The sequence below is a fragment of the Brevibacterium picturae genome (genome assembly GCF_900105045.1).
In the GTDB taxonomy this organism is placed as follows: Bacteria; Actinomycetota; Actinomycetes; order Actinomycetales; family Brevibacteriaceae; genus Brevibacterium; species Brevibacterium picturae.
Genome location: NZ_LT629739.1, coordinates 3,033,401 through 3,148,743 on the forward strand (window position 1 = coordinate 3,033,401; position 115,343 = coordinate 3,148,743).

Consider the following 115,343-nt stretch of genomic DNA (forward strand, 5'->3'; position numbering starts at 1 on the left):
CCTCGGCCGGTGGGCACGTCCATGTTGGTCGATGCCGCAGGTGCGATCCACGGGTCGCTCACCGGAGGCTGCGTCGAAGGTGCTGTCCTCGATGCCTGTCGGCAGGCGCTCGACTCCGGACTCTCCACGGTGCAGCGATTCGGGTACAGCGATGACGATGCCTTTGCCGTCGGGCTGATGTGCGGCGGCAAAATCGATGTGCTCATCCAAAGCTTCAGGGCGGGCTGCTCCAGTCTGCGGCAAGAAGCCGGTCGGAGCGATCAGAGCCTACGTGGGAGCGATCAGAGCACACGTCACAGCGTCCCGATCGCGATGATCATGAGATTGCCCGCTGCGACTCATGAGGAGTTCCTCGGCCCCTGTGTCATCAGCAGAAATTCTCTTGAGTTCGACGCCGAACGGGACGCAGCTTCTCTTGCCGCCGGACTTGCCGGGGTCGTGCCGCCGTCGGTCCTCGATACTGCGGTCCGGCGTGCGGAGTCAATGATCCGCAGCGGGCGCACGGGCAGCGTCCGTGTTGCTCCGCCAGAAGACGAATACGAGCCGATCGAACTCTTCATCGAAACTCGAACGCCGCCGGCCCACCTGGTCATCGTCGGAGCGAACGCCTTCGGACAGGCGCTGGTGGAAGCCGCCAGGCCCCTGGGTCATCGCATCACTCTGTGCGATCCCCGCCCTGCCTTCACCGATCCGACGTCGTTTCCCGGCGCCGAGGTGGTCCGAGCCTGGCCGCACCGCTTCCTCATCGAGGCTGCCGAAGCAGGTGAGCTCGATGAGCGCAGCATGATCTGTGTGCTCAGCCACGACCCGAAGGTCGACATTCCCACCCTGGCCCACGCACTTGGGCTCGACATCGCCTATGTGGGGGCAATGGGCTCACGACGCAGCGACCGAGACCGACGTCTTGCTCTGCAGGAGGCAGGAGTCGACAGCGAAGCGCTGGCTCGACTGCACTCTCCGATCGGTCTCGACCTGGACGCGCTGACCCCCGCCGAGGTGGCCGTTTCGATTCTTGCGGAGATCCTCACCGTCCGCGGCGGCCGGAACCAGGCTGCGCCCCTCAGCGGCCGGACGCAGGTCGCGCCCCCGAGCCGCGCGACACGTGACCGGCCCCATGATTGATCGTGTCGAACACCGTGCGGCCGTTGCCGTCACTTCCGTCACCGCCTCGGCCATCGCCGCGGTTGTCATCGTCACTGCAGTGGCGGGTGGAGCGATCCAGAAGCTTCAGACGGTGAAGGTCGGCGGGTACATCGATGTCTTCGCCGTCGTCGAGGTCGCTGCAGTCGACCAATTCCACGATGTCGCGGTGCGCGGTGAGCAGCTGGCGAGCACCGACGTCATCATGGGCTACGGCGACCACCTCGGCGGTCCATATCGCATCGAAGACGACAGGGTGGCCCCGGCGCAGCTGCCCCTGCTCGTCCCGGTGCGCGGCTGCGGTGATCGCCCCCGGACGATGGGCTGCGATGAGGCGTTCGACCTCCTCTGCACAGATGCCAGGTCGGTCGACGGGTGTCACCAGGACATCGGTTCCGGGGCCGATGGTCTGCAGTCCGCACTGCAGCGAGGAACCCATTCCCTCGGCCCACCTCCGGTTGCGGGCCACCCGGACCTGATCCGACCCGCGCAGAATGGTGGCGACCTCCTCGGCCCCGGCACCGGTGACGACCGTGACATTGCGGCATCCTCCTGAGAGGAGGGCGTCCACGAGGCACTCGACGAGGGTGCGGCCGTTGCCGCGCAGCAGTGCCTTCGGTCCCAGACCCAGTCGTCGACCTGCGCCGGCAGCGAGGACCAGCCCGACCGGGCCCCGACCGACGGCGGATCCGGTCATCGGCCCCTGAACGCACTCAGGAGCAGTCTCCGTGGTCATCGGGCCAGGCCCAGCTTCGCCGTCATCGCGACAGGTGCAGACTTCGACGCGATCGCGGCGGATCGGGCTTCGTCGTCATTGCGGCAGGAACGCGTCGCCGAAGAGCGGCAGATCACGCACCCGTACGCCGGTGGCATTGTAGGCGGCATTCGCGAGCGCCGCGGCAGCGCCGACGATGCCGATCTCACCGATGCCGCGGGCACCGAGTGGACCCGCCAGCGGATCGTCCTCGTCCAGCCACGCTGCCTCAATATCAGTAATATCGGCGTTGACGGGAACGTGATACTCGGCGAAGTCGTGGTTGACGACGTGGCCGAATCGCGGATCGAGTTCGCCCTTCTCATGGAGAGCCATTCCCAGCCCCATGGTCATCCCCCCGATGAACTGTGAGCGAGCGGTGCGCGGGTTGACGATCCGTCCGGCGGAGAACATCCCGAACATGCGATTCACCCGGATCTCTCCGGTGGCGGCATGGATGCGGACCTCGGCGAAATGAGCGCCGAAGGAGTGCAGGGCGAACTTCTCGGCTGCCGGATTCGCCTGCGCTTCGCCCTGTGACTGTGCTCCGGTCGCGGGATCGGTTCCATGCTCGGCCCGAAAGTTCTCTGTCGCAGCGATGACGGCGGCGCTCCAGCTCGCCAATCCGGTGGAGCCGCCGGCGACCGTTGCGTTGGGCAGATCGGTATCGCCGATCTGAAGCTCCACCTGGTCAATGGGCACCTGCAGGCAGTCCGCAGCGACTTGGGTCAGGGCAGTCCACGTGCCGGTGCCCAGGTCCGCCGCACCGATGGCCACCTCATAGCAGTCGGACGTTCGGCGGATGCGCGCGACGGAGCCGGGCTGCCGGCCCGCCGGATAGGTGGAGGAGGCGACCCCCAGGCCGATGAGCCAGCCGTTCTCCCGCCGAGAGCGCGGTTGAGCGCTGCGGCGATCCCAGCCGAAGCGCTCCGCTCCCTCCCGCAGACAGTCCACGAGACGGCGCTGATTGAAGGGCATCCCGGTGTCCGGGTCGGTGTCCGGGTCATTGCGCACTCGCAGCTCGATCGGGTCGATTCCGGTGGCGACGGCGAGTTCGTCCATGGCGATCTCGAGTCCGACCATTCCCGGGGCCTCTCCGGGGGCTCGCATCCACGAGGGCACAGGCACATCCAGAGGAACCACACGCTGGGTGAGGCGGCGATTGTCGCCTGCGTACATCATGCGTGCCGGCTTCGTCGCCTCCTCCGGAAATTCCTTTGTCTGCGACGACATCGAGACCGCATCGAAGGTGAACGCGGTGATCGTGCCATCGGCGCGTGCGCCCAAGCGGATGTGCTGCAGGGTCGGTGCCCTGTAGCCGGTGATCGAGAACATCTGCTGCCGGGTCACGGCGTACTTCACAGGACGTCCCGGCACCGCTTCGGCGGCGAGTGCGGCGAGCATCATGTCGGCATGGGGGACACCCTTGGAGCCGAAGCCCCCGCCGACGTGCGGGGAGACGATGTGGATCCGGTCCGGTTCCAGCCCGAGGATCGGCGCCAGCGTCGACCGTGTGGGGTGAACGCCCTGAGTCGAAGTCCACAGGGTCAGCTCGCCTCGGTCCCAGCGGGCGATGGTGGTGTGCGGCTCCATGGGGTTGTTGTGCTCCATCGGAGTGCTGTATCGCTGATCGACACGGACGTCAGCCTCGGCGAGGGCCGAATCGACGTCTCCGACGGTGACATCGCCTCCACCGGACTCAGGAGTGCGGGAAGCAGGATGGTCCTCCCGCAGCTCGACATCGTGATCGTCCTCCACATAGCTGATGATGACGAGACCGGCGGCATGGCGGGCCTGCTCCGGGGTGGTGGCGATGACGCCGCCGAGGTACTGTCCGCGGAATCCGATCTCGGGAGAGCGCAGGATCGCCAGTTCCCCGTCCTCCGTGCTGTGCAGTTCGGGCGCATTGTCGTGGGTGAGCACATGCACCACTCCGTCGACCGCCTCGGCTGCGGAGGTGTCGATGTTCGCTGTCCGGCCCCGTGCGATCTGTGCCTGCAGAGGATAGAGGTACAGCGGATCGTCGACCGGGTGCTCGTACGCATAGGGAGCACGACCTCGCACCTTGTCCGGGCCGTCCAGGCGCACCTGCCGGGTGCCGATGGCCGAGGTCGTCAGCAGGTCACTCATGAGCGTCCTCCAAGTTCTCGTCCGGCTCCGTCTCCGGGGCTCCCGTCAACTCGGTCAGTACTGTCGTGATGGCACCGCGTGCCATCACGACCTTGAAGCGGTTGCCCTCCACGGGCTCGGCGGCTTCGAGCTCAGCGTCCGCCGCGCGCAGAAACGTCTCCTGATTCGGCTCAGCACCCCGCAGCACAGCCTCGGCGGCGCCTGCACGCCAGGGTTTGTGTGCGACACCGCCCAGGGCGATGGCGGCCTCGCGGATCACCGGCTTCGGCCCCGAGTCGTCGACGTCGACCATTGCGGCGACCGAGACCAGGGCGAACGCATAGGACGCGCGGTCTCGGATCTTGCGATACGTCGAACGACCGCGGCGAGGGGGAGGGAGTTCGAGTGCGGTGATGAGGTCGCCGTGCTCAAGGACCGTGTCCTGCTCGGGATGATCTCCCGGCAGCCGATGGAGCTCACTGATCGGAATCCGACGCTGCCCACGAGGACCGAGGACGACGACCACGGCATCGAGGGCGGCGAGGGCGACGGCCATGTCGGAGGGATGGGTTGCCACGCAGTCAGGTGACGCGCCGAGGATCGCATGGTAGCGGGTGTAACCGCCGATGGCCGAGCAGCCGGAGCCGGGTTCGCGTTTGTTGCACGGAGTCGACGTGTCCTGGAAGTACACGCATCTGGTGCGCTGGAGCAGATTCCCGCCCATGGTCGCTGCGTTGCGCAGCTGACCGGAGGCCCCTGAGAGCAGGGCTCGTGAGAGCATCGGGTAGTCGCGTCGGACTCGCGGGTCGGCGGCCGCGTCGCTGTTGCGCACCATCGCCCCGATGCGCAGCCCTGCGCCGTCGAGCTCCTCGACGTGCGCGAGGTCGAGGCGATTGATGTCGACGACCAGCCCCGGCTCCGTGACGCCGAGCTTGAGGTGATCGACGAGGTTGGTTCCGCCGGCCAGGAACACCGCGTCCGGCCGTTGGGTGAGCACGGCGACGGCCTCAGCGGTGTCGGTGGCGCGTTCGTAGTCGAAGGGATTCATCGCGACTCCTCGGCTGCGTGGCTGTCCATGGCCGTCTGGCTGTCCGCGGCCGCCTGGCCGACGGCCGCGACGATGTTGACGTAGGCTCCGCACCGGCACAGGTTGCCGCTCATCCGCTCGCGGATCTCCTCGGCGGACAGATCGACGGGAGCCTCCAAATCGTCGGTGACCACGCTCGGCGCGTCATCGGCCGCTTCTCGCAGAACACCGGCGGCCGAGCACACCTGGCCGGGGGTGCAGTAGCCGCACTGGAAGGCGTCCTGTTCGAGGAATGCTCGATGCAGGGTGGACAGCTCGCCGTCTGCGGCCAGGCCGTCGGATGTCGTGATGTCGGCAGTGTCATGGGTCAGCGCGAGCGCCAGACAGGAATTCAGCCGACGGCCGTCGACCAAAACGGTGCAAGCGCCGCATTGTCCATGGTCACAGCCCTTCTTGGGAGACATCACCCCCAGCCGGTCCCGCATTGCATCGAGCAGAGTGGTTCGGGGGTCCACGGCCAGTGTGTGCTTCTGACCATCGACGGTGAGGTTCAGCGAGTGGTCCACGAGGGTCGCCTCCAGACAGCGTTGTCGACGTGTGACAAACCTACCCCCACCGCGAGAGGCGGACAAGGGGTGTGCTGGGGCGACACCAGAATGCGGGTCGCCTCGGGTCGGACGTGAGTTAGAGTGACAATTGGTCAGCATCATTGCGGGCCGCCGAATGCCACCATCTCCAGCCGGCACTCATCTGCGAAGGAGAACCGATGTCACGAATCCTCGTTCGCATCTGGCGCCGCTACCGGGATACGCCACTCTTTGCGAAGATGACCGGCGGTTTCGTCCTGGGGTTGATTGTCGCACTGGTCTTCGGGCAGCAAGCACAGGTTCTGTCACCGATCGGTGACATACTGCTCAACCTCCTGCAGCTGGTCGTCATCCCCATCATCATGTTGACGTTGATTGATGCGGTCAACAGCACGCGGTCCGGAAGTCTTGTCAGGGTCGCCTTCAAGACTTTCGCGTTCTATCTGATGACGACTGTTGCCGCCGTCGTCATCAGCTTGGCTCTGGCGCTGCTGGTCAACCCGGGGACGGGGCTTCAACGTCCCGAGAAGGGCACAGAGACGCCCGATCCTCCGTCGTTCATCGACCAGCTCGTCGGAATATTTCCCGAGAACATCTTCCAGGCCCTGGCCGATGGCAAGATCCTCGCACTGATCTTCGTCTCCATGATCGTCGGCCTCACGATGGCGGGTATGCGCCGCTCGTCCGATTCGACGATCTCAGACTTCGGGACGCTGCTGTACAAATTCGTGCTGGCCGCCAAGGAAATGACCTTCCGCATCCTCGCCGGAATACTCCAATACGCGCCGTTCGGTATCTTCGCTTTGGTTGCCAGCGATATCGGCAGCCAAGGATTCGATGCACTGGCAGCCCTGGGCAAGCTGACCGGCGTCGTCTATGCAGGCCTTGCCGCACAGATTCTCCTGGTCTACATTCCGCTGCTGGCGATCAATCGGATTCCGATCGGCGGGTTCTTCCGTGTCGCCGGCGAGCCGATGGCCACCGCTTTCACCACTCAGAGCAGTTCCGGCACTATCCCCGTGTCGCTGAAGGCGACGAAGAACGCGGGCATCCTCCAAGAGGTCTCAGGCTTTGTGATCCCCCTTGGAGCGACAATCAACATGGACGGCGCTGTGATTCGCCTCGGAGCCTCGGTAGTCCTGGCCGCCAATATCGTGGGACATGACATGTCCATGCTCGAACTCGGCGCAATCGTTCTCACCGCCACGTTCGTCTCTATCGGTACGGCGGGAGTTCCCGGCGCCGGGCTCATCGGGCTGACGATCCTGTTGCAGCAAGCCGGTCTGCCGCTCGAAACCGTCGCGTTGGTCGCCGGTGTCGACGTCATACTCGGAATGGGAGCGACGATGCTCAACATCACCGGCGATCTTGTCGGAGTCCATCTCATCGACAAGAGTGAGAAGAAGCGCGTCAGCAGGGAGCAACGCGCAGCTTCGAAGCCTGCGGACGGTTCCTCGTCGTAACTCGGTCCGACATCGGTCCCTCCTTGCAAATTCGCCCATCTACGATGCCGAGCGTGCCGCGAGCCCGCCTCAGGACACCGGGGGAGTCATCCCTCAGAACACCGGGGGAGTCATCGTGGCGATGATGACCGCCTCGGCGTCACCGACAACACGGAACCAATGCGGTTGGTCGCCCTGGTAGGTGATGCTGTCACCGGCTTCGAGCGTGTACCCATCGTCGCCGACCTGGAAAAAGCAGGTTCCTTCGAGGACGAACAGGCACTCCTCGGCACGGTGATGGTTGAAGGGGACGGATTCGTTGGAGTATCCCGACGGCACTCGCACCTTGAGCACCAGCAGCTCGCCGTTCATCGTCGGCGTCAGCAGCTCGTAGACGAGTCCGCGATCGGTGACCTGCAGCTGGCGGCGATTGTCGGCGCGGACCACACGATTGTCGGCAGATTCCTCAGCCTGGGTGAAGAACCTGCCGACGGGCACGTTGAAGGCCTTGGCGATCTTGAGCAGCGTGAGATATGCAGGGTTGCCGCGACCGCGTTCGATCTGGCTCAGCAGCCCCTGACTCACACCGGCGACGCGACTGAGATCGGTCAGGGTCATCCCGGCCGATTCCCGCAGCTGGTGGATGAGCGCACCCATGTACTCCACACTGGGATCAGCCGCATTCGGCGGGGCATTCTCGGCGCTCATGGATACCTTCACTCACGGGATCATCTGAAGCTGAGAATATCAGCACCCGGCCCACGTCCACTCCGGGCCCCGAACCGGTCTGGGCCGGGGACGCGAACTCAGATCAGACCGAGGCCGGTCACGGTCTCGCGCTCCTCGGCGAGCTCAGCCGTGGTGGCATCGATCATCCTGCGGCTGAAGTCATTGATCTCCAGTCCCTGTACGATCTCCCAGTTCCCGCCCGACGTGGTGACGGGATAGGAGCACATCAGTCCCTCGGGCACCCCGTAGGAGCCATCGGAGACCACAGCCATCGAGGCCCAGTCGCCTTCGGGCGTGCCGTGCAGCCAATCATGGGCGGCGTCGATCGTCGCCGCGGCAGCAGAGGCCGCTGAGGAGGACCCACGCGCTTCGATGATGGCGGCACCGCGTCCGGAAACCGTGGGGATGAGATCGTTCTCGATCCAGGACTGGTCACCGACCACCTCGGCGGCATTCCTTCCACCGATCTCTGCGTGGTAGATGTCGGGATACTGGGTGGCCGAGTGATTGCCCCAGATCGTCATCTTGGATATGTCGGCCACCGTCACCTCGGCCTTTTTGGCCAGCTGTGCCAGCGCGCGGTTGTGGTCCAAGCGGGTCAGCGCGCTGAATCGCTCGGCGGGGATGTCGGGCGCATTGCTCATAGCGATCAGCGCATTGGTGTTGGCCGGATTCCCGGTGACGCCGATGCGCACATCGTCGGCGGCAACTGCATTGAGGGCCTTGCCTTGGGCGGTGAAGATCGCACCATTGGCTTCGAGGAGGTCACTGCGCTCCATGCCCTGAGACCGGGGCCTGGCTCCGACGAGCAGGGTGAGGTTGGCGCCGTCGAAGATGTGCTCGGCCGAATCGCCGATTTCGACCGAATCGAGGGTGGGGAAGGCACAGTCCTCGAGTTCCATGACCACGCCCTCGAGGGCGGTCAGTGCTGGTGTGATTTCCAGCAGGCGCAGTTGAACTGGAGTTTGGGGGCCGAAAAGAGCGCCGCTGGCAATGCGGAAGAGGAGACTGTAGCCGATCTGACCGGCCGCGCCGGTGACGGCGACTTTGATGGGAGTATTCATAGATTGTGCTCCTTAATTGGGGTGGGGTTTGACGCATTCGATGCGGGCTGTCCTCTCGTGTGCAACGGCGTTCTTCATCGGTGAATACGCCGTCAGATCACTTGTGTGAAGAGGGGGCCGAGCGGCAGGACGAGGAGTCGACTTCCTTGTTGAGGCCCGTCAAGGTCGCTTGTGCAGCATCGCTGCGTTGGACGTCACTGCAATTCCTCTGGAGAGAAATGTGTGACGAGTCGATTCTATCGGCTCGCCACCGCTGGGCATCACGCAGGCGTCACATTATGTCCCGCTGCGCAGTTCGCGATCCCCCTGGAGGCCCTGGCCGCGGTTCGGCCGCCAGGGCCCTCAGCTGCTCTGCTGAGCTTCCGAGGCCAAGGCCGTTGCCTGCTAGTTCGTCCAGGCGTCGTCGGTGAAGTAGCCGTCGATCCAGCCGGGCAGACGGTGCCCGTCCTTCGCAGTCCCGAGGGTATAGGGCGCAACATGGAAGCCGGCCTTGTCGAGTCTGCGCAGGTCCCGGGTGGGCAGATTTTTGCTGGGGCCGACCCATTCGATGCCGGCAGCCGCGATCTCGTCGAAGGATTCCGTCGGCAGGGTTGAACCGGTGAGGTAGAGCGATGTGTAGCCGCGATCGGCGATGGTCTTCGCCGCTTCGAAGTCGAATGACTGGACGATGAGTGAGTCGGTCAGTCCGCGTTCGTCGAAGACGTCGAGAACCTGATCGACCTCCGCCGAGGTGGCCCCGGGCTTGATCTCGGGAACCATGACGACCTCCCCGCCGAGTTCGTCGAGTGCCTCATCGAGGGTGACGGTCTCGGCCGGTTCACCGCCCTGCGGGTGTTTGATGGTCGCGGAGTCCCATTCCTCGAGGCTGAGGTCGCGGATCGGTCCGCTGACTCCGTTGAGGGTGCGATCGGCTGTGTCGTCGTGGATGAGGACCGGGGTGCCGTCTTCGAGGAACTGGATATCCATCTCGGGGAGGAACCCGTCCCTCGCCGAGGCGGTGAACCCTTCCATGGACTCCTCCGGGTAGACGTCGGCACCGCCTCGGTGGGAGATCGTGGTGGGGAACTCGATCTCGGAGACCTGATCCGGTGCGGCGAAGTCGGTCTCAGACGGTGAACCGAGACCGTGGGCGGAGGCTGATGTGACTCCGGTGCCGACGGTTGCAGTCAGGGTGAGTACTGCGGTGGCGAGGATCGACGCGGTACAGGGACGTGTGTTCTTCTGCTCTGTCGTATTCACGCTCGCGACGTTACGGTCGCCGAATGATCTCCTGGAGTCGATGAAATGAACAGGGGGACGAGAGCAGAGGAATGGGATGAAAACGATCGTGTGCTGGAGTCCGATCAGAGTCGTGGGCGTCAGTCTTGACGGTGTTCAGCGGCGCGGCTGCACTCATCGCTCCTCGATATCTGTGGCGGGGTTCGCGGAGTCGGCCAGGGCGCTCCCCCGGTGGAGCAATAGGGGACACGCGATGGCGGTCGCGACGAGGACGAGACCCCCGGCGATGGTGGCGGCGCCGAGCCCGGCGGTGAAGGCGTGGCGGGCAAGGTCGGTGAGGTGGGTCGCGGCTTCGGACGGAAGCTGCTCGGCAGCGCTGATGGCTGCGCCGAGGCTCGAGCTGACAACCTCAGTGGCCTCCGGTGGGAGCTCGGCGGGTATTCCGTCGAGGACTCGGGACCGATACAGGGCGGTGCCGATCGAGCCGAGGACGGCAATGCCCAGCGCGGCGCCCAGTTCTGCCGCGGTCTCGGACAGGGCGGAGGCAGCGCCCGAGCGGTTCGGCGGGGCGGCGCCGACCACGACATCGGTGGCCAGCGTCATCATCGGTGCGATGCCAGCCCCGATGAAAGCCGAGGCGATGATGGCGACGATCAATCCATCATCGACCGGTACGCGGCTGAAGGCGAACATCCCTGCGGCCGCCACGGCTGCGCCTGCTCCGAAGACGATGGGGTAGCCGAAGCGCGGGACGAGCACGGAGGCGAGGACCGACATCCCACCAACGGCGATCATGATCGGCAGCATCGCGACGGCGGCGACCAGTGGAGACAGTCCTGCAACGAGCTGCAGGTACTGCGCACTGTAGAACATCACGCCGACCAGCGAGAACATCGCCAGACCCGCACCCAGGACGGCACCGCTGAAACGAGGGTTGGCGAACAGGCCGACATCGACCAGAGGCGACTGCAGACGCCTCTGCCGGATGAGGAACATGGTGCCGGCGATCACGCCGACCACCAGCCCGATCGCGGCGGCAGGTGTGAGGGCGAGTTCCTCGGCCGTGGTTTTGATGGGGCTGAACCCTGAGTGGTGGACACGCTGAGACTGGCCCATAATGGGCCGGAGAATGCGAGTAGAAACCATGCCGAAGAAGAAGTACTCCGATGAGTTCAAAGCCGACGCCGTCGAGCTGTATGAGACTCATCCTGACATGTCCTATACCCAGGTCGCGGCCGACCTCGGCGTCTCCAGGGGAGCAGTCAAGACGTGGGTGTACCAGTCGCGCAAAGCCGCTGGAGCGGTGCCGACAGGGTCGGCTGATCACCCAGAGACAACCGAGGACGAGATCGCCCGTCTGCGGGTGGAAAACGCGGACCTGCTCGAGCGACAGAAGCGTCTACGAGCCGAGAACGATCAGTTAGCCGAGGAACGGGCGATTCTGCGCAAGGCCACGAAATATTTCGCGGCAGAGACGAGCTGGTGATCCGCTTCCAGTTCGTTGATGACTACCGTGGCACCCACGAGGTGAAGCGGATGTGTGCAGTGCTGGGCATCCAGCGCTCAAGTTATTACAAATGGCGGGCAACTCAGTCGGCGAGGGTCACCCGCCAGGCTGCCGACGAGGCGCTGGTGGAGAGGATCCGGGACCATCACGAGGAATGGGACCACACGTACGGATACCGGCGAATGACGGTCGAGCTCGCCGAGGACCCGGACGTCGACGGGCCGGTCAACCATAAACGGGTCGCCCGGCTGATGCGGGCGAACAACATCGTCGGCGTGCATCTGCGCAAACCTCACATCACCACGGTCAAGGATCCTGGTGCGCAGGTCTTCGCGGACCTGGTCAAGAGGGACTTCACGGCCGCCGAGGTAGGCACAACCTACGTTGGCGACATCACGTATTTGCCATACGGGACGGAGGGGAAGTTCTTGTATTTAGCCACGGTCATCGATGTGTGTTCGAAGCGGATCGTGGGCTGGTCGATCGCTGATCATATGCGTACCAGCCTCGTCGAAGACGCGCTGTACAGTGCAGTAAACGACAGAGAAACACTCAACGATACGATTTTCCACTCGGATCATGGTCGTCAATATACGTCCTCGGCGTTCCAGGCGACGTGTCGCCGGTTAGGTGTGGTCCAGTCGATGGGCAGGATCGGGTCGAGTGCTGACAATGCTCTGGCGGAGTCGGTGAACGCGGCTCTGAAGCGGGAGACGCTACAGGGCGCGAAGCGGTGGGACACGGCGGCTCAATGTCGGCGTGAGGTGTTCCGGTGGTTGATTCGCTACAACTCGAGGCGCAGGCATTCGGGTCTGGGTTATCGAGCACCGGTTGACTTCGAGTTTGATTGTGCATCTATGATGGATCTTGCCGCCTGATAGTACACATTGACGTGTCCACTTCCAGGGGTTCACGCCCGATCGACCAGACGACCGGCAGGACCGCAGTGAAGGACAGCAGAACACTGAATCCGTCCAATCGCGCCGAAGCCGGGTTCCGGTACTCGGGGATGAGGCGCGGTGCCAGAACGAGCAGGAGCACGATGACGGGTGCGTTGAGGAGGAACACCGATCCCCACCAGAACGATTCGAGCAGCAGGCCCCCGATGATCGGCCCCAGTGCGATGCCGCCGGACAAGCTCGCGGTCCAGATGCCGATGGCACGAGTACGTTCTGCCGGGTCGGTGAACATGTTGCGGATCAGCGAGAGCGTCGACGGCATCAGCGTGGCACCGCCGATCCCCATCAGGGCACGCGCGGCGATGAGCACCGTTGGAGCCGGCGCGAACGCTGCCAATGTCGAGGCTGCGCCGAACAGGGCAGCACCGAGCAGAAGAAGCCTGCGACGACCGATTCGGTCGCCGACATTGCCCATGACGATGAGCAGACCGGCCAGCAGGAACCCGTAGGCGTCGAGGATCCACAGCGTCTGGTTGGGGCTCGGCGTCAGCTCCTGCGTGATCGTCGGGATCGCGATGTGCAGGATCGTGATGTCCATCGAGGTCAGGATCACTGGCAGCGTCAGCACGGCAAGGCTGAGCCACCGCGACCGCCGGTCGGGCGAATGAGGGGTCCGAGCGGACATGGTGCGTTTCCTCTCACGGTTGCGTATGACGTACGCAACGAGAATAGCGTATGTGATACGCAACGCGCTAGACTGGGCTGCGGAGGTGATCAGGATGAGTCCCCGAGTCGGCCCGTACGGCCTCTTATCGCACGAAAGGATCATCGCTGCAGCCATCGAGGTCGCCGACGAGGCGGGGCTGGAGGCGATGACGATGAAGCGCGTCGCCGCACGCCTCGGTGCCGGAGCAATGTCGCTGTATCGGCATGTTTCCGATAAGGAAGAGCTGATCGGAAACATGGTCGACCAGGTGACCGGGGAGTACGCCTATCCCGATCCTTCCGGCCTGAGCTGGCGGGAGGCCATGCACGTACTTGCCCGCCAAGACTGGGATGCGTTTCTCGCCCACCCCTGGATGCTCACAGCCACGACCACCGTTACCCCGCCCTTCGGAACCGCTTCACTGTCAGCCATGGAATGGGCGCTCTCGGCACTTGACGAAGTGGGGCTGTCGCCTGACGCCGCGGCTCGGATGATCATGACCATCAACAACTATGTCCAGGGCAGCGCGCGTGTCGTTCTCGGCGATAGGCGGGCCGAAGCAGAAGACGACCCTGGTCTCGCTTGGAAGCAACGTCTCCACGACGTCGAGCTGAAAGACTTCCCTCACCTGAGTCGTCTCATCGCCCACCCCGTCCCCGCCCGCGAGCGAGATTGGTTCGAAGGGGGACTAGACGTCATCCTCGACGGTGTCCAGGCACGCCACAACGCCTCACCCGACACAGCGGGGATCACCAGATCGCACGAACCAATCGATACCCGGACCACTGAGTCGTAGACACCGTTCACGGCGAATCCAAGTCGTGGTGGGCTGACGACACTGGCCCATCCGCCATCCACTCTCCGGAGGAGCTATATTTTAACGCTGTTTGGGAGTTTGACAAGGGGGTTTCGACTCGACCGCGCTGTCCCTACGATCAGTACCGGTACGTTTCCTCGAGAGAAGGCAGAGCGCAGATGACCACGCGAGACGAACTCCGCGCCGAAAAGGCACTTCAAGGGCTGGAATTCCCCGCTTCGAAGTCTGAACTCATTGACTACGCAACCGAGCGTTCAGCGACTCCGAAGACGCTCCAGGCACTGGAGGCCCTGCCAGACCGGCAGTTTGAGAACAAAGACGACGTCGTCGAGGCAGTGCCGCAGGAGCCGGAGGGTGATGCCCCAGGCGGGGTTCATCGCTGACAGCGAAGCATTTTTGCAGCACAGCCCGAACGAACGGAAGGACCCTGACAATGCGCAGTGACGAGTTCCTCAGCTACGTTATCGAAGCGGGAGGGCCCACCGACCCCGAAAGCGCAGCCCTCGTCATCCGAACTGTGTTGGACAACCTCGGCAAACGACTCAAAGGCGGTGAAGTGGCGGATCTGGCCGCGCAGCTTCCCGACGAGCTGCAGGAGACTCTCACCCGTCACAGTTCGGCCGAGCCGGTGCGCGACGATGCCGACGATTTCCTTCGTCGGACAGCGGACCAGCTCGGGCATGGCGTCGATCCGGAGACTGCGGGCAAGTATGTTCGCGCTGTCCTGTCGACGTTGCGGGCTGCGGTGTCCGAAGGCGAGATCGATGATCTGCGCTCGCAGCTGCCCGCCGGATTCGCACCGTTCTTCGAAGAGTAGCACCGAGCCCCGTTGCCCGCTGCCCCGATTCGCGCACGCAGTACGGGCTGCAGTCTCTCTTGTCTGCTCGTCAGCGATTATCCTCGCTGGGGCGACCTTTGTCTTCACGCGGCGCGACGCGTGAGGGAGTCCATTGAGGCGCGTGAGGAGGTCGATTGACCGCGGGCATCACAAGTGCCAGTCGGCAGGTGAACGATCATCCGTGCTGAGCAGTCCTGCCATCCATTCGTCCCGGCGCTGCCCTCGGATCACGCCGGCGCTGCGGGCAATTCCCTCGAAGGTGAAACCCAGGCGCTGGGCCACTGCGGCCGTGGCCCGGTTGCCGGTGTGGGCTCGCCATTCCACGCGGCTGAGCCCCAGGCCGTGCGGTTCTGGAGCGAACGCGAAATCGAGCACCGCCTGCCCTGCCGCCGTGACAGTGCCGGTTCGCCGATGCGACCGGGCCGCCCAATAGCCGATCGATGCGCTGCCCTGATCGATGTCATTCAGGGATATCATGCCGGCAAGCTCTCCAGCTCGTTCGATGACCCAGGTGCATGCGGTACCGTTCCGCCAGCCGGCGTCGGTGACCTGTGGGACGAACTCCGCGGCGTGTGCCCGGGTGTATGGGACAGGCAGCGGAACCCAGTGCAGGAGCATCGGGTCCTGGCATGCTTCGGTGATCGCATCGATATCGCCGCTCGACGGCGGACGGAGTACGAAAGCCTCTCGCTCGAGCGTGACAGGTGTCATGTTCACAGAGTAACGGGAGCCGACGCGGAGAATCACGACGTGAAAGGCTTCGAGCGGGGTCACCCGTGTTCTGAAGAGTGCGAAGCGGGCGATTCTCACCGTCGGCGGAGGGCGCCTTCGCCCCGATTCGCCGGGGGACTCGGGAATTAATCACGGCGATGGTGAGGATCATTTCTCTTCCTTCCTCAGACTGTCCCGGTAGTCGATGCCTCACTGAAGTTTGGGGGACCAGGCGCCGGTGGCTGATGCGGCGTGGGCATAGCGGGTGAAGTCGCGGGGCTCTCGGCCGAGAGCACGCTGGACACCATCGGCCAAATGGGCCCGGCGGCCGTTGAAGACCTCTGCTATGACCCTCAACTAACATGTCCCGTGTAAAGACGGTTCCGGACAATACGCAGCTTTGAGCACACGAGTCCTGAACGAGCAGCGTCCCAATGCCGACTTCACAACGCCACAGAATACGCGGGGCATCGATGGCTTGGCCGGCTGCTGAGCTGCGATGGAACGAATGCAAGCGGATCAGCCTGTCCAGCACCGAAGGGAGCTTCTCACTGATGGATCCGGGTGAACGCCTCGACCACCTCACGTCGGTGGAGCGGACATTGCTGCTTACCCTGTGCGGCAGGGCCGAAGACGCCAAGTCGGCTGCGCCACTGCTTGGTGACACTGTGGCCGAGGAGATATCCGGCAAGATCTGTGAGTCCGACCGGGCCACCGCCACAGGCGCTGACCTCTCGGCCAATGTCGCAATCCGAACAGCTCAGTTGGACCAGCATGTGCGGAAATTTCTCGCTGAGTACCCCGATGCAATCATCATTGAGCTGGGATGCGGTTTGGAGACACGGATGTTTCGTCTCGATCTGCCGCCACGTTCTAACTACTACTGCATCGACTCTCCCGCCGTCATCGAGCTGCGACGAAGATTGGTCCCCGCACACGAACAGGAAACCGGAATCGCCGCATCGCTTGAGGACTCACAGTGGTTGGATGCTGTGCCGACCCACCGGCCGACCATCATTGTGGCCGATGGAGTGTTGACATTCCTCGCCCCTGCCGAGGCCATCGAATTGCTGAATCGCCTGACCGCTCACTTCGAGCACGGTGAGCTTGTGTGCCAAGCCAACATCACGTACCTGACTCGCGACCTCGGTCGAGTGCCCGAACTTAAGAGGGTGGGTATCCCATCCCCGTACCGGGGATTCGGCATCGACGATCCGACCGAGCTCGAACGCATCAACCCCAAGCTGCGGTTCGTCGAAGAGTTCATCCTCGCTCGATCCCCTCAGTATTTCGGCGGATTCTCTGTCAAGTTCCGAACCATACTGCGCCTGCTGCGTCTCCGGACGAGGTGGGCACGGCTGAGCACTTGGGTCTTGCGCTATCGTTTCTGACGACCTCGTCGATTCGGGAAGCCTTGACGCGGTCCGACTGTCCGCGAGGTGACGGCTGAGGCTGAGCCAAGATGAGGCCTGCCACTACCAGCTCTCCATTGAACTCGGTGCGATCCAGTCTCGTCGCCGTAGCGATTGCACTCACGGCACTGCCACAGGTGACTGAACCTGGCTGGCAAGTAGACGTCAGTTGCGCCTTTGTCATAGGCGTGAGTACACGCATGGCTTGATGTGGTCTCGAGATAGCTCGTCGCGAGCGCCGAGACGATGCTTGTCGTGCGGGTGTGCAGTATCTATCGTGTGTCCCTATAACCTCAGACTTCAATGGTGAGGAGGGCCAACACGTGAACCGCTTTGACTATATTGTCGTCGGTGCAGGTTCGGCGGGTTGTGTGCTCGCCCATCGACTCTCTGCTGACCCGGGAACCAGCGTCCTGCTCGTCGAGGCCGGCGAACATGACAAAGTCAACCCGCTGATCTCGATGCCGCGTGGATTCGGTGAGCTGGTCGGAGACCCCGAAGCCGTCTGGCACCACCCGACCCTTCGGACCGGACCAGCAGGTCGAATACTGGGTGCGAGGCAAGACACTCGGCGGATCCAGCTCGGTCAACGGGATGGTGTACAACTGCGGCGAGCCCGCTGACTACGACGCACTCGCGGCTCTCGGCAACGAGGGGTGGGGATGGCGCGACATGCTCCCTGCCTTCAAGGCCATTGAGGGTCATCAGCTCGGGTCCTCCGAGACACGCGGCGGCGACGGCCAGCTGCATGTCTCGACCGCCGACGACGGTGAGCCGCTGCTCGAGGACGTCATCGCGGCCGGCAACGAACTGGGGTGGCGGCGGGTGTCGGACCTCAACGATGCCGACGGGGAACGGATCGGCTATGCGATGACCACGATCCGAAACGGGCGCCGCTGGAGCGCAGCCGATGCTTTCCTCCACCCGATCATGGATCGGCCCAATCTGACTATCGCCCTAAGGACCTGCGCGGACAGAGTCGTGTTCGAAGGTGGACGGGCAGTCGGCATCAAGGGGCGTCGAGAGGGACAAGTCGTCGAGTACGCGGCCGACCGCGAGGTGGTGCTGGCAACTGGCGCGCTCGCGACTCCGAAGATCCTCCAGCTGTCCGGCATCGGCGACCGCGCCACGCTCGGATCCGCCGGCGTCGACCAAGTGGTCGACAGTCCGAACGTCGGTGCCCGGATGCGCGAACACCGCGTCTTCACCCTGCAGTACCGCCTCACCGAGGACGTCGGATACAACCGCCTACTCGCCACGCCGGAGAGTCAGCAGCAGGCCATGGCGCAGTACGAGGCGAACGGGGAGGGCCGATGGCCGCACCGTCATTCGATCTGGTGGGGTTCTTCAAGTCCCGCCCAGAGCTGGAACGGTCCGACGCTGAGATCCATATCGCCCCCTACTCGATGCTGCCCCCGCAACCGGGCCAGGCCATCAGGGTCGAGCGAGAGCCGGGACTGATCGGCATTGCTTACATGTTGCGTCCTTCCAGCGAAGGCGGTGTCCGGATCACGGCGTCGGGACCGGACGCCCTCCCGGACATCGATCCCGGGTACATCGCCACATACCGTGATCGCGCGACATCTGTCGACATCGTCCGTGCAGTCCGAAGACTGTTCGCTGCCAGACCCTTAGAGAAGTGGATCGAGCACGAGACAGCTCCGGGCGGAGGAGTACAGACCAGCCAGGAGATCATCGATACCGGCTTGCGCACCGGATCCGCCGGGTACCACGCCATCGGAACCGCTGCGATGGGGCCGAACGACGACGATGTGGTTGACTCCCGGCTGCGAGTACGTGGCGTCTCCGGCCTGCGAGTCGTGGACGCCTCGGTGTTGCCGATCATGGTCTCCGGCAACCTCCATGGGCCGGTCTTGGCCATGGCGTGGCGAGCGGCCGACTTCATCCTCGACGACGCGTGACTGTGTCTACACCGCATCGTTCAGTCGATACTGAGCGAATTCGCACCCGGTGTGCATTGAGAGGCAAAGACACGGGAAATTATGGTGCAAGTTCATCATAAAAATCTCATGGACTGTGACCCGACGTTGTCCGGTGCGAGTGCGCGCAGAGCCGCGTGAGCGTTCGGATCGGACAACGAGGTCGGACAAAGACGTCCACGAATGGGGACAGGAGCAGCAATGCAGAAGGCGACACGAAGGAACGTCAGTGCGGCATGGGCAGGTTCACTTCTTGCGGCATGCGTGCTCAGTGGTGGAGCTGTGATCGCATTCGACGGTGCGGGCTCTCCAGCCAACGCCAGTGAGAGGTCACTGGAGAACGCACGAGGGGGCGGATCAGCCGACGGATCATGTTCGGTCGAGACGCTTGATGTGCCGGAGGGGACGACTGATTCGTGGGTGGCAGCGGGGTCGCCGGACGGGAACAAACTGGTCGGCTATGCCACAGTCGACGGGGAAGAGCGGCCGATGACGTGGTCAAACGGCAAACCTCGGGAGATCCTCGTCGACCTCAGAAACGTGTCACCAGCAGGGGTCAACGATGAAGGCGTGGTCGCCGGGTTTGGTTTCGAGCACGACGAGCCCGTCCGCACGTCCTTCCTGTACCGGGACGGAGAGACGATCGAGCTCGCCGCACCAGAAGGCGCCGATGCCACGGTCACCGACATCAATGCAGACGGTGACGCAGTCGGCTACGGAGTGGGAGACAATTCCGCTCTCAGGTGGGACTTCGACTCGCCGGACGAGGTCGAGAAGTTGCCGTCGCCGCAGGAGAATGCGGTTGCAAATGCCATCGACGACGGAGGCACGGCCGCCGGCCACACCGGATTTCCGGACGAAGGCACCGAGGCCGCGCTCTGGAACCAAGATGGCGGCCATGAAGCGCTGCCGGCACTCGACGGAGCCAAACACTCTTCGGTCGAGAGCATCAGGGGCGATTTCGCCACGGGGTTCTCGACCGACAGCATGGAGAACAGTACTCAAGCGCTGTGGAATCTGGAAGAGGGAACCGTGAGTCAGCTGCCAGACTCACTGTACGAGGCCTACGACGTCAATGAGACCGGTGTCGTCGCGGCGGACACGGAAGACGATCACGCGGCGATCGTCCGCGATGGCGAGGTCGTCACATTGCCGCACGCTGGTGGAGATGCCTCCCAGGCGTACACGATCGCCGACGACGACACTGCCGCAGGCAGCAGCCAGGACGCCGCCGGGAACTCGCAGGCGGTCGTCTGGAGCGGATGCTGAGACTCCTCCCATTCCGAAGACGTATCTGGTGTTGTATTCCCTGCCCGTCTGACGGCATGGGAACAAAGACTAAGTCATCTATGCGGTACCGCGGGAGTCGGAGTGTGATGCCACCTGCGGCGGTCATCCCTGACAACGTGAATTCCACGGGAGAGGACCGCACGGACGGAAAGAGCCTGAAAATGCGCAGTGACGAGTTCCTCAAGTACGTCATTGAAATGGGCGGGCCCGGCGATCCCGAAAGCGCAGCCGTCGTCACCCGAACCGTATTGGACAACCTCGGCAGGCGACTGGAAGTCGCAGAAGTAGCGGACTTAGCCGCGCAACTTCCCGAAGAACTGCAGGAACCTTTGTACCGTCACGGTTCGGAGGAGCCGACGCGAGACGATGTCGACGACTTCCTCCGAAAGATAGCCGAACAGCTCGGACAGGACGTCGATCCAGAGACGGCGGGAACCTATGTTCGCGCCGTTCTGTCGACGTTGGGGGCCGCGGTGTCCGAAAGCGAGATTGACGATCTTCTCTCGCAGCTGCCGACCGGATTCGCTCCGTTCTTCGAGGAATAGCGCCGAGTCACTCCAACCGCGCTCTGTAGGCACCAGCGCCGTGATCGGTAGCTCCGGGCTGAAGGGCGAGTCAAGATATTCGCATCGACCGCAGGGAATCGAACACTGCCTACATCGGCGAATTGGCTCGCCGGTATACGAACAGGTAGGGCAATCCTAGTGGCCGAATACTCCAGCCTCAGCAATCGGTGTCACTTCGTCACATCCACTTCTTCACCTTGAACACGGTGTAGAGAGCCACGCCCAGGCCGACCATCAGCCCGAGGGCCATCGGATATCCGAAGGCCCAGTGCAACTCCGGCATGTCATCGAAGTTCATGCCGTAGATCGCTCCGATCAGAGTGGGTGCGAAGAGGATTGCCGCCCATCCGGAGATCTTCTTCATATCTTCGTTCTGTCGTTGGGCGACCAGTGTGGAATTGACGTTGAGGATCTGCGACAGTGCCTCACGCAGCTCGGCGGCCTCGGTAAGAACTCGGGTCAGGTGATCGGTGACGTCGTCGAGGTAGGCCTGCAGTTCGGTGGGAATCGCATACTTCGTGGCACCGTTGCCCAGTCTCTGGGTGAGCCGGTTGAGGTGGGTGGTCGTGTGGAGGACGTCGATGACCTCTTGACTGAGCAGGTAGATCCGTTGCGCAGCCGCAGTGTCTCCGCTGAATACCTGCCGTTCAATGCCGTCCTTGTCGTCCTGGAGACCGTCCAACACAGGGAAGTAGGTGTCGACCGCGGTGTCGAGGAGTCGGTAGACGAGCGCCTCGGGGCCCAGCGTGAGCAACTTTTTGTCGGAGGCCCACTGACTCTTGTCACTGCTGAAGTAGGCATCCATGTCCTCTACACGTTGGGGAATCGGTGTCCCGTCGATGAATCGATCGTCCTGGCAGACGATGACGAGGACGTCATCCTTCATCAACAGATGGAACTCTTTGAACTCGACCTCCTCGGCCGAGTCGATGTAGACCGCAGATTTGAGGACGACGAACAGCACATCGTCGTAGCGTTCGACCTTGGGTCGTTGATTGGCATGGAACAGATCCTCGACGAGGACCGGGTGCAGTTCCCACGCCGAGGCGATCTCAGCCAGGAGCTCGGGCGTGGACTTGGGAAAGACGACCTGAGTGAACGATCCTGAGGCGGAGGAGTTGTTCGCCGGTCGCTGTGCGAGCGCCTCGGCGAAAGTGGAAGAGACCGACAGATTGCCAGGTTCGCTGTCGATGATGTGACGACTGAGCAGAACCGGCTTCGCAGATTCGGGCGCGGCCTCAGTGCTGCGCTTCCGCTTGGAGAACGGTTCGGATTTGTGCCTGAGTGCTCGTGCCATCGTGCTTCCTTTGGTCGACTAAGACCCAAAGGTATCGGAGGGCAGAGCCAGAGCACAGTTCATCGGCAGAGCAGCTGAATCCACATAACAAAATAGGTTGTGTTTACATCGGATGCTTCATTCATGAACTTCCAATCTGTCCGTGCACAATGGACGTATGACAAACTTGCCGGGCGAGCTGCCAGCGCGAACCAAACGGGGAGTCCGCCTTGCGCGGACCGTGGTCAAGCGCGGATCTCGGACACTCAGCGGTCGGCTGCAGGAGATTCAGGTCGGGGAAGAGTTCGGTCCGAGAGCTGATGATGACTTCGTGGCAGCGGCATATTTCGGATCGGACATCGATTCCGTCTACCAGCTTGAGCAATGGCTGTGGCCGATGGAACAGTTGGCCGCGAAGCTTCGCGAGGACGGATACGGGCAGCAGCCATTCGGCATACTAACAAGAGACATTGTGGCCGCTCGTCATCTGCGAGAGATCACAGATATCCCGGTCCGATCGTCGCGAGTGACAGCAGGGATGGATGAGTTCATGAATTCAGCGCGACTCCGCGTCGTTTTCTATGTGAATCAGGCCACTTGGAACTTTCAGGGTCTGCGCTATCCTGGGCCGGCACACGTGCATCTCAGTCACGGTGAGAGCGAGAAGATTTCGATGATCTCCAATCAGCTCAAGGCCTATGACTACGTTTTCACAGCGGGAGAGGCGGCGAGGGAAAGAATCGGCCGCTCCCTGGTGGGAATGAACCCGGAGCATCTGCTCGACGTCGGTCGGCCACAATTGGATCGCCCGCGCGAGATTCCACAGGAATGGTGTGAGTTCGACGCCCAAGCCCCTGCCGGCGAGACCGTGTTCTACGCGCCGACGTGGGAAGGTGACTCGCCGGCGATGGCCTATGGCACACTTGCCGATAATGGAGCGATGCTCGTGTCCAGCATGCTCGATGCGGGCTATCGGGTGATCTTTCGCCCGCACCCGCGCACCGGAGTGCGGGACCGCAACTTCAAAAAGGCATTGGACGAGGTCTGTTCGATCATCGACGGGGATCCGCGGGGCTTCATGGATTCGACGCCGGACGTGTCGTGGCAATTCGACGTTGCCGACCGTGCATTAGTCGAAATGTCATCTGTGGCCTTCGACTGGCTGGCGACTCGCAAACCGTTGGTCATGATCCAGTCCTGCCATTCTGAGTCCATGCTGATGCCTGGTGGTCTGTTGGAGCGCACTCCGACTATTGGCAAGGGTACGGAGGACAGGCTCATCGAATTATTGTCGGACCGGACGGATTCTTCCGAGACAGCCGCACAGCTGTGTGAGCACTATTTGGGCGCAACTGCGCAGGGAGAGCAGGTCAACCGATTCATTTCCGCTACCGAGAAAGTCATTGCCGAGCGAGACCGGAGTCTGTCTGGCAGCTCGTGAACGGACAGATCAAGTACAGAAACTGTACAGGGGGACTCGTCTCCTGAGGGCGATGAGTTCAATCCTTAGGTAACAAAATGGTAAAGTAACGATGAAATTCTATGGACGCCTGTGCCCAGATGTCCTGAACCGAGTTCCCCTGAACATTTGAAATGAGGACTGATGCGCCGAGTCATTACCTACGGCACCTTCGACCTGCTCCATTACGGTCATATCCGTCTGCTGCAACGGTGCAAGGAACAGGGTGATTACTTGGTCGTGGCGCTGTCCAGCGACGAGTTCAACGCAGGCAAGGATAAGAAGTCCTACTTCTCCTACGCGGAGCGCAAGCATATGCTCGAAGCGATCCGCTATGTCGATCTCGTCATTCCCGAAGACAACTGGGAACAGAAGGTCACTGACGTCGAGAAGTACCATATCGACACCTTTGTGATGGGTGATGACTGGGAGGGAAAGTTCGACTTCCTCAAAGACAAATGCGAAGTCGTGTACCTGCCTCGCACGCCTGAAATTTCGACGACTCGGATCAAGACGGAACTCGGCAAGTCCTGACATTTCGGCGATCAGTCGTACTTGGGTCAACTGTGTGTACTCAGGGTCAACTGATGTGCCCAACGTAGACTGCCGCACAACACAAAACACTTGCCTTGAAGCAGAGAGGAGCGGGTGTGTCCACACAGGAACCGCAGAGCCACCCGACCTTGTCGGAGCTTCGGGCAAAGGCTCAGCCCATCGAGGTTCGCAGCCGTAAGAACGCCGAGCACTGGAGCGCACAGCTCTATCTTCGGCATATCTCGATCTACTTCACGATGCTCCTCGTACGCACGAGGATCAGTGCCAACGGAGTCACGGGACTGATGATCCTCTCCGGCTGGTGCATCGCTGCCAGCCTGCTGATTCCTGGGATATGGGGAGCCGTATTGGCGGTGTTCTTCTCTCAGGTTCAGATGTATATCGACTGCTGCGACGGAGAAGTGGCCAGATGGCGTGGGACCAGCGGTGCCAAAGGCGTCTTCCTCGACAAAGTCGGGCATTACACTACGGAGGGCCTGGTCGCTGTAGCTCTGGGCGTGCGGGCTGTGGGGGAGTGGAAGAACCTCAGCGACGACCCCGCTGGAGCCTACCCTTATCTGTTAGCAGGGACGGTGCTGGCTGGTCTCGTTCTGCTGAACAAGGCGCTCAATGACATGGTTCATGTCTCGAGAGCATTCAACGGTCTCGACAAACTCGCTGACTCACAAGCGGCAACTGCACTGAACCCAGGTTTCGTCGCGAAGCTCAAAAGAGCGGCTCGATTCGTGCCATTCCATCGCATTTATCACTCAGTGGAGATGTCGCTCCTTGCGTTAGTAGCGAGCATAGTGACTGCAATTGCAACGTCGGTCGATGCCGCTCCGCTGATTGGTGAGCGCTGGCTTATCGTGGTTCTGGCGCCGTTGTGCCTTTTATCTGTCATCGGGCACTTCATGTCGATCATGGCCTCAAGGAGATTGTCATGACTGATACATCTCGCATTCTGTCTCAGCGTTTCGAAGACAGCCGCAAATACTCGTTCGGTGTCGTCGTCCTTTCTCAAGGCAAACGCCTGGAGGACCTCAATCGCGGATTCGAATCTCTGTTGGCGCAGAAGGGGGTCGAGCTCGACATTGTCTGCGTGGGCAATGGCTGGGATCCTGAGGGGATTCCGGCTGAGGTCAAACCCCTGGGGCTACCGGAGAACCTGGGGATCCCTGCTGGGCGAAACGCCGGAGTCCCGCACGTCACAGGCGAGTTCCTGTTCTTCCTCGATGACGATGCGTGGTTGCCTGATGACACCTCATTGATGCGCATGGCTCAACTGATGCGTACGAAACCGAGAATCGGTCTGATCCAACCTCGTGTCGAAGAGCCCGGCGGGCCGGACGCTCCGAAGCGATGGATCCCACGTTTGAAGAAGGGCGAAGCAGAGCACTCCTCCAACGTCTTCTCAGTTTGGGAAGGTGCCGTCTGCATGCAACGGAAGGCATTCGACGAATGCGGCGGCTGGCCTGGACCGTTCTGGTACGCCCACGAGGGTATCGAGCTCGCGTGGAGAGTTTGGGATGCTGGCTACACGGTCTGGTACATGGGGGACCTCGCGGTGGCGCATCCTGTGATCGATCCCCGACGGCATGACGAATACTTCTACATGAATGCAAGGAACCGCGTCTGGCTGGCCCGCCGCAACCTCCCGTGGCCATTCAGCTGGGCCTATGTCGGCTCATGGACGTTGATGCAGTGCCTGAAGTGGGCGAACAAGCCGCACCAGCTTCGAGCGTGGATGGAAGGCTGGCGTGCAGGCTGGCGACTGGATCCGTGGGCCGAGGGCGAGGACCGACAGAAACTTTCGAAAAGAGGCGTGCTGAGAATGTCTCGGCATGGGCGCCCTCCCGTCGTCTGAGCTGGACACCGCTCTGCCGACCACAGGAACGACATCGACCGCAGCCGGGTCTGGTCAAACCGGCTGAGAATTGTTTTGGAAGCGACACATGCAGCTGGCAACTACCGACGCCGAATCATCACCGAGCTCGGCTCCTAAGCCGAAGAGCTCAGGGTTCCGTGCTGATATCCAAGGACTGAGGGCCTTGGCTGTCGGCATCGTTCTGCTCTACCACCTATGGCCGAATCGTTTCGTCGGCGGATTCATCGGCGTCGACGTCTTCTTCGTCATCTCTGGCTTTCTCATCACCAGCCACCTGATCAAGTCTCCGCCGAAGAACTGGCGAGATGTGACAAGTTTCTGGGCTCGACGGATCCGTCGACTGCTCCCCGCTTCCCTGCTCGTGCTCTTCGTTGTGGGAGTCTCCACCTTCTTGGTGGCTCCCCAATCAATCTGGGTCGATACAGGTCGACAGATCTTCTCTGCCGCTCTGTACGTGGTGAATTGGGACTTCGCAATTTCAAGCGTTGATTATCTCGCGACGGACAATGCTCCGTCTCCGGTGCAGCACTTCTGGTCGCTGTCGGTCGAAGAGCAGTTCTACTTCGTCTGGCCCGTCGTCATCGGCCTCGCATTTCTGATCGGTGCGAAGTTGAAACGGCCCAAGCAAATCGTCGGGTTCACCATTGTCGGTATCTTCGTCGCTTCGCTCATCTTCTCGGTCTGGTACACGATCGTGCAGTCGGCCATGGCCTACTTCGTTACTCCGACTCGTATGTGGGAGCTTGCGACGGGTGGGCTGGTGGCAGTCTTCGTTATCTATCTTCATCCGAAACGGCTTCCCTTCAGCTCGCTGATCGGTTGGGTCGGCCTGGCAGGGATCGTCGCAGGTACCTTCCTCATTCGAGCGGATATGCCCTTCCCTGGTTATATCGCCCTCGTTCCGGTGGTCTCGACGGCGCTCGTCATCCTGGCAGACTCCCGTGGGCGCTTCTCCGTGCTTCCGCTGCTGTCGCTGCGTCCTGCGCAGTTCCTGGGTGATATCTCGTATTCCGTCTACCTCTGGCACTGGCCGCTCATCGTTCTGGTTCCGTATCTTTCGGAGAAGTTGGGAACCACGGAGAACCTCGGACGCTTGGACAAGGCCGTGATCATCCTCTTTTCGATCCTCGTGGCCTGGGCCTCCACGACGTGGGTGGAGAATCGCTTCCGAAAGACAACACTGCTAAAGAGTCCGAAAAGGACGTTCGGCTTTGCGATCGTTGCCATGGCGCTGGTCAGCGCGCTCGGGCTCAGCCAGATGTGGGTCTCGGACAAAATCGTCGAACAGAATCAAGACAAGCTGGAAATCGCGATGTCTGATCCCGACTCCTGTCTGGGAGCAGCATCATTGCTTCCCAGCGCGAAGGACAATCCCAAGTGTGACGAGATGGATTCGCTGATGATGGAACCCGCCGCGGCCAAGAACGACAAATCCAAGGCTTATGCCGATGGATGCTGGGCCAGCGAACCATACACAGATCGGCCCGAATGCACATACGGTGATGGCGAGAAGCAAGTCGCGCTCGTCGGTAATTCCCACGCGGGCCACTGGCTGCCAACCTTGGAACGATTGGCGGATAAGAACGATTGGACGATCACCACCTTCCTCGCGTCGAACTGCAGTATCTCGACCCTGCCGCAGGACTTGGGCAATCCCGAAGGTGTCAAAGGCTGCCAGGACTACTCAGACTGGGTCGTCGATCGCACCACCTCAGGCGGATTCGACGCAGTGATCACCTCCGAACGTCAGTCGACACCGCTGGATGGAAAGTCATGGGAGGAGACTGAGAAGGAGGCGCCAGAAGGACACAGGGAGATCCTGCAGAGCTGGGTCGACGCGAAGCTGGATGTTGTGGTGGTAAGAGACACGCCGTATCCAGGCGGAGAAGACATCCAGGTACCTGACTGCGTAGCCAAACATGAGGACGAGCTCGAGAAGTGCTCGGGAACTCCGGAATCCTGGCACTGGATGGATCCACTTGCCGAATCAGCGAAGAAGATCGATTCGAAGAATATGTCGGTCATCTATCCCGAAGACTGGTTCTGTCCGGACGGCCGATGCGAACCGGTGATCGGGGGAGTCATCACCTATTTCGATACCGCACACATCACAGCGACATACGCGAAGACCCTGGCGCCCCAGTTCGACGACAGACTGCGCCGGACTGGTTTGGACACCTTCGACTGACATGGAGGGCACGACGACAACCTCCGGATGAAGCAAGCTTTCTTGCTTCCTTGAAGCTAGTTAATAGTTACAATCGACAGATCACCGAAACCTCTGCAAAGGACCAGGCGAGTGACCAATCAGCGAAAAGCAACCGACCGTTTCATCAGCAAAGGAAGAGAACTGGTGAAGCCAGCTGTCCATGGCATCGCTCGTCGTGCGCTTCCGGTTGTGGAACGTGCGTCCGGCACAAAGTACGTTCGTGAGCGCAACGCTGGTGACACGAAGAAACAGCCGAAGTCGAAAGCCGGCGCCAAGAAGATCGCGGCCGACACAGCGCGGTCCTATCTGAGCCTGGCCTCTCTGCTGAACGGCCGCACTGACAACACTGTCGATGGACAGACCGTTGCGCCGGCGAAGGCAGAAGTGGACGCAAAGACTCGTCAACTGGCTCGTCTGCAGGCGGATTCGTTACTGGCTGAGGGCTTGATCAGCGGATCCTCCCTTGGAGAATCCATGGTCGAAGCGGGACGTGCCATGATTGAGGCACAGCTGCACGGTGAGGTGGTGTCTATCGGGCTGAACTTGCGGCAGCGCCCCGAGCACGAACAGATCGGTCGTATTCTCCTGGGCATGGCATACCATCGCTCATCGGATCCGGACATCGCCTGGGCAGAATTCGAGCGAGTCAACGATCGGGAGCTCATCACATCCGCCGCAGCGGAATACTATCCGACCGCCATCGACACACTCGGCAACCGGGCGCTGCCACTCATCGAACGGTCGAATGAGTCGGGTGACACAGAGCGGTGGAGCTCCAAGGCAGTGTTGCGCACCGCTGAATCGGCTTTCTGCATTGATGCGTTCGACCACGTCCGCACCATCATTGAGGGCCGTCTCGCCTGGGGCGTCGACAAGCTCGACCCCAAGGTGCACTACGAGCTCACACGCATGCTTGACTGGCTCCCAGGCGGGGTCCATCTGCAGCCGCTTCCGACGACGGCTGGTAAGCGCAATTTCGGTGTCCTCAGCTACGATCAGCCCGGCATTCGCTCGCGCAATATCGGGGATTACATCCAGACGATTGCCTCGATTGGACACCTGCTGAGGTATGAGAATCTGAGGTTCACAGGAGACAGCGGCCTCACCGCACTCTTCGCGAAACTTCGTGAGTCGGTTAAGCCGGAACGCAAATATTCGGGCCCCGATGCTGAGCTCAATCTGGTTGAGGTTTACCGCGATGGAAACGTCTACCAAGACATTCCCGAGGACACGTGGTACGTCGCGTTCGGATGGTACATGCACGACATCTTCGGCAAGACGTTCAACATCCCGTTCCACCCCAATCTGCGTCCGATCCTCCTTTCCGTGTTCGTGCGATTCCCCGAGATGCTGACCCCTGAAGCCGTTGAATACCTGAAGAAGTACGGGCCGGTGGGATGCCGCGACTGGCAGTCGGTGGCAGTGCTGCGTGCGGTCGGAGTTCCGGCGTTCTTCTCCGGATGTCTGACCACCACCATCGACACACTCTTCCCTGCACCAGAACCCGATCGTCGCTCAGGAACGCTGCGCATTGACTGGCTGAAGGGCGGGAAAGGGCCCTCGAAGAAGCAGACGGTCACCGCAATCCGGGACAAAACGTTCCCAGAGAACCTCGAATTGGCACGGAGCTGGGTTGCCGATTACGCATACAAGTACTCGCGGGTGCTCACATCTCGTCTGCACGCCAACCTGCCGGCGCGGTCAGTCGGTGCCGAGGTCGAATTCGAGCCCAAGAACAAGTCCGATTCGCGCTTCGGGGGACTGTACGGAATCAATGACGTTGAGTTCGACGCCATCCGTGACGGAATCCTCGACAAACTCTCCATGTTGATTCCTCTCATAGCCTCAGATGCTCCAGAGGATGAGATCTATGCGAAGTGGGTTGACATCACCCAAGACGAAATGCGGATCGCTGACGAATATCTCGCCGCCGCGCACTTGCCCGACGCGACACGTTCGGACATCGACTTGACGCTCGATGAGGTCGAACAGCCCCGTCCGGAGACCGGGACGACGGATGTGTACTTGACGGTGAACAAGGGCGAAGAGCGCCAAGTCTCGACCACCGCGAAGTCTATTGACGACCAGGCAACAGGTCGGTATCGGCTGTGGGTGGCGTCCGGTATTCTTACAGCCGATCGGGTCGCCGAGATCCGGGCCGAACTCTCCAAGGGGACTCTCCACGTCCTTGATCCGGTGTCATACCCGGGCATCAAGGATTCGGAGGGACTGGTGCAGGCGCTTCTGCCTGCACTGTTCAGCAATCATGAGCGCCTTATCGTTCTCCCCGCTGGGGCTGAAGTCTCGGCAAACATTGCAGAGCTATCTGACATCGACCTCGGTGAGACCCTTCTGGGTGCGAAGAGAGACGTGAGGAAGGGCCGGACCAGCGGCTTGACGCTGATGCGAAGGATCGCCAGCTCGTTCAACGAGGACCATGTCGGGGCACTGGACTTCGTGTTCGCAAGCCACAGCACCCTGAAACAGGATTTCGTGCTGTTCGATCCACAGATCTCGGTTCTCAATCTTGACCAATTGCGAGGTGAAGCGGCCGTGGAGCGAGTGGTCGGCTTGCTGAAGACGGTCGGCATCAACTACGTCGACTCACTTCAGATCGCCGTGGGCGGACGATACACCGACCTTGACGACGAATGGAATGTCCGGGCGCAGTGGGAGACCGCCGACAGCCCGAAGATCGTGAACTGGCGGCGTCAGGCTCGTCACTACGGCCAGATGGCGTTGCAATCCTAAGACCGAGTCGCATGCTGGCCTGCCGCAACCCGGAGCTGAGAGAGGACACCAACAGTGAGTCTGATCGCTCGACTGTCTCGTGGAGTGACTGAAAGCAGTCGGGCAACGCCCGACCGCACGATGCCCACCGGAACCGAAGGGGTCCATGTCTACAACGCCACTTGGGGCATTCCGCAATCGATGGGTGGGATGACGACGGCGGCGCTGCGTCGTATACGCAGTTTTCAGCGGTTCGGTCGGCCGCTTTCGCAGACCCTTCTGACATTCAGTCCGCATCTGGACGTGGATGCGATGCGAACTCGTCTCGTCTCCGAAGGACGGATGACTGAGGACGTCGAGCTGTTGAACGTGTGGCACGATCTTCGGGGCAGAACCGACGCCGAACTGGCTGCTCTGGAAGGCGAGGTCCCGATCCACCCGGTTCCGGTGGCTGACGGCTTAGTCGAGAGCATCACCGAATTCTATGACGTGTTTCGCAAGTCCAGCACCGGGCCGATCGTCCGTCGCGATTACCTGCGAAATGATGGGAGCCTTCTGCTGGTCGATGTCAAGGATCCGAAGATCGGGCGTCGATTCGTCCTCCACACGGCAGCGGGAGAACCCATCGCTGAGTGGAGACGACCCCGGGACTTCTACAATGCATGGATCTCTGCGACGGTGAGCAAGGAACCGGCTGTCCTTATCGTTGATGACAAAAAAGTCAGTGAGTTCGTCCATGAGATCTCGCAGAGGAATTTTGCCCTCATTCTCTTCATGCACGGCACACACCTTCGCCACCCGTGGAACGGGCCACATGGGCAGGTCCTTCCTCGCCGAGTGGAGACCATGCGAAACTTCGACCGATTCGACGTTGTGGGAGTCCAGACACAGCAGCAGGCAGAGGCGATCACTGCGACGGGCATCCCAGGGGACAACGTCAGGTTCCTCACGGGTGAACTGCCATCTGGGTCTGTTCTCTCCGAAGCTCCGACGGATCGCTCGACAAACAGCGGCGTGATGATTGCCAATCTCATCCCACTCAAACGCGTAGACCATCCGATTCGAGCAGTGGCGAAGCTGAGAGATAGGGGAATCGACGTCACTCTCACCGTCCTGGGCGACGGAACAGAACGGCAAGATCTCGAGCAGCTCATCACTGATCTGGACGTCGGAGATCGAGTTGAGCTGCCGGGTTACGTTAACGATGTGCCCGCCAGATTGCAATCTGCCTCGTTCTTCATGTTGACGAGCACCAGCGAAGGACTGCCGCTGTCCATGATGGAGTCTATGGGGGCCGGATGCGTCCCCATCGTCTACGACATCAAATATGGCCCCAGAGACCTCGTAGACCCGGGGAAGAACGGCTTCATCACACCGCGGAACGACATCAACGCCCTTGCCGATCAGATCGAAGAGTTCCTAGCGCTCGACACGGGCGACATCGCATCGATGCGTACCGCTGCAATGACGACTGTTGAACAGTATCTGCCCGAAGCCGGCTACCAACGTTGGAAGACAGTCCTCGAAGAGCTGCGGCCCATGCAATACCTCGACGATGGTCAGCAGAATCCGAGCAGAGCCATCGAAGCGGTAACTCTGAGGGTAGCTCCCACCGAAGCCGGAGCGCGGGTCGAGGTCGAACTGCGCCACGTCCACAGCTCGACAGCCGAAGCTCTGCAGCTTGTCCTCAGCGGACGGAGGCTGAACACGTTCTTCCTGTGCACGAATCCCACAGTCGAACACCGAACATTCGGACGGAGGACGGTACTCGCCTTCGACGTGGATAACCGCAAATTCTCTGAATCGAGCGATGAGACGTTCGACGTCTACCTGCGGCGACCTCACGACCTGTGGGCTTCAAAACGTAGAATCCGCACTCCAGACGACTTCTTGCCCGAAGGCGCGGGTACACGCGAGTGGTATTCCACGAAGCACGGGAATCTTTCGGTACGCCCCCGGAAGTGACCCGTGTAGCTGTGCTGCCAGGTCCCTGGAGATGTTCAGTGACCTGGCAGTAGGGAGCTCTGACTACTCCTCGTTGGACTCCGCATTGGTGCTTTCGAAATGGAACTTCTTCATTTCAACACTGCGATCAGCGATCAGACCCGCGATTGCCTCGGTGAAGAGGACGGTTGATGTGCCCTTCTCGCCTTCGCCGAAGTAGTGCCGCCGGAGTTCGCGCCGGGCATCGGCAGTCGTGTCGTTGGAGAGCATTTCGTCCAACAGCGCATCGATTCCGTCGATCGTCGAATGGTCGATGATCGGTGTCGCCCGACTGATCGGTGCCTCATCATTGAGCTTTGCTGTGTCATCGCGGCGATCCGTCAGCGCCAACGGCTTCTCAGACTGCAGGTAGAGGAAGTCGAGTCCGACGCTTGATATGTCGGTGATAAGCAGATCAACCGTGTCGAACATCGCGAGGATTTCGCCTTGCATGAGGATCTGATGCTGCTGGGACTCGTCCGTGATCGTCTCATTGGCGTCCTCGATGAGTTCGATGATTCGCGCGTTCGCCTCCGCCATTGCCGGATCATTGGACGCTTCGACACGAGGATGGGGCTTATAGATGAGCCGGGTCCCATTGACCTTGAGTGCAGCTGCGACGATCTGAGGACCGAAGAGATCGACCGAGGTGTAATTGTTCGCGTCGTTCTCGCCCTCCCACGTCGGCGCATACATGATGGTCTTGACCTCGGAGGGTTCCAGTTCGGTAGGTCTGTCGATGTCTAGTTGGGGCCGACCGACTTTGACCAGAGCCGACTCGTCGAAATCGATCAATGACCTGCGGTAGCGATTGATGGCAGCATCTCCGGCGACGAAGACTCTGTCGTAGGATTTCGCCTGATTTGAAACCATGCTCAGCTTGTCCGACTCGCCATGGTTGACGTGAACGTGGACCATCGGCGCGAAGCCCAGGGACTGGAAGTTCGTCATTCCGTTGTTCACATACAGCGCGAGTTTGAAGTCGTTGGCGTGGTAGAACGTGTGAAGAGGATCGAATTTGCGCTTGAGCACCATTGGCAGGCGAGTGAGCTCACGCGCCTGCAGGAGTGCTGATCCCTTGCGCAGCACGAGCACCACCTTGTGCGTCCTATGAAGCTCTTCGAGAACAGGGATCCACTGTTTGAGTTGGTAGAACTTCGACTTGCGGTCTCCGAAGTAGACGACCACATCGGCCTTGACGTAGCTGCCGTCGAACTCGTCTTCGAGTTGGTTCCACCGCTCCGTTCCTCTGATCCATTTGCTGGTCTTCTTCCAAGCAGACGACCGCACAGCCTTCAGAGCTGTTGTACGGATCAGATTCTTCACAGTATGCCTTTCACCAGTGGAACGGGCTTCTCACATCAGCCGCTGAAACATTGCCATCCCCAATGCTACGGCCAAAAATCTAGACCGACTGGTTGTCCGTTGTGAAGTTGATCAGTGCTGGTTAGGCTGATCGAATGGAAGGCTTGGCGCAGCGCTTGATCAGACGGTTATCCGGGCGGCGTCGGTTCGACCCGTCGAACAGCCTTGGCTCGCGGGTTCGACCGCAGGTGCAGCCCGAAGGCGAGTTCCCAGTGAAAGGGTTTCCGGACGGGCGCTACTTCGCTAATTTGGGCGAACTCGCCAAGAACTACGGCGGCACCTCGAGTGTGGTATTTCACAGGAGCAAGACATTCGTCGAGCAGACTGGACATCCGGTCGATATCCTCACCTTCGGCCACCTGCGTGACTACGATTCGCTGACGGAGGAGATGCTCGCCGACGGTCGATTCGTCCCGGGGATGCGATTTCGCAATATGTGGGCAGAGCTCTCAGTCATGCATCCTGCCGAGGCTGGGACCGTGCGAAGGGAGTGCCCCGACTTTTCGCCGTTGGACGATTCGACCGCAAGCGAAGTCGTCCGGGGCCGAGGCGTCCCGCTGCGGAAATTTCGAAAGCGCGGTTCGACGGTCAATCTGCAGATCGACATGTGCCGGGCTGACGGGTCGGTGATCGTTTCGGACCGTAGGGACTTGACCACCAGCACGGGAAAATCGCGTCATTCCCTCATCCTGTGTGACACCAAGAGTCGGCCGGTGAAGGAATTCGGATCCATTGTGGAATTGCGCAATTACTGGTTGGACTCAGTCGTCGGTGATGACCTGGCTTTTCTCTTCTCGGATACATTCGGCATAGCCGGCTTCACCCACCAGTACAAGAGAAACAACGTTGTCCTGGTCCAAACCTTCCACAACAACCATCTGCGGCACGGTACGAAGGGACAGATCGGCTACACACAGGATCGGTACCTGCCGTTTCTTGACAATATCGACGATTTCGACGCGACGGTCGTCTTGACGACAAGGCAGAAACACGATCTGGACGCGCTGATGGGACCGTCCCCTCAACGATGGGTAGTTCCGAATTCTCGCACCGTTGGCGGTTCGGACGGAGGCAGTCGGGATCGAACTCGCGGCATGTGCGTCGGACGTCTCGTCGCTGGCAAGCAGATCGACCACGCCATTCACGCAGTGGTCGCCGCCAACGAACGTCTCGAAGCCCCGATTCACTTAGATATCTATGGCGAAGGCACAGCCAGGAGCGCCATCGAACAGACAATCGCCGATATCGGCACCACAGATATCAGCCTGATCGGTCACGACCCCACGGCAGCCGACCGGTTCGCATCAGCCTCATTCTCTCTGCTCACCAGCAGGTCTGAGGCAATGCCTCTCGTCCTGGCCGAGAGCATGAGCCGAGGTTGTATTCCCATTGCCTACGACATCGCCTATGGACCCGGCGAGATCATCACCGATGGCATCGATGGATTCCTGGTGGAGCCGGATGACGTTGCGGCCCTTACAGACACCATCGTCAAGCTGCAGACCATGGACGACGCCGACTTGGAGTCGTTGCGGAGAGCGGCCAGGAAACGCGCCCACGACTTCTCAGATGCGGCTGTGGCAGAGAAATGGGGAGAGGTCCTTCGTGAGACGCTCGCACACAGGCGAGAGCCTGAAGAGCTCGCGGTTTCCGAATGCGAGACTTCGCTCGAAGCCTCCGATCATTCTCTGGTGTTCTCAGCGAGCTTCAACACCAGTCGTTTGGTCCACGCACTCCGCGCACATCTTGTGCTGAGAAGTCGGAGCGAACCCGTGCTGACTCGTCTCGAATGCGCAATCGACTCTGTAGAAGCCGACCGGTACACAGTTTCAACAGTCATTGGGGAGGACAGGATCTCCTGGGTGAACCGAGGAATCATCGACGCGCATTTGGAAGTGCATGATGAATCGGGACGTGCGGCCCGCAGACTCCCCGCACCCTTAAGATTTCGAGACGGTGAGAAAATCAGCTACTCCGACTTCACGGTGTACGCCACCAAGCACGGAAGTCTGAGTTTCAAACACAAGTAGATAGTCAACGCTTAACAAGACGCCCTCGAGCCATCTGTCGAGCACGTCAATGCCTCCCTCAAGGCTCTGGAGGCGGTACCCTGAGTAGTTGAATGACGCCAGGCCGTCGCTGTCCGATGCTTTCTACCAGATGGAGTCCTGCGCAGGTGCAGACAATACCCACCCTTCCCTCGCAGGCCACTCAGCCACCCAATACTGATCCCCGTCGATCTCAAAAAGGCTCGGGATTCCGCAAGGATATTCAAGGGCTGCGTGCGATCGCTGTCGGAATCGTCGTTCTCTATCATCTTTGGCCGAATCGACTCCCCGGTGGTTTCATCGGCGTCGATGTGTTCCTGGTCATCTCCGGTTATCTCATCACCACGCACCTGATCAGCAGACCACCTCGAACCATCTCCGATGTGGTCGATTTCTGGGGACGACGTATCCGCAGGCTCTTGCCGGCTTCACTCCTCGTGCTGGCGACGACTGGAGTCGCGACCTTCTTCTTCGCGCCAGAATCGATCTGGGCGGATACAGGTAGGCAGCTGCTCACCTCGGCGTTCTATGTCGTCAATTGGGAGTTCGCGAGTTCCAGCGTCGACTATCTCGAATCAAACAATGCGCCGTCTCCAGTGCAACATTTTTGGTCGCTGTCGGTGGAAGAGCAGTTCTATTTCGTGTGGCCGGTGATCATCGGTCTTGCTGTGGCCTTCGGGCTGGCGCTCAGACGAGTCCATACGGTAGTCGCCTCTACTGTGGTGCTCATCTTCGTAGCCTCTCTGATCTTCTCCGTGTGGTACACCGGTGTGCAGCCGGCCGCTGCTTACTTCATCACGCCGACCCGGATGTGGGAACTCGCCGCTGGCGGTCTGGTCGCCTTGTTCGTGACCTATCTCAGACCAGGCAGGCATCGATGGAGCTCGGTACTGGCCTGGGTGGGAGTCGTCGGGATTATTCTCGGCAGCTTCTTCATCACTCCGGATATGCCGTTCCCCGGAATCATTGCAATGGTGCCCGTCGCGTCGACAATGCTGATCATCGTCGCCGACTGTCGCGGTCCGCGTTCACCACTGCCGTTGCTATCTTTGCGACCTGCTCAGTTCCTTGGAAACATCTCCTATTCCGTGTACCTATGGCATTGGCCGCTCATCGTCCTCGTGCCTTATGTGTCGGACAACCTGGGCCGCTTGGACAAGGCTCTCATCATCGTGGTTGCCGTTCTCTTGGCCTGGGCATCGACGGAAATGGTGGAGAAGCGATTCCGCGCCGGTCCGTGGCTGCGTACTCGGGTACGGACTTTCGGACTCGCTGCTGTAGGCATGGTGCTCGTCGGTGGTCTGGGTCTCAGCCAGATGTGGGCGTCTCAGGCAATTATCGACGAAGGCACCGATACGCTCCAGAGTGCGCTGGCAGACCCCCAGATCTGCGTTGGAGCTGAGGCCCTTGACCCGGCAGCAGCGGGAAAGCCGGGCTGCAGCGAAGCCGATTCTCTCTTGATGGACCCTGCCGCCGCTGAAACTGACAAGAGCAATGCCTATGCGGATGGATGTTGGTCGAATATTCCTTTCGACAAACGTCCCACTTGTACCTATGGGGACGGCGAAACCCAGGTTGCACTCATCGGGAACTCGCATGCCGGGCATTGGCTTCCGGCGCTCGAAAAGTTAGCAGAGAAGAATGATTGGACCATCACCACATTCCTCATCTCCCGGTGCACAGTCTCTACGGAGTTCCAGTCCTTCGATACGAATGCAAAATCGCAGGCGTGCAGGGACTACACCGATTGGACGATGGAGCAGACTACCTCGGGTAAGTATGACTCCATCGTCACTTCTGAACGACAGTCCGTGCCACTGCGAGATCAGACCTGGGAGGAGACGGAGACCAATGCACCCGGCGGCTACACAGAACCGCTTAAGCAGTGGAGCGACGCCGGCCTGGATATCCTCGTCATCCGTGACACGCCTTTCCCCGGCACTGCGAAGAAGGACATCCCAGATTGCGTAGCCGCGAACGAAGATGATCTCTCACAGTGCGAAGGCACTCCGGAGTCCTGGTATTGGATGGATCCTTTGGCAGAAACGGCGAAATCGATGGAGCGCGACAATATAGCCGTCATCGATCCGCAGGCTTGGGTGTGTCCAGAGGGCACTTGCCGCCCGGCCATCGGGGGAGTGATCACCTATTTCGACGATTCCCACATCACAGCTACTTATGCTCAAACCTTGGCGCCACTGTTGGGTGAGGCAATTGACGGAACCGGGCTTGAAACGCTGAAATGAGTTTTCCACGCCCAGAGCCGTCCACTCGGGAGACGAAGTCTTTGGGTGATTAAGCTGTTGTGTCCTTCGTGCCGAAGACCGCGTCGACGACGCGCATTGCAGCTTGACCATCATCCTCCGGCGCGTATGCGGAGGAGAATTCGGCGGATCGAGCCGACAGTTCAGAAGCAGTCGTATCCAGGGAAGATATTGTCTTCCACAGGTCGCTCTCCGATGTTACGACAGGTCCGGGAAGATCGGCGTTGTAATCGAGATAGAACCCTCTCAAATGGTCTCGATAATTCTCAAGGTCGTAGGCGAAGAAGATGATTGGACGCTCGAGGATTGAATAGTCGAAGAACACTGAGGAATAGTCTGTGATGAGAGCGTCACTGGCCAAATAGAGTTCGTTGATGTCATCGTAAGCGGATACATCACGGACCGCTTCGGAGAGATGGTCAGGGATCGTAATTCGGCTGGTGACGACGACGTGCATCCGGAGGAGGAGGACGTATTCTTCGCCGAATTCGGCGGCAAAGCGCTCCAGGTCGAATGGAAGAGCAAAACCGAATCTGTTTCCGGAGATGTTCTGGTCGTCACGGAAGGTCGGTGCGTACAGCAAGACCTTTTTCCCCTCGGGCAGATCCAGTTTCCGTCGAACAGATTCGCCGACCTTGTGCATATCTGAGTTGTTGAGTATGTCGTTGCGAGGGTAGCCGGCCTCGATGACCTCTGCGCTGTGCCGGAACGCAGTAGAGAATGCAGAGGTTGCATAGGGTGATGGCGACAGCAGGTGAGACCACTGTTGGCCGGCCTGAGTCACTCGGTCGAGGTAACCAGCACCGCGACCTTCGATGTGTTCAAGGTCGTGCTGCATCTTCTTCAGCGGTGTGCCGTGCCATGTCTGAAGATATACACCGCCCTTGCGGCGGGTGATGTAGTAAGGAAAGTTCTGGTTGTTGACCCAGTATTTCGCCCGAGCGAGATACCAGAAGTACTGCGGCGACAGGCGCTTGACGACAAACGTGTGAGCGTCTGCTGTGGGAAGCTTGCCGTTGTATACCCAGATCTTGGTGCGTGTGTCACCGCGCCGGATGAGCTCCTCATAAATAGCTCGGGGGCTGTCGGAGTACTGCTTGCCCAAGCCGGATTCGAAGACGATGAGGTCCTCTTGGATCGGCAGCTTCTTGGCAGCAGAAAACAGCCGTTTCATGTTTGGGAAATAGTGCTTGCTTCTGCGCAGCCGCTTCTGCAGAAGCTGGACGGGCTCCGAATGAGCGACCTTATCGAGGGAAGCCCGCTTGGTAGCATTCCGGATCGCGCGAACGATCCGCTCCCTGTTGTTCTGGTCGCGAAACGCGTAGAGACTGTCAGCGCGGTCAAAGAATTCGTCGAACGATTCAGTGCCGTCTGCCAGCAGGCTCTCCAAGCTTCTGAGCAGTGAACCGCGAGTCAGACTTACTCGACCGGGGAGTTCACGGTCCAGATCGAAATGGGAACCTGACTTTCCGAAGAAACGCGACCGATCGAACTGGAAATAGAGGAGTGGCTTGTGCAGAAAGCTGAAATCCAGGCCAGCGCTCGAATAGTCTGTGATCATCATGCCGCTCTCCTTGATCAGAGATTGGACACTGACTTCGCCCTGAACGAAGATGCGAACGGGAGTATCGGCAAACTCACTGATGTGCTTGCGCATGTTCGGGTGCAGGCCGAAGATGACGTCAAGATTGAATTTTTCGCATAGTTCCGCGAACTCAGGGCTGCTGAGGAAGCCGTGCCACTCCTGGAAGAAGCGAGTCTCGGTAAAGGAATCGGTCGAGGTCAGCCAGTCTCTCCAAGTCGGGAGAATCAGTACCTGATTCGACTGAACTTCGACGTCATCGTCGAAGAGCGAATCGAAGCGAGAGAGGCCGGTGACTTCGACCTCGTGCGGCGAGTAGCCGAAGTCATCGACAATCATCACCTTCTCCCGCTCAGAACTCGTCAGGAACAGATCAGTAGAAAATCCGGGCGCCGACTTTCCATACGTCGGCGGCATCCACTTCATGCCCATCACCCCGTGCTGCAAGAAAACTTCCAACCCTTTGCAGGCTTCGATGAAGCTCCTACGTCTGGTCGGGTAGATGTATTCCGGGTGATGAGAGCCGATGATCCTGCTGGCCGCAAGAGAAAGCAGAACGTGTTCTTGGGATCGGTGCCGGACGACATGGTCTTCATATCCGGCCAAGTTGGCCAACTCCGGCGACTTGAGGTCGATGACGTATCGGGCATCGATCTCGGGGTGGTTATCGACTAGATACTTGAATAGAGTCAGTCCCGTATCTTGTGCTTTGAACGGCATCTCCCCGACGAGCCAGACAGGGCGGTCAGTATAGGCTCCGTGGGCGGCGCGCCGGAGTCGTCGAGGATTTTCGATGGCCTTGTCGATCAGCGCGAGTGCCCTACTTTCGAAGTACTCCACTTGAAACGAAACGTTCTTCACCTTCATGGTGAAATATGGAACGACGGACACAGCGGTGTTGCCGACGGCCACGGTCCCCGGCTTGGCGCTGCGCCGCACCAAATATCGGTTCTTGCCTACCCTGGCACGGTGCCGCTCGGGGGAGCCGCCGACGTCGGCGGAAAGCCACGCATCGAAGATATCGTCCGCAGCGCCGTCTAGTTCAAGGAATTTCGACAGAGGAGCTTGACTCTCGAATTTGTATTGATTGAGCCCGTACTTGTGCTCGGTGCCTTCGGCGTCGAAGACCAACCGTGCAGGGATTGAGATGATCTGCCCGGTTGCTCGAGCGCTCAGCTGCAGTTGCAAATCGCTGATTGACGTATGCCGAGTGTAGATCCGCCCCTTAATCTGCAGACGCCGTGTATCTCCCACGGTGAGCGCATCGACATGGACTCGCATATACGGACGCAGAGGATAGTTCACTGCAATCGCGATGTTGCCCTTCTTCGTGACATAAGGGGTCAGCTGATTATCGCCGATGCTGACCGAAGTCAGTGCCGAAAGCTGAGTGTGCTGGAAGCGTCCCAGTGGGACTAGCCCTTGAACGAGTTCTCCCTGAGTGCTTAGGTTCGTGGCATCGATGTCGGTGTCCTTATCAGTCACCGATTCGACTGCAAGGAGCCTGTCGGCCAGTTCTCGAGACGTGAGGGGAATTGATTCTGACGGTCCCTCTATCTCAAGGTATAGCGACAGTTTCAGTCCAGATTCGGTCCCAATGGAATTGATCAAGTACTGAAATTGAGAATCTTCGAGATCAACGACGAACGACGCTTCGTTCTGTACGCGGCTATGTATGGCGGCGGGCAATCGGTTCCACGAGCCGCCGCCACAGTAGATCAACACATTGGTTGCCAAGACATCACGGTCGAGCGCGAGGTCAAACGTGAGGAGCGAGCCCTGCTGAACCACGCGAAGAGACCGCTTAAGACCAACTCCGGGCGCATTTTCGAGGTTCTGAGCTCCACTGAACGGAGAGAAGCGCTTCTGCGGATTTGTGCTCACCGTCGAGGTCAGAGCTCCTTGTGGATCAGTGTCTGGGCTATTGGAACCGGTTCGGGCGAGACTGCCCGGGGACAGTCTACTCAGCCGAGTTGGCTCAAGCACGCTTGTGCTGAACCGGACCCGAACTGACCAGGTGGTGAACTGGCGGGGAGGGGTGGGCATGCGGGGGAGAGGCAGGTAGTCAGGGATCCATGTGAACCGCTGGTAAAATACTTCTGAAGTCAGAATGAAATCACAGAATGAATCAAAATTGGTCGAGGAATCGCGATTGCTCGTGATGTGGCAAAGTTGCCGGAATCCCCAGCATGCTCGGTAAGTACAGAATAAAGAGGTATGGATTGTCCATGACGAAATTCGCGGGACAGTTTTCCGCACGGTTGCGTGGTGTCGCGGGCGTCGACAGAACTGTTCGCCGACGCGTATACGACAGTCTTCCAGTCCGAGCGCGTGCGGTGGTGCGTCGCGTGATCGAGCGGGACCCCTTGTTCCCACGTCAGCCGCACACAATCTCCGTCATCGTTCCTATCTACAACGTCGAGGAATATTTGCACGAATGTCTGCGGTCTATTACCAATCAGACGTATACGAATCTTCAGATCATCATTGTTGATGACGGGTCAACAGATGGGTCGTCGGCAATTGCCGAGCGCTTCGAGAAAACCGATAGTCGAGTCAGGCTCATCTCCCAGGCGAATGCCGGCCTGGGCGCCGCGCGCAATACGGGATTGAGAGCGGCTACAGGTGACTTCGTCGTATTCTCGGACTCGGACGACCTGGTGCCTCCCAATGCATACAACGTCATGATTCAGACCTTGCTTCAGTCAGGATCCGATTTCGTTGTGGGGTCGTATTGGCGAATGACTGAACTTCGTCAGTACGTGCCCAAATGGGTGAAAGACGCTCATTCTGAACCGATCATCGGTGCAAACAGCAGTGACTTTCTGTTGGGTCTGGCCAATGTGTTCGCGTGGAACAAGATGTTTCGTGCAGACTTCATCGAACAGACCGGGCTCGTGTTTCCAGAAGGAATTCGATACGAGGATCAGCTTCCCATCACGAGGGCCTACCTCAGTGCACGAGCCTTCGATGTCATCCCGGACAAAGTTTATAAGTGGAGAATCCGGTTCGACGGAAGCTCGATCACTCAGAACAAGGGGTCCTATGAGGATGTTTCCGACCGTGCCGAAGTAATAACGTCAGTCTACGAATACGTGAACAACCATGCGGATGCCGAGTTCCGTGAATATTGGATTGCGAAGGTCCTGGGAATGGACCTCATTCCCTATATTTCCGAGTCGCTTCATGCTGAGACGGACTACCGGAATCGTATACATTACCTGATCGGTCTGCTTGAACCGCATGTCACGGACGAGGTCCTGTCGAAGATCAAGGTCCGAGCTCGTTGCGCCCTGTACGCGTTCAAGCACGGCAGCCCTGAAGAGCTCGGTCATGTCATGTTGACCAATGGTGAAATCGGCCCCCACCTGCCAACGGAAGTTCGTGAGGATGGCGAGCTTTACTTTTCGCCGGATTATCCTGAAGTGGTCAGCCTCGAGTTTCCAGCCGATTGCCTCCGACTGAATCGCGACGAACTGAGCGTAGAGCACGCCATCAACCGATTACGGTGGAAGGATGGCCGCCTGGTGGTCGACGGGTGGGCCTTCTTCCGGAATGTGAATCTGGCAGATGTCGACGGGCCGAAGGTCCAGGTCTATTTGGAATCGGATGCCAACAGTCGGAGATTGGACCTCAACGTCGCGCCGGGATCGGGCTTTGTCTCGCGGTCTGTCAGATCAAAGTGGCCGAATTATGACCGTTCAGCCTTCAGCGCAGATGTGGAGGTCGCTGAAATCGTTCGCGTCGGCTCCGAACGCGATGTGCTGCGGCTTTATATCTCCATCGAGCAGCTGGGAATGGTTGAGACCATCATGGTCACTAAGCTGATAGCCAACGGATCTGCTGGCAGACTAGAAACGGTGACCACCGACGGGGGGACGATTATTCGGCCGTCCTTATCCAAAAATTTGGGGCTCAAGTTCTCTCTGTCCGAAGCTGAAACAGTGGTGGATCGCATTCGACCCAAAGACAACGCCATCGACGTCTCAGTGCGAACCAGCCTGGGAAAGACCGCTGTTCTCAGCGGGATGGATCTCCGTGCACTGCAGAAGAAGCAGAAAAGGCTGAAGGGGTCACAGCCGTTACGACGGAGACAGGCTACGTTCTCTGTCTCTTCCTCACCTATCGCGATACGTACGTTGCCACAGAAAGGCAGTCTGCGACTGCAGAATGCGAGAATGGGCAGTCAGCTCTATGTCTCCGAATCTGCTTTGCCAGAGGACGCAGTGTTCGCCGGCGGAAAAGGCGTTCGCCGAAACCGCCGCTCCGCTCTCGAAGTGTTGCGACGGGGACTGGTCGGATATATCGACAGTGTCTCGCTCAATGGTCTTGAACTTGTCGTTCGTGGAAGTGCCCTGATCGGCGACCAAGGCGAAGTCGAAATGGAGCTGAAGTCTAATCGCATGACTGTGACAGCAGAGTCTGTTGAGTTTGCCGAACACCAGTTCACAGCACGATTCACCCTCCAAGCAGACGAGTTCGGCCAGTCGCGAAATCTTCCGTACGGCGGGTACTTGATGACGATGAGGCAGGGGAGGAGCTCCCTCGCGTTGTTGCCCGGACGGTCTCTCGGCGGTGAACTGCCTTTGGATGCAGCAGGGGATCACTTCCGACTGCGGCTGACCAAGACACGACGTGGCGCTCTGTGGCTGTCGTTCGGTTTTGCTTCGACCGATGAGGAAACCGGCAGCCTCAATCAAGCAGAGCTGCAACGCTGGCATCGCGAAGGAGATTTCGAACCGCTGCCTGATTCGGTCTTCTTCCAGTCCTATCTCGGTGAGCAGGCCACCGACTCCGCACTGGCGATTCACCAAGAGCTGCGTAGGCGGAGACCAGAGATGAAGCTCTATTGGGGAGTGAACGACGATTCCGTTCAACTGCCAGATGGCGCTATCCCCGTCGTCATGTACACGACGGAATGGTACGAGATTCTGTCACGAGCGGAATACCTGGTCAACAACATCTACTTTTTCTCGTGGTTCAGCAAAAGGCCGTTTCAGACCTACCTGCAGACCTGGCATGGGACTCCGTTGAAGAAGATCGGGCGGTCATACTGGGAGGACCGCAACCGAGAGCCCGTCTGGATCGAGCGAATGGACCGTCAGGCCGCCCAATGGGACTACCTGGTGTCTCCCAACGCCTTCTGCACGGCGAAATTCTCCGAGGAATTCAGATACACAGGGCAGATTCTAGAAGTCGGCTATCCGAGAAATGATGCGTTGCGTGCGCCAGATGGCCAGGTTCGCGAGACGACAAAAGCGGTGCTGGGAATTCCGGCATCCAAAAAAGTTGTCCTCTATGCACCTACATGGAGAGACAGCCAGTCGGCAAAGGCGTGGGTGGCCAATATGGTGACCTTCATCGACCTGCAGCGCCTATCACAAGAGCTGGGCAATGACTACGTCATTCTGGTGCGCGGGCATGGGCACAATGCGCGAGCGGGTTCCACTGTCGGCAGCGAGGGGAACGTGATCGATGTGACGTACTATCCGGAGATCAACGACCTTTACCTCATCGCAGACCTTGCAATCACCGACTATTCGTCGGTCATGTTTGATTTTGCCGTAACTCGTAAACCCATGCTCTTCTTCGTGCCAGACCTTGAAGTGTATGCGGAAGGGGTGCGCGGATTCTATTTGGACTATGAATCGACGGTGCCAGGGCCGATCGTTCGCGATGCGGACCGAATTGCCGGCGAGATCCAGAAGCTGATGTTGCCTGGCTGGTCGCCTTCTGATCGTTATCGGTCTTTCCTGCAGGAGTTCTGCATCAATGAGGACGGCTACGCAGCTCAACGAGTGGTCGATCAGGTGTGGGGCTGAGCGGAAGGACTGTTTTTCTGATGGTCAAATATTTCTCTCTGCTCGACAACGTACGAGTTAATCATGGCGGAATGACGAAGGCGAGCTTCCGCCGAGGAAAAGCGTTGAACGAGGAAGCACGAATTGCCACAACAATTCTCACTTTCAATGATGAGCCGAACTACGCGTCGATCATTCGTAAAGTGCGAGAGGCACCTGACCTAGGAAACGCTGAGGTGGAGAACTTCTACTGCTCATTGGCGAATCCGGCAACGGTGAAGGCGATACGTCTTGTCACAGGAAAGGATACTGACACAGTCCGAACTGACCACCCACGAGGCCCCTCCGCCTCGGCGCATGTAGGCGAAGCATATACTGCGGACAGTTCAGCAACCGACGGGGGGCAGCAACGTACCTACTTTGACCCATCCGGGCGCCCCTATCTCGTAGTTGACGATTCCAATTCTCATACGGGCAAGCCTCTCGTGACTCTGCTATCGCGTGGATTGACGAAACGCATTGTCTTTCAAGGCCCGATGTATCGATTGAAGCATCTGTGGCTAGATACTCTCATCGGTGACAGTCAAGCCATGCTGACGTTCGACGACAACCGAGTCGCACGAACTTTCAAAGATTATGTTCGGCCTGGGGTGGGGAAGATCTTCGTTCAGCATGTCAATCATCTGGAAGGTGGGCGACACGACAATGTCCGGGGCCCTCTTCGCAAGTCATACAGGGACGTGTTCCGTGCATTGGGGAATTTCGATGCGATAGTCACGCTGTCGAGCCGACAAGAAACGCAAGTCGTGAGCAGGCTCAATCCCAGTTGCTGGGTGGTCACGATTCCAAACGTGAACTACCCGCCCACGCTAACTGAAGCGACCGCCGAGCGTATTCCACGAAAAGGTGTAGTAGTGACTCGGCATGCTCCGGAAAAACAAGTCATAGACACCGTTAAGGCATTTGCGCTTGCTCACAACCGAAATGAAGCGGATAGTCTCACCGTTATCGGTGGCCCACAGGACAATGAGAGCTATCGTCAAGTGAAGCAATTTGTTGAGAGCGAGGGGCTCAGCCAGATAGTCGAATTCGAGGGTCATCAGAACGCAGCGGAGGTCCGGTTCAGCGAGGGCGGTTTCACAATTCTGTCTAGCAAATATGAAGGTTTCGGACTCGTGTTGCTGGAAGCAATGGGCCGTGGCGCAATTCCGGTCAGTTACGACGTACCTTACGGGCCAAAATCTATAATCTCGAATGAAGAAGACGGGTTCCTGGTTCCCAAAGGAGATATCGATGCCCTTGCCACAGGTATAGGTCGTGCCGCCTCTCTGGCTGTCGACGACCCGATGCGAGTCGCTGCTCGAGAGAAGTCGAGCAAGTTTAGCCCAGCCCGAGTCGCGGAACAGTGGACAGACTTGTACGACGCAATCAGCACGAGATTTCGTACTCTTGAGAAGCTACGCAACCTTGTACCAGCAGCTGTAGGGTATCGACTCTCCCGAGACGGGGCTGTGATGACGGTGCGAATCGATGCCGACCTGCATGACAAAATTGACGTTCAGCTTCGGCTTGAGTCATTTGATTCATTGCTGCACACAGATTTTCCGGCTACAGGTAGCGCTGAGGCACCGAACATTTATGAGTTCAGAATTGGGAAGGATGCTAAACCGGATGCGGTGAACGAGCCTGTCGGACTCTGGCTCCTCCTGCAACAGGATGGATCGTCAACAAGGCACAGACTTGAATGGCCCGATGATTGGCCTCAATTGTTCATGACTCGAACCCCCTACGGGAATATGAATGTTTAAGGGTAGGTGTCGCACGTTAGTCTTTGGACGTGAGCAGGCTGCAGATCGGCTTATCTAGAGCGGATGGTCGATCTTCTTAGCTGGCAGTGGAAGCGTGACGCCAGTAGCGATGGGAGTTGGCAGAGAATTCTGAAGCTTGTCGAGGTCGACGGCCAAAGCTGGGAGATGTGCGTTCTCGGCCAATGCTTCGATATCGACCTCGGGAAGATCCTGGATCGAAATGGATGCTCTTGAGATCCCTGAGTTGTCGAGCGTAGAGAAGAAGTCCTCAAACTTGAAATCCGCACCCCATAACGGGTGGTCGTCGATCCGTAACCATACCCATGGAATCTGATAAGCCTGAGCGATTATTAGCCCATGCAGTGAAGTTGATACTACGGCCCGTGCACCTGCGACAGCATCGACGACGTCACGAAGGTCGGCTTTTACGTTCACGAAGTTGACGTCGCCGAGGATGTGCTTTGCGAAGTATTTCTGATGATTCCCGTGAGGGGTGAATGCTACTTTCCCCTGACCTGCTCGATGCGGCGTGTACAGGCGAGGGAGAAGTAGAGCTGGGTCACCATAGGTATCCGGCACATCCCATCCGATCTGTTCCACCAGGTGTTGTTGCGTGATCTTCCCTCTCACCGCGTGGATCCTTATACCAGTGAGCTTTCGTCTGGAGGCGATTTCTTCATCGGTGAATGGGCGCATGAGACCGCTGCCCCAGACATCCACGTTATCGCGATTGAACCACCCGAGAATTGAACCAACAGAATAGACAACTCGTGGATCCAATTTGACCCTATTGGGCAGAAGCGGTCGCCTGCCCGTCAGCCGATTGATTATGTGAGGTCCGCTCCAATCGCCGAAGTTGACGACTCCTGCTGACCAGTACGCACTGACATTCTGGCCAGTGTCGAATTTTCCACTCTCGTCGGCTAGTCGTGTCGTCAACACCATACGGACGCACGAAACGAATAGCTCTATGACCTCGTCCGGGTCTTCTGAGCTACCGAGAGCATGGACGTGACGGTCGCGGGCGTCCAAGTACAGACGGGTTTCTGTGACTAGCATGTCGTTGAGCCAGCGATTGGCCGGTTTGCTCGTGCCGATGGCTCCCACCACGTACTTGGGGCCTTCTTTGACCGCCACGACCGATACTGCAGAGCCAAGGATCGGCAGTTTGAGTTTGATGTCACTCTGATTCTCTACAGCGCGGAACGGTTCGGCGTACGGGAACTTGCTCTTTCGATTCAGCCGCCTGGTGATCTCGGATCTTATCCCTCCCGGAGAGTTAACCGGGGTTGTGGGGATTGAGTCGATCAGCTTTCGTCCGCGCCTAATTAGTGGGTCGGGCACCGAGCGCTTTATGGTCTTGACTAATCTGCTGTTCATCTGCGAATCCTGTACCTGTCGATAGTCTCTGACGTGCGTTCTGGTCCTGCAGAAGTGCAGTGATCACAGTTGCACGCGACTGCTCCAGATCGCCTTCTTGTGACACTGTCGTTACCGCAGTTGCTGGCGGAAAATCGATGAGGGCGCTTCTGACAGACTCCGGACATGTATTGGTCCCGCCGATGACGGCATCGAAGGCGCGCAGGCGGTTGTTGATCCAGCTGTCGTTCTGATCGGTGCCGATGTACGCATGGGTGACATTTCGGTGCGTCAGTTCTCGCAAGTTCAGATTCGCCTGTTCGAACTGCAGGTGGAGGTTGGGCTTCAAATTGGCGAATATCTTCTCGGTCTCAGACGCCGAACGTCCGATATGAACCCTGAGCACCGTCGAATCACGCAGCCGGTCGAAAGCGCGCTGGTTACCGGCCAGCAGGGTCAGCGAATAGTGTCGGCTCAGCCGCTCGAGAGTGGGTAGCCAGTCAATGAGTGGGTCAATGTCGTGAGGGCCTGCCATCGTCGAGACAAGCACGTCGGTGGACCTGAGCTTCATGGCCGAGTCTTCTAGGTCGATGGAATGGGCCTCCCCACGATACTGTGCCACCAAGTTGGCGACTCCCGTCGTGGCGAAGTCGATGCTGCGGTAGGCAAATGTCAGGCCCTGTGCTGCCTTCTGCTTCAACGCCGATCTCTGTGGACGAGTGTTGCCTCTGCCCTCAGAAGACACGCGTTCTTCTAGCCCGTCGGTCGCGCGCGAATCGTGACCCGTGGCTTGATCGCGTTCATCGATGACGTAGTCAACAGCAGCAACAAATCTGTCGAGGGACCTCCCTGGAGATCTGTCGCCGTAATAGTAGTCGGCCCAGGAGGCGATCGCTTCCCGGGCGCCTTCATTACCAAGGAAGGCGTCGATGATGCGGACAGAGTCGTGCGCATCAGATGCGGCCAGAAGGGGCGTTTCCGACATGAATCCCTCGTGCGGCATAACGGCCTCGGGCTCGAACGGCCTTGTGACAAGCAGAGGTTTCGCCGTCGTCAGCCAGTCATATGCGACTGCAGAGATATCGGTGATCATGACGTCTGCAACGTCCAATTGCCATCCGAACGGAGTGTCATCAATGTAGTGTGGGCCCCCCGAACGCTCATTAGCCACAGTTATGAGGCCTTTGATCTGCTCGTTGGCCGCAGCGAACTCCGGTTCGTGGATGCCGGTACGAGGGTGAGGACGGTAGATCACCCGAAAACGTTCATCGGATAGAAGAGCGGAGACTATCGCCACCCCGTGCGAGGCCACGGAGCCATAGCGCATTGTGAGTCTTCCGCCTTCCCACGTTGGAGCGTAGAGGACGGTGATGCGATCTGATCGCTTCTCGAGCGGCGAGGCGTACTCGATGTCGATCTGAGGACGGCCGATCGCAATCGTCCTCCCGTCAACGTCATAGTTCCGGACATGTTTGCGAAGTCTCTCTCGAGAGGCCTCTCCCGCCACGAAGAAGTAGTTGAATACCTTCACCCAGTTGGATGCCATATAGATTTTGTCGGATTCGCCATGGCAAATGAAGACGTGTTCGGCGGAGGTGATGCCAAGGATTCGGTAATTCGCGTAATTTTGATTCGGATAGAGGATCACCTTGGGCCTGACGTCGTTTTCGACCTCCCGAAGATCTGTGTAGCTGGGTGTGAGGATGACTTTGAGGTCGGTTTCCTGCGAAATGATCTCGGCGGTGGCTGGCTGATAGCACAGTATTGCGACGCTGTGGGTCTTTGCCAGGTGCTCCAGCGGGCCGTACCACTGCCTGACCTGATAGAGATTGACCGGTTCGCCGGGAAAGTTGAGGAGGACGTCGACTTGGTGGTCGGGCACGGGTCTGAATCGCGCGAGCGCGCGCAACTGCGATCGACGACGCACGGTGCTGACTGAAGTGTTCAGTTTGCGGACGATCTTGCTTGAGAGTTCCAACGTATCCGCGACGGACACCATATAATCTACCGTGAGTTCCCATGCTGTAAGGACATTTGTCTTTAGAGGAGTCTAGCGTGAGTTTAACGGAAGGTGAATTACGCAAGGTCCGATTCTCCGGTGATCCGAAAAATGGTCCCGCTCAACAGAATCTGGTTAAATCGACAACTAATGCGCTGACTGTAGTTGAGACCAGAACAAATCGAATCTGTCCCGGTATCCAAGTCTCAGCCGATTCGCCTCAGAATGGCTGCAGCCTCTTACGGACCATCGCACCCGACAGCCGTCCGCCGACTGCTGTCATGCCGACGATGACGGCGAAGAGCAGGCCGATGACCCAGACGGTGTCTCCCAGCTGTGTCTGTAGTGCCAGGGCCAGTGAGGGCACGAAACCGCCGATGAGCCCGGCAATGTTGTAGGACACGGCGACGCCGGAATAGCGGTGAGTGTCGTCGAAGAGCTGAGACAGCAGAGTGCCCAGCGGGCCGTAGGGTACGCCGAGCACACCGATGCCCAATGCAATTCCGGTGGCTGCGAGCAGCGGATGCCCAGAGCTGAGGAGGATGGCCACCGGGACGGTCATCACGAGGGCCAGGAGGCCGCCGCCCGTGACGACGGTCGCTGGCGAGAACCGATCGCCCAGCCGACCACTGATGACGATGGCGATGGCTTCAAGGACAGCACCGACCAGTGTGGCGGTGAGAACCAGTGAGGTGGTCATGCCCAGGACGTCGGTGCTGTAGTTCACGGCGTAGGTGGTCATGAGGAAGAACCCGCCCGAAGCAAACAGGCACGTGATGATGACCAGGAACATCTGAGGCAGCGAGGAACGCACCAGTTCCACGATCGGAATCTTCGCCCGTTCATCCTCGGAGCTCTCGCTTTCTGCCTGCAGCTGCCGGAAAACTGGGGATTCCTCGACCTTGAGCCGCAAGTAGAGGGCGATCGCCAGCATGACGAACGACAGCAGGAACGGAAGTCGCCAACCCCAGGACATGAGGGACTCTTCCGGGAGCAAGGTGACGAGGGCGATGACGCCCGAAGACAGGACCGTGCCGATCGGGGAGCCCAGCTGGGGCATCGCACCGTAGATCGCCCGTTTGTTCTCCGGCGCGTGCTCGACGACCATGAGAACTGCTCCGCCCCATTCCCCGCCCAGCGACAGGCCCTGGATGAAGCGCAGGGAGGCGAGCAGAATCGGTGCGGCGACTCCGATCTGGCTGTAAGTGGGCAGCAGGCCGATGAGCCCGGTGGCCGTGCCGATGATCAACAGCGTGACGATGAGGGTGGTCTTGCGGCCCAAGCGGTCGCCGAGGTGGCCGAAGATCACTCCGCCCAGGGGGCGCGCGACGAAGCCGATGGCAAATGTCAGCAGTGCAAGCACGGAGCCGGCTGCACCGGGCAGCTCGGGAAAGAACAGCTCGTCGAAGATGAGGGCGGCGAAGAGGCCATAGAGGAAGTAGTCGTACCACTCCATCGCCGTGCCCAGCAGAGACGAAACTGCTACGCGATTGAGCTCGCGCTGGGTCGGCTGCCGAGGCACCGCGCCGTCACTTGTGCTGTCAGCCATGGAACCGTCCTTTACTGCACTGTGGATCGGGTCATGGCTCACGACCCTAGCAAACGCCGAGTCTCCACGATCTCCCAGACCGCCAACATCACGAAAAACTAACAAATACCTCGGTAAGTATTGCCCAAATCGCAACTCGTGTGCAGAATGTAGAGGTGGTTGAGACGAGCAATGGTGCAGGCGACAGCCAGGACTCCCTGGTGGGGCGTGTTCGTGACGCGATCAGGACCGCCGGAATCAACCACAGCGAAGTCGCTCGCAACATCGGCATCGAACCGAGCAAACTCTCCAAATCTCTGGCCGGTACACGCAACTTCCGGGTCGAGGAGATCTCGCAAATTGCCTCCCTGACCAACGTCAGCACGGATTGGCTCACGACCGGACGGTCGGTCCAGCCGCCTCGGCGACGGACGATCCCTCACTTCCACCATGACCAAGGCGACGAAGCGGCTGGGACTCACGCGGGAACTCGCGAGCCTGCGGGAGCCGGTGACAGTTCGGCGTCGCTGGATGACTCGGAGCCGTTGCCGGATCCGGCAGAGCGCCCAGCGGGGGAGTGGCTGTCGAAGGGCAAACGCAACCAGCGCAGAATCACCGCCGCTGCCTGGGAACTCTACGCCGATCTGGGCGTGGACAATGTGCGTACGGAAGACGTCGCCCAGGCCAGCGGACTGAGCACCTCGGCGGTCAATTATCATTTCCGGTCGAAGTCGCAGCTGCTGCAGGCGACACTGCGCTACACCCTCGACGTCCTCTCCGGCATCCGCGGGATGACCGACCCCGACGACCCCCTGATCACTCTGCGCGAATTCGCACGCGTCCACGCCGGCGTCAACGACAAGATCCGCCGCGTCTGGTCCATCTGGGTCCAAAGCTGGGCCCGGGCCGCCGTCGACGAACACGCCCGAGCCACTCTCACCGACGTCTACGCGGAATGGTTCGAGATGTTCGCCTCGGTCGTCCTCGCCGGCCAGCGAGCCGGCACCATTCGCGCCGGCGACACCATTCTCATGGCCAAGGGTCTGAGCGTCTTCATCGACGGACTCGGCGTCGCACGCAGCACGGGCCAGATGAGCATCACCGATGCCGAAGCGCTGCAGATGCTTGATGACTACCTCAGCGAACACATCGTCGCCACCGCACCCGATCATGTGGTGGCCGCACAGGACTCGCGAAGCACCCGAACTTCTGACCGACCGATACCGCACCCGCAGGAAGAAGGCACATGAGCACACCGAATCGAAGACAAGCGCTGGGGGCCGGGCTGTCGATATCCGCAATCGCCGGCCTGAGCGCCTGCGGAGGCGGAAGCGTCGGTGCCGCCTCCGCCGGGGACCCGGTCAAAGGCGGAAGCCTGCGCGTGGGAGCCACCGGCGGCAACTCCGCAGACACCGTCGACGCCCACATTCCCGTCAACAACGGCGACGTGTGCCGCGCCGTGAACCTGTACAACGCCCTCTACGGGTGGGACGACGACTCACAGGTCGTGCCGCTGTTGGCGGAGTCCTTCGAATCCAATGACGACGCCACCGTGTGGACGTGCACGCTGAAGCCGGGCATCAAGTTCTCCGACGGCAGCCCGATCACTCCCGATGATGTGATCTTCACCTTCAAGAGGATCACCGACCCCGACGATCCCAAGACCGCAGCAGCGAACTTCACAATGCTCGACAAGGTCGTCGCCACGGGGGAGCGGACCATGGAGTTCCACCTCAGCGAGGCCAACGGCCTGTTCAAGGATGCCGTGGCCGAATACACCGCGGCCATCGTCCCCGAAGGCTACGACCCGGAGAACCCGGTGTGCTCGGGGCCGTTCAAACTCAAATCGTTCACCCCCGCCCAGTCGACGGTGATGGTGCCCAATGAGCATTACTTCAATTACGAGAAGATGTACCTCGACGAAGTCCAGTTGCTGAACTTCAACGACTCCGACGCCCTCATCAACGCCCTCCTGTCCACCCAGGTCGACGCGATCGCAGGGATCCCGCTGGCCCTGGTCGAGGTCATCGACGCCGATGAGCGCATGTCCATCCTCAACTCCGAGACCGGCATGTGGCTGCCCTTCACCATGCGCGTGGACAAGGCGCCCTTCGACGATGTCAAGGTGAGACAGGCCTTCCGCCTCGTCGTTGACCGGGAGCAGATGATCGAACAGGTCCTCTCCGGGTTCGGCACTCTTGGCAACGACATGTTCGGGCCCTTGAGTGAGAACTATCCGGAGTTCCCGCAACGTAAGCAGGACATTGACAAGGCCAAGAAGCTCCTCGCCGAGGCGGGCTATCCCGATGGTCTCGACGTCGAGTTGGTCACGGCTCCGATTCAGTCCGGTGCTGTCGAATCCGCGCAGGTCTTCGCCCAGCAGGCCGCCGACGCCGGCATCCGGGTCTCGATCCGCAGGGTCGATGCGACGACGTTCTTCGGCGAGCAGTACCTGCAGTGGGACTTCGCTCAGGACTTCTGGTACACCCGTGACTTCCTGCCGCAGGTCATCTCCTGTTCCCTCGAGGAGTCACCTTTCAACGAAACCCACTGGGACGACCCGGCCTTCAACAAGGTCTTCGACTAGGTGCGCGGCATTCCCGAGGTCGAGAAGAGACGCGATCTTGAACACGAACTGCAGAAGATGCTCTACGACGAAGGCGGTTACATCGTCTGGGGATTTGCCAACCAGGTCGACGCCTTCCAGAAGTACGTCGGCGGGCTGGTCAAGAACTCCACGGGACGCCCCCTGAGCGGCTGGCGGTTCGACCGCGTATGGATCGGAAAGGTGTGACATGTTCGGAAAAGTCATCGGACGCAGGCTGATCTTCTCCGCCTTCATCCTCATCGCAGTCTCCCTCCTCGTCTTCGGCGCCACGCTCCTCCTGCCCGGTGACGCGGCCCGCGCTATCCTCGGCCAGCAGGCGACTCCGGAGCGCATCGCCGCACTCAATGAGCAGCTGGGCCTCAACCAACCCGCTTGGCAGCGTTACTTCTCCTGGCTGGGTGGACTCTTCGTCGGCGACTTCGGCACCTCGACGGCCAGCGGCGGTTCCGTGGCCCAGCTCCTGGGCGAACGCATCGGCAACTCGTTCATCCTCATGGCCGCAGCCGCCATCATCTCGGTGCCTCTGGGCATCGGCCTGGGCGTCTACCAGGCACTGCACCGTGGCGGCCGACGTGATCAGGCCATGACGGGCCTCAGCCTTGTCTTCGCGGCCATGCCCGAGTTCGTCATCGGCATCGGCCTCATCGCGATCTTCGCGACCTCTGTCTTCCAGATCCTGCCCGCCGTGACCCTGGCCCCGCCAGGCGAACCCGTGTGGGGCCGACCCGAGCAGTTGATCCTGCCCACGTTGACACTCATCCTCGTCGTCACTCCCTACATTGTGCGGATGATGCGCGCGACGATGATCGAAGTCCTCGATTCCGGCTATGTGGAGATGGCCCGCCTCAAGGGCGTACCCGAGAAGCGTGTCATCATGCGCCATGCGGTGCCCCACGCACTGGGCCCCGTTGCTCAGGTCGTGGCGATCCAGTTGGCGTGGTTGGCCGGCGGCGTGGTCGTCGTCGAGTTCCTGTTCCGCTATCCGGGTCTGGGCCAAGCGCTCATCGATGCGGTGACCTACCGTGACGTGCAGGTCGTGCAGGCGATCTCCATGCTTGTCGCCGCTGTCTACGTCGTGGTGAACCTGGCGGCCGATGTCGTCGGCATCCTCACCAACCCGAAGCTGAGGAGTGCAGCATGAGCACGAATACGAACAACCTCGACGAGCTCAAATCCAGCGCTGTCGACGGTGGTGAGGTGCCGAAGGAATCACAGACGACCTACACCCCGTTCTTCAAACGTGTGCTCGCGCAGAAGCAGGGCAAGATCGGTCTGACACTGACCATCATCATTCTTCTGCTCGCATTCTGCGGTCCATTGCTACTGCCCTGGGTGACCGGCAGCACCGCGACCGAGTTCGTCGCGAAGCCCTTCAGCCCGCACGGGCTCTTCGGCTCGGACAACCTGGGACGCGATGTGCTCTCCCGGTTCATCGCCGGTGGACTCACCCTCATCGTGTACTCGGTGCTCGCCACGGCCCTGGGCATGATCCTGGGTGCCATCGTCGGCATGCTCGCCGCCTATGTAGGCGGGGCCTTCGACGCGATCATCATGCGCCTCAACGATGTCATTCTCGCCATCCCGCAACTGGTGTTCGCGCTGCTGGCGATCACGGTGCTGGGTCCGCAGGGCTGGGTGCTCGTGACCGTCATCGGCATCACCCACGCCCCGCGCATCGCCCGAGTCGCCCGTTCTGCGACCCTGGGTGTGATCACCGAGGACTACATCCTTGCCGCGGAGATGTACGCGATGCCGCGGTGGAAGGTGCTGCTGCGTGAGCTGTTGCCCAACATCACCGGCCCGCTGAGCGTCGAGGCCGGGCTGCGCCTGACCTACTCGATCGGCTACATCGCGTCCCTGTCCTTCCTGGGACTGGGCCTGCAGCCGCCCGCGGCCGATTGGGGCCTGATGATCAACGAGAACCGGATCGCGCTGAGCATCCAACCCTGGGGCGTGCTGCTGCCGGTGATCGCCATCGCGTTGCTGACCATCGGCACCAACCTGCTCGCAGACTCCTTCGCCAGGGCCACCGCATCGACTTCAGTGGAGGCATGATGACCACCGAGACAACCACCGTCCACCACGATGATGTAGGCGTGCCGAACGAGAAGATCGTCCTGCGCGTCTCCGATCTCAAGATCGAGACGAATTCGGGCAACGAGATCCTCCACGGAGTGAACTTCGCCCTCAGCCGCGGTGAGATCCTCGGACTCGTGGGGGAATCCGGGTCGGGCAAGACCACGGCGGGCCTGGCCTGCATGGGCCACTTCCGAGAAGGGCTGAAATTCGCGTCCGGGTCCGTGAGTCTGTGGCCTCGCGGTGATGACACCGCCGTCGAGGTGGTCGAACTCGACGAGGTTGCTGTGCGGTCCCTGCGCGGATCGAGGATCGCCTATATCCCTCAGGATCCGGCGCTCTCGCTCAACCCTGCGATGCGCGTGGGTGAGCAGATCCGTGAGATCCTCGACATCCACGGTTTCGGCGACTCCGATGCCGAGCGCGTCGAGAGAGTCTCCGCGGTGCTCGTCGACGTCGGACTTCCAGGGGACAAGGCTTATCAGAAGCGGTGGCCGCACCAGCTCTCCGGCGGACAGCAGCAGCGCATCGGCATCGCCATGGCGTTTGCCATGTACCCCGATGTGCTCATCCTCGACGAGCCGACCACGGGACTCGACGTGTCCACACAGGCCGTCGTCCTCGACACGATCCGTCAGATGACGGTTGCGAACAATGTCGCCGGCCTCTACATCACCCACGACCTCGCCGTGATCAAGGACATCTCCGACCGGGTGGCCGTGATGCTGCGCGGCGACCTCGTCGAAGAGGGCCCGGTCACAGCAGTCCTCGAAGACCCGCAGCATGAGTACACGAAGATGCTCATGTCTGCAGTCCCGGACCTCGCCGGGCGCAAGACCATCGGCGAAGGCGCGGCAGCGGAACCGGAGCCCGAGCCCAAGGCCACCCACATCCTCGTCAGTGACGGACCGGACGAGAAGGACTCGGCGGGGGACGAGCGGGCCTCGGCAGGGGAGCTGGACTGGGCAGTTGCTTCGGCGGGGGATGAACGAGCCTCGGTGGAGGAGCGGGGCCGGGCAGCCGCCTCGGCGACTGCGCCCCTGTTGGAGACCACGGACGTGGCGCTGGCGTACGGGAAGGCGCAGATCCTCGACGGCATCAACCTCACCCTCGAACCCGGCGACTGCACCCTGCTGCTGGGCGAATCCGGGTCGGGCAAGACGACACTGTCCCGGTGCGTGGCCGGCCTCAACGATGACTATTCGGGCGCCGTGCGCCTGCGAGGCACGGAACTGGCCAAATCGACCAGGAAGCGGACGAACGAGCAGCGAGTCGGCATCCAGTACGTCTTCCAGTCACCGTTCTCCTCTCTCAACCCGCGGCGGTCGATCGGCCAGTCACTGACGGTGCCGCTGGAGATGAGCGGGGAGGGCACCGCTGGGACCCGGAAGGCGCAGGTTGAGGAGGCACTCGACGCTGTGCGTCTGGGCCGCAGCTTCTACCATCGCAGGCCAGGTGACTTATCGGGTGGTGAGCGGCAGAGAGCCGCGATCGCACGGGCGTTGGTCAACCAGCCCTCGGTCCTCGTCTGCGATGAGATCACCTCAGCACTCGACGTGAGTGTGCAGGCCTCGATCATCGGGCTGCTGCGCACACTGCGGGCCGAGCACCAGCTGGCGATGCTGTTCGTCACGCACAATATTGCGCTCTCGCGCCATATCGCCGACAACCTTGCCGTGCTCAACAAGGGCAAGATCGTCGACTACGGACCCACTTCCGAGGTTCTGGAGAGTCCGAAGCACGAGTACACGCGCACGCTGATCGCGGACGTGCCGAAGTTCTGAGGCGCGACTCTCGGGCCGGGATGGGAGACAGCAGCGGACAGACGAAGACGGACTCCTTCTTCTCGGCGTCGCGGCTCTTTCAGGTGTGCGCAGTACAGTGGCAGGATCATCGAGTACCGCAATTCATGAACAGAGGCGCGCATATGAATGAACCCGACGCGATCATTCAAACTCTTCGACCACTTCTTGGCGACGAGAAGGGCCTCGCCTCGCGGACGTCGACAGCACACCTCAGCACAGCCGTGGCGTAGATGAGTAAGTCCGATGCGGCCGCCGCCGCGAACACGGCAACGAACTCAACGACGTTCGAATTCGTAGCGCGGGCCGGCTTCGCAATGAATGGCGTGCTCCACGTGCTGATAGGCGTCACCGCGATTCGCGTCGCGACCGGCCACGGCGGGAAGCCGACCGAGGCGAGTGTCATGACAGATGTCGCCGACCTGCCTGAAGGTTTCCTCGTGCTCTGGGCTGCGTTTGTGACTTTCGCAGCTCTGGGCCTCTGGCAGGCGCTGGAGGTCGTGTTCGGCCACCGATACCGGTCCACACACAACCGCGTCATCCAAAAGGGAAGCTCGATCGGACTGACCGTCATCTATATCGCCCTCGCCGTTGCCACTGCGACATTCGCTCTCGGCGGGTCCGGCAGCAGAAGCCGTGCCAGGAAGTCACAGCTGAGCCTGGAATTGATGTAAACGATGCAAGGACGGCTTCTGATGGGCGCTGTCGGTGCGGTGATATTCGGCTTCGGGGTATTCTTCATCGTCAAAGGCATCCGACGAGGCCATCGGAAGAACTTGAATACCACCAACGGAGGATTCGGGACGACAGCCGTCATCCTCGGCGCCATCGGCTATCCAGCCAAGGGCGCAATCGTCTGCTTCGCCGGAGCGCTCGTGGCCTATTCGGCCTTCGCCTTCGACCCGTCGAAGGCGAAGGCGTCGGTGCCGTGTTCCAAACCATGCGCCACCAGCAGTTCGGGCCCGCATTGCTGACCGCGGCGGGCTTGGGACTCATCAACTATGGGCTCTACCTGGGCTGCCGGGGAAAGATCGGCACGAGGGCAAACGACTATTGAGCGATCAATAGCCAGACAGATGTCCCAATACTAGACTGATTCGCATGGATGAACGCCCCCGCGAACGTCTTGACCCGACCAAGATCCGCGATCAACCCGCGCTCCGCAGCTCCTCTGGCACAGTGTGGATCGTTTCGGGCGGACTGTTCCTGCTCGTCATCGCCATCGTGCTGGCATGGGTCATCGTCAGCAGGGGAACAGCAGCGCCGCTCGCGATCGCGACCGGCGCTGCTGTCCTTGCGCTCTACGTTGTGCTGCTCGTCGTCCGCTTCGCGGTCCGACCCGGCAAGATGCGGTTGCGGATCATGGCCGCGGCGATGATCGGCATGGCACTGATCGCGGTCGTCGGGCTATTGGCGAGCGTGGGAGCTGAGGCAGTCAGCCTCCGGTGATGCCGAGGAGGTGTCCGTTCAGTTCCGTTCGGTGGAGTATCGCCTACCCTGATCGAACAGCGCACCGACGGCCACGAGCACACCAGCGATCACGAGGACCCAGCCGACCCCGGTTGTGGAATTGCTCGGCGATGACACTACCAGCGACAAGGCACCCAGCGGTGCCAGTCCGCCGGCCACAGCGGTGCCGATCTCACGTGCGGTGCCGACACCGGCGGATCGCGATTCGGGCGGGAACTGGCGGGAGAGGAACGAACCTTGTGCAGAGAACATCATCGGCGCCAGCACGCCCGTGCCTATCGCGATGGCCAGATAGACCATGAACGTGCTCGACTCCTGAAGCAGGGCAAGGAACATGAAAGCGAAGACCGCCGACAGCGCACCGCCGGCCATGATGACTGTCTTCGATCCGAATTTGTCGCACAGTTCGCCGAAGGCCGGGACGGTGACGATGGCGACCATTCCCGCGACCATCACTGCGCCGGAGGTGACGTTGGCAGACACACCCTGGAATTCGTCAAGGTAGGCCAGTGAGAACGTCTTGAAGATGTAGCTCAGCGCGTTGTAGCCGATGGCGATGATGAATACGACGAGCAGAGGGCGCCAGTGGTGGATGAAGACATCGAAGAACTTCGGCGGGGCCTTCTCCTCAGTCTCGACCTTGTTTTCCACCTTCTGCTCGAATTCCGGAGACTCGGGCAGCGATGATCGGATCCACATGCCGATGCCCACGAGTAGGATGGAGATGATGAACGGAATCCGCCAACCACCGGAGAGCAGGAACTCATCGCCGCGCAGTGTGAGCAGGAAGATCGTGGCCGAGGAGAGCACGAGCCCGATGTTGAGTCCCAGTGCCGGCCACGCGCCCTGGCGACCGCGGCGGCCCTCCTGCGCGTGCTCGTAGGAGTTCACTGCAGCAGAGGCGTATTCGGCACCGGCGCCCATGCCCTGGAACACTCGCAGGATGACCAGCAGGATCGGTGCCCAGGCCCCGATGTTGGCGTAGGTGGGGAGGAATCCGATGCAGAAGGTGGAGATGCCCATGAGTGCGAAGGTGATCACCAGCACCTTCTTGCGTCCCAGCCGATCACCGAGGTGGCCGAAGACGATGCCGCCGATGGGTCGGGCGATGAATCCGACCGCGAAGGTGGCGAAGGCCGAAAGCGTGTTTACCTGGCTGTCGCCTGCAGGGAAGAAGATCGTCCCGAAGACGATCGAGGCCATCGTGGCATAGAGGTAGAAATCGTACCATTCGACCGTGGTGCCGACGATGGTGGCGATGGCGACTTTGCGCAGTCGCTTCTTCTCATCCTGCGGGCTTTCGTCGAGGAGACGTCGCGGACCAGAGTTCGCCTCGTTGCGAAGAGTGCGCATATGGGTCAGTTGTCCTTCTGCTGTGATTTCGGTGAGGAGGGAGCGAGATCATGGGCCTTCGAGATGACGTCGAGGATGTGTTCGGCGATGGCCATCGACGAGGTGGCGCCGGGTGAGGGTGCATTGCGGATGAAAGTGGCACGGCCTTGGTGTTCGATGACGAAGTCATCGATGAGGGAGCCATCGGCATCCATGGCCTGAGCCCTGATCCCGCGGGTGATGGGCGTTGAGACTGCTCCCTTCAGCGACGGTACGTACTCTGCGGCCCCGGCGAGGAACTTCTTCCGCGAGAGAACGGCGCCGAGTTCGTGCACGGCAGCCTTCACGTTGTGTGCGGCGAACTTCCAGAATGCAGGGTCTGTGGCGACCCGAATGCTGTCCTTGATTCCGATCTTCGATCCCGAGTAGTTCTCGCGGCCAAAGGACAGGAACGCGTTGGGCCCGACCAGCATCTCACCGTCGACGCGTTTGGTCAGGTGGACGCCCAGGAAGGGATAAGCGGGGTCCGGTACGGGGTAGACTAAGCCGTTGAGCATCGTCCGATGTTCTTCGGCCAGCTTGGAATATTGGCCGAAGAACGGCACGATCGTGGGATGACTCGCTCCGCCGGCCATCTTCGCGACTCGGTCGGATTGCAGCCCTGCGCAGGCGATGACGAAATCGAAGCTCTCGACGTGCTCGGTGCGCTCACCTCGGCGCTGAGAACCGTGGGCCGAGGTGATGGTGGCGCCCTCGGGTGCGGCGTCGATGTCGACGACTTCGGCGCTGAGGTGAACGCGGCCGCCGGCGGCCGACACGTCGCTGACCAGTGAACGGGCGATGGCCGCATAGTCGGTGATAGCGGTATGAGGGGAGTGCAGGGCCAGGCATCCCACGGAATTGGGCTCGATCTCTCGGATCCGGTCAGGACCGATGAGCTCAACGTCGGGCACCCCATTGGCAACTGCACGCTCGTGGATGGCGCGCAGGCGATCCTCTTCCTCCGAGTGAAGCGCGACCACGATCTTTCCGCATTCGTCATAGGGGAGGTGGTTGGCCGTGGCATAGTCGCGGAGCAGATTGACTCCGCGGCGGCAGAGGCGTGCCTTGAGGCTGCCCGGTTCGTAGTAGAGCCCGGCATGAACCACTCCGGAGTTGTGCCCCGACTGGTGGGCGGCCACATGATCGGCCTTTTCGTACATGGTGACCAGGGCATCGGGAAAGCGCTGAGTGATCTCTCGGGCGATCGCGGCCCCATTGATGCCGGCGCCGATCACTGCGAATGATCGCCCTGTGCGCTGCCTGTGTTCTGTCATCTGTTTCCTGTCTCCCGTCCGGTCGTCGGTGTGCCCGGTTCTGCTGATCTCAAGCGCTGTTCGTCGAGTTCAGTGAGAGCCTTACCACGTCCGCTTCGTCCAGAGAAGCATACCAGCTTGCATGTAGCATGCAACACTCTAGGCGGGGGTGCCTGAGTGCAGGTGTGCGTGGTGCTCAGTCGGAGATCCACGCGAGTCGAGCGCGCAGGTCATGCTCGCCGAACTCCGGGCGCCGGCGGGTTTCCTGATTGATGAGCGTCTCGGCGGTGTTGTAGATATGCCGGCGCATCGCAATCGCGGCCGCACCGGGGTCCTGGGCCATGATCGCCTCGAAGACGTCGATGTGATCGGCGAAGCATTCCTGGCACGAGCGAGATGCCGGGACGGTGCCCACACCCGTCTGCAGGACCATATTGCGCTGCTCGTGCAGGACCTCAGCGGCACGGGCATTGCCGGCCATCGAGAGCACGGCGGAGTGGAAGTCGCGATCGGCTCGCAGCGTCGCCTCGGGGTCATCGGTGTCGGCTGCGACCTTGAAGTCAGCGTACCGGGCGTCGAGGTTCTTTCGCGCGTCCGTATCCGGGTTCAGTGCCGCTTTGCGAGCGAGTGGAACCTCGATGATCATTCGCAGTTCGAAGCCGTCGATGAGTGACTCGATATCGGTCTCGAGAATCCGGATGCCACGATTTGGTTCGATACTCACGAGGCCGAGGCGAGCGAGTTCGGCTGTGGCTTCCCGCACAGGCGTGCGCGAAACCCCCAGCCACTCGCCGAGGGCCGTGGCCGAATGAAGACTTCCCGTGGGCAGTTCGCCAGCAACGATGGCGTGGCGCAACCGTTCTGTTGTCTGTTGGGTCAGCGTCGGCCCGCGGTTGACGATGGACATGCTTCGATTCTGCCATGCCGTAGACGCGGCGATCACCAGCGGTCGGTGTGAGTAGGAATTCGGTTGTGTGCGGTTCCGAGAACCGCACACAACCGAATGGCTCAGCTGCTGGTCGAGTAGACCGTGCGGGAGGCTCCCGCACCGTCTCGATTGCGCCTGCGGGTCTCCGGGCTCGTACCCCGTGAGCCTGATGCCTGTCGATTGCTGCTGCCACTGCTGCTGGCGGCGCGGCTGCGATCATTGCGACGGCGGCCCTGGCTGCTCTGGCCGTTCCGACTGCTCTGGCCGTCCTTGGTGCGTGATGGTGTGCGGCCTCCCTGGGCGCTCCCGGCGGTGCGTCCGCGCGCTTGGCCGCCACGACTCTGCTCGCCGCTGCGCCTCGCTTGGCCGGCGCGGCCGTTCTCGTTGCCGCGGCTCTGCTCGGAACTGCGATTCTGCTCGCCACCGCGGCCGCTCTTGGCGCCGCGTCCTCCGCGCCGACGGCGAGGTGCACGCTGCCCGCCCTGCGGCTGCTCTGCCTTCTGCTTCTCTGCGGCAGCGTCGATTGCGATCTGCGGATCGACGTATGGGGCGATGTCGCCCACCAGTTCCGTCACGGCCGGCGAGTCTGCAGTGACCTTCTGCGGGGTTGCCTTGATAGCGGCCTTGCGTAGCAGCGTCACTGTGTCCTTGCGCTGGTCGGGCAGCATGATCGTGACGACATCGCCCGAGCTGCCGGCACGTGCTGTACGGCCGGAGCGGTGCAGGTAGGCTTTGTGCTCGGTTGGAGGATCCACGTGGACCACGAGTTCGACAGAGTCAACGTGAACTCCGCGGGCGGCAACGTCTGTGGCGACGAGCACACGTACGTCCCCTTCGCTGAACGCTGCAAGATTCCGGTCACGTGCGCCCTGGGACAGGTTGCCGTGCAGGTCGACGGCCGGAATTCCCTGGGCGGTCAGCTGGCGGGCGAAGCGCTTCGCCCGGTGCTTTGTGCGTGTGAACATGATGCGGCGTCCGGTGCCGGAAGCAAGCCGGTGGACCAGTTCGTTCTTGTCCTCATCGGCCACAGCGAGCACATGATGCGTCATATTGGAGACATGCGAGTTGGGATCGTCCACGGAGTGCAGCACTTCGTTGTGGAGGAACCGACGCACCAGCTTGTTCACATCGTTATCCAAGGTGGCGGAGAAGAACATCCGCTGGCCGTTCTCCGGCGTCTTCTGCAGGATGCGGGTGACACCCGGCAGGAACCCGAGGTCTGCCATGTGGTCGGCCTCGTCGAGGACCGTGACTTCGATGTTGTCCAAGGAAATCAGGCCCTGTTGGAGCAGGTCTTCGAGCCGCCCCGGGCAAGCGACGACGATGTCGACTCCTGCACTGAGAGCGAGCTCCTGGCGCTTCTGCTTCACTCCGCCGAAGATGGTTGTTGTCGCCATGCCATAGGCCCGAGCCAGCGGGTCGACCACGTTCGTGATCTGCGTGGCGAGCTCACGCGTGGGTGCCAGAATGAGGCCCCGCGGCGGACGGCCCTTTCGTGAGCCGGACGATGATGAGGCAACGAGGCGAGTCACCATGGGAATCGCGAAGGCCAGCGTTTTGCCGGAACCGGTTTTCCCCCTGCCCAATACATCGCGACCGGCGAGAGTGTCGGGAAGAGTGTCCTGCTGGATGGGGAAGGCATTCGTCATGCCCTCTGCTTCGAGGTGTTCGGTCAGTGGTGCGGGTACGCCGAGTTCGGCGAACGAGACAGAGGCGGCGGCTTTTTGGTTCGCACCGGCATCTGTCGGACGGGTGGTTGTGAGGTTCTGTGAGGGAGCTATGAGATGGCCCTTCGACGTGTCGGAAGGCGCACCGGCGCCATCGAATGATGACGAGACAGCCGCTTCCGAGCGAGGTGTGAGAACGCCGTTTTGACGCTCTGGACCGCCGAGAGGAAATGGCTTCAGAAACATGCGACCGGAATTCTTCACGGTTGCAGAGTCGAGGCGTCCTGACGACGCAGGGAACCCATGATCGGGTCCGCAGGTAGTACCAGCATACATCTGTTGCCCCTGTCAGTTCCACGTGGGGTTCAGCACCCCTTACCCGGAGCATTGATTCCTCCTGCTGCACAGGGATGATTTGTCGCTTCAGGTGCGGGGTGGGGTGAGGGCGCGAAGGTGATCTCCTGATGAAAGCAGTCGTGTAGAAAGGACCACGTAAAATTGCGGTCGAAGACGTCAAGGACCCGGTGATCGTTCTGCACCCCGGCATGGGATGATGAGCAGACCCCGAAGCTGAAGGAGCTGTCTGCCCACTGATGAACGACGACAACGATGGTGACACGTACACGATGGAAGTCGACGAAGACGGGGCAGATGGCTTGCTTCGGGCTGGGGTTCCCGATCGGCTGGAAACGGTGTTCCGACATCACGCCGCCCGGTGCCACGGCGGGATGGCGTTCAGCGTCTATCGTGCGGGTGAACCGGTCATCGCACTCAGGGCCGGTGTCGCCGGCAAGCGCGGGGACACCTCGGCGAGGGCATGGGACGAACGGACCCTGGCGGTGTTCTTCTCCGGCACCAAGGGCCTGGTCGCGACCATCGCGGCCAAGGCCGCGGGGGAGGGGCTGCTGGATGTCAACGCTCCTGTCGCCGAATATTGGCCGGAGTTCGCGGCAGCCGATAAGGGTGCGGTGACCGTTGCCCAGGTGCTCTCGCACACCGTGGGCCTGCCCTATGTCGATCCGGATCCCTCACTTGATTCCAACAATCAGCCACGCGCTGGGGACGAGCAATGGACGTTCCTCGACTCCCGGGCGATGGCCGACATTCTGGCGCAGCAGACCCCGCTGTGGGAACCGGGGACGAAGGTCGCCTACCACGCGGTGACCTACGGGTACCTGATGTCGGAAATCATCCTCCGCGCCACCGGCCGCAGCGTGGCCCAGTGGCTGCACGAGGACCTCGCGCGACCGTACGATCTGGACCTGCACCTGGGACTGTCGGCCGAGGACGAAGACAGAGTGGCCCCGATCTTCCAGGCACCTGGCTACTCGGTCTCGACCTATCTCAAGAACGACCCGAGGCGTCGGGCGGTCATCGACCGCATGTACGCCTCCCTGTTGGCACCGTCCCTGCCGATGAACACCCGAGCCTTCCATGCCGCGGAGGTCTCAGCCGGTGGTGGAATGGGCACTGCCGATGCGATGGCGAAACTGTACTCACTGCTGGTCACGCCCGGCCGCCTCGGCGGGGGAATCGTGACGCCCGAAGCGATGGGACAAGCGCTGCGGACGCACTCGGAAGGGCTCGATGTTCTCAACGATCGGCCCCTGCACTTCGGCCTCGGCTTCGAACTCGCCGACCCGATCGGCACATACGGACCCGTCGACCGAGCGTTCGGGCACTCGGGTGCCGGCGGGAGTCTGCATGGGGCGTGGCTCGAGGAGGGGCTCGGATTCTCGTTCTTGAGCAACGAGATGCTCACGGAGAACGTCGACCGGCGAGCGAAAGATCTGCTGGACGCGCTCGCCGGGAGGTAGGCCCAACCACCTCCGGGACCGTCAGCAGCCGTTCCAGACAACGGCGTGACCATTGCCGGCTTCGTCGTCGCTTTGACCGGCTGCGACATCCTGCTCGGACAGCGTGTAGGCGGTAGCCGAGTCACCGCCGAGTGTCGGCAGCTCAGTCACTTCGCCATTTCGCACGAGCGCAGCCTTGCCCTCCTGGGTGCCGGCAGCCGCATGCCCGGAACTGTTGACTGCATGGGTGCTCTTCAGCTGGGACGGCAGCACCTCGACGGTATTCTTCTCAAGGTTCCACAGCACCAGTGAACCGTTTTCGACGTCCAGATCGGAGAACCCCACGGCGTAATGTCCACTGATGTCTTCTGCCGCGGACAGGGGGCGATCATCGAGCTTCGGCAGCTTTCCGTGGCTGTCGTCCGGCCGCCAGGTGTAGGCGTGCGTCCCTTCATCGAAGGCGCCGACATCACCGACCACCGTGCCGTCGTTGCCGACGCCTCGGGCATTGGCGTGACTGTCCGTCGTCGGCAGCTCTTCTGCCGTCCGCCGCGAGCAGTGATCCTTTGACGGCTGCGCCGCCGAGTGATCGTGAAGTCATGGTCCCTTGCATCATTGCAACTCCCTGATACGACATTTCGCGCCAATATAGTGGCCATCAGGGACGCTGACAATGCTTCGGGGGATCTCCGCTGCAGCCTTCTGCACCCCCTTGCCAGGTGGCACGGGGAGTGCGACGCTGAAAATACCTTCATGATCGGCATGCTGGTCCGCAGAAGCGAAGGAGTAGACAATGCTCATCATTTTTTGGGTGGTGGCCGGGATTCTCGCCCTCTCAGGCATCATCTTGTTGTTTCGGAAACAGTTTAAGTGGGGCATCGTCCTGATCATCGCGGCGTGCATCGTCGGTCCGCTGCTGGCGACCTTCTACGGAGGGCCACCTGCCGGTCCGAGGAGTTGAAGTCGACGACGCCGCGGACTCAAGCCCCGGTCCGCCATGCACGGAGACTCCACAGCATCGGGTGAGTCTGCACAGAGAAGGAACACAGACTAGCGAAGGTGATTGCCATGGCGACATCAGTCAGCGACTTCATCATCGATCGGCTCATCGAGTGGGGCCTGCACCAGTGGTACGGCTATCCCGGCGACGGCATCGGCGGCTTCGACGGCGCCATGGGTCGCGCCCAGCGCGACGGCAAGGACTTCCGCTATGTTCGGCCTACCCACGAAGAGGAAGCGGCGTTCATGGCCACCGCCCACGCGAAGTTCACCGGCGACGTCGGTGTCTGTATCTCGACCTCCGGGCCCGGGGCCATCCACCTGATGAACGGTCTCTACGACGCCAAGGGAGACAACGCACCGGTCGTCGCGATCGTCGGCCAGCAAGCGCGGGTGTCGCTGGGCACCGAATTCCAGCAGGAGATCAACCTCGAACGTATGTTCGCCGATGCCGCCGTCTTCGTCCAGCCCGTGGCCACACCCATGCATGCCCAACTCGTCCTCGACAAGGCTGTGCGGATGGCGAAGGCCTACCGCGGGCCGGCCGTCGTAGTCCTGCCCGCCGACATCCAAACCATGGACATGGAAGAGCCCACGGTGGACCATTTCGTCTCCCGCAGCGGCATCGGCTTTGCCGAGGACCGGTTGCGGCCCGACGACGATGCCCTGGCCCGGGCCGCACAGGTGCTCAACGATGGGGAGAAGGTCGCGATGCTCGTGGGGCAGGGCGCCATCGGAGCAACCGACGAGGTGCTCGCGGTCGCCGATCGCCTCGGCGCCGGTGTCATCACCACACTCCTGGGAAAACAGGTGGTGCCGGGCGACGTGCCCTATCACACCCAGCAGCTGGGACTTCTGGGTTCACGACCGAGCTACGACATGATCCAGAAGTGCGACACCCTGCTCATGGTCGGCACGAACTACCCCTATGGGGAATTCATGCCGCCGACCGGTCAGGCTCGAGCGGTCCAGATCGACCTGTCCCCGCGGCACTTCGGAATCCGCTACCCGACCGAGGTGAACCTATGGGGCGATGCGTTGACCACACTGGCAGCCCTGGTGCCGCATCTGGACCAGCACAACACCGAATGGCAGCAGAAGATCGCCAGCCAACAGCAGGACTGGACGAAGGAGAACACGCGGGTGGCAGAGACCGAAGCCGACCCGATCAACCCCCGCGGCGTCTATGTATCCCTCAACAAGAAGCTGCCGGACAACGCCATCATCACCGCCGACGCCGGAAGCACGGCCGACTGGTACGGCTTCCACATCGAACTCGGCCGCAACCAGATGGGCAACCTCTCCGGCCGGATGGCGTCAATGCTGGCAGCCATGCCATATGCCATTGCAGGGAAATTCGCGCACCCCGAGCGGCCCGTGGTGTGCACCATCGGCGACGGTGCCTTCCAGACGCTGGGGATGAACGGCATGCTCACGGTCAAACGTCACTGGAAAGAATGGGCGAGCCCCTCATTCATCGTGCTCATCATCAACAACGGTGACCTCAACCAGGTGTCCTGGGAGATGCGCGAGGCCGGAGATCCGCGGTGGGACACGGCGCAGATGGTGGAGCCGATGGACTATGCCGGCTATGCGCAGATGCTCGGACTCAAGGGCATCCGGGTGGAGAGGCCAGACGACATCGGTCCGGCCTTCGACGAAGCATTCGGTGCCGACCGTCCGGTCATCCTCGACGTCAGATGTGACCGCAACACACCACCGCTGCCCGCACACATCGCAGTTGCTCAGGCACAAGGGCTCGCCGAATCGCTGCTGTCGGGCGACCCCGAGATGGGGCGCGTCGTCAATCAGAGTTCGCGTGCTGCCGCGGCTCGACTCTTCGCCCGCATGGGCCTGACCAACGATGACTGAGGTCGCCTCCACGACAGGCACAGCGGGTCAGGCACGCGCACCCCAGGACTGAGCCGAGAACTCCGCCGGTGCGCTCGCCCTGGCTAGTATTGTCACCATGACCGAGCACATGCGCAGACACGAATACGACCACGAGATCCCGTGGTCCCTGCCGATCGTGGTCCGGCGGTCGAAGACGAACATCGCCCGCCATATCGATGTCGTCGAAGCCACCGCCCGAGCCGTGGTCGCCTTCCTCGATGACCCTCGTTCACAGCCTGAAGGCCCGTGGCATGAGGCCGTCGAGTACTGGCGTGATGGTGCGATCCGCAAGGTCGTCCGCCGAGGCGATGGTCAGAAACTCGATGACGCGCGGGCATTGGGCTGCGTCGAGGTCACGTTCGGCGGCACGGACGACTTCGGGCCGGCCGAGGCGTTCGTGTTCCCTCCTGGACCGGTCGAACCGCTGCCGAAGGAGCTGAAGAAGCTGCAGGTGGGCGGCACCGAATTCCCCGACGAGGGAAGTTCATCCGTTCCCGCCGCCGAGGCTGTCGTGACGATCGAACTCTCACCGCTGGTGACGCTGACGACGGGGAAGGCCGCAGCACAGTGCGGTCATGGGGCACAGCTGGCCTATGAGCAGATGCCCGCCGAGGCTCGCGACCGGTGGCGCGAAAACGGATTCAGTCTGCGCGTGATCACACCGACGAAGGCCGAATGGGCGAAAGGCAACCGGCCGGTGAGCGTCGTCGACGCGGGCTTCACCGAGGTTGACGGTCCCACCGAGACCGTTCGCGCGTGGTGGTGACGGGAGAGGCTACTCCTCCTCGACCTGGTCCATCTCGTCCAGGGGACGAGTCTTCGTGCCGTTTCCGAATTCGTCGAGGATGATCATGTGCTTGACCATCTCCCCGGCTTCCTCATCCCAGACGTCGATGATGTCGCCCGGGTGGGTCCCCGGCTGGTAGAAATCTTCGTTGACTCCAGTCATCGAACTCACCTCCTGTCGTGCTTATGACGCTACGCCACTGTGACCTGAGTCTCAAGGACTTCTGCGCAGTGTTCGCGCGAAGGTGGCCGGTGCCCCTGCCGAGGCGACCAGCGGCTAGCATTGTGCCAGGCCACTCACCGGAGGGCCGTGTGGACGAGAGGATCGTGGTGCCCGGGTGGGATTCAAAGGCCAGCTGGTGTGCATGCTCTTCCCCGGCGGACTCCTCATCGTCATCGGCGCATCTTTGCGGGACGTCCTGCCCGGCCTCGGGCTGCCGCTGGCGATGCTCGGCTTCCTGCTTCTCATCGCGTGGCCGATCTTCACGATCACCGTTCACGTCCGGCACGAACGCAGGCTCAAGCGTCAGCAGAAACGCGACTCAGAGTCGGTTGCCCTCACACAGGCACGAATCCCATCTGAGGACCTGAGCGTCAGGGACCCGTTGCACACATTCGTCACCACTGTCGAGACTCTGATCCTGATGTTCGGGCTGCCGGTGGCATTCCTCGGCGGTTTGGGCGTCTTCTGCCTGGTCACCGCCGGCGATGATCCCAACCAGAAGGTCCTCAAGGCTGCCATCGGTGTCGGGTCTTTGGGCCTCCTCGGCGGCTACCTGCTCATCCTCCTGCGCGGACGGAGCCAGCAGACGCTGAGGATCATCGGCGTCGCTGTGGCTGTGTTCGGTCTCGCCGGTCTCGTCGCAGTCGCCTCCGTGCTGGTCAGCGAGGGTGTTACCAGCGTCGGCGACATTGTCATGGCGATCGCCGGTGTGGTCATGACGGCTGCCGGAACCTGGTTGGCGATCACTGGGCGCAACACCGTCAAACGCCGGGACTGACCCTTGGCGAGGGGCACTGCCCAAGTCTCTCCGTCTTGCCCCACCCTGCCTGGTCGGCGATTCTGTAGGCTGGGTCCATCATGACGGAGAGACTGAAACTTCACAACGACGGTGGACGGACCCGTGACGTCGCCGAGGCGGGTCAACCTGGCGAGGACGAGTTCCGTGTCGATATCGAGCGGATCCGTTTCTCCCCCTTCTTCTCACGGCTGGCGGCGGTGACTCAGGTCATCCCGCAGGCGGGCTCGGGCACAGTCATCCACAACCGGTTGACGCATTCGCTCAAGGTCTCCGCCGTGGCCAGGTCGATCGCCATCACCTTGAATAACTCCGACGAACGCACGCAAACGCTGCTGAGCGAACTCGGCGGATGCGATCCGGTGGTGGTTCAGGCTGCCGCCGCAGCCCACGATCTGGGCCACCCTCCGTTCGGCCACCTCGGCGAGAAAGAGCTCGATCGTGTGGCGCGCACGGTGCTGCACCTGCCCGACGGTTTCGAGGGCAATGCCCAGACCTTCCGCATCCTCACAGCGCTCGACAGCTGTGACGCCACCGCGCGTGGACTCAATCTGACCCGGGCGGTCAAGGCTGCGGTCCTCAAATATCCGTGGGCGCGCAGCGATTGGACGCAGCAGCAGCGGCTGAGTTCGGCCGAGATGCCGCGGGGCGTCGGCGATGAAGTGTCGCAGGGAGCGATGAAGTTCTCCGCGTACATGCCTGAGATTGCGGAGATGCACGATGCGCTGTCGGCGTTTCCGCGCATCGGTGGGTATCAGCAGACCCTGGAGTGTTCGGTCATGGATGTCGCCGATGACATCGCCTACGCGGTCCATGACCTCGACGACTTCTACCGGTCCAACGTCCTCCAGTACACCAGTGTGTCTGCGGAGATGGGGCGGTGGCTCAGTGACTGCCGTGAGCTCGGCCGGTTGGACAATGCGGAGTTGGATCGGCGCCGGCCCGGTCATGCTCTGGAGTCGATGTGGCGTCACATTCAGGAGAAGGATCCGTGGATTGCCGACGAGGATGCGTTCCGCCAGTCGGTCCAGCGCGTCAACCGGGATCTTGTCGAGGGTCTGCTGGCTGTGCCCTATGACGGGGGGCTGGAGGCAGACCGGGCCGTCACTGCGTTCACTCGGAGGTGGATCGACCGGCTCAAGGCCTCCATCGTCGTTGACGACGAACCGCATGTCCGCAGCGGACACGTGCGCCTGTCCGATGCCACCTGGCATGACGTGGTGGTGCTGAAGTTCGTCCACTCTCGGTTCGTCCTCGAACGCTCCGACCTGGCCGTGTATCAGCGCGGGCAGACGCGGATCATCGCCTCCTTGGTGGAAGGGTTCCACGAGTGGCTGCGCGACCCAGACGAGGCGACTCGGATTCCCCGGCGTCTGCTTGACTCCGTGGAAGCCGCCACGCAGGAATATCGGGAGCTCTATGACAGGGATCCGGACAGCCTCGGCGAGGAGGGCGCCAGTGCGATCATCCGGCTGGGACGTGCCCGGGCGGTCGTGGACTACATCGCGTCCTTCACCGATGCGCAGGCCATGTCCGTCAATGCCCTGATCACCGGTGCCTCGGAAGAACCGTGGGAGGCCGGACGCGGACTGTGACCGCGTGAGCTCTGCGTCGGTGTGAAGGCTTCTTGGTCTGTCCACCGGAATGGGCGGTCCGAGGCCTGCCGACGGTTTCCGTCAGACATTTCAGGCAGACGAAAGGCGGGGTCGGAGTTTTCACTCCGACCCCGCCTTTACTGCGGTATCAGCCGCTCAGACGTTCATGAGACGTCAGTCTCAGAGGCCTGCACGGTGACGGCGCGTCAGGTAGATCGCAGCTCCACCGCCGGCGATGAGCAGAGCAGCGAGGCCGCCCATTGCCCAGGTGCCGGTGGCACCGGTGCGGGGCAGGTCGCCACCGTCAGCAGCAGCCGATGCATTGGCATCATCGCTGGCGTTCGCGTCGTTGTCGGCATTCGCCGATGCGTTGGCATCGTCGTTGCTGGCAGCGGCAGCGTTGGCATCATCGGTGGCAGCAGCGGAGTCATCCGCGTTGGCCGAAGCATTCACGTCTGCGTTGGCAGCCGAGGAATCGTCGGCATCAGCAGTTGCCGAAGCCGAGTCGTCGGCATCAGCCGAGGCGTTTGCTTCGTCGTTGGCAGCAGCCGAGTCGTCTGCATCAGCGGTAGCCGAGGCTGAGTCATCAGCATCTGCGGTGGCTGCTGCGGAATCGTCTGCATCAGCGGAGGCCGAGTCATCGGCATCAGCGGAGGCCGAGTCATCGGCATCAGCGGAAGCGGAGTCATCTGCATCTGCATCGTCGCCCGGTGCTTCGTCAGCCGCGGTCGCACGGACCGAGGAGGAGGCCAGGTTGATGTCAGCAACTGCGTCTGCAGCCTGAGGTGCTGCCTGAGCACCGTTGGCTGCGGGCACGCCGCCCGGCAGGAGCTCGAGGCTGACGGCGTTCACGGTGAAGCCATCTTCGTCGGTGCCCTTGACGTTGCTGTCTTCAGCGGGGTCCTTCATTGTGGGCTGCTCGTTGATCGTGAGATCGACGACCTTGTTGAGGCCCTCGAAGACAGGATCGAGACCGGAGAGGATCGGATCGACGGCGTCGGTGAGTCCGCCGGTGACCTGATCAGCGGTGGAGTTCAGGATTTCGCCGATGATCGGCTCGGTGACTCCCAGGAGACCTTCGAGCAGGGGACCGGTGATCGAGTTGATCAGGTCGCCGAGTTCGATTCCGGCGACGTCGAGATCAGTTGAGATTTCCGGATCGCCCTCGCCGGTGCCGGCGAGCTGGCCGAGGGTGGCGTCGATGTCGATCTTGCCGTTAGCCGGGATGCCCGCTACCGAACCTTCGGCAGGCAGGGAGATCTTGGCGTGAGCGTCGTTGAGCGCATCCTTGAGGGTCTCATTGAACTTACCGCTCAGGGCCCCGAGGGCATCGGCTACTGCGTCGGTGATCTTTCCGATGGTCTCGGAGGTCAGCACCTGGGTGTTGGGATCGAGGCTGTTGAGGTCCTCCCCGTTCTCACCCTTGACGACCTTGGCGAGGTCGATCTTGATGTCGCCGTTCTTGAGGTCGATCGAGACGATTCCTGCTTCGTCCTCGAGCTTCTCGTTGACGACGTTCTCGACGACGCTGTTGAGAGCGTCCTGAGTCTCAACGCTGACGGTGGTTTCTTCGCCGCCGAGCTTGAGGTTGGCAACGCCGGTGTTGATGTCGATGCCGGCCTTGCCCAGTTTGTCGGCGAGGCCCTCTTCGGCGATGACGTCTTCGAGTGCGCCACCGGCACCGTCGACGACCTCGTTGAGGGAGTCGGAGAGTCCGCCGACTGCGGGGCTGGAGAGCGTGAGGACTCCGTCAGCCACAGCGTATTCGGAGGAGGCGTCGCCTGATCCCTTTGCCTCGGCAGTCGATGCAACGGCGCCCAGTGACAGGGAGAGCTCGTCGACGATGTTGTCGGTGACTCCGTCGAGACCGGCCTGGCCCAGCACCTGGGTGAGGTCGACTTCGGCGTTTCCGTAGTCTCCGTTGTTGATGTCGTCGATGTTGAGCGCGCCATCCTTGCCGACTGCGCCGGCACTGGCCTTGGCGCTGTCTGCTGACGGTGCGTAACCGTAGGAGTTGAGTGCGCCTGCCTCGCCGAGCTTGAGGAGTCCGTCGCCGTCAGGCTGGCTGACGATCGGGAGGGAGACACCATTGCCGAGGTCAAGACCGATTGCGTTCAGCGCTTCTGCGTTGAGAGGAGTCTTGGCTTCCTCCGGATTGCTGGGGAAGCTGCTGTATGCGCCAGCGGCATCGACGAGCTGCTCGTCGAGGAGATCCGACTGGACCAGCTGGCCAAGCGCCTCAGCATCTTCGTTCGGGTCCTGCTCGATGGCTGCTGCGCTGGGTGACGTGACCATCACGGTGAGTCCCAGAGCGGTGACTGCGGCTGCGCCACCAACCGCGATCTTACGCACGGGCGTCTGCCCGTTACGGAGCTTCTTCATACTTCTCCACTTCCATTTGTGAGGATCGACCGTCGGTAGTTGCTTGCAAGGTTCCATGATGATTTCCGGCCGAACGAAATTCACCCTACAAGGTCATTGACAAATAATGCGAAAGTAATGTGAAACATAACGAAGACGTAACGGGGAGAACGTGTTCGCAGGGGTCGGCCGGGAAGATGAATGATGGGTGAACCTCGTCGAGAGCTGTCGCTGAGAGCATTTTTGGTGTAGGTGGGGCCGTTCCCCGTGATGGTGGGGATCGCGCTCGGTGCGCCCTTCACGGGCAGGAACCCTTTTGTCTCAAAGCGTGGAACGACGATACTTTTGGTCGAACTAAAGTCCCTCGTCTCTGGCCCGAGTCACGGTACGTAATATGACGAGATTGTCACAGGGGGCGTGTCGTTAATTACCTGTGAGTAACGAATAATTGCAGGTCAGGAACGTAAAACGGCGGGGTCGGAGTTGTCACTCCGACCCCGCCGCTCAGGCTCTCAGCTCAGTGGCTGAGTGTCTTGTGTATCAGTGCTGACCGGCCGAGGCGCGGTAGCGGCGTGTTCCGAAGACCACCGCTGCACCGCCTGCGATGAGCAGGGCTGCGAAGCCGACCATGGTCAGGGCGCCGTCGGCACCTGTCCGTGGCAGATCTCCGCCGTCGCTGCTGCCCGAGGCGTTCGTGCTGGCACCGGCCGAGGCGGCCGAAGCGTTCGCCTGGCTCGAGGAGCTGGCCGAGGACTCGGAGTCCGATGAAGCGGACTGATCGGAATCTGCGGAAGCAGATGCCTGGTCAGCGTCATCATCCGACGAAGCGTTGGCTTCTGCACCATCAGCGGATGCAGCACCTTCCGGATCGGCGTCAGCAGACGCCGAGGCTTCTGCTTCGGCACCGTCGACGTCAGCTTCAGCTTCCGCTCCGTCCGCATCTGCCGCGGCAGTGGTGTCGGCGGTGGAGTCGTCGGCTTCTGCGGCGGAGTCAGCTTCTGCTCCGTCGGCGTCGGCTGCTGCTTCGGCCGAAGCGTCGTTGGACGAATCTGCGTTCGAGGCAACTGCAGCTGCTGCTGCCGCGTTGGCGTTTGCCGCTGCAGAGGTGTCTGCGTTGGCCTCTTCGGTGGCGTCGGCCATTGCTGCTGCCTCTGCTGCTGTGGTTGCCGAGGCGTTGGTCTCGGTGGTCGCATCAGCTGAGGTGTCGGAAGTTGCATCTTCAGTTGCTGCGGATTCTGCTGCCGCTTCCGCGGAGGCGTCCGCAGCTGCTGATGCTGTGGTCTCGGCGTCAGCTGTAGCGGCTGCCTGAGCAGCTGCCTCTGCAACGGCATTGTCGTTGTTGTCAGCGTCTGCCGAAGCCGATGCCGAGGCCGAAGCATTGGCGTTCACATCAGATTCGTTCGACGCGTCAGCCACTGCCGAGTCATCAGCATCAGCCGCGGCGGTGGCCGAGGCTGCCGAAGACGAATCGGCGTTCGACGCAACGCTGGCGGCTGCTGCCGGATCAGCGTCTGCCGCAGCAGTGGCGTCTGCATTGGTTGCGTCGGTGTTGTCAGCGTTGGACGCTGCCTCTGCTGCTGTGGTTGCCGAGGCGTTGGTCTCGGTGGTCGCATCAGCGGAGGTTTCCGAGGATGCATCCTCGGTTGCTGCTGACTCAGCTGCGGCTTCTGCCGAGGCGTCGGCTGCTGCTGTTTCGTCCGTGCTGGCATCGGCCTGGGCTGCAGCCTGAGCTGCTACCTGTGCCGAAGCGTTGGAGTCATCGTCAGCGTCTGCCGAGGCTGCTGCCGAAGCTGCAGCGTTGGTGTTCGCATCTTCGTCGCCTGGCTCTTCTGGTGCTTCAGCGGTCGCGCGGACCGAAGAAGAGGCGAGGTTGACGTCGACCGCTTCAGCAGCCGGGAGCAGTTCAAGGCTGACAGCACTGACGGTGAAGCCAGGACCGTTGTTGCCCTTGACCTGGCTTTCCTGGTCCTTCAGCGTCGGCTGCTCGTTGATCGTCAGATCGACGACCTGGTTAAGTCCTTCGAACAGGGGGTCGAGGCTGGTGAGGATCGGATCGACGATGTCGGTGACGCCGGTGGAAAGCTCTTCGACGGTCGCCGTGAGGATTCCGCCGATGAGGGGCTCGGTGATGGCGAGCAACTGAGTAAGCAGTGGCTCTGTGATTTCGGTCAACAATTCGCCGAGTGGCAGTCCTGCGACACTGAGATCGCTGGAGATCTCCGGATCGCCTTCGCCGGTTCCGGCGAGCTGTCCGAGGGTGGCGTCGACGGTTACGGATCCGGTCGCCAGGGTGGCTCCGGCCAGTGTGGCGTTGGCAGGCAGATCGATCACGAGATGCACGTCGTTGAGAGCATCTGTCAGGGTTTCCGTGACCTTGCCGCTCAGTTCGCCCAGGGCGTCGGCCACTGCGGTTGTAATCTTCGAGATGGTGTCCGAAGTCAGGACCTGGGTGTTCGGGTCGAGACCGTTGAGGTCTTCACCGTTTCCACCCTCAACAATTTTTGCGAGATCGATTTGGATGTCGCCGGTCTCGAGGTCGATCGAGACGATGCCCGATTCGTCTTCAAGCTTTTCGTTGATGACGTTTTCGACGACGCTGTTGAGGGCGTCGCGGACGTCAACGGACACGGTGGTGTCTTCTCCGCCTATGTTGATGGAGGCGACCAACGGAATATCGACATTGACGCCGATGGCGGCCAAGTCATTGACCAGGCCCTCGTCGCCGATGGCCTCTTCAAGCGTTGCGCCGGTGCCGTCGACTACTTCGGTGAGCGCACCCGAGATCTCTCCAACCGCAGGGCTGGAAACAGTCAGAATGCCGTCGGCTACAACGTACTCGGAGTTGTCGGCTTCGCCGTTGCTGTCAGCGGTAGAGGCGATTGCCCCGAGCTCCAGGCTGAGTTCGTCGACGATCTGGTCGGTGATTCCATCCAGGCCGAGCTGGCCGAGAACGGAGGTCAGGTCGACCTTGGCGTTGCCGAAGTCTCCATTGTTGATCTCATCGAGGTTGAGAGCACCGTCGGAACCGACTGCGCCAGCACTAGCCTTGGCCTCGTTGTATGCCGGGGCATGGCCGTAAGCATTGAGCGCTCCCGCCTCGCCGAGATCCAGCAGACCGTCTCCGCCTTCTTCGCCGATCAGGGGAATATCCAGGCCGGGCAGTTCAATCCCGAGAGTCTGGAGAGCTTCGAGGTTGAGCGGAGTGGTGTCCGCTTCTTCGCTCGAAGGGGAGCTGCTGTAAGCAGATAGAGCTTCGACGGCCTGCGCATCAAGCAGATCAGCATCGATGAGCTGACCGAATGCTTCGGCGTCTTCGTTGGGGTTCTGTTCTTCGGCGGACCCTGGTGACGTCGTCATCAGGGTGAGCCCTAGCGCTGTAGCGGCGGCAACGCCTCCGACAGCAATTTTACGACCGGTAGATTGCCGGCCTCGGAGCATCTTCATGGTTCTCCACATCGTTTGAAACTTGTACATCCGCTGGATGGAAACAGGCAGTCTCCTGGCAGATCCCTCACAACAATACGTAGTCACGAAAAAGTAATCACAAAATCACGGATAAAGTTATGATCTCGTTACACTCGCAAAGAGGAGATCTTCAGCGGATTCATGAAGATTCTGCAGGAGGAAACTGAGCTGGATTCGATAGTTCTGTAGTTCCAGATCAGGGAATCCTCTGAGTCTAGCTGCCTTCTGGCCTGCGGTTACGGGTGTCGTGCGAGATCAGGGCATTGTCTGTGGGCGCTGCTGGGCGTGCTGATTTTGATACGTAGCGTTGTATGCGACGCAAGAAAGTTCCCGGGAATCGCCGCGGGATAGTCATTCGTTGGTCACTACGTCGGTGACTGTTCGGTAATTGAAATCATGACAAATTTGTGGGGAACGAGACCAGACCGCGACATGTCGGACGAACTGCGGCCATTCCGTGATCAAGCAGACCGCTCGTGAACTTGAAGAACGCTGGTAGTTGGCTGCTTGCGCGGTGCAAAGGGCCGAAATAGTGTCAAAGTATCCGCAGCAGCAGACGAAGGGTTGAAGTGTGGGCGTGAGGAAGCGTTTCGCCGTCATCGGCGCGGGGATCATCGGCTCGGCCGTGGCCCGCGGGCTGATCCGGAAATACGACGGTGCCGACGTCACCTTGTATGAGAAGGAAGATCATCCGGCCGCCCACCAGACCGGACACAACTCCGGTGTCGTCCACGCGGGCCTCTACTATGAGCCCGGAAGTCTCAAAGCCCGGCTCTGCCGTCGAGGAGTCTCACTGCTCCTCGACTTCGCCCGCGAGCACAATGTTGCCTATGAGGAGTGCGGAAAGGTCGTCGTCGCGACCAACGACCCTGAAGTGGAAAGGCTGCATGGAATCCACGCTCGCGCCCGAGCCAACGAGGTCCCTGACGTTGCACTCCTGGACCGAGACGGGCTCGTCGAAGTCGAACCGAATGCCGAGGGCATCGCCGCGCTGCACTCACCCCACACCGGAATCATCGACTACCGCGGCCTGACCGAAGCCCTCGTCGCAGACTTCCGCCGGTCTGGAGGCCGCGTCCGTTTCTCCACCGGGGTGAGGAGGATTGAACAACGAAGCGGAGCCAAGGGCAGTTCGGCCATCGTGCACTCAAGCGTCGACTCACAGGAATACGACCAGGTCATCGTCTGCGCCGGGCTGCAGGCCGATCGGCTGGCCGCACGTTCGGGAGAGGCGAAGAACCCGACGGTGGTGCCGTTCTTCGGTCAGTACTACATCCTCGAGCCGCGCTTCAACGACGACGTCAACGGACTCATCTATCCCGTCCCGGACCCGAAGTACCCATTCCTCGGCGTGCACGTGACCCGACGCATCGACGGCGGGCTCATGATCGGGCCCAATGCCTTCCTGTCTTTCTCCCGTGAAGGTTACAAGGGCCTTGGCCTCAACATATCGGACTCGCTGACCGTGGCCACGGATCCCGGATTCTGGAGATTCGCCGCCGGCAACATGGCAACGGCTGCTCGCGAGATCGCAGGCATGCTCTCCAGTAAGAAGTTCGTCGCCGAGGCGGCCCGCTACGTTCCCTCTCTCGACGGTGCCGACGGGCACCGTGCCACCCGCGGAATTCGTGCCCAAGCGATGAATCGGGACGGAACCCTGGTCGATGACTTTGTCATCGATCGTGCGGGAGCCACGATGTTCGTGCGGAACGCACCCTCGCCCGGGGCCACCTCGGCGCTGGCGATTGCCGAACATCTCATCGACACCGCCGCTCGCACCTGAGCTGCGTTCGTCTGCTGCGAAAGGGGCACGAACATCGAAACGCCCCACCTGCCGGAGAAGCAGATGGGGCGAGGGATCTGATCAGTTCAGATCATCGGGTCACCGAGGTGTACGCGTCTCGGCGCTGATGAACCAGGCCTGCTGTTCGAGCTGTGCCATGTACTCGTGGAAGAGGTCCGCCGTCGTCGGATCGGCGGAGTCGACCTCGTCATGGCAATTCCTCATCGTTGCCACTGTGGTCTCAACAATCCTGACCATGTGGTCGATGGCGTCATGAGTGGTGATCTCACCCTCGGGGAACTCGGGCAGCCTGGTCTGTTCGGCGACGACTGCGGGCCTGCCGTCCGGCGAGGCGTGGAGAGCACGCATCCTCTCTGCCATGGTGTCGCTGCCGGCGCGGGCGATGCTCACCACCTCGTCGAGGTTGAGGTGGAGATCGCGGAAGTTCGGACCCACGATATTCCAGTGCGCCTGCTTGGCGGTGAGGCTGAGGGCGATGAAATCGACCAGCACACCTTGCAGATTTTTCGTCAGAGCATCAGAGGCAACGAAACCCTGTTCGGCGTTCTCTCTCTGCGTCTTCTCTGAGCCGTGGGGTTGGGGAACATTGACTGACTGTGCCATGAATCTTGCTCCAATCTCTCCGGAACTCGGAGTAGATGTTCACCATAACGCTCCAACCGGGCAACTGTAAGGCCCCCATCGGCCAATCCTGACCCCCTGGACGGAGAAAGCGCGGCTGGGCGAGGGAACTTCTTCACAGACATTGCCACGGAGCAGCGAGGAGATTCGCGGTATGAAGTCTGACTTGGCTGACAGTCCTGCAGGGGTGCACCAGCGCGCGAGACAGGGCGGATATGTCCGACTCCTTCGCGGATATGTCCGACTATGATGGGCAACGGATTGACTCAACACGAGGGAAGAAGGATCGACGATGATCGGCACCTTGAACACCACCGCTTTGGACTGTCCGTCGCCCGTGGAAAATGCCAAGTTCTATCAAGCGCTCCTCGGCGGCTACGTCTCTCCAGAAGAAGAGGCCGATTGGGTCAATCTGTTCGAGCCGTCGGGGAGGAAGATCTTGTCGTTTCAGAGAGCGGAGAACTATATTGCCCCGACCTGGCCGGACAATACCGTTCCTCTGCAGGTGCACATCGACATCCGCGTCGAATCCTATGACGATGCCGAACCAGCTGTGCTGGCGGCCGGCGGGGAACTAATCGACGATTCCAGTGCTCACCCGGACTTCCGCGTCTATTCCGACCCGATCGGTCGGCCGTTCTGCCTCGTGCTCGAATGAGCTAGAGAGCTCGAATCCTCGTAGCGTTTCCGGAGGGCCGTCAGCAGCAGCGCCAACGCTCGCCGCCAGTGAGTGACTCGGCGACAGCCAGGCGGACGCTATGCTGGCTGCACAGAGCCGCTAGGCTGGCGGCGATCGCGGCAGCGTTGTCCTCATGCACCTCGTAGCCGGGGATCGACACCCGAGTCTCAGGAACTCTTGCTGGTGGCTCGGTTGCTCTCCTTCTCAAGCGCGTCGACGAGCTGCTTCTTGGTCATCGTCGATCGACCGGAGATGTCGAGTTTCTTCGCTTCCTTGTACAGATGGTCCTTCGAGGCCTTCGCATCGACACCATCTGCGGTCTTGCGGTTCGTGTTCTTGCCGCCGGCGCTCTGTGCGTCAGACGGACCGGAGGACTTCTTCGGCTTCCAACTGTCACCGACCTTCTCGTACGTGTGCTTCAGCGCGTCATAGGCGACCTGGTGGGCACGCTTCTCATCGTCGTACTCTTCCATCGCAGAGTCGTAGGCCTTGGCGAAAGTGCGCTGAGCCTTCTGATCCGACTTCTTCAGCGTGGACGGCAGTTCTGACTGTTTGGGCTTACCTGATGCAGTGGTTTTCGGCACGATGACCACATCTCCTCACGCGTGTGGAGGTCACGGTTGTCGCCAGGATAGCCCAGAAGCACGATCACCGTAAGAGTGGTTCAGCTTCCACCCGGGGTGTTTACAAGCACTGGGATAGGTGCAAGTCTGAGGTAAGCGCTCGTATGTGCGGCATCGACGAAGAACGGAGCTGATTGGGCCACCGTGAATCGACCGAGGCGAGGGTCGAGTATTCTCCCTGGTCGCCCAGCCGATTGTGTACTTCCCGCGATCGTCGGCAGATGCCGACGAGGACAGATGAGGAGCTGATGATGAACCTCGAAAATTTGCGCACCGTATATGACAATCAGGGGCCCTTCGCCACCATCTATCTGGAAGGACGCTCTCCCGCTGCCGATGCCGAGAAGCAGGTGCGGCTGCGGTGGGACGAACTCCGTGAGAACTTGGCGAACGCCGGTGCGGCGGACGAGCTCCTGGCCCTCCTCGACGACGCGTTGATCGTTGACGACATCACCGAGGTCCAGACCGATGGTCGAATCCTCGTTGCCAATGCAGACGGGATCGTCCTCGACGAGCACTGGGACGCTGCACTCGGCACAGGCGACATTGCACACTATGGGAGGGTTCCTGAGCTGGGTGCCTATCTCCGCGAAGGAGTTCGCCTCGTCGATGTTGTCCTCATCATCGCCGACCAGGAAGGCGCGACCATCCGTGAGCTGCGGGTGTCACCTCAGCATGAGGCGAAGCAGCACGATGAGTCGCTCGTCAGCGGCGATAACGATGAGGATATTCACGCGCCTCGTGAAGGGGCGATGTCGCACAATCAGATCCGGCGTCGTGCCGATGAGATCATCAAAGACAACGCTCGCGCAGTTGCTGACCACGTTGATGCGATCGTTCGGGCCCGTGTCCCGGATCTCGTCGTCGTTGCCGGCGAGGTCCAGGGCCGAACTGCCGTGAAGGCCGAGCTTTCGACCAGGGTCAACGAGCTTCTGGAAGAGACCTCGCAGGGAGGCACGGACGACGACGCTGCGGAGGAGGCGCTCTATGACGCCTTGAAGTCGCTGGCCTCCGACCATGTGCAGGCGAAACAGAGCGAACAGACAGAGAACCTGTCCTACAGCAAGGCCCACGACCTCGCCGTGGAAGGGCAGAAGAAGGTCTCGCAAGCCGTTTCGCGCGGGGCTGTGGCGACCGTGCTCCTCAACTACGATGTCGGATCCGACGGTGAGGGCCCGATCCTGGCCGAGGCTGTTCTCTCCTCAGCCGAGGTCGGCCTCGTCGACGGTGACGTCGCAGACGGAATAGCGGCGATCCTGCGCTACGACGCCGCAACGGCCCTGGCGGACTGACCAGCGGCTGGCTGCATTCCCGCATCCGACGGTGCCCACATACATCGTCGGGTGCGGGAAATCGCGTTGAGGCGATCGACCTCGGCGGGTCCCTGACTGACGGGCAAATCCCGAACGTTCAGCCGTTGTCTGCGACGTAGACGCGTGAGCGTAATCGTTGGGCGTGGGTGATGTTCTTGACGTCGACATCACTGTCGAATGTCGATCCCAGGGCACCGGCGACAACGCCCATCGCGGCACTGAGCCAAGCGATGTCCAGATAGTTGGTGAACTCCGCTCGCGGCCGATGGATGATCTGGGCCATGAATTCCGGGTCGATGACGATGAGGCTGGCGACCAGAATGCCCGCGACAAGCAGGATATAGAGTGCCCCCACGCAGATGACCAGGGTGAGGACGGTCGACAGGTTGTAGTAGAACACGACCTGGACGAGTCGTTTCCTGGATGGCCTGTCCCAGAGGCCGTTGACGGTCAGCAGCCACCCGACCATCACCGCGATCGAGATGAGTCCGATGGAGATCAGGCGCGCCGTCGACAGGTGGTGCGACATCTGCCAGATTGAGCTGTAGAAGATGCCGAACGCACCGGTGGCCGACGCCGCAGCCAGGGCGCGCGAGAGTTTTCGCGCCATGCGCAGTGGTTCGTTGGCCATGGTCATTCCGAGTACGAGCCGGGTGCCGCCGGTGAACGAGTGGGCGTGCAGGGTGCGGCGTCCGGAATCGGTTCGGGCGGACCACTGGCCCCGCTTCGGCAGGCTGTGCTGCGGAGCGGTGTGACCGTCGGGCAGCAGCTGATTCGCGCAGCTCATGAAGATTCTGAGCAGGCGACGCCTGGAAGTCACCGCGCCGAGGGTCGGATTCGAGACCACGGCGATTCTTCTGTCCGGCAGAACCTCGGCGATCAGGGGCTTGTCTTGGGTGTGTCGGGGGATGTCTGTGAGCATGATGACGAAATCGGCGCTGGGGTAGCCGCTGACGACGGAATCGATCGTCGACATCTCCAATTGGTGGTCGGCTTGGACCCTGATGGTTTCGGAAACCGAGTCGACATGGACGTCTGCAACGAAGCTCTGCCTCAGCAGCTCTTCGAATCGGTCCTTGATCGAGGTGACCCGGCGGCTCGGTGGGCCGGGATCAGCGATGAGGAGCAGATGCATCGCAAAGGGTGCTTTCGTCCATGGTGTCCTTCACGGGTGAGGTAACGGGCCAATCGCCGACATTCCCACTCTCGCAGTGATCACGGCGTTTGAACAGCGACTGTCCCGACTTCGAGCAACTCCACACCGGGCATTCAGTGTGTCTTGACAATGCGGTGAGTCCACGATGCATCGAGTGAGCTGCGGCCTGGAGAAATCGCTTGTCCGGATGGAGGCGACACGGAGCGGGTCGCGTATTCTGATGTGGGGATGACGCAGGGTATCGTCAGCTGCGACAGCACGAGTGAAGGAGTAGACGGCACATGAGCGTTCTAGTGACCGGAGGAGCCGGCTACATCGGCTCCCACGTAGTGCGGCTGCTGGCCGAACGCGGCGATGACGTACTCATCGTCGACGACCTCTCCACCGGGATCGAGGACCGAGTCACCGGTCTGCCCATCGTCAACCTGGACCTTTCCGCTTCCGACGCCGAGGACCGTCTCGTCGCCGCGATCGAGGACCACTCGGTCGATTCGATCATCCACTTCGCTGCGAAGAAGCAGGTGGGGGAGTCCGTCGAGCAGCCCATCATGTATTATCGCCAGAACATCGGCGGACTCACGAACGTCCTCGCCGCCGTCGAACGCACCGGCATCGAATCCCTCGTCTTCTCCTCCTCGGCCGCGACTTACGGCATGCCCGACGTCGCCATGGTCAAAGAAAACGTCGACTGCCAGCCGATCAACCCCTACGGTCAGACGAAGCTCATCGGCGAATGGATGATAGACAATGCGATCACCTCGGCGAGCATGCGGGGGCAGAAGTTCAACGCGGTGAAGCTGCGCTACTTCAACGTCGCCGGAGCTGGTTGGCCTGAGCTCGCCGACACCGCGGTAATGAACCTCATCCCGATCGTCCTCGGCCGCATCGCCGACGGTAAGGCCCCCATCGTCTTCGGCGATGACTACGACACTGCAGACGGCACATGTGTGCGTGACTACGTCCACGTCAAGGACCTGGCCGAAGCGCACATCGCCGCGCTGGACTACATGAAGTCCGGCGCCACCTCGGAGACGGTATTCAACGTGGGCACCGGCACCGGGGCATCGGTGAAGGAAGTCATCGACGCCATCGCCGAGGCGACTGGGCGTGACATCGTGCCCGAAATGGGCGAGCGTCGTGCCGGTGACCCGCCAGCGCTCGTCGCCGACGTCTCCCGCATCGGCGCGCTGTTGAGCTGGAAGGCCGAATACGATCTCGACGAAATCGTGCGCAGCGCCGTCGAAGCCGCGGGAATGCTTCCGGAGGAGTAGCTGCGTCCGCGGTGCAGGCTTCGATCTCCGCAGCTGATGCCACAATTAACAGACGTTCATACTACGATGTGTAGAAGAACAGTCTGTGCCGTGCGGCAGAAGGTGGGAGAAGGTCGGATATGCGGAAGATCGTGCTGGCAGGATTGGCTCTTGTTCTGGCTGTGAGCGGATGCTCGACAGGGGCTTCGGAGCCCGAACAACCAGCGGAACGAACGGCCGCTGCGGACCTGCTGTCCCAGCACGGACTCAGCGATATGGACGTCTCCGAGGTCATCGACCATCTCGACCGTGTTCCCGCAGCCGAGAGGTCGAAGTCCCTCATGGCCTCGGTCCGAACCGATCAGCTGCTGCTCACGGATGAGTCGGGAGACGTGGCTCTGGACCTGCCCGAAGGCAAGAGCTATATCTCGATCGCCCCATTCGTCGACCAGACGCACGAGTGCTTCTTTCACAGTCTGACGACCTGCCTCGGTGAGATGGGCGATGAACCCGTGGAGGTCACGATTACCGACTCCGCGACTGGAGAAGATGTCATCGATGAGAAGACAAGAACATTCGACAACGGCTTCGTCGGGTTCTGGGTGCCTCGGGGCATCTCGGGAACCATTGAGATTTCGTCCGACAGTCAGTCCGGGTCGACTGACTTCTCGACGAAGCACGACGGCGCCACCTGCATCACCGACCTCCAACTGAGCTGATTTGGTCGATGGCGGCTGAGCCGACTCACGTCGAGGTGGTGGCCGCCGGGGCGAGGACGACTTCGCCCACGCTGGGCAGAGCACACCTTATTCGGGCCTCCGCTTTGTGCTGAAGGCTGGCGAACTCCGCCAGCGAATACGCTCCGGCGGTGGTGACGACGGCGTGGACGTGGAGGCGGTGTCCGATCCAGCGCACCTGCAGCCGTGAAACCTCAACGATCTGCGGAATCCCTTCAATCGCCTCGGCGGCTCGTGCCGTCAGGGTGGGGTCGATCCCGTCGAGAAGGCGCTGCCCGATGTCCTTGGCGGTGGTGATGAGGAGAATGACGATCGCCAGGGAGATGAGGATTCCGACCGCGGGGTCGGCCCAGGGCAGACCGAGCCACACTCCGATGACTCCGGCGACGACGGCGAGCGAGGTCAGTCCGTCGGTTCGCGCGTGGATGCCGTCGGCAACGAGCGCTGCCGATCCGATTCTCCGGCCGACTCGGATCCGATAGACAGCGACGAACTCGTTGCCGAGGAAACCGATGATTCCGGCCGCAAGCACCCATCCCGTGTGGTCAATCGTGCGTGGTTCGACGAGGCGATTGATCGATTCGACGCCGGCGAGGGCGGCGGAGGCCGCGATCATCACCACGATGAACAGGCCGGCCAGATCCTCGGTTCGACCCAGCCCGTAGGTGAATCTCTTCGTCGGAAGTCGGCGTGAGAGCGTGAACGCGATCCACAGCGGGATGGCCGTCAGCGCATCGGCGAAGTTGTGGATGGTGTCAGCGAGCAGCGCCACCGACCCGCTGATCGCGACGACGGTGACCTGCAGTGCGGCGGTGGTGAGGAGGGCGATCAGGGAGATTTTTACGGCTCTGATCCCCTGTGAGCTCGCTTCGAGTGCATCGTCGATCGAGTCGCTGGCATCGTGGCTGTGCGGAACGAACATGCCGTAGATGACGCCTTTGAGTCCGCTCGGATGATGGTGATCGTGGCTGTGCTGATGGCTGTGGCTGTTTGGGTGCTGCTCGGGGGCGGCCATGTCAGGGTCGTTCTGCACTGTCCGCGGCGTGGTGGTGGGTGCGTCCTACGGTGTGCTCGGCCTGCTCGATGGCGTCGACGACGAGTCGTCGAGCGTGCTCATCGGTGAGCCGGTAGAAGACCTTCGTCCCCTCGTGTCGCGTCGTGACCATCCGGGACATCCGCAAACGCGCCAGATGCTGCGAGACGGAGGTCGGGGATTTGTCGACGATGTCGGCGAGGTGATTGACCGAGAGCTCGTCATCGCGCAGCGCCAGGATGATCTTCACGCGGGTGGCATCGGCCAGGAGGCTGAAGACTTCGACGGCAAGATCGACGAACTCACTGTCAGGTGTGAGCGTGCATGACTTATTATCTGCGTACATACGAAGATAATAAGATAATCGCGTCGTGAGAGCAATGCAACAGGAGTGTGCGGAACTCGGCCCCGCTTCGGAGGGCGAATCCGGGCATCGAGTTCTCGCAGTCGGGGCAGGTGGGCTTCGACGGTGAATTCGGGGACCCAGCAGGGGCATTTGCGCAGAATCCAGATTGGGCAATATGTATGGGCCATAGGTGCAGGGAAGCCCGATACGTACAAGAAGCAGCCGCTGCGCCGTCGAGTTGCTCAACTACGTGCCGGTGGCGGCAGCGATGCAGGATTCGAGCCAGGCGGCCACCTCGGCCGCTAACTGCGTCGGTGCTTCGATCGGCACGAGATGTCCCGCGCCTGGGAAGTGAGTGATGTCCGTGTCTCGGGGCAGGGCATGGGCGAGTCGTTCGGCCTGCTCCACGGAGATCCACTGATCATCATCTCCCCACCCGATGCGCACCGGGCAGCGGACCTCGCCGAGGCGGTCGACGATCGGCTGCGTGTGCGCAGGTGAGAGCTGGGTGATCTGACGGTAGAAGGCCCGCTGTCCCGCGGCCGTGGCCCAGGGTGCGGTGAGCTCATCGAGCCAGGATGCGGTGAGTGTCGAAGGCCCGTCCGTGCTGCCGCTTCCCGCGATGTATTCGCGCACGAGAGCACGGTGGAGACGAGGTGGGAGAGCGGCAAACGCAGATTCGTTCTCTGCGACGAGCTGGAAGAACGGCGAACCCCACGGAGTGAGCGTGACGACGTCGAGCAGGTAGAGCGACGCGAAATCGAGCCCCTCGAGCAGGTGCGCGCCCAGTGCCACGGCGCCGCCGATGTCGTGGGCGATGACATGCGGAGTCTCAAGCTTCCAATAGTCGAGGAGGTCTCCCAGCCGGCGTCGTTGGGCGATGAGATCGACGGGCGGGCCCACCTCGGCGGGGGACTCGTCAGGGATGGGGATGGACTCACCGTACCCGGGCATGTCCCACAGGTGGACCCGGAAGCGCTGGCCGAGCTCGCGGGCGAGCGGCATCCACATGTGCGAGGACCAGGGCGTTCCGTGGCAGATGACGATATCACCGAGGCTGTCGCGGCTGCTGTGACCTGGGCGTGGTTCGACGATGCGGGTGGCCACCTCGGTGCCGTTGTCCAGGGTGACAGTGTGCGAAGTCGACACTGTTGACACTGTTGGCTTCGAGCTGGCGGGAGTCGGGCCGGTGTGCGGCGTGTCTGCGGGCGCGGTCGGTCGGGTACTCATATTGTGAATCTAGAACTTCAGGTTGGCCTGAAGTCAAGGTGTCAGACTGTTGTTATGAAGATAGGTCAGGCAGCGGACGAATTGGGAGTCGCCACTCATGTGCTGAGGCACTGGGAGGACGAGGGTGTTGTGGTTCCGGGCCGCTCGGCCACAGGTCACCGGCTCTACGCGGCCGAGCATCTCGCGCGGTGTCGGATCGTTCTCTCCTGTCAGGGAGCGGGGATGAGTCTGGCGGAGATTCGGTCGGTTCTTCACCGAGGTGATGCGGGACGTGCCGACGTGATCGGGGCGCGGATTTCAGCCATCCGTGCGCAGCGAGCCTCGCTCGACTCTGCTGAGAAGTTTCTGCTCCATGTTCGTCAGTGCCGTCATGACCTTATGACCCGCTGTTCAGAGTGCTCGGAGTATGCGGGTGAGCGGCGGGGAAACCTCGCGAAATGACCAATTGAAATACCGCGAAATGACCAGTTGAAAGGTCGCGAAATGACCAGTGGGTCGGTGAGCGTTCGATCTCAGCCCGTCAGCGAGCGGCGGAGGACTCTCTCGAGGAGATCGTGCGCCGCGCTCAGAGATGCAGTCGCTTGGCGAGTTCGAGGCGGACCTCCCGGCCCCGGGCAAGCTGCAGCAGCACCAGAGCGAGGATGCTGAGTGCACCGCAGACAGCCGACGGCAGGGGGTTCGTGACCCAGCCGAACGTGAGGAAACCGATGGGTGCCAGCCCCAGGATTGCCGCCAATCCGCTGTAGAGGATGTACTCCGTCGTCTCGAAGCGCATCGCCCTGACCATGATCAGCAGGGCGGCAATGGATGAAGCACAGACGATCGGCACCGCGTACGTCAGCGACCACGCCCGCCAACCGGTGAGGTAGTCCCAGTACACGCAGGCCAGGCCGATGAGGACGACGAGATACACGGTGCCCTTGGCGACGTTGCGTCGTTTGCGCACCGCCATGAGGACGACGAGCCACATGGCGGCCACCCCCAGCCAACCGGAGCGAAGGACTCCGAAGCCTTCGGGCCGGTGGCCAAGAACGAGCTGGGCAGCGAAGGACACGGCGATCACGACGAGCGACGTCAGGAACAGTCTCCTGAGCAGCCGACGCCTCGAGAATGTGAGGGGAACCGTCGGCAGCGGACTCGGCACCGCGTCCCCCACAGCGTCCACCTCAGCGGGCGCAGCACACAGCGGACATCGGGTCCAGGCACCTTCAATGGCGATCGAGCATGTGGGGCAGCGTCTCACGATAGCCCCTCTGCGATCTCATCCTCGGTGACTCGTTCCGCAGCGACCGTCACATCGATCCCTTCACCGGTGAGCATCCGAGCGAATTCCCTGATGTGATCGGTTTCGACGAACGGCGACGTGAAGCTGACGGTGAGCAGTCCTGCATGGGACGTCGCGCAGAATTGAGGCCGGACTGCGGAGACGTGGAACAGGACGCGGCCCACATGTGATTCAGCCGGCTCGGGCAGGCTCAGACGACCGAGGTTCGAGACGGCGACGCTCAACCCGCGATTGCTGTGGCTGTTGGCCAGTCCAAGGATCACATCCTTGAGTGGGCGCGGCACGATCCGCAATCCCGGCATCCGCTCGACCCGGATGAACCACCGCAGCTTCTTCTCCAACGCCTCCTGGGTTGCCTGGGGCAGGAACTGGCTCTCGAGCTGTTTGCAGATCGATCCGAGATCATCCTTTCCCTGACCATAGGTGTGTTCCACGCGAACGGTGGTGAAGAAGTTCCGTGCAGACGTCGAGGGAAAGAACTGGCGCAGGTTCACCGGCACCGAGGCTGCCAGGGTGCGAGCCTTTCCCAGACCGCCCGAGGAAATGCGAATCGACTCGAAGAACAGCGCCGTCAGGTACATGGTGATTGAGACATCTGCGGCGCGCGCTAGCCCGAGCACCGCGTTCGTGGGCATGGTGAGCTCGACTGCGCGCGTGCGATTGTCCGGAGTGCGGGTTCCTCGGACATGATGGACCTTCTTCTCCGCCCGACGGCGCAGCCGGCTGATATTCCAGCGTGCAGCAGGCGACTGTGCGCTGTCATCGACGGTGAATGCGGCGGGACCCGCTGCACGACTGAAAGCGGACCCTGAAGCATGCGAGCGATGCCGTCTGCGGAAGTAGTGCGCGAAGCTGTCGATGCTCAGGGCGTGCACGGGTTCGACTGGTGCCTCGTCGGCTCTACTCGTGCCTTCGAGCGGCAGCGTCCTGTCGGAGTCGGAGAACCGCCGCCTGCTGTAGGCGTTCACCAGGTCCGAGAGGAACCATGCCGCACCGGTGCCGTCGGTCAGCGCGTGGAAGACCTCGAGGCTGATCCGCCGGCGATGGTGGATCACGCGGAACAGCAGATTGCGCCGACCTGCCTGATAGATGGGGGCGCACGTGTGCTGTTCCTCTGGGGTGACGAGCGGGCGCAGGTCGCTGTCCTGCAGGTAGTACCAGAACAGACCGCTCTGCAGCACCGCGTGGTAGAGCCGGTACCGGTCGTATGTCTCGTCGAGGGCCTCCTGCAGCAACTGCGGGTTCACGTCATGATCCGTCTCGGCACTGAGTCGGAAGACCTTGGGGTCGGCAGCGCTGCGAGCAGCGAGGAAGATGTTGGAGGCGTTGTCGAGGCGCACCCAGTCCCGGTGGGTCATATCGCCTCCCGCGGGGTGCAGTGCCCGCCCTCAACCGGGTCACCGTCGAGGAATGCGTTGATCACCTCGTAGGCGTCTTGGACGGACTGGGAGAATCTGGGCAGCGAGATGAAGCCATGCAGTGCCCCCTCTACCCGATATGTCTGCACCGTGTTCCCGGCATCGGCCAGAGCACGCCCGTAAGCCTCACCCTCGTCGCGCAGCAGGTCCAACTCCGCAGTGATCACCAGGGTGGCCGGGTGGCCGGAGAGGTCGGGCGCCAGCAGCGGAGCGACATGCGGGTCGCGGCGCTGCTGGCGGTCGGGAACGTAGAGGTCGAAGTAGTCTTCGACTTCGGCGTTGGTGAGTCGATAGTCCCCGCCATGGCTGCGCACCGAGGCGAACGGGGAGGTATCCGGATCATGGTCCCAATGCGTCACCGGATAGATGAGGATCTGGCGATCCGGTGGGCGATATCCGCGTTCTCGCAGTAGCAATGAGATCACAGCAGCGAAGTTGCCTCCGGCAGAATCTCCGACCAGGATGACCTGGCCGGCATCTGCGGCACCCACTCGATGCGGTTCGTCCAACAGCACCCGGGCGACGCCGTAGCAGTCCTCCAGGCCCGCTGGGAACGGGTGCTCCGGCGCGAGACGGTAGTTGACAGACGCGACGGCGCAGCCGGTGAGCTCCGCCATCCTGACACACGCCGGAGTGTACGTGTCGATGTCACCGGTAACCCAGCCGCCGCCGTGGAAGAAGACGAGGACATCCTCGCGGCGCTTCACCTTCGGCTGGAAGAACCGGACAGGGACATGCAGGTGCTCGTCGTGGGGGAGGGGCTGCCAGCGCGACGTCCGATACGGCGGCATCAGCAGCGCGGCGAACCGACTCTGCATCCTACGGACCTTCTCATAGTCCTTACGGATGTTGAGCCGGGGCGCGGCGAACAGGCGCAACACCGCACGAGACAGCCTGTTCACTGGCGAGGGCCGGTTCGGGGAGGGGATTTTTCCATGCCCCCAGCTTAGAGGCAGGTCAGTCAGGTTTCCGAGCCACGATGAGGTGGCGAGTGGAGTGCGCGACGAACGGCTCGCCTCGGCGAAGTTGGGCATCGAGATCTCGCAGTCGGGGCAGGTGGGCGTCGACGGTGAAGTCAGGGACCCACCAGGGGCATTTGCGCAGGATCCAGACAATGGCGCCGATGTCGTGGAACTCCATTCGGGAGCGTGAGATGCGCAGTGTCTCCACGGTGAGTCCGGCCGATTCGGCATCACGGACTTCGCTGTCAGGATGACGCCCTGTGCCGTTCTCGGGCTGTGGGCCGAGGAAGAATTCGGTGAGTTCGATCGCCGAGGCAGGTCCGACGTGTTGGGCGAAGTATGTGCCTCCGGGGATGAGGACTCGCGCGATCTCAGACCACTCGGGGCGCACCGGGTGTCGGGAACTCACGAGATCGAAACTGCCGTTGGCGTATGGCAGATTGGCAGCATCAGCCTCGACGACTGCGATTCCGCGAGAGGCAAGTCGCCGGCGGGCATGGATGAGGTTGGGTGGGAACGCCTCGGTGGCGGCCATGCGAGGCGGCAGTACGGGTGCTTCGTCGAGGAGTTCTCCGCCACCGGTGTCGATGTCGAGGGCAGCAGTCGCGGTGGACAGACGTTGCGCGAGGAGTTGTCCATAGCCCCACGGTGGGCGTTCTTCCGAGGCGCGGTCGCTGAGCCAGTCGAAGCCCCAGCCAGTGACGTCGGCAGACTGCGCCTCAGTGAGAAGTTCCTCGAATGAGCGCATGCAGCCATTGTCGTCGAGGCGTGGGCCAGATGTACAGGAGTTGCTTCGACATGTATCGGAGGCAATCGACTGACGGTCGAGCTGCTTACTTACATGCCGGTGGCGAAACGCTCGCGATCTGATCAATTGAAACACCGCGAAATGACCAGTTGAAAGGTCGCGAAATGACCAGTTGGCCATTGGTTTGATGGTACATTCAAGCTATGTCTTATCGCAGACGCATCATCGACGACGTACTCGATGAGGTCTTCCCTCACCTCTCTGCAATCGCGCTGGAAGGCGCGAAAGGCGTAGGAAAAACAGCCACCGGCACTCAACGTGTTGAAACTGTCCTCTCTCTGAACAAGACGTCGCAGCGGGAATCGGTGATGGCAGATCATGACCGTGTCACCGAAGTCCCGGAGCCAGTGCTCATCGATGAATGGCAGCTGGTTCCGGAAGTCTGGGAGCGTGTCCGAACAGCTGTGGACAACGATCCGCGCGGAGGGAGATTCCTCCTCGCCGGTTCTGCTGAGGTGGCTCCCGGGGTGCGGATACATTCTGGCGCGGGCCGGATTGTCAGCATGACTATGCGACCGTTGTCGTTATACGAGCGGGAAATTTGTGCACCTACGGTCTCATTGGCGAAGCTCCTGCGTGGGCAAGAACCAGACATCAAGGGACACTCATCTGTCCGATTGACGCAATATGCCGACGAAATCCTCAAATCTGGGTTCCCGGGAATTCGGGCGTTGCCGGAGCGAGCGCGACGACTCCAGCTCGATAGCTATGTCTCCAGAATCGTCGAGAAGGAGCTTCCGGAGAACGGTTTGGCGGTCAAGCGCCCAGAGACTCTGCGCGCCTGGATGGCGGCATACGGGGCGGCCACGTCGAGCGACGCCAACTACACGGAAATATTGAATGCGGCCACTGCTGGAGAGCCAGACAAACCTTCGCGAACTACGGTCAACTCTTATCGCGACCACCTGAAACGACTGTTCGTCCTTGACCCTCTTCCTGCGTGGATTCCGACATTCAACCCGTTGAAGCGACTGACCAAGACTCCTAAACACCATCTCGTCGATCCAGCGATTGCAGCTCGACTTGTTGGTATTGGCAAAGACGGGCTACTCAATGGACAAGGCCGAAGGACATCCGCCTCGACAGGTACGTGGCTCGGTTCACTCTTCGAATCACTGGTTACTCAGAGCGTGCGGGTTTATGCGGGCGCGGCTGACGCTTATGTTGGGCATCTGCGCACGCGCGATACCCAGCGCGAGATCGACCTCGTTGTCGAAGGTGAGGACCGGCGAGTCGTCGCAATTGAAGTGAAGCTTGCGGCAACCGTCGGCGATAAAGATGTGCGCCACCTCAATTGGCTCAAAGACCAGATCGGCGACCGTCTGGCAGGGAGAGTGGTGATCACGACTGGCGAAGAAGCCTACCTGCGACGCGACGGTGTGGCAGTCATCCCCTTTTCGCTGTTGGGCCCTTAGTCGTTGCAAATTCATTCGACCCTTTGTGATGTGTGTGGTTCACGTCGAGCCGCCTCGGCGAACGAACGCATTGAGCATTCTTAGACGACAATGTTGCGATGTGCGGAATTCAGCCCACATGATGTGAATTCACTCTGTGTTGGGGGTCACAAATCGGACCATGGGCGGCATGATGGCCTTATGACCACAGATATGGATATTGCGCTCAACGCCGAGCTCGACTCGATCATCGATATCGCCGCCGGCCTGGGCTTGGAATCACAGGACATCATCCCCTTCGGATGGACGAAAGCCAAGGTCCCCATCGACGTTCTCGACAAAGCTGCCGAGACTACTACCGACGGTCACCTCATTCTCGTCACCGCCATGAGCCCAACGCCTGCCGGTGAGGGGAAGACCACGACCAGCATCGGTTTGGCCGACGGACTCAACGAACTCGCCCGTTCGAAACCAGAAGTCGGCAAGGCGGTCCTGGCCCTGCGTGAACCGAGCATGGGTCCAGTCTTCGGCATGAAGGGCGGAGCAGCCGGCGGCGGAAACGCCCAGGTCGTGCCGATGGAGGACATCAACCTCCACTTCACCGGTGACTTCGCGGCCATCGCCTCGGCGAACAACCTCGCCGCGACTATGCTCGATAACCACATCCACCACGGCAACGAACTCGACATCGACCCCCGCCGCATCCACATCCGCCGCGTCGTCGACCTCAACGATCGGGCGCTGCGCGGAGTCGTCATCGGCCTTGGGGGACTCAACGGGGGAGTGCCGCGCGAGGATGCCTTCGACATCGTCGTCGCCAGTGAGGTCATGGCCGTCTTCTGCCTCTCCACCTCCTTGGCCGATCTCAAGGAGCGTCTCGGGCGAATCGTCCTCGCCCACAACCGAAGCCGCGAGCCCGTCACGGTGGGCGACATCGGTGCGGCCGGGGCGTTGACTGCACTGCTGCGAAGCGCCCTGGCGCCGAATCTGGTCCAGAGCCTCGAGCATTCACCGGCGTTCATCCATGGCGGTCCCTTCGCCAATATCGCTCACGGCTGCAACAGTCTTCTGGCGACGAAGGCTGCTCTGACCCTGGGCGACTGGACCGTGACCGAGGCCGGGTTCGGTGCCGACCTGGGAGCCGAGAAGTTCCTCGACATCAAGTGCCGCGCCGCCGGAATCTGGCCCTCGGCCGTGGTCGTCGTCGCAACCCTTCGAGCGCTAAAGTACCACGGCGGCGTCGAGGTCAAGGATGTACAGACGCCGAACACCGATGCGGTCATCGGCGGCATGGACAACCTCGAACACCACTGCGGCAACCTGCTGAACATCTACGGAATCACCCCAGTCGTATGCTTCAACAGGTTCCCCACCGACACGGACGAAGAGATGGCCGCCGCGATCAAACATCTGCGCAGTCAAGGCATCTCGGCAGTCGAATCGACCCACTGGGCAGATGGCGGCAAGGGTGCGCTGGCTCTGGCCGAAACGGTCGTCGAGGCTGCCGGTGGTGTGGGCAAGGCGGGGGCGGCTGTCGACGACGGTTTGGTGTTCGTTGCTGGGACGGCCTCGGGTGATGCGGAAGCGCCGCCTCTAGGTGATTCGTCGGCGGGAACAGGAGGCTCATCGGCTGGATCTCCTCGGGCGCAGTACAGCTACGAGCTCGACCGGCCGCTGGAAGAGAAGATCCGCACGATCGCCCAGCGAATCTACGGCGCCGCCGATGTCGACCTGCCGACGAAGGTCACGCGCAAACTCAAACAGTTCACTGACGAAGGCTACGGCGACGCCCCGATCTGCATCGCCAAGACCCAGTACTCCCTGAGCATCGATGCGAGTCTGCGCGGGGCTCCCAAGGACCACATCATCGAGGTCAAAGACGTGCGCCTGTCGGCCGGTGCCGGTTTCGTCGTCGTCATTGCCGGAGACATCATGACGATGCCCGGTCTGCCCAAGGAACCTTCGGCGCTCAAGATCGATGTCACCGAGGATGGGAACATCACCGGGTTGTTCTGAGGTGCTGGCAGGGGCGGGCGCCGAAGCGCGGGCTCTGCGTCGAGAAACACATGTGCAAACCCGTTATTCGGCAGGGCGTGCGGTTTTCGACGCGGGTGAGACAGCGAGCCGAGGCGCGTGGTCCTCAGCGAACGTCAGTCCGCTTTCGTCACTCGCTCGAAGATGCGGTCGAGTGCCGAGGAGAGCGCGGCACGATTGTCCTCGTCCATCCACTCTCTGTGGAGCATCTCGTTGAGCCCGCCGGGCGTCTCGTGGCCAGCGACCAGATCGGAGAACGAGGTGTCCGTCGTGGCGAGGGTGTTTCCCAGTCCGGCGAACTGTCCGCGGACGATGCGTTCGGCGTCGGTTCGCTCCCATCCCTGGACTACGAGCCAGTCGGCAATGCCTTGGAGGTAGGCGTAGTAGGACGACATTGTGGCTGTGGTCCCCGACAGGGTGCTGAAGAGCTCCTCCGATTCCGCGACGACAGTGCCGCCGAGCGTGTCAAAGAACTCCTCGACCACAGCATGGGCAGGGAATACCGGGGTGACGCCGCGGCGCTCCCTCACCGGCGGCAGAGGGATGACCCTCACAACGGTCGGACTCTGAGGAAGGAGCTGGGCCAGTGCCTTCGTCGCCACGCCCGCGACCGCGCTGATGATCGTGCGATCGGATGGGATGTCGAGCTCTGAGAGTACAGTCTCTGTCTGCTCTGGCAACACGGCCAGGATGATGTATTCGCTGCGATCGACGACGTCCTGGTTGCTGTCGCAGACTTTGACCCCGTCGAATTCGTCTGCCAACCCGGCTGAACGCTCAGCGTTCCTCGGTGACAGGAAGAAATCCGGGTGATCTGTGGTTGAGCACGCCCCTTCCACCATCGCCGAGGCGATCTCTCCGACTCCGATGATCCCGATTCTCATGCTCACGAAATGCCTCCTGGAAACGTCTTTCTACAGCGGGGCGCGCGAATGTCCCCGCAGTTCGCATTGTGTCATCAGAACTCGGGCGGCGTAACTGGGAACTCAGCCAGCGTAACTGGGAACTCAGGCGGCGAAATTGGAAATTCAGAACTCGGGAGGTGCAAGGACTCGACGAGACCCAGTTACAGATCCCGCCCGCCGTACAAGGCAGAGAGCTCGGCGCCGATTCGGCCCAGCTCGCGGCGAAGCTCTGGTGGTTCCAGGACTTCGATCTGGTTGCCCCAGCCGGCCAGCTGCTCGGCCAGGGCGACGATGAGGTTGGCCCGCACCTCGGCGATGAAGTGCCCTTCAGGCGCAGTATCCTCTGAACCGTCCGAGGCGACTCCTGAACCGTTCGAGGTCACGGTCATGTACCTGCCGAAATGGTTTTCCAGGATCGGGCGAGTCCACTCGGGGGCGCGAATGATCCCTGCCACCGACGATCGAAACTCTTCGATCTGCTGAATGTGCTCGTTCCAGTAGGCCACCAGGTCGAACTCCTCAGCATCCGTTCCCGGCGCTTCCTCGGCGAGGACGGCTGTGTCGATGCGGTCCACGCGGTAGGTGCGCACCTCCTCATCTCGCGTCGCCTCACCTCGGGCGACGAGGTACCAGCGTCCGACCTTCGCCACGAGACCGAGTGGCCTCACCTCTCGGACGGACGTGCTTCCGTTGCCGCGGGTGTATCTGAGATGAACGCTGCGATGCTGGATCAGCGCCGAGCGCAGCGCTTCGAGATGGTCCCTCTCGTCCTCATCCTGCCTCTGGTCGGGTACCGAATCGCCGCTGGACATGTGGTCGCCGCTGGACCTTGGGTCGGGAACTCTGACCTCGCCCCACGAGGTGTGGTCATAGTGGGTCGTGGTCGCCAGAGTCTCGGCTTCGGCGCGCAGCGATTCCGGGAGCGCATGAATGAGCTTGCGAGTGGCAACCCGTGTCCCGGGCCCCGACAGCCCGGCGGTGCCGAGCATCCAGAACAGTGCCCTGGCCTCGTGACCCGATAGCCCGGTGAGATTCGTGCGTGACCCGCCGACCAGCTGCCAGCCACCGCCTCGACCCGGCTGCACGTAGATCGGCACACCAGCAGTCGACAGTGCCTCCAGGTCTCGGCGGGCAGTGGCGATGGAGATGCCGAGTTCCTCGGCGACCTGGGCAGCGGTCACCTTCCCCCGAGACTGGAGGAACAGGAGGAGGGAGAGGAGCCGGTCTGCGCGCATAGAAAAAGTATTTCACTAAAAGTGCTCACTTGGTGATCACTTTGACTGGAATAGTGATGGTTGTGGATCAGATCGGATCCACAGCAGCCGTCGATCGGTCGCCGGCGCGAATTGAAAGGGAAGTGACATGAGCATTCTCAACGGACTGACGACCATGGTTCTCACCGCCGAAGATGTGGAGGCCGCCGGCGCGTGGTACGCGGATCTCCTCGGAGCCGAATCCTACTTCCGCCAACCGGAAGAAGGCCCTGCCGCCTATCTGGAATTCCGGATCGGGCCGGACGAGGACGAGCTGGGAATCATGAACCGTGCCTATTCGCCCGAGGGGACCACTGCGGGAAGCAGCTCGGTCACCTATTGGCACGTCGACGACGTGGAGGCCGCGGTCGACGAGCTGGTGGCTCATGGCGCCCAGCCGCACATGCCGGTCACGCCACGCGGTCCCGAATTCGTCACTGCCTCGGTGACGGATCCCTTCGGGAACGTACTCGGACTCATGTACAGCCCCCATTGGTCAGGGCAACACTGAATCGGCAGCGGCGGGCCACGGGGATGTCGCGAAACTGCAGATCTCCGGCAGATCGATCGTCCATCGCCGCAAGGCCGACGATGCTCTAGGCCTGTTCGATGACCTTCTTGATTGCGGAGAGAGTCTCAGGGATGCCCGCCCGCGCAGCCGAGGTTCGTTCGGCGATCTGCTCGGCGGCGTGGGCACCGTACTTCTCTGTGAAGAACTCTTGCCCCTCCGGCAGGAAGTCCCACGATTCGGTGAGCAGCGTGCCGCCCGCCGCTTCCTGCATACTGTACGTCCAGTGAACTCGGCCCGGCCCCACGCTCCACCCGAAGGCACGCCCTTCGTCGGCGACAATGACCTGGCTGCGGGTCTGCCACTCGCGATCCGGGGTGACATTGTGCCCGGTGAACCATGCTCCAACCCGTGGACCGTCATCCTCGTCCCACCAGCACTCTCGGCAGATCGGTGACCATTCGCCGGTTCGGGTCACGTCCGCAACAGTCGCGTAGACGGTAACCGGGTCGGCTTCAATGAGGATGGAATCGGCAAAGGTGAGAGATTCGGTCATGGTGGCCACTTTACCGATTCTGCTGGTCAGCTCCGAGGACGGCTGTCCACGTCACTCGAACTCACCGAGCACTGCACGCGCCGTGTCTTCGATGAGAGCGGCATCGGACTTGGAGTTCGGATCGTGGTGCTCCGTCATGATCGCGATGATGATCGGGTCCCGCTCCGGTGGGAACACGATGGCGACGTCGTTGCGGAGGGCATCGGAGTGGCCGGACTTGTCCGCCACCTTCCATCCGTCTGGAGCGCCCGCCCGGATGAGTGGATCGCCCGTGGCATTTCCGCTCATCCACTCGAGGAGCACCTTTCGGTCCTCGTCAGACAGATGCTCGGGGTCGAGGAGCGCTGTGAGGTCGCTCGAGAACGCAGCCGGAGTTGTGGTGTTATCGGTGCTGTCATGATCGATGACGTTGAGCTCCGGCTCGCGATCGACCACCTCGGTGACGGGATCACCCAGATCCTCCAAAGCGGTGTCCAAGCCCTGAGGGCCGCCGATGTGATCGAAGACGATATTCGCCGCAGCATTGTCGCTGACCCTGATGGCGGCCTCGGCCACCTTCTCCAACGGCAGTCCATCGCCGAGGTGCTTCTTCGTCACCGGCGCATAGCCGGCCTTGTCGACGTCCTCCTTTGACCAGGTCACCTGTTCGTCCAAATCATCGGGTGATGTCGTGGCCAGGAGTTCAGCCACAGCCAGGGATTTGATCGTCGAAGCGAACCCGAACCGCTCATCGGACCGATGCTCGATGGTGGACCCGTCACCTGTGTCGACCGCGTGGACGCCGACTCGGGCGTCGTACTCGCCTTCGATGCCTTTGAGTTCAGCCGTGCCCTTGGTCTGGGCGGCGTTGGCCGTCGGCGACTCTGTGCTAGTGGTCGAAGACTGCGCCGAGGCGCTGGTCGTCTGCGGTGGAGGATCTGCTGCCGCGCTTCCACCTGAGGGAGTGCAAGCGGTCAGGGTCAGCAGTGACAGCGCTGTCGCACTGAGTATGCGGGAGTTTCGCGGGCTCATCGGTGTTCCTTCGTCGATGCGGCAGATCGTATGCCGGGACGACTGGTGTTCCGGCAAGTACTACTGTTCCCTAGCCAGGCGATGCAGTCGAAGACAGTTCTCGAGGTTTGCATATCAAAAGTGCATATCATGGTGACGATGGACCTGATTGAAGCCTGTCGAACGTTCACCGCCGTCAGTGAATTGGGCAGCATGACACTGGGCGCCGCAGCGACCGGAGCCCCGCAGCCGGTGGCCAGCAGGCGAATTGCCGGGCTGGAGAAGCAGTTGGGCGCACGCCTCTTCGACCGCTCTGGTCGCGGCGTGAGCCTGACACCGTTTGGACAGGACATGCTCGCCTCGGCGAGACGCTTGGTCGACCTCGCCGATACGATGATGCTCGATGCGGACCGGGCCAAACTTCGGCCGGTGTCTCTGTCGGTTCCGCCGTCGTGCACAACGAGAAACCTCGCGGTGCTCACCGCCTCGGCGAATTCGGCCGGACTCAGCATCGACATCCGCTCCGCACCACCGGCACGACGCATTGATGACCTGTCGGGTCGTCGAGTCAGAGCCGTGCTGAAAGCGGTGCCCGAAGCGGAAGGAGCCTGGTATGTCCCGCTCGGATGCGCCCATCGAGGGCCGCTGACCGGGCCGGTGCGTCTGGCCGAGTTGCGAAAAGCCCGGTCGCAGGTGACAGGACATGGTCCGAGGCTGTCGGGAAAACGGCTGCGTCTGCTGATCGAAGACGACGTTCCTCATGTGCGTGACAGAATCCGGCGCGCGGCCGAATCGATGGGTCTGCTCCCGTATCAGGTTGTGGCGGACTCGTCCGATCCTGCGGCGGTCGCGGCTGTACTCGGCGATGGTGATCTGCTGTTGTGCAGTGACGCCGAGGCGGAGGACCTGGGTCTCAACTGGCAACCTCTGCTCGAGCCGGCCGTGTCCAGAGGCTATACGCTCGCCGCCACCTCCGGCGATGACGCCGAGGCGCTCGGAGCGTTCAGCGAAGAGATCGCCGACTGCCTCGGCGGCGTCCCCGCGGGGACGCGAAGCGGAGATGGCTCGGAGGACGCGACGGGCAGAAATGTCCCTGCGCGGGCGACGGGCAGGGACGTCCCCGCGGGGACGCCGGGAGGTATCGCTGGTGCGGAGATGCACGGCGACGGGAGTGCGAAATGAACTCTGATGCCCGCGTCATTCACGACGTGAAGGAACAGCTGACCTCGGCAGGGCTGCGCGCAAACATTGTGGTGCGCGACCTGGACAACAGGCGGGAGATCTCCACGAGTGCTGATTCCGCTATGCCTTTGGCCTCGGTGGTGAAGGTCCCTATCGCCTTGGCCGTGCTCAACCGCATCAACGACGGAACACTGGACGGAGCACAGACTCTCACCATTCGCCCAGACCGCTTCGCAGGGGAGGGGCCGACGGGCGCGAGCCGCTTCCGCCACCCTGCGCAGATCGCGCTCGAGGACCTGCTCATGCTGTCCGTGAGCTTCAGCGACAACACCGCCACTGATGCCCTGCTCGATGTGGTCTCGCCGGGCGAGGTCCACGAAGATCTTCAGGGCCTGGGTCTACGCGACATCACGATCAGGCACCGTCTCGACGCGCTGGTCCAGACTCCGCTGGAGAGCCTGCCGGCCGCCGATGCCCACCTCGCCTACGACCTGGCTCGAACCAGTCCGAGCCGGGGAGAAGGACATCGGATCTGGCAGCTGGACGTTTCACGGGCCAACACCGGAACTGCTGGTGGCCTGATCGACCTGATGCAGGAGATCTGGCGGCCCGTCCACATTGATCCGACGGTCGCATCGAGACTGCGGTCCCTGATGGCGGGCAACATCATCCGGCACAGACTCGCACCCGACTTCGCCTCAGACGCGATGACCTGGTCATCGAAGACGGGAACCCTGCTGCACCTGCGTCATGAGATCGGGGTCGTCGACCATACCGACGGACAGTCCATCGCTGTCGCAGTCCTCAGTGAATCGAGCAATCCCGCCGCGGCACAGCCGGCGGCTGAGGCCGAGCTCGGCGCCGCAGCCCGGGCTTTGCACGACCTGCTCCGGTGAGCACGACCTGCTGCGGTGAAGGACCGACCTTGGCGGGATCACACGTCCCGAGACCGCAGCACCAGGTAACCGGTGAGAAGCCCCGCCATTGCCCAGCCCAGGAGAATCAGTACAGCGGTCGGCCAACCGTAGGGCCCAGCGGTGTCGACGGCGAGCACGGCCATCGCCTGATTCGGCAGGTATTGCACCAGGTCGCTGATGGCATCGACGCCGAAGAGCGGCAACAGGTTCGGAACCAGGTGGAGCAACCCAAGCACTGTGATGATCGTCAGCGAAGCGCTGCGCAAGGCAGTTGCGAGTCCGAGAACGAACACCCCGAGCAGACCCAGGCCGAGCCCCGTTCCGACGATGGCCCGCACAAGATCGACGGCGTCGAAAGCACCGAACTGCGACGCTGACGCACTGGCGACGGGAGTGCCGACGACGATCAGTGCAGCCCCGAGGACAACCCCTGTCACCAGCACAACCGCGGTCTTGGCCAAAAGCATCTGCTTTCGACGTGGAACTTCCTGCAGAGTGGTCGTGATCGACCCTGTCGAGTACTCACCGGTGATGGTGAACGTGCTCAGCAGCACGATGACTATTTCGACCACGAGCATGGTCTGGACGACGATGGCGGGGGCAGGCATTGCGGAGTCGAGGCCGTTGCGGCCACTGGCCAGTGCTGAGGCACCGAGCAGCCAGGAGCCGAGGAGTGCGGCGACGAATGCGGCCACGATGATCCACCAGGTGGAGCGAACGCTGCTCAGTTTCGTCCACTCGAACGCGATGGCTCCCCACCAACAACCTCCTCGTGTCGTCCGGGGCAGAGCAGCGGTGCGGTCGGTCGTTGTCGGGGTGCTCATGATGATGACTCCTTCGCAGAACTGTTCGAGACGATCTGCGCCCCGAGTGATGCGATTGTGTCGACCGGCACCACGGACGAACGATGGTCCGTTGCCCCTTCGGTCAGCTGGGCATAGACGTCTTCCAAAGACGCCGCTGTGAAGCTGAGTTCGTCGATCCGCAGGTTCTGCCCATGAGCAAGAGAGCCGATCTCATCGATGCGCTCGCCGCTGACCTGGATCTGAGCACCGGAGAGGGTGACGGACAGACCAGAACGATCGAGCACCTCGGCGAGTCTGCTGGATTCGGGCGACCGCACGATTGCGGTGCGGGTGACATCGAGCAGATCGTGCAGGGGCGAATCGGCGACGAGCCGTCCCTGCGCGATGACGACGAGGTGATCGGCGGTGTCGGCCATTTCACTGAGGAGATGGCTGGAGACGAAGACCGTGCGACCCTGGGCAGCGAGGTCGCGCATGAAGCGTCGGATCCAGGTCACGCCCTCCGGGTCGAGGCCGTTGACCGGTTCGTCGAAGATTAGCACCTCAGGATCTCCGATCAGCGCCGAGGCGATGCCCAGCCGCTGTCGCATCCCCAGTGAGAAGGTGCCGATGCGTGAACGTGCGACCTCTGCGAGTCCGACCATGTTCAGCACGGCCGTGACCCTGCGCGAGGGGATCCCGTTGCTGCGGGCCATGCCGAGCAGGTGGCTGCGGGCTGATTGTCCGGGATGGCCGGTGCGCGGCTCGAGCAGTGCCCCGACCGTGGACAGGGGGTGGGGGAGCTCAACGTAGGGGCGCCCTCCGATCAGCGCCTTGCCCGAGGTCGGGCGGTCGAGCCCGAGCAGCATCCGCATTGCCGTCGACTTCCCCGCTCCGTTGGGGCCGAGGAACCCGGTGACCTTGCCGGTGCCGATCGTCAGGCTGATGTCGTCGACGGCTCGCTTGGGTCCATAGGTCTTGGTCAGTGATTCGAAGGTGATCATGGTGCTGCCTCTCTCCCACATGTCCGTTGTCAGTTGCTTCCTGATATTCAGCCTAGGAATTTCGGTGCGCGTGCGAACCTGCCGAGGGTCGGTCGGCAGCACCGACCATGGTCAGTGGTGATGACCTGACTTTCGACAGTGTTGGCGCTGTGCGCCCGTTGGTAGCATTCCAATCAGGGAGCATTCCTGACAGGGAGAGGCGCCCGGACGGGGGTACGGACCAATGCGAGGGCACGAGTGGTGGCAGGGCCTCGCCATCTTCGTGTGCGCCGCGATGATCTCCGTGCTGATGGGCACCTCCTGGTCGTTTCTGCAGATCCTGCTGGTGGTGCCCGCGTACTTCATCGGCCGCAGATGCGAGTCGATGCAGCCTGCTCTGATCGGCTTCGGCGTTGGGCTCATCGCGCAGTTGGCGCTGTCGTGGATTGCTGAACCGTCGGATTTTCTCTCGGTGTGGTTCACAGCCCTCGTCACTGACTTCGTCTGTCTGCTTCTGCCCTGGTGGCTTGGCCGGTCACTGCGGCTGCGTGAGGTTCGGCGATTCCAGGAGGACGACATCATCACGGAGCTCGCTCGGGTGCGTGAACGGAACCGCATCGCCGAGGACATGCACGATCTCGTCGGACATGACCTCGCCCTCATCGCCCTGCACAGCGGAGCCTTGGAAGTGAGCGCCGATGCCAGCGATGACCAGAAGAAGGCCGCGTCTCAGATTCGGGCCCGAGCTGTCGCCGCCACCGACAGACTGCACGAGATCCTGGGAGTGCTGCGTGCCGAGGAGACTGAGCCTCGACGTGCCCCCAACGGTCACGACCTTGATCGGATCGTGGACTCGGCCAGAGAGCCCGGAATGGATGTGGACATCTCTGTGACAGGTTCGATTGCCGCCGAGGCGGTCGCCCGGGCCGTCGAACGCGTGGTGCAGGAATCCCTGACGAATGCTGCGAAGCACGCCCCCGGTGCGCCGGTGGCGATCACCGTCGATGCAGGTGAAACGGACGTGAATGTCGCCGTGGTCAATGAGGGAGGCGGCTCCTCCGCCCGAGCCGAGACATTGAGTTCGTCCGAGAGCCGACATGGCAGCACTCATACCGGAATGGGGCTCATCGCCGCCGAGGAACGAATCAGGCTGCTTGGCGGCACCATGTCAGCCGAACCTGACCATGGCGGCTTTCGGGTGTCAGCGAGCATCCCGCAGGTGGCAGATGAGAAAGCTTCCAGAACACAGACTGACTCACAGGCGCGCGGCACAATCAGCAGACAAACAGACGCCGCAACCAAGGATCGTCTCAGGCGAGCCCAGCGCAATCAGCGCGCGAGCATGCGGCGAGCCGCATTGGTGCCTGGGGTCTGCGCGGTGGTGCTGCTGGTGACCCTCGTCGTCTTCCAAATCCTCACATACACCAGTGTGGGATTGCCCTCTGACAGATTCGCTCAGATCCACCTCGGTCAGGCCAAGTCTGAGGCCGAAGCCGTGCTGCCACGTTCACATGTGGATCTCGCTGGGGTCCCGCCGACGGTCACGGTGCCGACAGCAGAGCCAGGCAGCTCGTGCGAGTTCTATCTGGCTCGTGAAACAGTCATCGACTTCAGCAGTGACATCTACCGGATCTGCACCCGCGATGGAGTCATCACTGCAGCAGACCGACTGAGCCCGGAGGAGTGACAATGACGACCAGTGAAAATTCGGAGCCGGAGGACACAGCGATTTCGGTACTCATCGTCGACGACGAACCGCTCATCAGATCCGGCATCCGCGCCATTCTCGGCAGCGATCCCGACATGTCAGTGGTCGGGGAGGCCAGCGACGGACGCGAGGCGGTGTCGGGGGTTCTCAGGTTTCGTCCGCAGGTGGTGCTCCTCGACATCCGCATGCCGAATCTGGATGGCTTGGATGCGATCCCAGAGATCCTCCGAGCGTGGCCGGAGACCAAGATCGTCATGCTCACCACCTTCGGTGAAGACGCCTATATCGCCGGTGCCCTGGAACGCGGGGCCGTGGGCTTCCTCCTCAAGGCATCTGATCCCCGGGAGCTGCAGGATGCGGTTCGTGCTGTGGCTGCGGGCGCAGCATACCTGTCTCCGCGGGTGGCTCAGCGAGTGATCGATCGGTTTCGTTCTGGCCCCAGCCCGGACGCTGAGGCTCGGTCGCGCATCGACGAGTTGTCCGAACGAGAACGTGATGTCCTTGCTCTGCTGGGGGCGGGGAAGGCGAATTCCGAGGTTGCTCGGGAACTGTTTCTCACAGAGGGCACCGTCAAAGGGTATGTCAGTGCAATCCTGGCCAAGCTGGGGGCAGCGAACCGGGTGCAGGCCGCGATTCTCGCGCATCGTGCCGGGATCATCGCTGACGGGCCACCGTCATAGTGGGCAGGTGGTCGAATCTGGTGCAGAAATCGACCATCCGCCCACTATGACGCAGCGTTGAGCCCCGAATGCTCGAGGCTCGCGGAGGCCCAACCTTCGGGGAGGACTCAGAAGCTGGGCAGGACCGATCCGTCTTTCCACTTGTCTTCGATGAACTGCTTCACTTCGGGGGAGTGGAGGAGCTCATCGAGCTTCTTGATGTTCTCATCGTCCTTGTTCTCGGTGCGCACGGCAAGGAAGTTGCCGTAGGGGTTGTCCTTGGCGTCTTCGAGGATGATGCCGTCCTTGGCCGGGTTGAGTCCGGCTTCCAGGGCGTTGTTGCCGTTGATGACCGAGGCGTCGACGTCCTTGAGCGTACGAGCCAGCTGCGCGGCATCGGCCTCGACGAACTCGATGTTCTTCGGGTTGTCCTCGACGTCTGAGAGCTTCGCGTCGACCGCGTCGACACCGTCCTTGAGGGTGATGAGCTTGGCCTTTTCGAGCAGCTTCAGTGCACGGCCCTGATTGGCAGGATCGTTGTTGATGCCGACCTTCGCGCCCTTGGGCAGATTCTTGACGTCCTTCACTGTCTTCGAGAACAGTGCGAAGGGCTCCAGGTTGATCGGTTCGAACGCGGTGAGCTCGTACCCCTGGCCCTCGACCTCGGAATCGAGGTAGGGCTTGTGCTGGAAGTAGTTGGCGTCGATGTCGCCGTCGGACAGGGCCTTGTTGGGCAGGGTGTAGTCCGTGTATTCGGTTACTTCGATGTCGAGGCCGGCCTCTTCGGCGAGGTTCTTGTCAACGAAGCGCAGGATGTCGCCCTGCGGCACGGGTGTGGCACCGACGGTGAGCGTGGTGATGTTGCCGTCCGTCTCACCGACGGTGTCGGTTCCGCCGCCCACGAGTCCGCAGCCCGACAACAGCAGGGTCGCACTCGCAGTGATGGCGATGAGCTTGGTCTTCATGATTCTCCTTGATTTCAGTAGTTCGTCAGTGATGAGTCAGTGGAATGAGCCAGTGGGTGGGCCAGTGGTGTGACCGCGGCTCAGCGGTGGTCGACGGCGCGGGCGATGCGGTCGCCGATGAACTGGATGAGCGTCACGATGAGCACGAGGACGATGATGCAGGCGACCATCGTGTCCGCCTGGTAGCGGTTGTAGCCGTAGGAGATCGCCAGAGCCCCGAGTCCGCCGCCGCCCACAGCCCCGGCCATCGCGGTGTAGGACACGAGAGTCACCGAGGTGACCGTTGCGGCTCCGATCAGCCCCGGTTTCGCCTCGGGGACGTAGACCTGACGGACCACCTGTCCATTCGAGGCCCCCATCATCAATGCCGCCTCGACCTTCCCTTCCGAGACCTCACGCAGCGAGTTCTCGACGAGGCGGGCATAGAAGGGGATCGCCCCGACGGTCAGGGACACCACGGTCGCCTGCCACCCCAGAGCCGATCCCACGACGAAGCGGGCGAACGGGATGAGGGCGATGATGAGGATGATGAAGGGAATCGAGCGCGTGACGTCGACGATGAATGACAGCACGCGGTAGAGCGCGGGACGAGCGGTGAGCCCGCCCTTCGATGTCGTGAACAGCCAGATGCCCAGGGGCAGGCCGAACAGCACCGCCAACCCGGTGGACCAGGCGGTCATGAGCAGGGTCTCGATCGTGGCGGGCAGCATCTGCTGCGTGATCGCGGGATTGTCGAACCACATCGGATCGTTCATCAGGCTGCCTCCTCCGCATAGATTCCGTCGGCTTCCAGGGCTGTGATGAGCTCCTTCGACTTCGCCGCCGAGGCGACTGTGAAGCGGATCCGCCCGACCTGCCTGCCCTCTATGGTTTCGACAGCACCGGCCAGGATGGCATCCGCGCTGACACCGACGGACTGCGCGCAGGTCAGCACCTGCGGCAGGCTGGCTCCGGCCAGCGCCACCTCGACGAGGCGGGTCTTCCCACCGCTGGTGCCAGCGCCATCCGCGCCATCAGCACCAACGGCGGATCCGGTGTCGTCCAACCCGATGGGTGGAAGGGGGACGAGATCCTTGGCCAGGGTCGAGCCGGGCTCGGAGATCACCTCGGCGAGGGTGCCGGTTCTGGCCACCTGGCCATCGGCGAGCAGAGTCACCGAGTCGCAGATCTCGCGGATGACGGACATCTCGTGGGTGATGATGAGGACGGTGATGCCCAGGCGGTCGCGCAGTGAGCGGATGAGGCCCAGGATCTGGTCCGTCGTTGAGGCATCCAGCGCCGAGGTGGGCTCATCGCACAGCAGCACCTTGGGTTCGGCGGCCAGTGCCCGGGCAATGCCCACGCGCTGCTTCTGTCCGCCGGAGAGCTGGGCGGGGTAGTTGTCGGCCCGGTCGCCGAGGCCGACGATCTCCAGCAGCTCACGTGCCTTGGCCAGGCGCTCGGCCTTGGCGACACCGGCGATCTGCAGGGGATGGGCGACATTGTGCAAAGCGGTGCGGGAATCGAGGAGGTTCACGTGCTGGAAGACCATGCCGATGCTGCGGCGGGCCTCGCGCATTCCGGAGCCTGACCGGTCGGTGAGGTCGGCGCCGTCGATGGAGACCGTCCCGGAGGTCGGGGAGTCGAGCCCGGTCAGGCAGCGGATGAGAGTGGACTTGCCGGCGCCGGAGCGGCCGACGATGCCATGGATCTCTCCGGCGGGGACCGACAGATCGATCTCCTCCAGAGCGACGGTGTCTCCGAACACCTTCCGCAGACCGCGCAGCTCGATCACAGTCGTCTCCTCGTGTGGATGGGGGATGTGGACGTTCACACGGCGTGCGCGAACCGAATGCGCCGAAATACGGGCACGACGATCTGCGGTTCGACCAGCGCCGACGATTCAGCATGCCAACACCGCGGTGCCAGCATTTACGCGGTCGTCATAAAAGGACGCACAACTGGGTTTTCGTGATCAAGGACACGCGGATTCGGGTGGGTGGGTCGCCTCGGCGCCGTTCTGGAGGGGCGGCGCGGCAGAGCAGCAGCGAGGTCCTGGAAGAGTGGGCGTTTTGTGCTGAATTTCATCGCCGAATCAGCACAAATCGCCCACAACTCGGCACGGGGAAACGAATCTCAGAGCGAAGTGCTGCTAGCGGCCGTTTCGCGAGGTATTCTATTTGTAAGTGCATTTAATATGCCGATTTCGGCAATCTACGACGAAAAATGCGCATAAAACGTAGGGAGTTGGCATGCTGATTAGATTTGAAGTGGAAAATTTCCGCTCCATGCGAGAGCCAGCGGAACTTTCAATGGTTGCGGTCGATGATGAGCGGCCGATAACGAGAGCCCAAACGAATCTCCCTGCTTCCCTGGTGCCGGCGGCGGGTGTCTTCGGCCCCAACGCTTCGGGCAAATCCAACATTCTGGCCGCAATGTTGTGGGTCAGTGATGCTGTGAGAACCTCATTGCGGTCGTGGGATGAGGAGATCCCAGTCGAGCCGTTCTTATTCGGTGATGCGAAGGACAGCGACTCATCGTTCGTCATCGAGATGACTGTGTCCGGTGTTCGCTTCGACTACTACCTCGACATCGGTCGACATAGTGTCAGCTTTGAGGCGCTCTATCACTATCCTGCGGGCCGACGGCGGAAACTGTTCGAACGCGAAGGGAACGAACTGACACTGCAGAGGGGCCTCGGCGAGCTGTCGGGAACTCGTGCGCTCTTGACCGACAGGACTTTGGCGCTGTCGATTATGCGTCGCTTTGACGAACCTCATACTTCTGGTTTCGCTCACGAGCTGCTGAAGATGACCCCGTTGGGCAAACAGTTCGAAGGAACCTCGAGACTGCCTGAACTGGAACGCCAGTCGACACTGAGCTTGTTCGACGGTGCAGCTGACCAGCAAATGGATCTGTTCGATGCTTTCGATGATGCTGAACTGGACACGATGTTCGATGGCGAAGAGAAGTTGAAAGTCAGGGGCAGAGCAGAACGCCGTCACAACGCATTGACCTTGCTGAGGATGGCCGATCTGGGAATATCTGATGTTGAAATTGCGAAGGGCCCAGCGATTCGTGCAGGCAGGGTCAGCACGGGAGGTGCACGTAAGAATGCTCAACTCGTCCACGAGATCTCGGGGGAGAGAGTGGCATTTGAATTCGCTGCTGAATCAGCGGGCACCCGCGAGTGGTTCAACCTGATTGGTCCGATCTTGGCCGCGATCGAGAACGGCTCTGTTGTTCTCTTTGATGAGATCGATTCGAGTCTTCATCCGACCTTGACTGCTCAATTGGTGAAGTTCTTCCAAGACCCCTCTTCGAATCCCAATGATGCGCAGCTGATCTTCACTGCACATGACACCAACTTGCTCAACCGGCTCAATCGCGATGAGATCTGGTTGACGGAGAAAGGGCCGGACGGAGCAACGAGGTTTGGTGCACTTGCGGACTATGCCGGCGAAAGCGTCCGTCGATCGCGCAACATCGAGGCGGGATATCTCAGTGGTCGATTCGGCGCGTTGCCGGATGTGTCGCGACCGGAAGTTCTGCGTGAGCTGGGGCTGATCGGATGAGCGCTCGAACACGTCGAGACAAAAAGAAGTCGCTGAAGCGCACGACCGAGACGAAGGCCGTTCGCGCGACGTTTCGGATCTACGTGGAGGGTGCAGCGACTGAGCCAGAGTACATATCTGCGCTGAGTAGGTTGCCGGAGTTGGCAGAGAGGACTGCGGTCGAGGTTCTGATCGAGGAGACCGGTGCGGTCCCGTCCACGCTTGTCGATTCAGCCTGTGAAGACAAACGGCGCAATGATTTGGACATCGATCAGTACTGGTGCGTCTTTGACGTTGAAAGTCCCGTTCCCCACCCCAACCTTAAGGGTGCAATGATCAAGGCCCGTGACAACGGTGTCGCAACAGCCGTCAGCAATCCGTGTTTCGAACTGTGGCTGGTCTTGCACCATGCGGCGCAGACAGCATTCTTAGAGACCGATCAGGCTATCAGCATACGCAACGCTATTGATCAGTCCGACGGCAAGCATTTGGCCGCTGCAGACTATATGAATCGCCGGACTGAAGCTGTGCGTCGAGCCAAATCTCTCGAGAAGCGACATCGCAATAACGGCACTGACTTCCCCGACGAGAATCCGTCCTCGACTGTCTACAAGCTTCTTGAAGCATTGAAGGTCGACGTGTCGCAGGACTGACGCTCCGCCTCGGCGCCGGAAGTGACGGGAGTGTGAACTCTGGTCAAAACTGCGGGGCGGGACCGGTGCAGTTCTCGCTCTCGTAACCTCATCGTCACCTCGCCCCCGTATTCCTGGATAGCTCAGGCCCAGGGCCACTTGTCATCTCGGCACAGTGATCCGGAGGCGAGGACGACGAGGAGACCAGCGCATGCTCGAGGACACCACCAGGATCGCGGCGATCGTTCCCTGTCACAACGAGGAGATCACGGTGGCGAAGGTGGTCCGCGACCTCAAGACCGCCGTGCCCGGCATCGTCGTCTACGTCTATGACAACTGCTCGAGTGACCTGACATCGCAGCGAGCCGCCGAGGCGGGCGCGATCGTCCGCAAAGAGAACTCCCCAGGCAAGGGCAACGTCGTCCGGCGGGCCTTCGCCGACATCGACGCCGACATCTACGTGATGATCGACGGTGACGACACCTATGAGGCCGCGCATCTGCCCGAGATGATCGAGACTCTGGTCTCCGGGCCCTACGACCATGTGCTCGGTGTGCGCCAGGACAACCAGGAATCGACGTCATACCGGCCCGGCCACGAAGCGGGCAATATGATGTTCAACCGGCTCACCGGGTGGCTGTTCCAGTCCCAGGTGACCGACATGCTCTCCGGCTATCGGGTGTTCTCCCGCAGGTTCGTGAAGTCGTTCCCCGCGATCAGCAAGCGCTTCGAGATCGAGACGGAGCTGACCGTGCACATGATGTCGCTGCGCCTGCCCAGCACCGAGGTGCCCATCGATTTCCGTGACCGTCCCGACGGCAGCGAGTCGAAGCTCTCGACGTTCAAGGACGGCTTCCGCATCCTCGGGCTGATCTCCGCGCTGGTCAGGCACGAACGGCCGAGGCTGTTCTACGGTGTGATCACCGCGATCCTGGCCGCAGCGTCCCTGCTGTTCGGGCTGCCCGTGGTCTGGGAGTTCTGGCAGACTGGCCTGGTGCCGAGATTCCCGACAGCCATCCTCGCCGCAGCCCTCATGGGCTTGGCATGCCTCCTCGCCAGCGTGGGACTGACCCTGGACGGGCTGCGTCGGGCCAGACGTGAAACCTCCCGACTGGCATACCTGGGGTTACCGGCGGTCAGCATGCCTGAGACGGGCAGTGCGATCATGCGCACCTCAGGTATCGGAACATCAGAACTCGACTCATCGGATCTCAGATCGCCGGACCAGCGACCCCGGAAGACAACTGCAGCGAGGACCTCACTCGCCTCATGACGGAGCCGAGAACAACGAACCGCGCCGCGGAGAAGTCGACGAACGGTTCCAGGCTTCGAGAATTCTTCGCCTCGCCGGTGGTGTGGGATTGGATCCTTGCCCTGCTGACCTTGCTGCCCG

General features: G+C 61.4%; 98 protein-coding genes (2 of these 98 running past the window's edge). 54 read left to right on the plus strand and 44 right to left on the minus strand.

The window, feature by feature from the left end; all coding sequences use genetic code 11:
• Window positions 1-1,122, plus strand: the 3' portion of a protein-coding gene (locus tag BLT92_RS13925; RefSeq protein WP_092106480.1) for an XdhC family protein. It extends 99 nt beyond the left edge of the window; 1,122 of the gene's 1,221 nt are visible here — the last part of the coding sequence; its start codon lies off the left edge, out of view; its stop codon occupies window positions 1,120-1,122.
• Here BLT92_RS13925 and BLT92_RS13930 read toward each other — a convergent pair.
• From BLT92_RS13930 to BLT92_RS13945, 4 genes are all read right to left on the minus strand, one after another.
• On the minus strand, window positions 1,061-1,876 hold the full coding sequence (locus tag BLT92_RS13930; RefSeq protein ID WP_331712206.1) for a nucleotidyltransferase family protein: 816 nt from the start codon (window positions 1,874-1,876) through the stop codon (window positions 1,061-1,063). The genes BLT92_RS13925 and BLT92_RS13930 overlap by 62 nt on opposite strands.
• A 75-nt stretch (window positions 1,877-1,951) precedes the next feature.
• Window positions 1,952-4,024: a xanthine dehydrogenase family protein molybdopterin-binding subunit gene (locus tag BLT92_RS13935; protein ID WP_092106484.1), complete on the minus strand. Its 2,073-nt coding sequence runs from the start codon at window positions 4,022-4,024 to the stop codon at window positions 1,952-1,954.
• On the minus strand, window positions 4,017-5,051 hold the full coding sequence (locus BLT92_RS13940) for an FAD binding domain-containing protein (protein ID WP_092106486.1): 1,035 nt from the start codon (window positions 5,049-5,051) through the stop codon (window positions 4,017-4,019). Before BLT92_RS13940 ends, BLT92_RS13935 begins: the two co-directional genes overlap by 8 nt.
• Complete coding sequence (locus tag BLT92_RS13945; protein ID WP_092106488.1) at window positions 5,048-5,596, minus strand: (2Fe-2S)-binding protein; 549 nt, start codon at window positions 5,594-5,596, stop codon at window positions 5,048-5,050. The genes BLT92_RS13940 and BLT92_RS13945 overlap by 4 nt, the downstream gene beginning before the upstream one ends.
• A 200-nt stretch (window positions 5,597-5,796) precedes the next feature.
• On the opposite strand from BLT92_RS13945, the gene BLT92_RS13950 reads away from it, so the two are divergent.
• Window positions 5,797-7,080, plus strand: a complete 1,284-nt coding sequence (locus tag BLT92_RS13950; protein ID WP_092106490.1) for a dicarboxylate/amino acid:cation symporter — start codon at window positions 5,797-5,799, stop codon at window positions 7,078-7,080.
• Between the two features lie 93 nt (window positions 7,081-7,173).
• On the opposite strand, the gene BLT92_RS13955 is transcribed toward BLT92_RS13950, so the two are convergent.
• The 4 genes from BLT92_RS13955 to BLT92_RS13970 form a co-directional block, all read right to left on the minus strand.
• A complete protein-coding gene (locus tag BLT92_RS13955; RefSeq protein WP_092106492.1) occupies window positions 7,174-7,767 on the minus strand; it encodes a helix-turn-helix domain-containing protein in 594 nt (197 codons plus the stop codon).
• 98 nt (window positions 7,768-7,865) lie between these two features.
• Complete coding sequence (locus BLT92_RS13960; protein WP_092106494.1) at window positions 7,866-8,852, minus strand: malate dehydrogenase; 987 nt, start codon at window positions 8,850-8,852, stop codon at window positions 7,866-7,868.
• A gap of 384 nt (window positions 8,853-9,236) precedes the next feature.
• Window positions 9,237-10,091, minus strand: a complete 855-nt coding sequence (locus tag BLT92_RS13965) for a glycerophosphodiester phosphodiesterase (RefSeq protein WP_092106496.1) — start codon at window positions 10,089-10,091, stop codon at window positions 9,237-9,239.
• A gap of 153 nt (window positions 10,092-10,244) precedes the next feature.
• Window positions 10,245-11,186, minus strand: a complete 942-nt coding sequence (locus BLT92_RS13970) for an MFS transporter (RefSeq protein WP_157691448.1) — start codon at window positions 11,184-11,186, stop codon at window positions 10,245-10,247.
• A 28-nt stretch (window positions 11,187-11,214) separates the two neighbouring features.
• Between BLT92_RS13970 and BLT92_RS13975 the strand changes: the two genes are divergently transcribed.
• A protein-coding gene (locus tag BLT92_RS13975) for an IS3 family transposase (protein WP_407922887.1) occupies window positions 11,215-12,455 on the plus strand; the annotation gives its coding sequence in 2 pieces (ribosomal slippage) (window positions 11,215-11,542 and window positions 11,542-12,455; 1,242 coding nt in all).
• Here the strand turns inward: BLT92_RS13975 and BLT92_RS13980 are convergent.
• Window positions 12,433-13,161 carry an MFS transporter gene (locus BLT92_RS13980; RefSeq protein WP_092106502.1) on the minus strand — a complete coding sequence of 243 codons (729 nt, stop codon included), beginning with the start codon at window positions 13,159-13,161 and terminating at the stop codon, window positions 12,433-12,435. The two genes, BLT92_RS13975 and BLT92_RS13980, sit on opposite strands and share 23 nt — an antisense overlap.
• 94 nt (window positions 13,162-13,255) lie before the next feature.
• Between BLT92_RS13980 and BLT92_RS13985 the strand changes: the two genes are divergently transcribed.
• The 3 genes from BLT92_RS13985 to BLT92_RS13995 all read left to right on the plus strand — a co-directional run bounded on the left by BLT92_RS13985 (window position 13,256) and on the right by BLT92_RS13995 (window position 14,816).
• The gene (locus BLT92_RS13985; protein WP_092109362.1) at window positions 13,256-13,978 is read left to right on the plus strand and encodes a TetR/AcrR family transcriptional regulator; all 723 of its coding nucleotides are present in this window, start codon (window positions 13,256-13,258) and stop codon (window positions 13,976-13,978) included.
• Window positions 13,979-14,157: 179 nt separating this feature from the next.
• Window positions 14,158-14,382, plus strand: coding sequence for a DUF2795 domain-containing protein (locus BLT92_RS13990; RefSeq protein ID WP_092106504.1), 225 nt, complete (start codon window positions 14,158-14,160; stop codon window positions 14,380-14,382).
• A gap of 50 nt (window positions 14,383-14,432) precedes the next feature.
• Window positions 14,433-14,816 (plus strand): DUF2267 domain-containing protein, encoded by a 384-nt coding sequence (locus tag BLT92_RS13995; protein ID WP_092106506.1) that lies wholly within the window; start codon window positions 14,433-14,435, stop codon window positions 14,814-14,816.
• Window positions 14,817-14,984: 168 nt separating this feature from the next.
• On the opposite strand, the gene BLT92_RS14000 is transcribed toward BLT92_RS13995, so the two are convergent.
• Window positions 14,985-15,548, minus strand: coding sequence for a GNAT family N-acetyltransferase (locus BLT92_RS14000; RefSeq protein ID WP_157691449.1), 564 nt, complete (start codon window positions 15,546-15,548; stop codon window positions 14,985-14,987).
• A gap of 210 nt (window positions 15,549-15,758) precedes the next feature.
• Entirely contained in the window at window positions 15,759-15,905 is a 147-nt protein-coding gene (locus BLT92_RS20635) for a hypothetical protein (RefSeq protein ID WP_172802600.1), read from the minus strand.
• Between the two features lie 197 nt (window positions 15,906-16,102).
• On the opposite strand from BLT92_RS20635, the gene BLT92_RS14005 reads away from it, so the two are divergent.
• The 5 genes from BLT92_RS14005 to BLT92_RS14020 all read left to right on the plus strand — a co-directional run bounded on the left by BLT92_RS14005 (window position 16,103) and on the right by BLT92_RS14020 (window position 20,735).
• Window positions 16,103-16,939: a class I SAM-dependent methyltransferase gene (locus BLT92_RS14005; protein ID WP_157691450.1), complete on the plus strand. Its 837-nt coding sequence runs from the start codon at window positions 16,103-16,105 to the stop codon at window positions 16,937-16,939.
• A 498-nt stretch (window positions 16,940-17,437) separates the two neighbouring features.
• Window positions 17,438-18,421, plus strand: a complete 984-nt coding sequence (locus BLT92_RS20715; protein ID WP_269457370.1) for a GMC family oxidoreductase — start codon at window positions 17,438-17,440, stop codon at window positions 18,419-18,421.
• Between the two features lie 14 nt (window positions 18,422-18,435).
• Window positions 18,436-18,882, plus strand: a complete 447-nt coding sequence (locus BLT92_RS20720) for a GMC oxidoreductase (RefSeq protein WP_197679621.1) — start codon at window positions 18,436-18,438, stop codon at window positions 18,880-18,882.
• Between the two features lie 219 nt (window positions 18,883-19,101).
• The gene (locus tag BLT92_RS14015) at window positions 19,102-20,169 is read left to right on the plus strand and encodes a hypothetical protein (protein ID WP_092106513.1); all 1,068 of its coding nucleotides are present in this window, start codon (window positions 19,102-19,104) and stop codon (window positions 20,167-20,169) included.
• A gap of 182 nt (window positions 20,170-20,351) precedes the next feature.
• Window positions 20,352-20,735, plus strand: coding sequence for a DUF2267 domain-containing protein (locus BLT92_RS14020; protein ID WP_092109365.1), 384 nt, complete (start codon window positions 20,352-20,354; stop codon window positions 20,733-20,735).
• 199 nt (window positions 20,736-20,934) lie between these two features.
• On the opposite strand, the gene BLT92_RS14025 is transcribed toward BLT92_RS14020, so the two are convergent.
• Window positions 20,935-22,053 carry a magnesium and cobalt transport protein CorA gene (locus BLT92_RS14025; protein WP_092106515.1) on the minus strand — a complete coding sequence of 373 codons (1,119 nt, stop codon included), beginning with the start codon at window positions 22,051-22,053 and terminating at the stop codon, window positions 20,935-20,937.
• Window positions 22,054-22,429: 376 nt separating this feature from the next.
• Between BLT92_RS14025 and BLT92_RS14030 the strand changes: the two genes are divergently transcribed.
• From BLT92_RS14030 to BLT92_RS14060, 7 genes are all read left to right on the plus strand, one after another.
• The gene (locus BLT92_RS14030) at window positions 22,430-23,473 is read left to right on the plus strand and encodes a CDP-glycerol glycerophosphotransferase family protein (protein ID WP_231938840.1); all 1,044 of its coding nucleotides are present in this window, start codon (window positions 22,430-22,432) and stop codon (window positions 23,471-23,473) included.
• Window positions 23,474-23,635: 162 nt separating this feature from the next.
• The gene (gene tagD, locus BLT92_RS14035) at window positions 23,636-24,025 is read left to right on the plus strand and encodes a glycerol-3-phosphate cytidylyltransferase (protein ID WP_092106519.1); all 390 of its coding nucleotides are present in this window, start codon (window positions 23,636-23,638) and stop codon (window positions 24,023-24,025) included.
• Between the two features lie 116 nt (window positions 24,026-24,141).
• Window positions 24,142-24,972 (plus strand): CDP-alcohol phosphatidyltransferase family protein, encoded by an 831-nt coding sequence (locus BLT92_RS14040; protein ID WP_157691451.1) that lies wholly within the window; start codon window positions 24,142-24,144, stop codon window positions 24,970-24,972.
• The gene (locus BLT92_RS14045) at window positions 24,969-25,892 is read left to right on the plus strand and encodes a glycosyltransferase family 2 protein (protein ID WP_092106521.1); all 924 of its coding nucleotides are present in this window, start codon (window positions 24,969-24,971) and stop codon (window positions 25,890-25,892) included. Before BLT92_RS14040 ends, BLT92_RS14045 begins: the two co-directional genes overlap by 4 nt.
• An 88-nt stretch (window positions 25,893-25,980) precedes the next feature.
• Window positions 25,981-28,101: an acyltransferase family protein gene (locus BLT92_RS14050; protein ID WP_092106523.1), complete on the plus strand. Its 2,121-nt coding sequence runs from the start codon at window positions 25,981-25,983 to the stop codon at window positions 28,099-28,101.
• A 165-nt stretch (window positions 28,102-28,266) separates the two neighbouring features.
• Entirely contained in the window at window positions 28,267-30,873 is a 2,607-nt protein-coding gene (locus BLT92_RS14055; protein ID WP_157691452.1) for a glycosyltransferase family protein, read from the plus strand.
• A 321-nt stretch (window positions 30,874-31,194) separates the two neighbouring features.
• Window positions 31,195-32,817: a glycosyltransferase gene (locus BLT92_RS14060; RefSeq protein ID WP_157691453.1), complete on the plus strand. Its 1,623-nt coding sequence runs from the start codon at window positions 31,195-31,197 to the stop codon at window positions 32,815-32,817.
• A gap of 63 nt (window positions 32,818-32,880) precedes the next feature.
• On the opposite strand, the gene BLT92_RS14065 is transcribed toward BLT92_RS14060, so the two are convergent.
• Window positions 32,881-34,161: a CDP-glycerol glycerophosphotransferase family protein gene (locus BLT92_RS14065; RefSeq protein ID WP_231938841.1), complete on the minus strand. Its 1,281-nt coding sequence runs from the start codon at window positions 34,159-34,161 to the stop codon at window positions 32,881-32,883.
• 251 nt (window positions 34,162-34,412) lie between these two features.
• Between BLT92_RS14065 and BLT92_RS14070 the strand changes: the two genes are divergently transcribed.
• Both BLT92_RS14070 and BLT92_RS14075 read left to right on the plus strand, forming a co-directional pair.
• Entirely contained in the window at window positions 34,413-36,230 is a 1,818-nt protein-coding gene (locus BLT92_RS14070; protein ID WP_157691454.1) for a glycosyltransferase, read from the plus strand.
• A 146-nt stretch (window positions 36,231-36,376) separates the two neighbouring features.
• Entirely contained in the window at window positions 36,377-38,494 is a 2,118-nt protein-coding gene (locus BLT92_RS14075; RefSeq protein WP_157691455.1) for an acyltransferase family protein, read from the plus strand.
• 49 nt (window positions 38,495-38,543) lie between these two features.
• Here BLT92_RS14075 and BLT92_RS14080 read toward each other — a convergent pair whose 3' ends face one another.
• Window positions 38,544-41,978 carry a CDP-glycerol glycerophosphotransferase family protein gene (locus tag BLT92_RS14080; RefSeq protein ID WP_172802601.1) on the minus strand — a complete coding sequence of 1,145 codons (3,435 nt, stop codon included), beginning with the start codon at window positions 41,976-41,978 and terminating at the stop codon, window positions 38,544-38,546.
• 344 nt (window positions 41,979-42,322) lie between these two features.
• Here BLT92_RS14080 and BLT92_RS14085 point away from each other — a divergent pair, with 344 nt between their 5' ends.
• Window positions 42,323-45,916, plus strand: coding sequence for a bifunctional glycosyltransferase/CDP-glycerol:glycerophosphate glycerophosphotransferase (locus tag BLT92_RS14085; protein ID WP_172802602.1), 3,594 nt, complete (start codon window positions 42,323-42,325; stop codon window positions 45,914-45,916).
• Window positions 45,917-45,936: 20 nt separating this feature from the next.
• Window positions 45,937-47,703: a glycosyltransferase gene (locus BLT92_RS14090; RefSeq protein ID WP_157691456.1), complete on the plus strand. Its 1,767-nt coding sequence runs from the start codon at window positions 45,937-45,939 to the stop codon at window positions 47,701-47,703.
• A 54-nt stretch (window positions 47,704-47,757) separates the two neighbouring features.
• Here the strand turns inward: BLT92_RS14090 and BLT92_RS14095 are convergent, their stop codons facing one another.
• From BLT92_RS14095 to BLT92_RS14105, 3 genes are all read right to left on the minus strand, one after another.
• On the minus strand, window positions 47,758-49,083 hold the full coding sequence (locus tag BLT92_RS14095; RefSeq protein WP_092106537.1) for a polysaccharide pyruvyl transferase family protein: 1,326 nt from the start codon (window positions 49,081-49,083) through the stop codon (window positions 47,758-47,760).
• Entirely contained in the window at window positions 49,028-51,061 is a 2,034-nt protein-coding gene (locus tag BLT92_RS14100) for a CDP-glycerol glycerophosphotransferase family protein (protein WP_092106539.1), read from the minus strand. The genes BLT92_RS14095 and BLT92_RS14100 overlap by 56 nt, the downstream gene beginning before the upstream one ends.
• A gap of 220 nt (window positions 51,062-51,281) precedes the next feature.
• Complete coding sequence (locus tag BLT92_RS14105; protein WP_092106541.1) at window positions 51,282-52,610, minus strand: MFS transporter; 1,329 nt, start codon at window positions 52,608-52,610, stop codon at window positions 51,282-51,284.
• 155 nt (window positions 52,611-52,765) lie between these two features.
• Here BLT92_RS14105 and BLT92_RS14110 point away from each other — a divergent pair, with 155 nt between their 5' ends.
• The 9 genes from BLT92_RS14110 (at window position 52,766) to BLT92_RS14145 (ending at window position 60,524) form a co-directional block, all read left to right on the plus strand.
• On the plus strand, window positions 52,766-53,839 hold the full coding sequence (locus tag BLT92_RS14110) for a TetR family transcriptional regulator C-terminal domain-containing protein (protein WP_231938842.1): 1,074 nt from the start codon (window positions 52,766-52,768) through the stop codon (window positions 53,837-53,839).
• Window positions 53,836-55,176 (plus strand): ABC transporter substrate-binding protein, encoded by a 1,341-nt coding sequence (locus BLT92_RS14115; RefSeq protein ID WP_231938843.1) that lies wholly within the window; start codon window positions 53,836-53,838, stop codon window positions 55,174-55,176. Before BLT92_RS14110 ends, BLT92_RS14115 begins: the two co-directional genes overlap by 4 nt.
• Window positions 55,177-55,383 carry a hypothetical protein gene (locus tag BLT92_RS20920; RefSeq protein WP_231938844.1) on the plus strand — a complete coding sequence of 69 codons (207 nt, stop codon included), beginning with the start codon at window positions 55,177-55,179 and terminating at the stop codon, window positions 55,381-55,383. It abuts the gene before it with no gap.
• 1 nt (window position 55,384) lies between these two features.
• Entirely contained in the window at window positions 55,385-56,338 is a 954-nt protein-coding gene (locus BLT92_RS14120) for an ABC transporter permease (RefSeq protein WP_092106543.1), read from the plus strand.
• Window positions 56,335-57,252: an ABC transporter permease gene (locus tag BLT92_RS14125; RefSeq protein WP_197679622.1), complete on the plus strand. Its 918-nt coding sequence runs from the start codon at window positions 56,335-56,337 to the stop codon at window positions 57,250-57,252. The genes BLT92_RS14120 and BLT92_RS14125 overlap by 4 nt, the downstream gene beginning before the upstream one ends.
• Window positions 57,252-59,057 carry an ABC transporter ATP-binding protein gene (locus BLT92_RS14130; RefSeq protein ID WP_092106545.1) on the plus strand — a complete coding sequence of 602 codons (1,806 nt, stop codon included), beginning with the start codon at window positions 57,252-57,254 and terminating at the stop codon, window positions 59,055-59,057. Before BLT92_RS14125 ends, BLT92_RS14130 begins: the two co-directional genes overlap by 1 nt.
• Window positions 59,058-59,308: 251 nt before the next feature.
• Window positions 59,309-59,749, plus strand: coding sequence for a DUF1206 domain-containing protein (locus BLT92_RS14135; RefSeq protein ID WP_092106547.1), 441 nt, complete (start codon window positions 59,309-59,311; stop codon window positions 59,747-59,749).
• Window positions 59,750-59,770: 21 nt separating this feature from the next.
• Window positions 59,771-60,049 carry a hypothetical protein gene (locus BLT92_RS14140; RefSeq protein WP_092106549.1) on the plus strand — a complete coding sequence of 93 codons (279 nt, stop codon included), beginning with the start codon at window positions 59,771-59,773 and terminating at the stop codon, window positions 60,047-60,049.
• 127 nt (window positions 60,050-60,176) lie between these two features.
• Window positions 60,177-60,524, plus strand: a complete 348-nt coding sequence (locus tag BLT92_RS14145; RefSeq protein WP_092106551.1) for a hypothetical protein — start codon at window positions 60,177-60,179, stop codon at window positions 60,522-60,524.
• A gap of 18 nt (window positions 60,525-60,542) precedes the next feature.
• Here BLT92_RS14145 and BLT92_RS14150 read toward each other — a convergent pair whose 3' ends face one another.
• The 4 genes from BLT92_RS14150 to BLT92_RS14165 form a co-directional block, all read right to left on the minus strand.
• Window positions 60,543-61,898 (minus strand): MFS transporter, encoded by a 1,356-nt coding sequence (locus tag BLT92_RS14150; protein ID WP_092106553.1) that lies wholly within the window; start codon window positions 61,896-61,898, stop codon window positions 60,543-60,545.
• Window positions 61,899-61,903: 5 nt separating this feature from the next.
• Window positions 61,904-63,193 carry an L-2-hydroxyglutarate oxidase gene (lhgO, locus tag BLT92_RS14155; protein ID WP_092106555.1) on the minus strand — a complete coding sequence of 430 codons (1,290 nt, stop codon included), beginning with the start codon at window positions 63,191-63,193 and terminating at the stop codon, window positions 61,904-61,906.
• Between the two features lie 175 nt (window positions 63,194-63,368).
• Window positions 63,369-64,079, minus strand: coding sequence for a GntR family transcriptional regulator (locus BLT92_RS14160; RefSeq protein WP_092106557.1), 711 nt, complete (start codon window positions 64,077-64,079; stop codon window positions 63,369-63,371).
• A gap of 101 nt (window positions 64,080-64,180) precedes the next feature.
• Window positions 64,181-65,749 carry a DEAD/DEAH box helicase gene (locus tag BLT92_RS14165; protein ID WP_197679623.1) on the minus strand — a complete coding sequence of 523 codons (1,569 nt, stop codon included), beginning with the start codon at window positions 65,747-65,749 and terminating at the stop codon, window positions 64,181-64,183.
• 611 nt (window positions 65,750-66,360) lie between these two features.
• Between BLT92_RS14165 and BLT92_RS14170 the strand changes: the two genes are divergently transcribed.
• Window positions 66,361-67,584, plus strand: a complete 1,224-nt coding sequence (locus BLT92_RS14170; protein WP_231938845.1) for a serine hydrolase domain-containing protein — start codon at window positions 66,361-66,363, stop codon at window positions 67,582-67,584.
• Between the two features lie 21 nt (window positions 67,585-67,605).
• Here the strand turns inward: BLT92_RS14170 and BLT92_RS14175 are convergent, their stop codons facing one another.
• Window positions 67,606-68,043 (minus strand): hypothetical protein, encoded by a 438-nt coding sequence (locus BLT92_RS14175; RefSeq protein ID WP_092106559.1) that lies wholly within the window; start codon window positions 68,041-68,043, stop codon window positions 67,606-67,608.
• Between the two features lie 313 nt (window positions 68,044-68,356).
• Between BLT92_RS14175 and BLT92_RS20640 the strand changes: the two genes are divergently transcribed.
• From BLT92_RS20640 to BLT92_RS14185, 3 genes are all read left to right on the plus strand, one after another.
• On the plus strand, window positions 68,357-68,524 hold the full coding sequence (locus tag BLT92_RS20640) for a GPGG-motif small membrane protein (protein WP_172802603.1): 168 nt from the start codon (window positions 68,357-68,359) through the stop codon (window positions 68,522-68,524).
• A 107-nt stretch (window positions 68,525-68,631) separates the two neighbouring features.
• On the plus strand, window positions 68,632-70,434 hold the full coding sequence (locus BLT92_RS14180; RefSeq protein ID WP_092106561.1) for a thiamine pyrophosphate-requiring protein: 1,803 nt from the start codon (window positions 68,632-68,634) through the stop codon (window positions 70,432-70,434).
• Between the two features lie 97 nt (window positions 70,435-70,531).
• Window positions 70,532-71,221, plus strand: a complete 690-nt coding sequence (locus BLT92_RS14185; protein WP_092106563.1) for an aminoacyl-tRNA hydrolase — start codon at window positions 70,532-70,534, stop codon at window positions 71,219-71,221.
• Window positions 71,222-71,230: 9 nt separating this feature from the next.
• On the opposite strand, the gene BLT92_RS20645 is transcribed toward BLT92_RS14185, so the two are convergent.
• Window positions 71,231-71,404, minus strand: a complete 174-nt coding sequence (locus tag BLT92_RS20645) for a hypothetical protein (RefSeq protein WP_172802604.1) — start codon at window positions 71,402-71,404, stop codon at window positions 71,231-71,233.
• 175 nt (window positions 71,405-71,579) lie between these two features.
• Here BLT92_RS20645 and BLT92_RS14190 point away from each other — a divergent pair, with 175 nt between their 5' ends.
• Together BLT92_RS14190 and BLT92_RS14195 are read left to right on the plus strand one after the other, a co-directional pair.
• Window positions 71,580-72,242 carry a hypothetical protein gene (locus tag BLT92_RS14190; RefSeq protein ID WP_092106565.1) on the plus strand — a complete coding sequence of 221 codons (663 nt, stop codon included), beginning with the start codon at window positions 71,580-71,582 and terminating at the stop codon, window positions 72,240-72,242.
• An 80-nt stretch (window positions 72,243-72,322) separates the two neighbouring features.
• Window positions 72,323-73,855, plus strand: coding sequence for a deoxyguanosinetriphosphate triphosphohydrolase family protein (locus BLT92_RS14195; protein WP_092106567.1), 1,533 nt, complete (start codon window positions 72,323-72,325; stop codon window positions 73,853-73,855).
• A gap of 180 nt (window positions 73,856-74,035) precedes the next feature.
• Here the strand turns inward: BLT92_RS14195 and BLT92_RS14200 are convergent, their stop codons facing one another.
• Together BLT92_RS14200 and BLT92_RS14205 are read right to left on the minus strand one after the other, a co-directional pair.
• Complete coding sequence (locus BLT92_RS14200) at window positions 74,036-76,237, minus strand: choice-of-anchor G family protein (protein WP_092106569.1); 2,202 nt, start codon at window positions 76,235-76,237, stop codon at window positions 74,036-74,038.
• 519 nt (window positions 76,238-76,756) lie between these two features.
• Window positions 76,757-79,573 carry a choice-of-anchor G family protein gene (locus BLT92_RS14205; protein WP_092106571.1) on the minus strand — a complete coding sequence of 939 codons (2,817 nt, stop codon included), beginning with the start codon at window positions 79,571-79,573 and terminating at the stop codon, window positions 76,757-76,759.
• 685 nt (window positions 79,574-80,258) lie between these two features.
• Between BLT92_RS14205 and lhgO (BLT92_RS14210) the strand changes: the two genes are divergently transcribed.
• Window positions 80,259-81,464 carry an L-2-hydroxyglutarate oxidase gene (gene lhgO / locus BLT92_RS14210; RefSeq protein WP_407922860.1) on the plus strand — a complete coding sequence of 402 codons (1,206 nt, stop codon included), beginning with the start codon at window positions 80,259-80,261 and terminating at the stop codon, window positions 81,462-81,464.
• A gap of 99 nt (window positions 81,465-81,563) precedes the next feature.
• On the opposite strand, the gene BLT92_RS14215 is transcribed toward lhgO (BLT92_RS14210), so the two are convergent.
• Complete coding sequence (locus BLT92_RS14215; protein WP_092106575.1) at window positions 81,564-82,088, minus strand: Dps family protein; 525 nt, start codon at window positions 82,086-82,088, stop codon at window positions 81,564-81,566.
• A gap of 310 nt (window positions 82,089-82,398) precedes the next feature.
• Between BLT92_RS14215 and BLT92_RS14220 the strand changes: the two genes are divergently transcribed.
• Window positions 82,399-82,764 carry a VOC family protein gene (locus BLT92_RS14220; RefSeq protein ID WP_092106577.1) on the plus strand — a complete coding sequence of 122 codons (366 nt, stop codon included), beginning with the start codon at window positions 82,399-82,401 and terminating at the stop codon, window positions 82,762-82,764.
• A gap of 188 nt (window positions 82,765-82,952) precedes the next feature.
• Here BLT92_RS14220 and BLT92_RS14225 read toward each other — a convergent pair whose 3' ends face one another.
• Window positions 82,953-83,369 carry a ChaB family protein gene (locus BLT92_RS14225; RefSeq protein WP_092109390.1) on the minus strand — a complete coding sequence of 139 codons (417 nt, stop codon included), beginning with the start codon at window positions 83,367-83,369 and terminating at the stop codon, window positions 82,953-82,955.
• A gap of 260 nt (window positions 83,370-83,629) precedes the next feature.
• On the opposite strand from BLT92_RS14225, the gene BLT92_RS14230 reads away from it, so the two are divergent.
• On the plus strand, window positions 83,630-84,700 hold the full coding sequence (locus BLT92_RS14230; RefSeq protein ID WP_157691458.1) for a baeRF2 domain-containing protein: 1,071 nt from the start codon (window positions 83,630-83,632) through the stop codon (window positions 84,698-84,700).
• Between the two features lie 118 nt (window positions 84,701-84,818).
• Here BLT92_RS14230 and BLT92_RS14235 read toward each other — a convergent pair whose 3' ends face one another.
• Window positions 84,819-85,856 (minus strand): hypothetical protein, encoded by a 1,038-nt coding sequence (locus tag BLT92_RS14235; RefSeq protein ID WP_092106581.1) that lies wholly within the window; start codon window positions 85,854-85,856, stop codon window positions 84,819-84,821.
• A gap of 302 nt (window positions 85,857-86,158) precedes the next feature.
• On the opposite strand from BLT92_RS14235, the gene galE reads away from it, so the two are divergent.
• Together galE and BLT92_RS14245 are read left to right on the plus strand one after the other, a co-directional pair.
• Window positions 86,159-87,148 (plus strand): UDP-glucose 4-epimerase GalE, encoded by a 990-nt coding sequence (gene galE, locus BLT92_RS14240; RefSeq protein WP_092106583.1) that lies wholly within the window; start codon window positions 86,159-86,161, stop codon window positions 87,146-87,148.
• 119 nt (window positions 87,149-87,267) lie between these two features.
• The gene (locus BLT92_RS14245) at window positions 87,268-87,846 is read left to right on the plus strand and encodes a CueP family metal-binding protein (protein ID WP_092106585.1); all 579 of its coding nucleotides are present in this window, start codon (window positions 87,268-87,270) and stop codon (window positions 87,844-87,846) included.
• A gap of 25 nt (window positions 87,847-87,871) precedes the next feature.
• On the opposite strand, the gene BLT92_RS14250 is transcribed toward BLT92_RS14245, so the two are convergent.
• The 3 genes from BLT92_RS14250 to BLT92_RS14260 form a co-directional block, all read right to left on the minus strand.
• On the minus strand, window positions 87,872-88,879 hold the full coding sequence (locus BLT92_RS14250) for a cation diffusion facilitator family transporter (RefSeq protein WP_092106587.1): 1,008 nt from the start codon (window positions 88,877-88,879) through the stop codon (window positions 87,872-87,874).
• A 1-nt stretch (window position 88,880) separates the two neighbouring features.
• Complete coding sequence (locus tag BLT92_RS14255) at window positions 88,881-89,243, minus strand: ArsR/SmtB family transcription factor (RefSeq protein WP_092106589.1); 363 nt, start codon at window positions 89,241-89,243, stop codon at window positions 88,881-88,883.
• 246 nt (window positions 89,244-89,489) lie between these two features.
• Entirely contained in the window at window positions 89,490-90,473 is a 984-nt protein-coding gene (locus BLT92_RS14260; protein WP_092106591.1) for an alpha/beta fold hydrolase, read from the minus strand.
• A 54-nt stretch (window positions 90,474-90,527) separates the two neighbouring features.
• Between BLT92_RS14260 and BLT92_RS21270 the strand changes: the two genes are divergently transcribed.
• Window positions 90,528-90,914 (plus strand): MerR family transcriptional regulator, encoded by a 387-nt coding sequence (locus BLT92_RS21270; protein ID WP_092106593.1) that lies wholly within the window; start codon window positions 90,528-90,530, stop codon window positions 90,912-90,914.
• 124 nt (window positions 90,915-91,038) lie between these two features.
• Here the strand turns inward: BLT92_RS21270 and BLT92_RS14270 are convergent, their stop codons facing one another.
• The 4 genes from BLT92_RS14270 to BLT92_RS14285 form a co-directional block, all read right to left on the minus strand.
• A complete protein-coding gene (locus BLT92_RS14270; RefSeq protein WP_092106595.1) occupies window positions 91,039-91,716 on the minus strand; it encodes a DUF6320 domain-containing protein in 678 nt (225 codons plus the stop codon).
• The gene (locus BLT92_RS14275; protein ID WP_092106597.1) at window positions 91,713-93,116 is read right to left on the minus strand and encodes an alcohol acetyltransferase; all 1,404 of its coding nucleotides are present in this window, start codon (window positions 93,114-93,116) and stop codon (window positions 91,713-91,715) included. Before BLT92_RS14275 ends, BLT92_RS14270 begins: the two co-directional genes overlap by 4 nt.
• Window positions 93,113-94,057 carry an alpha/beta hydrolase gene (locus BLT92_RS14280; protein ID WP_092109392.1) on the minus strand — a complete coding sequence of 315 codons (945 nt, stop codon included), beginning with the start codon at window positions 94,055-94,057 and terminating at the stop codon, window positions 93,113-93,115. The genes BLT92_RS14275 and BLT92_RS14280 overlap by 4 nt, the downstream gene beginning before the upstream one ends.
• A 76-nt stretch (window positions 94,058-94,133) precedes the next feature.
• Window positions 94,134-94,886 carry a class I SAM-dependent methyltransferase gene (locus tag BLT92_RS14285; protein ID WP_092106599.1) on the minus strand — a complete coding sequence of 251 codons (753 nt, stop codon included), beginning with the start codon at window positions 94,884-94,886 and terminating at the stop codon, window positions 94,134-94,136.
• 203 nt (window positions 94,887-95,089) lie between these two features.
• Between BLT92_RS14285 and BLT92_RS14290 the strand changes: the two genes are divergently transcribed.
• Window positions 95,090-96,361, plus strand: coding sequence for an ATP-binding protein (locus BLT92_RS14290; protein ID WP_092106601.1), 1,272 nt, complete (start codon window positions 95,090-95,092; stop codon window positions 96,359-96,361).
• Between the two features lie 180 nt (window positions 96,362-96,541).
• On the plus strand, window positions 96,542-98,356 hold the full coding sequence (locus tag BLT92_RS14295) for a formate--tetrahydrofolate ligase (protein ID WP_092106603.1): 1,815 nt from the start codon (window positions 96,542-96,544) through the stop codon (window positions 98,354-98,356).
• A 134-nt stretch (window positions 98,357-98,490) separates the two neighbouring features.
• Here BLT92_RS14295 and BLT92_RS14300 read toward each other — a convergent pair whose 3' ends face one another.
• Entirely contained in the window at window positions 98,491-99,258 is a 768-nt protein-coding gene (locus tag BLT92_RS14300; protein WP_231939162.1) for an NAD(P)-binding domain-containing protein, read from the minus strand.
• Between the two features lie 182 nt (window positions 99,259-99,440).
• Complete coding sequence (locus tag BLT92_RS14305; protein ID WP_092106607.1) at window positions 99,441-100,514, minus strand: helix-turn-helix transcriptional regulator; 1,074 nt, start codon at window positions 100,512-100,514, stop codon at window positions 99,441-99,443.
• 127 nt (window positions 100,515-100,641) lie between these two features.
• Between BLT92_RS14305 and BLT92_RS14310 the strand changes: the two genes are divergently transcribed.
• Window positions 100,642-101,043 (plus strand): VOC family protein, encoded by a 402-nt coding sequence (locus tag BLT92_RS14310; protein ID WP_092106609.1) that lies wholly within the window; start codon window positions 100,642-100,644, stop codon window positions 101,041-101,043.
• An 85-nt stretch (window positions 101,044-101,128) separates the two neighbouring features.
• On the opposite strand, the gene BLT92_RS14315 is transcribed toward BLT92_RS14310, so the two are convergent.
• Both BLT92_RS14315 and bla read right to left on the minus strand, forming a co-directional pair.
• The gene (locus BLT92_RS14315) at window positions 101,129-101,596 is read right to left on the minus strand and encodes an SRPBCC family protein (RefSeq protein WP_092106611.1); all 468 of its coding nucleotides are present in this window, start codon (window positions 101,594-101,596) and stop codon (window positions 101,129-101,131) included.
• Window positions 101,597-101,647: 51 nt separating this feature from the next.
• Window positions 101,648-102,607 carry a class A beta-lactamase gene (gene bla / locus BLT92_RS14320; RefSeq protein ID WP_092106613.1) on the minus strand — a complete coding sequence of 320 codons (960 nt, stop codon included), beginning with the start codon at window positions 102,605-102,607 and terminating at the stop codon, window positions 101,648-101,650.
• Window positions 102,608-102,745: 138 nt separating this feature from the next.
• On the opposite strand from bla, the gene BLT92_RS14325 reads away from it, so the two are divergent.
• Both BLT92_RS14325 and BLT92_RS14330 read left to right on the plus strand, forming a co-directional pair.
• Window positions 102,746-103,768 (plus strand): LysR family transcriptional regulator, encoded by a 1,023-nt coding sequence (locus BLT92_RS14325; protein ID WP_197679624.1) that lies wholly within the window; start codon window positions 102,746-102,748, stop codon window positions 103,766-103,768.
• Window positions 103,765-104,664 (plus strand): serine hydrolase, encoded by a 900-nt coding sequence (locus BLT92_RS14330; protein ID WP_092106617.1) that lies wholly within the window; start codon window positions 103,765-103,767, stop codon window positions 104,662-104,664. Before BLT92_RS14325 ends, BLT92_RS14330 begins: the two co-directional genes overlap by 4 nt.
• Window positions 104,665-104,702: 38 nt before the next feature.
• Here the strand turns inward: BLT92_RS14330 and BLT92_RS14335 are convergent, their stop codons facing one another.
• Window positions 104,703-105,509, minus strand: coding sequence for an ABC transporter permease (locus tag BLT92_RS14335; protein ID WP_092106619.1), 807 nt, complete (start codon window positions 105,507-105,509; stop codon window positions 104,703-104,705).
• Window positions 105,506-106,474, minus strand: coding sequence for an ATP-binding cassette domain-containing protein (locus BLT92_RS14340; protein WP_092109395.1), 969 nt, complete (start codon window positions 106,472-106,474; stop codon window positions 105,506-105,508). The genes BLT92_RS14335 and BLT92_RS14340 overlap by 4 nt, the downstream gene beginning before the upstream one ends.
• Before the next feature lie 223 nt (window positions 106,475-106,697).
• On the opposite strand from BLT92_RS14340, the gene BLT92_RS14345 reads away from it, so the two are divergent.
• Both BLT92_RS14345 and BLT92_RS14350 read left to right on the plus strand, forming a co-directional pair.
• The gene (locus tag BLT92_RS14345; protein ID WP_092106621.1) at window positions 106,698-108,140 is read left to right on the plus strand and encodes a sensor histidine kinase; all 1,443 of its coding nucleotides are present in this window, start codon (window positions 106,698-106,700) and stop codon (window positions 108,138-108,140) included.
• A gap of 2 nt (window positions 108,141-108,142) precedes the next feature.
• Window positions 108,143-108,841: a response regulator gene (locus BLT92_RS14350; protein WP_092106623.1), complete on the plus strand. Its 699-nt coding sequence runs from the start codon at window positions 108,143-108,145 to the stop codon at window positions 108,839-108,841.
• A gap of 107 nt (window positions 108,842-108,948) precedes the next feature.
• On the opposite strand, the gene BLT92_RS14355 is transcribed toward BLT92_RS14350, so the two are convergent.
• From BLT92_RS14355 to BLT92_RS14365, 3 genes are all read right to left on the minus strand, one after another.
• Window positions 108,949-109,785, minus strand: coding sequence for a MetQ/NlpA family ABC transporter substrate-binding protein (locus BLT92_RS14355; RefSeq protein ID WP_092106625.1), 837 nt, complete (start codon window positions 109,783-109,785; stop codon window positions 108,949-108,951).
• A gap of 80 nt (window positions 109,786-109,865) precedes the next feature.
• Window positions 109,866-110,540, minus strand: coding sequence for a methionine ABC transporter permease (locus BLT92_RS14360; RefSeq protein ID WP_092106627.1), 675 nt, complete (start codon window positions 110,538-110,540; stop codon window positions 109,866-109,868).
• Window positions 110,540-111,559, minus strand: coding sequence for a methionine ABC transporter ATP-binding protein (locus BLT92_RS14365; RefSeq protein WP_092106629.1), 1,020 nt, complete (start codon window positions 111,557-111,559; stop codon window positions 110,540-110,542). Before BLT92_RS14365 ends, BLT92_RS14360 begins: the two co-directional genes overlap by 1 nt.
• Window positions 111,560-112,016: 457 nt before the next feature.
• Here BLT92_RS14365 and BLT92_RS14370 point away from each other — a divergent pair, with 457 nt between their 5' ends.
• From BLT92_RS14370 to BLT92_RS14385, 4 genes are all read left to right on the plus strand, one after another.
• Window positions 112,017-113,339: an AAA family ATPase gene (locus tag BLT92_RS14370; protein WP_092106631.1), complete on the plus strand. Its 1,323-nt coding sequence runs from the start codon at window positions 112,017-112,019 to the stop codon at window positions 113,337-113,339.
• Window positions 113,336-113,971, plus strand: coding sequence for an RloB family protein (locus BLT92_RS14375; protein ID WP_092106633.1), 636 nt, complete (start codon window positions 113,336-113,338; stop codon window positions 113,969-113,971). Before BLT92_RS14370 ends, BLT92_RS14375 begins: the two co-directional genes overlap by 4 nt.
• A 190-nt stretch (window positions 113,972-114,161) precedes the next feature.
• Window positions 114,162-115,223 (plus strand): glycosyltransferase, encoded by a 1,062-nt coding sequence (locus BLT92_RS14380; RefSeq protein ID WP_226830349.1) that lies wholly within the window; start codon window positions 114,162-114,164, stop codon window positions 115,221-115,223.
• A protein-coding gene (locus tag BLT92_RS14385; protein ID WP_092106635.1) for a hypothetical protein crosses the window boundary here: on the plus strand, window positions 115,220-115,343 show its beginning. 1,538 nt of this gene lie beyond the right edge of the window; the window shows 124 of its 1,662 coding nt (coding positions 1-124); its start codon is at window positions 115,220-115,222; the stop codon falls past the right edge of the window. The genes BLT92_RS14380 and BLT92_RS14385 overlap by 4 nt, the downstream gene beginning before the upstream one ends.

What these genes read in the sequence shown, in the direction of transcription:
- galE (WP_092106583.1), top strand. Translation starts at nt 86,159, where the DNA reads ATGAGCGTTCTAGTGACCGGAGGAGCCGGCTACATCGGCTCCCACGTA.
- BLT92_RS14330 (WP_092106617.1), top strand. Translation starts at nt 103,765, where the DNA reads ATGAACTCTGATGCCCGCGTCATTCACGACGTGAAGGAACAGCTGACC.
- BLT92_RS14030 (WP_231938840.1), top strand. Translation starts at nt 22,430, where the DNA reads ATGGAACAGTTGGCCGCGAAGCTTCGCGAGGACGGATACGGGCAGCAG.
- BLT92_RS14100 (WP_092106539.1), bottom strand. Translation starts at nt 51,061, where the DNA reads ATGGTGTCCGTCGCGGATACGTTGGAACTCTCAAGCAAGATCGTCCGC.
- BLT92_RS14045 (WP_092106521.1), top strand. Translation starts at nt 24,969, where the DNA reads ATGACTGATACATCTCGCATTCTGTCTCAGCGTTTCGAAGACAGCCGC.
- BLT92_RS14105 (WP_092106541.1), bottom strand. Translation starts at nt 52,610, where the DNA reads ATGGCTGACAGCACAAGTGACGGCGCGGTGCCTCGGCAGCCGACCCAG.
- BLT92_RS20640 (WP_172802603.1), top strand. Translation starts at nt 68,357, where the DNA reads ATGCTCATCATTTTTTGGGTGGTGGCCGGGATTCTCGCCCTCTCAGGC.
- lhgO (WP_092106555.1), bottom strand. Translation starts at nt 63,193, where the DNA reads ATGACAGAACACAGGCAGCGCACAGGGCGATCATTCGCAGTGATCGGC.
- BLT92_RS14085 (WP_172802602.1), top strand. Translation starts at nt 42,323, where the DNA reads ATGACGAAATTCGCGGGACAGTTTTCCGCACGGTTGCGTGGTGTCGCG.
- BLT92_RS14000 (WP_157691449.1), bottom strand. Translation starts at nt 15,548, where the DNA reads ATGACACCTGTCACGCTCGAGCGAGAGGCTTTCGTACTCCGTCCGCCG.
- BLT92_RS14165 (WP_197679623.1), bottom strand. Translation starts at nt 65,749, where the DNA reads ATGACGAATGCCTTCCCCATCCAGCAGGACACTCTTCCCGACACTCTC.
- BLT92_RS14160 (WP_092106557.1), bottom strand. Translation starts at nt 64,079, where the DNA reads ATGTCCATCGTCAACCGCGGGCCGACGCTGACCCAACAGACAACAGAA.
- BLT92_RS14295 (WP_092106603.1), top strand. Translation starts at nt 96,542, where the DNA reads ATGACCACAGATATGGATATTGCGCTCAACGCCGAGCTCGACTCGATC.
- BLT92_RS14050 (WP_092106523.1), top strand. Translation starts at nt 25,981, where the DNA reads ATGCAGCTGGCAACTACCGACGCCGAATCATCACCGAGCTCGGCTCCT.
- BLT92_RS14005 (WP_157691450.1), top strand. Translation starts at nt 16,103, where the DNA reads ATGGATCCGGGTGAACGCCTCGACCACCTCACGTCGGTGGAGCGGACA.
- BLT92_RS14230 (WP_157691458.1), top strand. Translation starts at nt 83,630, where the DNA reads ATGCCGACGAGGACAGATGAGGAGCTGATGATGAACCTCGAAAATTTG.
- BLT92_RS14135 (WP_092106547.1), top strand. Translation starts at nt 59,309, where the DNA reads ATGAGTAAGTCCGATGCGGCCGCCGCCGCGAACACGGCAACGAACTCA.
- BLT92_RS14340 (WP_092109395.1), bottom strand. Translation starts at nt 106,474, where the DNA reads ATGATCACCTTCGAATCACTGACCAAGACCTATGGACCCAAGCGAGCC.
- BLT92_RS13985 (WP_092109362.1), top strand. Translation starts at nt 13,256, where the DNA reads ATGAGTCCCCGAGTCGGCCCGTACGGCCTCTTATCGCACGAAAGGATC.
- BLT92_RS20720 (WP_197679621.1), top strand. Translation starts at nt 18,436, where the DNA reads ATGTTGCGTCCTTCCAGCGAAGGCGGTGTCCGGATCACGGCGTCGGGA.
- BLT92_RS14360 (WP_092106627.1), bottom strand. Translation starts at nt 110,540, where the DNA reads ATGAACGATCCGATGTGGTTCGACAATCCCGCGATCACGCAGCAGATG.
- BLT92_RS14245 (WP_092106585.1), top strand. Translation starts at nt 87,268, where the DNA reads ATGCGGAAGATCGTGCTGGCAGGATTGGCTCTTGTTCTGGCTGTGAGC.
- BLT92_RS14310 (WP_092106609.1), top strand. Translation starts at nt 100,642, where the DNA reads ATGAGCATTCTCAACGGACTGACGACCATGGTTCTCACCGCCGAAGAT.
- BLT92_RS14215 (WP_092106575.1), bottom strand. Translation starts at nt 82,088, where the DNA reads ATGGCACAGTCAGTCAATGTTCCCCAACCCCACGGCTCAGAGAAGACG.
- BLT92_RS14260 (WP_092106591.1), bottom strand. Translation starts at nt 90,473, where the DNA reads ATGAGTACCCGACCGACCGCGCCCGCAGACACGCCGCACACCGGCCCG.
- BLT92_RS13960 (WP_092106494.1), bottom strand. Translation starts at nt 8,852, where the DNA reads ATGAATACTCCCATCAAAGTCGCCGTCACCGGCGCGGCCGGTCAGATC.
- BLT92_RS13995 (WP_092106506.1), top strand. Translation starts at nt 14,433, where the DNA reads ATGCGCAGTGACGAGTTCCTCAGCTACGTTATCGAAGCGGGAGGGCCC.
- BLT92_RS14335 (WP_092106619.1), bottom strand. Translation starts at nt 105,509, where the DNA reads ATGAGCACCCCGACAACGACCGACCGCACCGCTGCTCTGCCCCGGACG.
- BLT92_RS14090 (WP_157691456.1), top strand. Translation starts at nt 45,937, where the DNA reads ATGGTCAAATATTTCTCTCTGCTCGACAACGTACGAGTTAATCATGGC.
- BLT92_RS14185 (WP_092106563.1), top strand. Translation starts at nt 70,532, where the DNA reads ATGACCGAGCACATGCGCAGACACGAATACGACCACGAGATCCCGTGG.
- BLT92_RS14300 (WP_231939162.1), bottom strand. Translation starts at nt 99,258, where the DNA reads ATGAGAATCGGGATCATCGGAGTCGGAGAGATCGCCTCGGCGATGGTG.
- BLT92_RS14355 (WP_092106625.1), bottom strand. Translation starts at nt 109,785, where the DNA reads ATGAAGACCAAGCTCATCGCCATCACTGCGAGTGCGACCCTGCTGTTG.
- BLT92_RS14020 (WP_092109365.1), top strand. Translation starts at nt 20,352, where the DNA reads ATGCGCAGTGACGAGTTCCTCAAGTACGTCATTGAAATGGGCGGGCCC.
- BLT92_RS14290 (WP_092106601.1), top strand. Translation starts at nt 95,090, where the DNA reads ATGTCTTATCGCAGACGCATCATCGACGACGTACTCGATGAGGTCTTC.
- BLT92_RS14200 (WP_092106569.1), bottom strand. Translation starts at nt 76,237, where the DNA reads ATGAAGAAGCTCCGTAACGGGCAGACGCCCGTGCGTAAGATCGCGGTT.
- BLT92_RS14285 (WP_092106599.1), bottom strand. Translation starts at nt 94,886, where the DNA reads ATGCGCTCATTCGAGGAACTTCTCACTGAGGCGCAGTCTGCCGACGTC.
- BLT92_RS14170 (WP_231938845.1), top strand. Translation starts at nt 66,361, where the DNA reads ATGAACGACGACAACGATGGTGACACGTACACGATGGAAGTCGACGAA.
- BLT92_RS14370 (WP_092106631.1), top strand. Translation starts at nt 112,017, where the DNA reads ATGCTGATTAGATTTGAAGTGGAAAATTTCCGCTCCATGCGAGAGCCA.
- BLT92_RS14255 (WP_092106589.1), bottom strand. Translation starts at nt 89,243, where the DNA reads ATGTACGCAGATAATAAGTCATGCACGCTCACACCTGACAGTGAGTTC.
- BLT92_RS14120 (WP_092106543.1), top strand. Translation starts at nt 55,385, where the DNA reads ATGTTCGGAAAAGTCATCGGACGCAGGCTGATCTTCTCCGCCTTCATC.
- BLT92_RS13930 (WP_331712206.1), bottom strand. Translation starts at nt 1,876, where the DNA reads ATGACCACGGAGACTGCTCCTGAGTGCGTTCAGGGGCCGATGACCGGA.
- BLT92_RS14250 (WP_092106587.1), bottom strand. Translation starts at nt 88,879, where the DNA reads ATGGCCGCCCCCGAGCAGCACCCAAACAGCCACAGCCATCAGCACAGC.
- BLT92_RS14315 (WP_092106611.1), bottom strand. Translation starts at nt 101,596, where the DNA reads ATGACCGAATCTCTCACCTTTGCCGATTCCATCCTCATTGAAGCCGAC.
- BLT92_RS14125 (WP_197679622.1), top strand. Translation starts at nt 56,335, where the DNA reads ATGAGCACGAATACGAACAACCTCGACGAGCTCAAATCCAGCGCTGTC.
- BLT92_RS14205 (WP_092106571.1), bottom strand. Translation starts at nt 79,573, where the DNA reads ATGACGACGTCACCAGGGTCCGCCGAAGAACAGAACCCCAACGAAGAC.
- BLT92_RS14325 (WP_197679624.1), top strand. Translation starts at nt 102,746, where the DNA reads ATGGACCTGATTGAAGCCTGTCGAACGTTCACCGCCGTCAGTGAATTG.
- BLT92_RS20645 (WP_172802604.1), bottom strand. Translation starts at nt 71,404, where the DNA reads ATGACTGGAGTCAACGAAGATTTCTACCAGCCGGGGACCCACCCGGGC.
- BLT92_RS13980 (WP_092106502.1), bottom strand. Translation starts at nt 13,161, where the DNA reads ATGTCCGCTCGGACCCCTCATTCGCCCGACCGGCGGTCGCGGTGGCTC.
- BLT92_RS21270 (WP_092106593.1), top strand. Translation starts at nt 90,528, where the DNA reads ATGAAGATAGGTCAGGCAGCGGACGAATTGGGAGTCGCCACTCATGTG.
- BLT92_RS14275 (WP_092106597.1), bottom strand. Translation starts at nt 93,116, where the DNA reads ATGACCCACCGGGACTGGGTGCGCCTCGACAACGCCTCCAACATCTTC.
- BLT92_RS14115 (WP_231938843.1), top strand. Translation starts at nt 53,836, where the DNA reads ATGAGCACACCGAATCGAAGACAAGCGCTGGGGGCCGGGCTGTCGATA.
- BLT92_RS14145 (WP_092106551.1), top strand. Translation starts at nt 60,177, where the DNA reads ATGGATGAACGCCCCCGCGAACGTCTTGACCCGACCAAGATCCGCGAT.
- BLT92_RS14235 (WP_092106581.1), bottom strand. Translation starts at nt 85,856, where the DNA reads ATGCATCTGCTCCTCATCGCTGATCCCGGCCCACCGAGCCGCCGGGTC.
- BLT92_RS13970 (WP_157691448.1), bottom strand. Translation starts at nt 11,186, where the DNA reads ATGGGCCAGTCTCAGCGTGTCCACCACTCAGGGTTCAGCCCCATCAAA.
- BLT92_RS14150 (WP_092106553.1), bottom strand. Translation starts at nt 61,898, where the DNA reads ATGCGCACTCTTCGCAACGAGGCGAACTCTGGTCCGCGACGTCTCCTC.
- BLT92_RS14380 (WP_226830349.1), top strand. Translation starts at nt 114,162, where the DNA reads ATGCTCGAGGACACCACCAGGATCGCGGCGATCGTTCCCTGTCACAAC.
- BLT92_RS13935 (WP_092106484.1), bottom strand. Translation starts at nt 4,024, where the DNA reads ATGAGTGACCTGCTGACGACCTCGGCCATCGGCACCCGGCAGGTGCGC.
- BLT92_RS13955 (WP_092106492.1), bottom strand. Translation starts at nt 7,767, where the DNA reads ATGAGCGCCGAGAATGCCCCGCCGAATGCGGCTGATCCCAGTGTGGAG.
- BLT92_RS14345 (WP_092106621.1), top strand. Translation starts at nt 106,698, where the DNA reads ATGCGAGGGCACGAGTGGTGGCAGGGCCTCGCCATCTTCGTGTGCGCC.
- BLT92_RS14305 (WP_092106607.1), bottom strand. Translation starts at nt 100,514, where the DNA reads ATGCGCGCAGACCGGCTCCTCTCCCTCCTCCTGTTCCTCCAGTCTCGG.
- BLT92_RS14195 (WP_092106567.1), top strand. Translation starts at nt 72,323, where the DNA reads ATGACGGAGAGACTGAAACTTCACAACGACGGTGGACGGACCCGTGAC.
- BLT92_RS14375 (WP_092106633.1), top strand. Translation starts at nt 113,336, where the DNA reads ATGAGCGCTCGAACACGTCGAGACAAAAAGAAGTCGCTGAAGCGCACG.
- BLT92_RS14350 (WP_092106623.1), top strand. Translation starts at nt 108,143, where the DNA reads ATGACGACCAGTGAAAATTCGGAGCCGGAGGACACAGCGATTTCGGTA.
- bla (WP_092106613.1), bottom strand. Translation starts at nt 102,607, where the DNA reads ATGAGCCCGCGAAACTCCCGCATACTCAGTGCGACAGCGCTGTCACTG.
- BLT92_RS14140 (WP_092106549.1), top strand. Translation starts at nt 59,771, where the DNA reads ATGGGCGCTGTCGGTGCGGTGATATTCGGCTTCGGGGTATTCTTCATC.
- BLT92_RS13940 (WP_092106486.1), bottom strand. Translation starts at nt 5,051, where the DNA reads ATGAATCCCTTCGACTACGAACGCGCCACCGACACCGCTGAGGCCGTC.
- BLT92_RS13990 (WP_092106504.1), top strand. Translation starts at nt 14,158, where the DNA reads ATGACCACGCGAGACGAACTCCGCGCCGAAAAGGCACTTCAAGGGCTG.
- BLT92_RS14130 (WP_092106545.1), top strand. Translation starts at nt 57,252, where the DNA reads ATGACCACCGAGACAACCACCGTCCACCACGATGATGTAGGCGTGCCG.
- BLT92_RS14060 (WP_157691453.1), top strand. Translation starts at nt 31,195, where the DNA reads ATGACTGAGGACGTCGAGCTGTTGAACGTGTGGCACGATCTTCGGGGC.
- BLT92_RS14025 (WP_092106515.1), bottom strand. Translation starts at nt 22,053, where the DNA reads ATGGCACGAGCACTCAGGCACAAATCCGAACCGTTCTCCAAGCGGAAG.
- BLT92_RS14220 (WP_092106577.1), top strand. Translation starts at nt 82,399, where the DNA reads ATGATCGGCACCTTGAACACCACCGCTTTGGACTGTCCGTCGCCCGTG.
- tagD (WP_092106519.1), top strand. Translation starts at nt 23,636, where the DNA reads ATGCGCCGAGTCATTACCTACGGCACCTTCGACCTGCTCCATTACGGT.
- BLT92_RS14180 (WP_092106561.1), top strand. Translation starts at nt 68,632, where the DNA reads ATGGCGACATCAGTCAGCGACTTCATCATCGATCGGCTCATCGAGTGG.
- BLT92_RS14095 (WP_092106537.1), bottom strand. Translation starts at nt 49,083, where the DNA reads ATGAACAGCAGATTAGTCAAGACCATAAAGCGCTCGGTGCCCGACCCA.
- BLT92_RS14015 (WP_092106513.1), top strand. Translation starts at nt 19,102, where the DNA reads ATGCAGAAGGCGACACGAAGGAACGTCAGTGCGGCATGGGCAGGTTCA.
- BLT92_RS13950 (WP_092106490.1), top strand. Translation starts at nt 5,797, where the DNA reads ATGTCACGAATCCTCGTTCGCATCTGGCGCCGCTACCGGGATACGCCA.